104 protein-coding genes, 1 tRNA gene and 2 pseudogenes (1 of these 107 cut by a window edge) are annotated in these 113251 nt (G+C 62.5%); 56 read left to right on the top strand and 51 right to left on the bottom strand.

Features of this window, described 5'->3' with window-relative positions; all coding sequences use genetic code 11:
• From atpA to ACQ4W0_RS22680, 4 genes are all read left to right on the top strand, one after another.
• Positions 1-541, top strand: the final stretch of a protein-coding gene (gene atpA, locus ACQ4W0_RS22695; RefSeq protein WP_077398373.1) for a F0F1 ATP synthase subunit alpha. 1001 nt of this gene lie to the left of the window's left edge; only the last 541 of its 1542 coding nucleotides appear in the window; its start codon lies off the left edge, out of view; it ends in the stop codon at positions 539-541.
• Between the two features lie 62 nt (positions 542-603).
• A complete protein-coding gene (atpG, locus tag ACQ4W0_RS22690) occupies positions 604-1479 on the top strand; it encodes a F0F1 ATP synthase subunit gamma (RefSeq protein WP_436578807.1) in 876 nt (291 codons plus the stop codon).
• A 29-nt stretch (positions 1480-1508) separates the two neighbouring features.
• Positions 1509-2909 carry a F0F1 ATP synthase subunit beta gene (atpD, locus tag ACQ4W0_RS22685; RefSeq protein WP_102122748.1) on the top strand — a complete coding sequence of 467 codons (1401 nt, stop codon included), beginning with the start codon at positions 1509-1511 and terminating at the stop codon, positions 2907-2909.
• A 62-nt stretch (positions 2910-2971) separates the two neighbouring features.
• Positions 2972-3391 carry a F0F1 ATP synthase subunit epsilon gene (locus ACQ4W0_RS22680; RefSeq protein ID WP_096232958.1) on the top strand — a complete coding sequence of 140 codons (420 nt, stop codon included), beginning with the start codon at positions 2972-2974 and terminating at the stop codon, positions 3389-3391.
• 67 nt (positions 3392-3458) lie between these two features.
• Here the strand turns inward: ACQ4W0_RS22680 and ACQ4W0_RS22675 are convergent, their stop codons facing one another.
• The 8 genes from ACQ4W0_RS22675 to ACQ4W0_RS22640 all read right to left on the bottom strand — a co-directional run bounded on the left by ACQ4W0_RS22675 (position 3459) and on the right by ACQ4W0_RS22640 (position 9615).
• Positions 3459-4046 (bottom strand): HI_0983 family protein, encoded by a 588-nt coding sequence (locus ACQ4W0_RS22675; RefSeq protein ID WP_436578806.1) that lies wholly within the window; start codon positions 4044-4046, stop codon positions 3459-3461.
• A 140-nt stretch (positions 4047-4186) separates the two neighbouring features.
• Positions 4187-5251 (bottom strand): ribosome small subunit-dependent GTPase A, encoded by a 1065-nt coding sequence (rsgA, locus tag ACQ4W0_RS22670; protein WP_436578805.1) that lies wholly within the window; start codon positions 5249-5251, stop codon positions 4187-4189.
• A 264-nt stretch (positions 5252-5515) separates the two neighbouring features.
• The gene (locus tag ACQ4W0_RS22665; protein WP_436578804.1) at positions 5516-6070 is read right to left on the bottom strand and encodes a hypothetical protein; all 555 of its coding nucleotides are present in this window, start codon (positions 6068-6070) and stop codon (positions 5516-5518) included.
• A gap of 65 nt (positions 6071-6135) precedes the next feature.
• The gene (gene speD, locus ACQ4W0_RS22660; protein ID WP_436578803.1) at positions 6136-6507 is read right to left on the bottom strand and encodes an adenosylmethionine decarboxylase; all 372 of its coding nucleotides are present in this window, start codon (positions 6505-6507) and stop codon (positions 6136-6138) included.
• A gap of 2 nt (positions 6508-6509) precedes the next feature.
• Entirely contained in the window at positions 6510-6683 is a 174-nt protein-coding gene (locus ACQ4W0_RS22655) for a hypothetical protein (RefSeq protein WP_436578802.1), read from the bottom strand.
• Positions 6680-8143 carry a DUF4178 domain-containing protein gene (locus ACQ4W0_RS22650; protein ID WP_436578801.1) on the bottom strand — a complete coding sequence of 488 codons (1464 nt, stop codon included), beginning with the start codon at positions 8141-8143 and terminating at the stop codon, positions 6680-6682. Before ACQ4W0_RS22650 ends, ACQ4W0_RS22655 begins: the two co-directional genes overlap by 4 nt.
• A 10-nt stretch (positions 8144-8153) precedes the next feature.
• Entirely contained in the window at positions 8154-9197 is a 1044-nt protein-coding gene (locus ACQ4W0_RS22645; RefSeq protein ID WP_436578800.1) for an SPFH domain-containing protein, read from the bottom strand.
• A 31-nt stretch (positions 9198-9228) separates the two neighbouring features.
• Positions 9229-9615: a DUF350 domain-containing protein gene (locus tag ACQ4W0_RS22640; protein ID WP_436578799.1), complete on the bottom strand. Its 387-nt coding sequence runs from the start codon at positions 9613-9615 to the stop codon at positions 9229-9231.
• Between the two features lie 59 nt (positions 9616-9674).
• On the opposite strand from ACQ4W0_RS22640, the gene ACQ4W0_RS22635 reads away from it, so the two are divergent.
• Together ACQ4W0_RS22635 and ACQ4W0_RS22630 are read left to right on the top strand one after the other, a co-directional pair.
• Entirely contained in the window at positions 9675-11186 is a 1512-nt protein-coding gene (locus tag ACQ4W0_RS22635; protein ID WP_436578798.1) for a polyamine aminopropyltransferase, read from the top strand.
• On the top strand, positions 11186-12817 hold the full coding sequence (locus ACQ4W0_RS22630) for an NAD(P)-binding protein (RefSeq protein ID WP_436578797.1): 1632 nt from the start codon (positions 11186-11188) through the stop codon (positions 12815-12817). The genes ACQ4W0_RS22635 and ACQ4W0_RS22630 overlap by 1 nt, the downstream gene beginning before the upstream one ends.
• Before the next feature lie 48 nt (positions 12818-12865).
• Here the strand turns inward: ACQ4W0_RS22630 and mmsB are convergent, their stop codons facing one another.
• From mmsB to chvE, 3 genes and pseudogenes are all read right to left on the bottom strand, one after another.
• Positions 12866-14083 carry a multiple monosaccharide ABC transporter permease gene (gene mmsB / locus ACQ4W0_RS22625; protein ID WP_436578796.1) on the bottom strand — a complete coding sequence of 406 codons (1218 nt, stop codon included), beginning with the start codon at positions 14081-14083 and terminating at the stop codon, positions 12866-12868.
• A pseudogene (gene mmsA, locus ACQ4W0_RS22620) lies at positions 14073-15615 on the bottom strand (multiple monosaccharide ABC transporter ATP-binding protein). The gene mmsB and the pseudogene mmsA overlap by 11 nt, the downstream one beginning before the upstream one ends.
• Positions 15616-15725: 110 nt before the next feature.
• Positions 15726-16748: a multiple monosaccharide ABC transporter substrate-binding protein gene (gene chvE, locus ACQ4W0_RS22615; protein WP_436578940.1), complete on the bottom strand. Its 1023-nt coding sequence runs from the start codon at positions 16746-16748 to the stop codon at positions 15726-15728.
• 429 nt (positions 16749-17177) lie between these two features.
• Here chvE and ACQ4W0_RS22610 point away from each other — a divergent pair.
• The 15 genes and pseudogenes from ACQ4W0_RS22610 to gabD all read left to right on the top strand — a co-directional run bounded on the left by ACQ4W0_RS22610 (position 17178) and on the right by gabD (position 34067).
• A pseudogene (locus ACQ4W0_RS22610) lies at positions 17178-18338 on the top strand (fumarylacetoacetate hydrolase family protein).
• A 27-nt stretch (positions 18339-18365) separates the two neighbouring features.
• Positions 18366-19133 carry a D-xylose 1-dehydrogenase gene (gene xylB, locus ACQ4W0_RS22605; RefSeq protein ID WP_436578795.1) on the top strand — a complete coding sequence of 256 codons (768 nt, stop codon included), beginning with the start codon at positions 18366-18368 and terminating at the stop codon, positions 19131-19133.
• Positions 19130-20917, top strand: coding sequence for an IlvD/Edd family dehydratase (locus ACQ4W0_RS22600; RefSeq protein WP_436578794.1), 1788 nt, complete (start codon positions 19130-19132; stop codon positions 20915-20917). Before xylB ends, ACQ4W0_RS22600 begins: the two co-directional genes overlap by 4 nt.
• A 92-nt stretch (positions 20918-21009) precedes the next feature.
• Positions 21010-21984, top strand: coding sequence for a D-xylose ABC transporter substrate-binding protein (gene xylF / locus ACQ4W0_RS22595; protein ID WP_101484799.1), 975 nt, complete (start codon positions 21010-21012; stop codon positions 21982-21984).
• A 102-nt stretch (positions 21985-22086) separates the two neighbouring features.
• On the top strand, positions 22087-23658 hold the full coding sequence (gene xylG / locus ACQ4W0_RS22590; RefSeq protein WP_436578793.1) for a D-xylose ABC transporter ATP-binding protein: 1572 nt from the start codon (positions 22087-22089) through the stop codon (positions 23656-23658).
• Positions 23655-24797 carry a sugar ABC transporter permease gene (locus ACQ4W0_RS22585; RefSeq protein WP_436578792.1) on the top strand — a complete coding sequence of 381 codons (1143 nt, stop codon included), beginning with the start codon at positions 23655-23657 and terminating at the stop codon, positions 24795-24797. Before xylG ends, ACQ4W0_RS22585 begins: the two co-directional genes overlap by 4 nt.
• A 32-nt stretch (positions 24798-24829) precedes the next feature.
• A complete protein-coding gene (locus ACQ4W0_RS22580; protein ID WP_436578791.1) occupies positions 24830-26029 on the top strand; it encodes a XylR family transcriptional regulator in 1200 nt (399 codons plus the stop codon).
• Positions 26026-26793 carry an aldose epimerase family protein gene (locus tag ACQ4W0_RS22575; protein ID WP_436578790.1) on the top strand — a complete coding sequence of 256 codons (768 nt, stop codon included), beginning with the start codon at positions 26026-26028 and terminating at the stop codon, positions 26791-26793. The genes ACQ4W0_RS22580 and ACQ4W0_RS22575 overlap by 4 nt, the downstream gene beginning before the upstream one ends.
• 83 nt (positions 26794-26876) lie before the next feature.
• The gene (locus tag ACQ4W0_RS22570; RefSeq protein ID WP_436578789.1) at positions 26877-27890 is read left to right on the top strand and encodes a 2-dehydro-3-deoxygalactonokinase; all 1014 of its coding nucleotides are present in this window, start codon (positions 26877-26879) and stop codon (positions 27888-27890) included.
• Positions 27887-29617, top strand: coding sequence for an L-arabinonate dehydratase (gene araD, locus ACQ4W0_RS22565; RefSeq protein WP_436578788.1), 1731 nt, complete (start codon positions 27887-27889; stop codon positions 29615-29617). Before ACQ4W0_RS22570 ends, araD begins: the two co-directional genes overlap by 4 nt.
• Before the next feature lie 13 nt (positions 29618-29630).
• A complete protein-coding gene (locus ACQ4W0_RS22560; protein WP_436578787.1) occupies positions 29631-30527 on the top strand; it encodes an SMP-30/gluconolactonase/LRE family protein in 897 nt (298 codons plus the stop codon).
• 13 nt (positions 30528-30540) lie between these two features.
• A complete protein-coding gene (locus tag ACQ4W0_RS22555) occupies positions 30541-31194 on the top strand; it encodes a bifunctional 2-keto-4-hydroxyglutarate aldolase/2-keto-3-deoxy-6-phosphogluconate aldolase (protein ID WP_436578786.1) in 654 nt (217 codons plus the stop codon).
• Positions 31195-31258: 64 nt separating this feature from the next.
• Positions 31259-31681: a CoA-binding protein gene (locus tag ACQ4W0_RS22550; protein WP_436578785.1), complete on the top strand. Its 423-nt coding sequence runs from the start codon at positions 31259-31261 to the stop codon at positions 31679-31681.
• A complete protein-coding gene (locus ACQ4W0_RS22545) occupies positions 31678-32520 on the top strand; it encodes a PPK2 family polyphosphate kinase (RefSeq protein WP_436578784.1) in 843 nt (280 codons plus the stop codon). The genes ACQ4W0_RS22550 and ACQ4W0_RS22545 overlap by 4 nt, the downstream gene beginning before the upstream one ends.
• A 92-nt stretch (positions 32521-32612) precedes the next feature.
• The gene (gene gabD / locus ACQ4W0_RS22540) at positions 32613-34067 is read left to right on the top strand and encodes an NADP-dependent succinate-semialdehyde dehydrogenase (protein ID WP_436578783.1); all 1455 of its coding nucleotides are present in this window, start codon (positions 32613-32615) and stop codon (positions 34065-34067) included.
• A gap of 6 nt (positions 34068-34073) precedes the next feature.
• Here the strand turns inward: gabD and ACQ4W0_RS22535 are convergent, their stop codons facing one another.
• The gene (locus tag ACQ4W0_RS22535) at positions 34074-35201 is read right to left on the bottom strand and encodes an extracellular catalytic domain type 2 short-chain-length polyhydroxyalkanoate depolymerase (protein ID WP_436578782.1); all 1128 of its coding nucleotides are present in this window, start codon (positions 35199-35201) and stop codon (positions 34074-34076) included.
• Positions 35202-35383: 182 nt separating this feature from the next.
• Between ACQ4W0_RS22535 and ACQ4W0_RS22530 the strand changes: the two genes are divergently transcribed.
• Together ACQ4W0_RS22530 and ACQ4W0_RS22525 are read left to right on the top strand one after the other, a co-directional pair.
• Positions 35384-35977, top strand: a complete 594-nt coding sequence (locus tag ACQ4W0_RS22530) for a glutathione peroxidase (protein WP_436578781.1) — start codon at positions 35384-35386, stop codon at positions 35975-35977.
• A gap of 115 nt (positions 35978-36092) precedes the next feature.
• Positions 36093-36452, top strand: coding sequence for a DUF1428 domain-containing protein (locus ACQ4W0_RS22525; RefSeq protein WP_436578780.1), 360 nt, complete (start codon positions 36093-36095; stop codon positions 36450-36452).
• Here ACQ4W0_RS22525 and pabB read toward each other — a convergent pair.
• The 3 genes from pabB to ACQ4W0_RS22510 form a co-directional block, all read right to left on the bottom strand.
• On the bottom strand, positions 36449-38278 hold the full coding sequence (pabB, locus tag ACQ4W0_RS22520; protein ID WP_436578779.1) for an aminodeoxychorismate synthase component I: 1830 nt from the start codon (positions 38276-38278) through the stop codon (positions 36449-36451). The two genes, ACQ4W0_RS22525 and pabB, sit on opposite strands and share 4 nt — an antisense overlap.
• Positions 38279-38299: 21 nt before the next feature.
• Positions 38300-38875 carry a nucleoid occlusion factor SlmA gene (gene slmA / locus ACQ4W0_RS22515; protein ID WP_353659357.1) on the bottom strand — a complete coding sequence of 192 codons (576 nt, stop codon included), beginning with the start codon at positions 38873-38875 and terminating at the stop codon, positions 38300-38302.
• A gap of 102 nt (positions 38876-38977) precedes the next feature.
• Complete coding sequence (locus ACQ4W0_RS22510; RefSeq protein WP_436553990.1) at positions 38978-39712, bottom strand: pyrimidine 5'-nucleotidase; 735 nt, start codon at positions 39710-39712, stop codon at positions 38978-38980.
• A gap of 90 nt (positions 39713-39802) precedes the next feature.
• Here ACQ4W0_RS22510 and ACQ4W0_RS22505 point away from each other — a divergent pair, with 90 nt between their 5' ends.
• Positions 39803-40672 (top strand): TraB/GumN family protein, encoded by an 870-nt coding sequence (locus ACQ4W0_RS22505; protein ID WP_436578778.1) that lies wholly within the window; start codon positions 39803-39805, stop codon positions 40670-40672.
• 143 nt (positions 40673-40815) lie between these two features.
• Here ACQ4W0_RS22505 and ACQ4W0_RS22500 read toward each other — a convergent pair.
• Both ACQ4W0_RS22500 and argB read right to left on the bottom strand, forming a co-directional pair.
• Positions 40816-40890, bottom strand: a tRNA-Thr gene (locus tag ACQ4W0_RS22500).
• A gap of 40 nt (positions 40891-40930) precedes the next feature.
• The gene (argB, locus tag ACQ4W0_RS22495; protein ID WP_010393729.1) at positions 40931-41824 is read right to left on the bottom strand and encodes an acetylglutamate kinase; all 894 of its coding nucleotides are present in this window, start codon (positions 41822-41824) and stop codon (positions 40931-40933) included.
• A gap of 231 nt (positions 41825-42055) precedes the next feature.
• On the opposite strand from argB, the gene ACQ4W0_RS22490 reads away from it, so the two are divergent.
• The 3 genes from ACQ4W0_RS22490 (at position 42056) to ACQ4W0_RS22480 (ending at position 46574) form a co-directional block, all read left to right on the top strand.
• A complete protein-coding gene (locus ACQ4W0_RS22490; RefSeq protein ID WP_436578777.1) occupies positions 42056-42259 on the top strand; it encodes a cysteine-rich CWC family protein in 204 nt (67 codons plus the stop codon).
• Positions 42260-42352: 93 nt separating this feature from the next.
• Positions 42353-45391 (top strand): response regulator, encoded by a 3039-nt coding sequence (locus tag ACQ4W0_RS22485; protein ID WP_436578776.1) that lies wholly within the window; start codon positions 42353-42355, stop codon positions 45389-45391.
• A 31-nt stretch (positions 45392-45422) separates the two neighbouring features.
• Entirely contained in the window at positions 45423-46574 is a 1152-nt protein-coding gene (locus ACQ4W0_RS22480) for a response regulator (RefSeq protein WP_436578775.1), read from the top strand.
• Here the strand turns inward: ACQ4W0_RS22480 and ACQ4W0_RS22475 are convergent.
• A complete protein-coding gene (locus tag ACQ4W0_RS22475) occupies positions 46567-47856 on the bottom strand; it encodes an extracellular catalytic domain type 1 short-chain-length polyhydroxyalkanoate depolymerase (RefSeq protein ID WP_436578774.1) in 1290 nt (429 codons plus the stop codon). The two genes, ACQ4W0_RS22480 and ACQ4W0_RS22475, sit on opposite strands and share 8 nt — an antisense overlap.
• 54 nt (positions 47857-47910) lie before the next feature.
• Complete coding sequence (locus tag ACQ4W0_RS22470; protein ID WP_101483396.1) at positions 47911-48324, bottom strand: CopG family transcriptional regulator; 414 nt, start codon at positions 48322-48324, stop codon at positions 47911-47913.
• Between the two features lie 278 nt (positions 48325-48602).
• On the opposite strand from ACQ4W0_RS22470, the gene ACQ4W0_RS22465 reads away from it, so the two are divergent.
• From ACQ4W0_RS22465 to ACQ4W0_RS22455, 3 genes are all read left to right on the top strand, one after another.
• Complete coding sequence (locus ACQ4W0_RS22465; protein ID WP_242428551.1) at positions 48603-48836, top strand: DUF1289 domain-containing protein; 234 nt, start codon at positions 48603-48605, stop codon at positions 48834-48836.
• A gap of 8 nt (positions 48837-48844) precedes the next feature.
• The gene (locus ACQ4W0_RS22460) at positions 48845-49768 is read left to right on the top strand and encodes an MBL fold metallo-hydrolase (protein WP_436578773.1); all 924 of its coding nucleotides are present in this window, start codon (positions 48845-48847) and stop codon (positions 49766-49768) included.
• Positions 49769-49867: 99 nt separating this feature from the next.
• Positions 49868-50821, top strand: a complete 954-nt coding sequence (locus ACQ4W0_RS22455; protein ID WP_436578772.1) for an NAD(P)H-dependent flavin oxidoreductase — start codon at positions 49868-49870, stop codon at positions 50819-50821.
• A 48-nt stretch (positions 50822-50869) separates the two neighbouring features.
• Here ACQ4W0_RS22455 and ACQ4W0_RS22450 read toward each other — a convergent pair whose 3' ends face one another.
• From ACQ4W0_RS22450 to ACQ4W0_RS22410, 9 genes are all read right to left on the bottom strand, one after another.
• Complete coding sequence (locus ACQ4W0_RS22450) at positions 50870-51451, bottom strand: hypoxanthine-guanine phosphoribosyltransferase (RefSeq protein ID WP_436578771.1); 582 nt, start codon at positions 51449-51451, stop codon at positions 50870-50872.
• A gap of 63 nt (positions 51452-51514) precedes the next feature.
• Positions 51515-52771, bottom strand: a complete 1257-nt coding sequence (locus tag ACQ4W0_RS22445; protein ID WP_436578770.1) for a phenylacetate--CoA ligase family protein — start codon at positions 52769-52771, stop codon at positions 51515-51517.
• A complete protein-coding gene (locus tag ACQ4W0_RS22440) occupies positions 52768-53127 on the bottom strand; it encodes an MmcQ/YjbR family DNA-binding protein (RefSeq protein ID WP_436578769.1) in 360 nt (119 codons plus the stop codon). Before ACQ4W0_RS22440 ends, ACQ4W0_RS22445 begins: the two co-directional genes overlap by 4 nt.
• 16 nt (positions 53128-53143) lie before the next feature.
• Positions 53144-53989 carry an ABC transporter ATP-binding protein gene (locus tag ACQ4W0_RS22435; protein ID WP_436578768.1) on the bottom strand — a complete coding sequence of 282 codons (846 nt, stop codon included), beginning with the start codon at positions 53987-53989 and terminating at the stop codon, positions 53144-53146.
• Positions 53990-54052: 63 nt separating this feature from the next.
• A complete protein-coding gene (locus ACQ4W0_RS22430) occupies positions 54053-55372 on the bottom strand; it encodes an ABC transporter substrate-binding protein (protein ID WP_436578767.1) in 1320 nt (439 codons plus the stop codon).
• Between the two features lie 64 nt (positions 55373-55436).
• Entirely contained in the window at positions 55437-56495 is a 1059-nt protein-coding gene (locus ACQ4W0_RS22425; RefSeq protein ID WP_436578766.1) for a branched-chain amino acid ABC transporter permease, read from the bottom strand.
• Positions 56496-56538: 43 nt separating this feature from the next.
• Positions 56539-57435, bottom strand: coding sequence for a branched-chain amino acid ABC transporter permease (locus tag ACQ4W0_RS22420; protein ID WP_198521486.1), 897 nt, complete (start codon positions 57433-57435; stop codon positions 56539-56541).
• A 23-nt stretch (positions 57436-57458) separates the two neighbouring features.
• Positions 57459-58274, bottom strand: a complete 816-nt coding sequence (locus ACQ4W0_RS22415; RefSeq protein WP_029496076.1) for an ABC transporter ATP-binding protein — start codon at positions 58272-58274, stop codon at positions 57459-57461.
• 14 nt (positions 58275-58288) lie between these two features.
• The gene (locus tag ACQ4W0_RS22410; RefSeq protein ID WP_436578765.1) at positions 58289-60220 is read right to left on the bottom strand and encodes an AMP-binding protein; all 1932 of its coding nucleotides are present in this window, start codon (positions 60218-60220) and stop codon (positions 58289-58291) included.
• Between the two features lie 179 nt (positions 60221-60399).
• On the opposite strand from ACQ4W0_RS22410, the gene ACQ4W0_RS22405 reads away from it, so the two are divergent.
• From ACQ4W0_RS22405 to ACQ4W0_RS22380, 6 genes are all read left to right on the top strand, one after another.
• The gene (locus ACQ4W0_RS22405) at positions 60400-61098 is read left to right on the top strand and encodes a Crp/Fnr family transcriptional regulator (RefSeq protein WP_436578764.1); all 699 of its coding nucleotides are present in this window, start codon (positions 60400-60402) and stop codon (positions 61096-61098) included.
• A 125-nt stretch (positions 61099-61223) separates the two neighbouring features.
• Positions 61224-63035: an aminopeptidase P family protein gene (locus ACQ4W0_RS22400; RefSeq protein WP_436578763.1), complete on the top strand. Its 1812-nt coding sequence runs from the start codon at positions 61224-61226 to the stop codon at positions 63033-63035.
• Positions 63035-63283 carry a hypothetical protein gene (locus ACQ4W0_RS22395; RefSeq protein WP_071079957.1) on the top strand — a complete coding sequence of 83 codons (249 nt, stop codon included), beginning with the start codon at positions 63035-63037 and terminating at the stop codon, positions 63281-63283. Before ACQ4W0_RS22400 ends, ACQ4W0_RS22395 begins: the two co-directional genes overlap by 1 nt.
• Positions 63284-64024 carry an MgtC/SapB family protein gene (locus tag ACQ4W0_RS22390; RefSeq protein WP_102121414.1) on the top strand — a complete coding sequence of 247 codons (741 nt, stop codon included), beginning with the start codon at positions 63284-63286 and terminating at the stop codon, positions 64022-64024. It begins immediately after the preceding gene.
• A gap of 16 nt (positions 64025-64040) precedes the next feature.
• Positions 64041-64628 carry a DUF924 family protein gene (locus ACQ4W0_RS22385; RefSeq protein ID WP_436578762.1) on the top strand — a complete coding sequence of 196 codons (588 nt, stop codon included), beginning with the start codon at positions 64041-64043 and terminating at the stop codon, positions 64626-64628.
• Positions 64629-64637: 9 nt separating this feature from the next.
• On the top strand, positions 64638-65480 hold the full coding sequence (locus ACQ4W0_RS22380) for a Rossmann-like and DUF2520 domain-containing protein (protein WP_436578761.1): 843 nt from the start codon (positions 64638-64640) through the stop codon (positions 65478-65480).
• Position 65481: 1 nt separating this feature from the next.
• Here the strand turns inward: ACQ4W0_RS22380 and ACQ4W0_RS22375 are convergent, their stop codons facing one another.
• Positions 65482-66978: a sensor domain-containing diguanylate cyclase gene (locus ACQ4W0_RS22375; protein WP_436578760.1), complete on the bottom strand. Its 1497-nt coding sequence runs from the start codon at positions 66976-66978 to the stop codon at positions 65482-65484.
• Positions 66979-67202: 224 nt separating this feature from the next.
• On the opposite strand from ACQ4W0_RS22375, the gene ACQ4W0_RS22370 reads away from it, so the two are divergent.
• The gene (locus ACQ4W0_RS22370) at positions 67203-67565 is read left to right on the top strand and encodes a hypothetical protein (protein WP_436578759.1); all 363 of its coding nucleotides are present in this window, start codon (positions 67203-67205) and stop codon (positions 67563-67565) included.
• 142 nt (positions 67566-67707) lie between these two features.
• On the opposite strand, the gene ACQ4W0_RS22365 is transcribed toward ACQ4W0_RS22370, so the two are convergent.
• Complete coding sequence (locus ACQ4W0_RS22365; protein WP_436578758.1) at positions 67708-68289, bottom strand: putative pterin-binding protein; 582 nt, start codon at positions 68287-68289, stop codon at positions 67708-67710.
• Positions 68290-68526: 237 nt separating this feature from the next.
• On the opposite strand from ACQ4W0_RS22365, the gene ACQ4W0_RS22360 reads away from it, so the two are divergent.
• Positions 68527-69108 carry a porin family protein gene (locus ACQ4W0_RS22360; protein WP_436578757.1) on the top strand — a complete coding sequence of 194 codons (582 nt, stop codon included), beginning with the start codon at positions 68527-68529 and terminating at the stop codon, positions 69106-69108.
• Positions 69109-69181: 73 nt separating this feature from the next.
• On the opposite strand, the gene ettA is transcribed toward ACQ4W0_RS22360, so the two are convergent.
• Together ettA and rarD are read right to left on the bottom strand one after the other, a co-directional pair.
• Entirely contained in the window at positions 69182-70852 is a 1671-nt protein-coding gene (gene ettA / locus ACQ4W0_RS22355; RefSeq protein ID WP_436578756.1) for an energy-dependent translational throttle protein EttA, read from the bottom strand.
• A gap of 96 nt (positions 70853-70948) precedes the next feature.
• On the bottom strand, positions 70949-71833 hold the full coding sequence (gene rarD, locus ACQ4W0_RS22350) for an EamA family transporter RarD (RefSeq protein ID WP_436578755.1): 885 nt from the start codon (positions 71831-71833) through the stop codon (positions 70949-70951).
• Positions 71834-72071: 238 nt separating this feature from the next.
• On the opposite strand from rarD, the gene ACQ4W0_RS22345 reads away from it, so the two are divergent.
• On the top strand, positions 72072-73949 hold the full coding sequence (locus tag ACQ4W0_RS22345) for a potassium transporter Kup (protein WP_436578754.1): 1878 nt from the start codon (positions 72072-72074) through the stop codon (positions 73947-73949).
• Between the two features lie 147 nt (positions 73950-74096).
• Positions 74097-74558 carry an FKBP-type peptidyl-prolyl cis-trans isomerase gene (locus ACQ4W0_RS22340; protein WP_436578753.1) on the top strand — a complete coding sequence of 154 codons (462 nt, stop codon included), beginning with the start codon at positions 74097-74099 and terminating at the stop codon, positions 74556-74558.
• Between the two features lie 72 nt (positions 74559-74630).
• Here the strand turns inward: ACQ4W0_RS22340 and ACQ4W0_RS22335 are convergent, their stop codons facing one another.
• From ACQ4W0_RS22335 to ACQ4W0_RS22325, 3 genes are all read right to left on the bottom strand, one after another.
• Complete coding sequence (locus ACQ4W0_RS22335; protein ID WP_436578752.1) at positions 74631-75302, bottom strand: Dph6-related ATP pyrophosphatase; 672 nt, start codon at positions 75300-75302, stop codon at positions 74631-74633.
• Positions 75299-75769, bottom strand: coding sequence for a GNAT family N-acetyltransferase (locus ACQ4W0_RS22330; RefSeq protein WP_436578751.1), 471 nt, complete (start codon positions 75767-75769; stop codon positions 75299-75301). The genes ACQ4W0_RS22335 and ACQ4W0_RS22330 overlap by 4 nt, the downstream gene beginning before the upstream one ends.
• A gap of 128 nt (positions 75770-75897) precedes the next feature.
• Positions 75898-76323, bottom strand: a complete 426-nt coding sequence (locus ACQ4W0_RS22325; protein WP_436551603.1) for an organic hydroperoxide resistance protein — start codon at positions 76321-76323, stop codon at positions 75898-75900.
• Between the two features lie 285 nt (positions 76324-76608).
• Between ACQ4W0_RS22325 and ACQ4W0_RS22320 the strand changes: the two genes are divergently transcribed.
• Both ACQ4W0_RS22320 and ACQ4W0_RS22315 read left to right on the top strand, forming a co-directional pair.
• Positions 76609-77874: a histidine kinase gene (locus tag ACQ4W0_RS22320; protein WP_436578750.1), complete on the top strand. Its 1266-nt coding sequence runs from the start codon at positions 76609-76611 to the stop codon at positions 77872-77874.
• Positions 77861-78643 (top strand): LytR/AlgR family response regulator transcription factor, encoded by a 783-nt coding sequence (locus ACQ4W0_RS22315; protein ID WP_436578749.1) that lies wholly within the window; start codon positions 77861-77863, stop codon positions 78641-78643. Before ACQ4W0_RS22320 ends, ACQ4W0_RS22315 begins: the two co-directional genes overlap by 14 nt.
• A 13-nt stretch (positions 78644-78656) precedes the next feature.
• Here the strand turns inward: ACQ4W0_RS22315 and ACQ4W0_RS22310 are convergent, their stop codons facing one another.
• The 7 genes from ACQ4W0_RS22310 to ACQ4W0_RS22280 all read right to left on the bottom strand — a co-directional run bounded on the left by ACQ4W0_RS22310 (position 78657) and on the right by ACQ4W0_RS22280 (position 86231).
• Positions 78657-79700 carry a histone deacetylase family protein gene (locus ACQ4W0_RS22310; protein WP_436578748.1) on the bottom strand — a complete coding sequence of 348 codons (1044 nt, stop codon included), beginning with the start codon at positions 79698-79700 and terminating at the stop codon, positions 78657-78659.
• A 19-nt stretch (positions 79701-79719) separates the two neighbouring features.
• On the bottom strand, positions 79720-81321 hold the full coding sequence (gshA, locus tag ACQ4W0_RS22305) for a glutamate--cysteine ligase (protein WP_436578747.1): 1602 nt from the start codon (positions 81319-81321) through the stop codon (positions 79720-79722).
• Positions 81322-81536: 215 nt separating this feature from the next.
• Positions 81537-82367, bottom strand: a complete 831-nt coding sequence (gene prmC / locus ACQ4W0_RS22300; protein WP_436578746.1) for a peptide chain release factor N(5)-glutamine methyltransferase — start codon at positions 82365-82367, stop codon at positions 81537-81539.
• Positions 82368-82377: 10 nt separating this feature from the next.
• A complete protein-coding gene (locus tag ACQ4W0_RS22295) occupies positions 82378-82848 on the bottom strand; it encodes a disulfide bond formation protein B (RefSeq protein WP_436578745.1) in 471 nt (156 codons plus the stop codon).
• A 154-nt stretch (positions 82849-83002) separates the two neighbouring features.
• The gene (gene prfA, locus ACQ4W0_RS22290; protein ID WP_071079939.1) at positions 83003-84079 is read right to left on the bottom strand and encodes a peptide chain release factor 1; all 1077 of its coding nucleotides are present in this window, start codon (positions 84077-84079) and stop codon (positions 83003-83005) included.
• A gap of 95 nt (positions 84080-84174) precedes the next feature.
• Positions 84175-85449, bottom strand: a complete 1275-nt coding sequence (hemA, locus tag ACQ4W0_RS22285) for a glutamyl-tRNA reductase (RefSeq protein WP_436578744.1) — start codon at positions 85447-85449, stop codon at positions 84175-84177.
• 92 nt (positions 85450-85541) lie between these two features.
• Positions 85542-86231, bottom strand: a complete 690-nt coding sequence (locus ACQ4W0_RS22280) for a response regulator transcription factor (RefSeq protein ID WP_046681910.1) — start codon at positions 86229-86231, stop codon at positions 85542-85544.
• Between the two features lie 169 nt (positions 86232-86400).
• Here ACQ4W0_RS22280 and ACQ4W0_RS22275 point away from each other — a divergent pair, with 169 nt between their 5' ends.
• On the top strand, positions 86401-86904 hold the full coding sequence (locus ACQ4W0_RS22275) for a hypothetical protein (protein ID WP_436578743.1): 504 nt from the start codon (positions 86401-86403) through the stop codon (positions 86902-86904).
• Positions 86905-86917: 13 nt separating this feature from the next.
• On the opposite strand, the gene minE is transcribed toward ACQ4W0_RS22275, so the two are convergent.
• The 4 genes from minE to metE all read right to left on the bottom strand — a co-directional run bounded on the left by minE (position 86918) and on the right by metE (position 91317).
• Positions 86918-87169, bottom strand: a complete 252-nt coding sequence (gene minE, locus ACQ4W0_RS22270; RefSeq protein WP_071079935.1) for a cell division topological specificity factor MinE — start codon at positions 87167-87169, stop codon at positions 86918-86920.
• A 1-nt stretch (position 87170) separates the two neighbouring features.
• Positions 87171-87986, bottom strand: a complete 816-nt coding sequence (gene minD, locus ACQ4W0_RS22265) for a septum site-determining protein MinD (protein ID WP_131689577.1) — start codon at positions 87984-87986, stop codon at positions 87171-87173.
• Positions 87987-88023: 37 nt separating this feature from the next.
• Positions 88024-88761, bottom strand: coding sequence for a septum site-determining protein MinC (minC, locus tag ACQ4W0_RS22260; protein WP_436578742.1), 738 nt, complete (start codon positions 88759-88761; stop codon positions 88024-88026).
• Positions 88762-88989: 228 nt separating this feature from the next.
• Positions 88990-91317: a 5-methyltetrahydropteroyltriglutamate--homocysteine S-methyltransferase gene (gene metE, locus ACQ4W0_RS22255; RefSeq protein WP_436578741.1), complete on the bottom strand. Its 2328-nt coding sequence runs from the start codon at positions 91315-91317 to the stop codon at positions 88990-88992.
• 118 nt (positions 91318-91435) lie between these two features.
• On the opposite strand from metE, the gene ACQ4W0_RS22250 reads away from it, so the two are divergent.
• The 5 genes from ACQ4W0_RS22250 (at position 91436) to ACQ4W0_RS22230 (ending at position 96857) form a co-directional block, all read left to right on the top strand.
• The gene (locus ACQ4W0_RS22250; protein ID WP_426073535.1) at positions 91436-92344 is read left to right on the top strand and encodes a LysR family transcriptional regulator; all 909 of its coding nucleotides are present in this window, start codon (positions 91436-91438) and stop codon (positions 92342-92344) included.
• Between the two features lie 129 nt (positions 92345-92473).
• Positions 92474-92959 (top strand): phasin family protein, encoded by a 486-nt coding sequence (locus ACQ4W0_RS22245; RefSeq protein WP_436578740.1) that lies wholly within the window; start codon positions 92474-92476, stop codon positions 92957-92959.
• A 213-nt stretch (positions 92960-93172) separates the two neighbouring features.
• Positions 93173-94351 carry an acetyl-CoA C-acetyltransferase gene (locus ACQ4W0_RS22240; protein WP_436578739.1) on the top strand — a complete coding sequence of 393 codons (1179 nt, stop codon included), beginning with the start codon at positions 93173-93175 and terminating at the stop codon, positions 94349-94351.
• Between the two features lie 211 nt (positions 94352-94562).
• On the top strand, positions 94563-95303 hold the full coding sequence (gene phbB / locus ACQ4W0_RS22235; protein WP_436578738.1) for an acetoacetyl-CoA reductase: 741 nt from the start codon (positions 94563-94565) through the stop codon (positions 95301-95303).
• A gap of 117 nt (positions 95304-95420) precedes the next feature.
• Positions 95421-96857: a tetratricopeptide repeat protein gene (locus ACQ4W0_RS22230; protein WP_436578737.1), complete on the top strand. Its 1437-nt coding sequence runs from the start codon at positions 95421-95423 to the stop codon at positions 96855-96857.
• Here the strand turns inward: ACQ4W0_RS22230 and ACQ4W0_RS22225 are convergent.
• On the bottom strand, positions 96794-97414 hold the full coding sequence (locus tag ACQ4W0_RS22225) for a LysE family translocator (protein WP_436578736.1): 621 nt from the start codon (positions 97412-97414) through the stop codon (positions 96794-96796). The genes ACQ4W0_RS22230 and ACQ4W0_RS22225 overlap by 64 nt on opposite strands.
• A gap of 153 nt (positions 97415-97567) precedes the next feature.
• Here ACQ4W0_RS22225 and ACQ4W0_RS22220 point away from each other — a divergent pair, with 153 nt between their 5' ends.
• The 4 genes from ACQ4W0_RS22220 to ACQ4W0_RS22205 all read left to right on the top strand — a co-directional run bounded on the left by ACQ4W0_RS22220 (position 97568) and on the right by ACQ4W0_RS22205 (position 100130).
• Complete coding sequence (locus ACQ4W0_RS22220) at positions 97568-98050, top strand: Lrp/AsnC family transcriptional regulator (RefSeq protein ID WP_010393611.1); 483 nt, start codon at positions 97568-97570, stop codon at positions 98048-98050.
• Between the two features lie 72 nt (positions 98051-98122).
• On the top strand, positions 98123-99079 hold the full coding sequence (pip, locus tag ACQ4W0_RS22215) for a prolyl aminopeptidase (RefSeq protein WP_436578735.1): 957 nt from the start codon (positions 98123-98125) through the stop codon (positions 99077-99079).
• Between the two features lie 112 nt (positions 99080-99191).
• Positions 99192-99632 (top strand): DUF2721 domain-containing protein, encoded by a 441-nt coding sequence (locus tag ACQ4W0_RS22210; protein ID WP_010393607.1) that lies wholly within the window; start codon positions 99192-99194, stop codon positions 99630-99632.
• A gap of 42 nt (positions 99633-99674) precedes the next feature.
• Entirely contained in the window at positions 99675-100130 is a 456-nt protein-coding gene (locus tag ACQ4W0_RS22205) for a hypothetical protein (RefSeq protein WP_436578734.1), read from the top strand.
• 4 nt (positions 100131-100134) lie between these two features.
• Here the strand turns inward: ACQ4W0_RS22205 and ACQ4W0_RS22200 are convergent, their stop codons facing one another.
• Positions 100135-100725: an SRPBCC family protein gene (locus ACQ4W0_RS22200; protein ID WP_436578733.1), complete on the bottom strand. Its 591-nt coding sequence runs from the start codon at positions 100723-100725 to the stop codon at positions 100135-100137.
• Between the two features lie 159 nt (positions 100726-100884).
• Between ACQ4W0_RS22200 and ACQ4W0_RS22195 the strand changes: the two genes are divergently transcribed.
• Complete coding sequence (locus ACQ4W0_RS22195) at positions 100885-102930, top strand: oxidoreductase (protein WP_436578732.1); 2046 nt, start codon at positions 100885-100887, stop codon at positions 102928-102930.
• A gap of 65 nt (positions 102931-102995) precedes the next feature.
• Here ACQ4W0_RS22195 and ACQ4W0_RS22190 read toward each other — a convergent pair whose 3' ends face one another.
• From ACQ4W0_RS22190 to ACQ4W0_RS22180, 3 genes are all read right to left on the bottom strand, one after another.
• A complete protein-coding gene (locus ACQ4W0_RS22190; protein ID WP_436578731.1) occupies positions 102996-104708 on the bottom strand; it encodes a cation:proton antiporter domain-containing protein in 1713 nt (570 codons plus the stop codon).
• A gap of 210 nt (positions 104709-104918) precedes the next feature.
• Positions 104919-106040, bottom strand: a complete 1122-nt coding sequence (locus ACQ4W0_RS22185; protein ID WP_436578730.1) for a beta-ketoacyl-ACP synthase III — start codon at positions 106038-106040, stop codon at positions 104919-104921.
• A 180-nt stretch (positions 106041-106220) separates the two neighbouring features.
• A complete protein-coding gene (locus ACQ4W0_RS22180; protein WP_436578729.1) occupies positions 106221-107675 on the bottom strand; it encodes a S41 family peptidase in 1455 nt (484 codons plus the stop codon).
• A gap of 324 nt (positions 107676-107999) precedes the next feature.
• On the opposite strand from ACQ4W0_RS22180, the gene ACQ4W0_RS22175 reads away from it, so the two are divergent.
• From ACQ4W0_RS22175 to ACQ4W0_RS22165, 3 genes are all read left to right on the top strand, one after another.
• Positions 108000-108578, top strand: coding sequence for a hypothetical protein (locus tag ACQ4W0_RS22175; RefSeq protein WP_436578728.1), 579 nt, complete (start codon positions 108000-108002; stop codon positions 108576-108578).
• A gap of 168 nt (positions 108579-108746) precedes the next feature.
• Positions 108747-110831 carry a M13 family metallopeptidase gene (locus tag ACQ4W0_RS22170; protein ID WP_436578727.1) on the top strand — a complete coding sequence of 695 codons (2085 nt, stop codon included), beginning with the start codon at positions 108747-108749 and terminating at the stop codon, positions 110829-110831.
• Positions 110832-111019: 188 nt separating this feature from the next.
• Positions 111020-113092, top strand: coding sequence for a M13 family metallopeptidase (locus ACQ4W0_RS22165; protein ID WP_436578726.1), 2073 nt, complete (start codon positions 111020-111022; stop codon positions 113090-113092).
• Positions 113093-113251: the final 159 nt, after the last annotated feature.

Genomic DNA, 113251 nt, shown 5'->3' with positions numbered 1-113251 from the left:
TGGCGACGTGTCCGCATTCGTTCCAACCAACGTGATTTCGATTACCGACGGTCAGATCTTCCTGGAAACCTCGCTGTTCAACGCCGGTATCCGTCCTGCTATTAACGCCGGTATTTCCGTATCGCGCGTCGGTGGCGCCGCCCAGACCAAGGTCATCAAGAACCTGTCCGGTGGTATCCGTACCGACTTGGCGCAGTACCGTGAATTGGCTGCGTTTGCGCAGTTCGCATCCGACCTGGATGAGTCGACCCGCAAGCAGCTGGACCGTGGTGCGCGCGTCACGGAATTGCTCAAGCAAGCCCAGTACTCGCCACTGTCGATCTCGCTGATGGCCGTATCGCTGTTCTCGGTGAACAAAGGCTTCATGGACGACGTGCCAGTCAAGCAAGTGCTGTCGTTCGAAGCTGGTGTTCACGCTTACATGAAGACCAAGCAAGCTGCTCTGCTGGCCAAGATCGAAGAAACCAAGCAACTCGACAAAGACAGCGAAGCAACTCTGTCGGCGGCCATTGCTGATTTCAAGAAATCCGGCGCATATTAAGCGGCCAGGCGGCGCCCACCTCGAGTGAGGCGCCGCCCTACGCGCAGAAGGAGTAAGGACTCATGGCATCAAGCAAAGAGATACGAGGCAAGATCAAGAGCGTAGAGAATACGAAGAAGATCACCAAGGCGATGGAAATGGTCGCCGCGTCCAAAATGCGCAAGGCGCAAGACCGGATGCGGGCCGCCCGTCCCTATAGTGACAAGATTCGGAATATCGCCGCCAATCTGGCGACCGCCAATCCGGAATACACGCACCCGTTCCTGGCAGCTGCCCAGGGTACGCAAGCGAAGGCAGTGGGTTTCATCGTTGTCACGACCGACAAGGGTCTGTGCGGCGGCATGAATACCAACATCCTGCGCCAGGTGACGTCGAAGTCGCGCGAGCTGGAAGTAGCTGGCAACCGGATTGAAGCAGTTGCCATCGGTAACAAGGGTTTGGGTTTTTTGAATCGCATCGGCGTCAAGATCATTGCGCACGCCATTCAAACCGGTGATACGCCCCACTTGGACAAATTGATCGGACCCGTCAAGGTCATGCTCGAAGAGTTTCAGGCAGGCAAGATCGATGCAGTGTACCTGTGCTACACCAAATTCATCAACACGATGAAACAGGAACCAGTCGTGGAGCAATTGCTGCCCCTGACGGCCGACAAGATGGTCGCCGACAAGGGCGCCCATACTTGGGATTACATCTACGAGCCGGATGCGCAAAGCGTGATCGACGAATTGCTGGAGCGCTATGTAGAAGCGCTGGTGTACCAGGCAGTCGCAGAGAATCTGGCGTCCGAGCAATCGGCACGGATGGTCGCGATGAAAGCTGCAAGCGACAACGCGGGTAGTGTGATCGGCGAATTGAAGCTGATCTACAACAAGACCCGCCAAGCTGCGATTACCAAAGAACTCTCCGAAATCGTCGCCGGTGCGGCTGCGGTTTAAACGAATTTAACTATATTGAAGGAACGAACATGGCTGATGGCAAAATCGTTCAGTGTATCGGCGCTGTGGTGGACGTTGAGTTTCCCCGCAACGCTGTGCCCAAGGTATTTGATGCCTTGAAAATGGAGGGCTCAGCACTGACCCTGGAAGTACAACAGCAGTTGGGCGACGGCGTGGTGCGTACCATTGCACTCGGTTCGTCCGATGGCCTGCGTCGCGGCATGATGATCCAGAACACCGGCAAACCTATCATGGTGCCAGTCGGTAAAGCAACCCTGGGTCGCATCATGGACGTGCTGGGCAACCCGATCGACGAATGCGGCCCAGTGTCGCACGAGCAGATCGCGTCGATCCACCGCACCGCTCCTGCATACGACGAACTGTCGCCATCGCAAGAACTGCTGGAAACCGGCATCAAGGTGATCGATCTGGTTTGCCCGTTTGCAAAAGGCGGTAAAGTTGGTCTGTTCGGCGGCGCTGGCGTAGGCAAGACCGTCAACATGATGGAACTGATTAACAACATCGCCAAAGCGCACAGCGGCGTGTCCGTGTTCGCCGGTGTCGGTGAGCGTACGCGTGAAGGTAACGACTTCTACCACGAGATGGCTGACGCGAAAGTGGTCGATCTGGAAAATCCAGAGAACTCCAAAGTCGCGATGGTCTACGGTCAGATGAATGAACCGCCAGGTAACCGTCTGCGCGTCGCGCTGACCGGCCTGACGATCGCTGAATCGTTCCGTGATGAAGGCAAGGACGTTCTGTTCTTCGTCGACAACATCTACCGCTTCACGCTGGCAGGTACCGAAGTATCGGCACTGCTGGGCCGTATGCCGTCGGCTGTGGGTTACCAACCGACCCTGGCTGAAGAAATGGGCCGTCTGCAAGAGCGTATCACGTCGACCAAGACCGGTTCGATCACGTCGATCCAGGCCGTCTACGTGCCTGCCGATGATTACACCGATCCGTCGCCTGCTACCACGTTTGCTCACTTGGATTCGACCGTTGCGCTGTCGCGTGACATCGCTTCCCTGGGTATCTACCCAGCCGTGGACCCACTCGATTCGACCTCGCGTCAGCTCGATCCGTTGATCGTTGGTCAAGAGCACTATGACACCGCGCGTGCCGTGCAAACGACCCTGCAACGCTACAAGGAATTGCGCGACATTATCGCGATTCTGGGTATGGACGAGCTGGCACCGGAAGACAAACTGCTGGTCGCCCGTGCACGTAAGATGCAGCGTTTCCTGTCGCAGCCTTTCCACGTCGCTGAAGTCTTTACCGGCGCGCCTGGTAAATACGTTTCGCTCAAAGACACGATCAAGGGCTTCAAAATGATCGCTTCGGGCGAACTCGATCACCTGCCGGAACAAGCGTTCTACATGGTCGGCACGATCGAAGAAGCAATCGAAAAAGCCAAGAAACTTAACTAAGTTAAGTTTGGGCCTAACCCCGCCCTTTACACGGCGGGGTTCTTCAACCCGATAGGACACACATGGCACACACAATTCACGTTGACGTGGTTTCCGCTGAAGAACTGATTTTTTCAGGCGAAGCAGAATTCGTCGCGTTGCCGGGTGAACAGGGCGAGCTGGGTATCTACCCACGCCACACGCCTTTGATTACCCGCATCCGTCCGGGCGCGGTCCGCATCAAGGTAGTCGGTCAGGCTGAAGAAGTATTCGTCTTCGTTGCCGGCGGCTTGCTGGAAGTGCAACCTGACACCGTGACCGTCCTGGCCGATACCGCGATCCGCGGTCACGACCTGGATGAAGCGAAAGCGCTGGAAGCGAAGAAGTTGGCGGAAGAAAATATCCACAACAAGGATTCGGGCATCGACTACGCGCAAGCGCAAGCCGAGCTGGCCAGCGCGATTGCGCAGCTGGCAGCGATCCAGAAACTGCGCAAGCATTAATTCGCTTGCAAGCAGTAATACAAAAGGCAGCCTGCGGGCTGCCTTTTTTTTGTGCCTCGCCTCCCGCCTATTCGCAGGTGGGTTGCCAGTAGCCATCGCGCAACTGGACAGCCAAACTGGCATTGCCCTCATTGACCAACTTCAGCGTCGCCTGCTTGCCCGCCGCTGATTGGTCTTCGCCGGGTGGTGTTTTTACCGCATACTGAAACTGTAGCAGGCCACCGCAGGCGGCAGTACCATGAAAGCTCTTGCTCACATTTGATTCATACACGGGGTTGGCCGCATCCGGTTCATATACTGAACGCATCAGCACATGGCCATTGTCGATCACGACGGAGGAAATGGGCTCCGGTTTGGTGGCTGCCAGCGACTTGACCAGGGCTGCAGAGAAGGAAAATGGATCGTTCTTGGAATTGCCTTCGTATAGCACGGTAATTAGGCTGCTCCATTTTTCCACCGCTTCGCCATTCGTCGTATATTCATACAAGGTCCGCTTGCTATTGCGATTTTGTGGCGCGGTAAACGCCAGCTTGTAGACCTTGCCAGCATAGTGAATCTCTTGCGGCACGATCAGCTTTTGCGCGAACAGTGCGCTGCTGGCGAACAGGCAAGCCGAAAACGTACTCAGAAGTAAAACGGTTTTTTTCTTGAACACAGTGCATCCTCATCCTATGGTTGGCGGGCCGCGGGCATTGCGTGCGGCGCATGCTTGCTGGTACTGCATTTAACTATACATTGCATATTTCTCAATTGCAACTTTGATACAATCTGCAGTCGTCGATACCGGACGCCTGTTCACACAATCCCGTCCTTGCCGCGCTGCTTGAAGGCTTTGAGCCTTACCTTCCACTTGGCGCGCGCGGCAATGCGCTCGAGCGGCGTTTCCTCGCTACGGCGGGCGTCGCGCAGCAGCTTGTGATAATTGCGCAAGCGGTCTCCATCGACGGCGCCGCGTACGGCGCAACCGGGTTCGCTGGCATGCTGGCAATCGCGGAATTGGCAAGTGGACGCCAGTGCCGCAATGTCGTCAAACGTGGCCGCCAGGGTCTCGGCATCGGCGTCCGCGCGCCAGCTGCGCAAGCCCGGCGTATCGATGATGCAGGCGCCGCTGGCGCACAGGTGCAAGGAGCGCGCCGTCGTCGTATGCCGGCCGCGTCCATCGCCATGGCGCACGCCATTCGTCGCCTGCTCCACCGCGCACAGGGTGTTGGTCAGGCTGGACTTGCCGGCGCCCGATGATCCCAGCATTACCAGGGTCTGGCCAGCGCCCAGCCAGGGTTCCAGGATGGCCACGTCGTACGCATGGCGCGTATCGACGGCAAACAGCGGCACGTGCAGCGGCAGACGGTGTTTGAGCTGCGCCAGCTTGCCGCCCACGTCGTCAGCCACGTCGGCCTTGCTGAGCACCACCACGGGGCTGACCTGGGCCGCCAGCACGATGGCCAGATAGCGTTCCAGCCGGCGCGGGTTGAAGTCCCCGTCCAAGCCCATCACCAGCAGGGCCGTATCGACATTGCTGGCGAGTACCTGGCGCCGGCCGTCATTGCCGCGCCGCGCGATCTGCGTGATTGGGGATAAGTGCGCCGTTATCCACAGCGCGCCGTGAAGATCGGGTTCGACAGCGATCCAGTCGCCGACGGCAAGCATGCTGTCCTGCTCCAGCAAGGCGTGCAGCAGGCGCGGCAAGATCTGCGCCGGGTGTTCCAGGATGCCGTCGTGCACGAGGATGCTGTCGCGGTGCACGGCGCTCACGCGTAGCAGCTGCGCGGCGGGAGAAGATAAGTCGAGTTGGGTGGCTGCGCGGGCGATTGCCTGCTGCAGCCCGATAAGGCGTAGTTGCGCAAAATCGAATGCGATCATGGTAGCGTGATTCCAAATTCTGTCGTCCGCGTGCGGACATGTAGCCTGCGCGTGCAGGCACAGCCAGTCGGCATGACTGGCACGAAAGAAGGGGAAGTCGGCTACGCGATCACGCGTATGAAGAATGGCGGGCTAAGGGGCTTAGCCGGGAAAGACAGTGATCAGGCAGCCGACAGCACGGCAGTATCCGAATAGTGCATGTTGTCTACTCCTGTTGTGTGATGAAAAACGCCAGTGTGCCAGCGGCGTGCGCCGGCGTCAACTTCAGCTGCACATGCCGTAGGCGCTGCGCTCGGGAAAATAGCGGTAGGTAAACGTACGCACCGGGTAGCGCTTGCCTGCGACGAGCATGTCGGGCATGGATAGATCAAAGCGCTGCGGCAGCTGGCGCGGTAGTTGCAAGCGCAGCCGCCATTGGGTTTCCTTGCTGTTGCCGACGGCAGAAAACATGATGGGCAGCTTTTCGATAACGTCGACGATTTCCGCCTTTTGGTTCATGCCGCGCTGGTAGATGGTCAGCACTTCCGCCTCGGCGAACGGCTGCTTGTGCGGTTCTTCCAGCAGGAAGGACAGGCGCGTGAAGCTGGCCTGGGTACCGACGGGCAAGGTGAAGATCAGCGCCAGTTCCGTACCGCCTTCCTTCAGGGTGACGGGTGGCGTGGCATATACGCTGATACCGCGCGGCAGTTCGAAGCGCGAACCTTCCGTCCACGTCTTGCATTCGGGCGTGGTGGCCTGGTACAGGCTCGGTGCCGTGTAGTCGTCGCAGGCGGTGACGAGCAGTAACAGTGGCAGCAGGGACAGGGCGGAACGGCGCATGGCAGGCAGTGGTTGGGGAAACGAGCCGACAGTGTAAGCGATCCCCACGCGTTCCACCAGCGAGCCTAGGTTTGCCCAGGCGGCGCGCGGCGCACGGATTGCAACTGGCAGTGCGCCGCCTGCAGCGCATCCTTGATGACGTCGAGCGCCAGTTGCGGCCGCGCCGCGCCGCACATGAAGATGTCGACGGCGGCAAAGCTGCATTCCGGCCAGGTGTGGATGGAGATGTGCGATTCAGCCAGCAGCACCACGCCCGTGACGCCCTGGCCGGCGCCAAAGCTGTGGAAATGGCTATGCAACACTTGCGCGCCAGCCGTGATGGCTGCGTCGCGCAGCAGGCGTTCGAGCGCGGCGCCATCGCGCAGGCGTGCCGCATCGATGCCCGACAGGTCGGCCAGCAGATGGGTGCCCAGGGGCAGATGCGGTGTGGACGCCATGCCTATTTGTGGCTGCCGCCGCTGGAACCGCCGCCATAGCCGCCGCCGCCGCTGCCCGTGCGCGAACTCCAGCTGCTGCCGCCGCTGCCACTGCCCGCCACCTTGAACATGCGCACCCAGTTGGCGGCCGTGACGGAAAACGTCACCATCAAGGCATAGATCACGTATTTACTCATGGGGGATTCTTTGCATTCTTGTCGAGAAAAGCGGCGGGCAGGAACAGCGCCAGGCAGCCCAGCAAACTCCACATCAAGGTGCTGGAGAACGAGACGAACATCGGGATCGCATTCAATACCAGCACGATGACGATGAAGACCTTGGCGATACCGCGGTGACTCAGTTGGATGTTCTGTACCTTGGCACCGCCATGGAAGGCGGCGCCGAACCAGGCGGCCATCTGGTCATAGGCGACGGGCACGGAGCGCGACCAGGTCATTTCCTCGCCGGTGATTTCCGCCGCCAGTTTTGTTTGTCCCTGTTCGAATTCAAACACGCGCGTACTGTCGCCGACGGCCACCTTCCAGTTGAAGGCGCCCGCCGCATACACTACCTGCGAGCCGTAGTCATACAGTTTGGCATAGGTGGCGCCATCGAGCGTGCAGCGCTCGGCATCCATGGATGGCCAGGTGGGCCAGTTCGGCAGCACGTTCGAGCGCGACCAGCCGTCGTCCGTTTCCACCAGCCAGAAGAAGCCTGCGCGCGCGTTGTACAACAGGTATTCATTCCATTCGCTGCCTTCGTCGTCGGCGCGGCGCATCATGCCGATCACCGTGAAGTCGGCATTGCTGATCTTCGCGCTGGCGCCCAGCTCCAGCGTGATGTCGGCGTTGTCGTGCACCTGCTTGCCGATGGCCAGCACCTGCGCTTCCGGGCCGCTGGCGTCGAGCTGCGCGTGGCAGGCGGGGCACACCAGCTGCGCCGCCGCGCCGGGCACATACTGGATGCCGCTGCCGCAGGAGGGGCAGTCGAGCGCATCGAGCTTGCCGCGGTACTTGCCGGCGCTTTTGGCGATGGCATCGTCGTCGCGCAGCAGCTGGCACTGCAATCCATCCAGGGTGACGGCGACACCCTGGTAGACGACCGGTTGCGGGCCATCCGTGTAATCGAGCGTGATAAAGCTGGCGTAGTTGCGGAAGTCTGCCACCTGGATGCGCCAGCCCGCGCCCACCTTGAACGGCAATTCACCCTGGCCGGCGATGCATTCGGCATTGCGGATCTCGGCCGCCGTGTACTGCTCGCCGCAGATCGTGTAGCGCTTGCCTGGCGCCAGCTCGCCAAAGACGGGCAAGGCGTCTTGCGTCGTGCGTACGCGCGTCAGCGTGTACAGGCCGGACGAGTCGCCCAGCCAGGCCGTGCTGGCGTCGTCGAACAGCAGATACCACTCGTTCCACGTGCCGGCGCTGTAGCGTTGCTGGATGCGTCCGACGACCGTGAAGTGGATGCCATCGTGCACGCCGGCCGTGCCGATCTGGATCGGTGTATAGTCTTCCAGGACGGCCGACATCTTGCCCACGTCCCTGACGGAGTCGGCATCCTTGAGGATGGTGCTGTGGCAGTACTCGCACACGGCGAGCACGGAAGCGTGCGAGCGGAAACGGACTTCCGCGCCGCAGCTGGGACAGGAAACAGTTTGCATGCAGTCGCGCTTAGCCGATCAGTTTTTTCAGCAGTTCAGCCTTGGCGCCGTCGTAGTCGGCCGGCGAAATGAGGCCCTTGTCGAGCAAGCCTTTGAGCTTTTCCAGGCGCGCCTCGATCGGCTCCTCGACAGGGGCCGGTGGGGCCGGTGGCGCCGCCGGAGCTGGGGCGGGCTGCTGCAGCGCATTGCCCATGCTTTGTGCCATCACCTGGCCGATCGACAGCCCGGCGCCAAGGCCCGCACCGATGCCTGCCATGCCGCCTTCGTTCTGCGCCGCCAGAGGGATCGCGTTGGCGACCTGGAATTTCGTGTAGCCGCTCATCTTGTCGGCGCCCAGGCCGCCCTTCATGCCGGCCGAGATGCGCTCGTCGAGCGCCGCCTGTAATTCCTCGGGCAGGCTGATGCTGGCCACGTTGAATTCATCGAGGCCCACGCCATAGCGGGCAAACGCCTGCGCCAGGCCATCCTTGACCTCTTGCGCCATCAGCGCCTGGTTGGCCGCCATGTCGAGGAAGGGGACATTCGCGCCGCCCAGCGAGCTGGCCATGCTCGACATCAAAATGCCGCGCAATTGATCTTCCACCTCGTCGCGCGTATAGACTTCGCGCGTGCCGCTGATCTCGGTAAAGAAGGTGCGGGCGTCGGCGATGCGGTACGAGTACATGCCGAAGGCGCGCACGCGGATCATGTCGAAATCCTTGTCGCGGATGGTGATCGGCTGCGGCGTGCCCCACTTGCGGCCCGTCTGCACGCGGGTGCTGAAGTAATACACGTCCGACTTGAAGGGCGAATCGAACAGCTTGTCCCAGTTTTTCAAGTTGGTCAGCAGCGGTAATGTCTGCGTCGTCAGCTTGTGCGTGCCGGGACTGAAGACGTCGGCGATCTTGCCTTCATTGACGAAGACGGCGACCTGCGATTCGCGCACATTCAGGATGGCGCCGTTCTGGATTTCGAAATCCTGCATGGGAAAACGCCAGGCCAGCACGCCTTCCGTCTCTTCGTTCCATTGCAGTACGTCGATAAACTGCTTCTTGATAAAGCTGCCGAGGCTCATGATGGTGTCCTTGAGTGAGTTGAAACCGGTGTCAGGAAATGCAGGCGGCATTAATCGCGCCGATCGACAGGGAAATGGCGCCCAGCAAACCGCCGAAGGCGCTGTTGTTCGATTCGATCTGGTCCTTCGACATGTGCAGCAAGCGCGTGCTGACCACGTACGCCAGCAGCTGCACCACCATGGCGCCGAAGGCCCAGGCGAAGAACTGCTGGTAGTCAGCCGTGTGCATCAACGAGGAGGCGATGGTGGCGGAAAAGCCCAGCAGGGCGCCGCCCAGCGACAGGGCCGCCGCCTGGTTGCCCTGGCGGATCAGCAGCACTTCGTTATACGGCGTGACGCGCGTGTAGATGATAAAAAATACAATCAGCAGCCCGGCGGCCAGTAAAAGATGGATCAGATAGTTTAGGATGGCGGGCACGGCTTTCCTCGCAATGAGTATTTGATAACGTCAACGCATATTAGAACAAAATAAGTCCAATGAACAAAAAGATTCTGATCTTGTCCGTCTTCGTGGTCGCCTCCTGCGGCCTCGCGTATGAGCTGATCGCCGGGGCGATGTCCAGCTACCTGCTCGGCGACTCCATCCTGCAGTTTTCCACCATCATAGGCTGTTACCTGTTCGCGATGGGTGTGGGCGCTCACTTTTCAAAGTATGTGCAGGACGACGATGTGCTCTCGCGCTTCGTCGACATCGAACTGGCCGTAGGCCTGATCGGTGGTCTGTCGGCCGCCATCCTGTTCATGACCTTTTCGTGGATGGCCGCGCCATTTCGCACCTTATTGTATGTGATGGTGTTCCTGATCGGCGCACTGGTCGGCATGGAGGTGCCGCTGGTGATGCGCGCCCTGAATTCGCGCCAGACGGAATTTAGTGAACTTGTCAGCCGCGTGCTCACCTTCGATTACCTGGGCGCGCTGGCCGTCTCCCTGCTGTTCCCGCTGGTGCTGTCGCCGTACCTGGGGCTGGTGCGCACGGGCTTCCTGTTCGGCATGCTCAACGTGGGCGTGGGCCTGTGGACGATCTGGGTGTTCCGCGCGGAGCTGAAGAACCTCACGGGGCGCTTGCTGCGCGCCTGCGCCGTGATGCTGGTGCTGATCGCCGGCTTTGCCCTGTCGGACCGCATGGTGGCCTGGGGCGAACACGGCCTGTTCGGCGACCAGATCGTGTATTCCACCACCACGCCCTACCAGCGCCTGGTGATCACGCGCTGGAAGGACGATACGCGTTTGTACATCAATGGCAATCTGCAGTTTTCCTCACGCGACGAATACCGCTACCACGAGGCGCTGGTGCACCCCGTGCTGGAAGCGTTGCCGTGGGCGCGCCGCGTGCTGGTACTGGGCGGCGGCGATGGCCTGGCCTTGCGTGAAATCCTGCGTTATCCACAGATCGAGCACGTCACCGTGGTCGACCTCGACCCCGCCATGACGGCCGCGTTTACCACGCGCCCGGAACTGGCGAAACTGAATAACAGCGCGTTCTCGGACAAGCGCGTCACCGTCGTCAATGCCGATGCCGCCGTCTGGCTGCGTAACAATGGCGACATGTTCGACGCGGCCATCGTCGATTTCCCCGATCCGTCCAGTTTCGCGCTGGGCAAGCTGTATTCCGTGCCCTTCTATGACCTGGTGAAAAAGCACCTGGCGGCCAAGGGCCTGATGGTGGTGCAATCGACGTCGCCGTTCTTTGCCCCACATGCCTACTGGACCATCAATTCGACCCTGCGCGAAGTGGGCATGCGCACCTGGCCGTACCACGCCTACGTGCCCTCGTTCGGCGAATGGGGTTTTATTCTGGCCTCGCCCCAGCTCGACTACAAACCGCCCACCAGCTACCGCCTGCCCATGCGCTATCTGAATGCGGACACCACGCGCGAGATGTTCATCTTCCCGCCCGACATGCAGCCGCTGCCGATGGCGCCGAATCGCTTGAATACCCAGTCGCTCGTGCATGAGTTCGAGCAGGACTGGAACCGGGTGATCCGCTGATGCAGCGCCGCTCTTTCATGCTGTGGGCTGCCGGTGGCACTGCGGCGGCCGCCGCTGGCATCGGCAGCATCGCCGCATATCTGCGCTGGCAGGAGATCACGCCGACAGTGCTGTATCCGGGCCGCAGCGAAGGGCACTATTTGCGCAAGCTGCTGCGCGAACGCACGGCGCTGCCGGCGCCTTCACGCACTTTGAGTACCGACGTGGCCATCCTCGGTTCGGGCATTGCCGGTTTGACGGCCGCGTGGCGCCTGAACAAGCTGGGGCACACCGATTTTTTGATGGTCGACGGTCCTCAGCCGTATGGCAACGCGGCGGGCGGTCACTTCGGCGACCTGGCTTATCCGACCGGCGGCCATTACCTGCCGCTGCCTTCGCCCGAATCGACCCATGTGCGCGAGATCCTGTTCGACCTGGGGATTATCCAGCGCGATCCGCAGGCGGAAAAACCATATTACGACGAGCGTCTCATCCTGCATGCGCCGGAAGAGCGCCTGCTGTTTAACGGCCACTGGCAGGACGGCTTCATTCCCACCGAAGGCGTGCTGCCCGAGGAACTGGCGCAGCACGAGCGCTTCTTTGCCGAGGTACGGCGGCTACGCCAGGCGCGCGGCAACGATGGCAAACGCGTGTTTGTCTTCCCTACCGTGGAGTCGTCGCAAGACCCGGCCTGGAAGGCGCTCGACGCCATCACCTTGAAGCAGTGGATGGAGCGCGAAGGCTATACCTCGCCCACCCTGCACTGGTATTTGAATTACTGCTGCCGCGACGATTACGGCACGCGCTACGACCAGGTTTCGGCCTGGGCCGGCCTGCATTACTACTGCAGCCGCTGGGGCCAGGCAGCCAATGCGGGCAACGGCGCCTGGCTGACCTGGCCGGGCGGCATGCAGCCCGTGGCCACGGCCATGGAGCAAGCGTCAAAAGTGCAGCGCCATTCCGGCACAGTGGTCTCGCTCACCACTACGGCAAATGGCGTGGAAGCGCTGTGCCTGGAACTGGTCGACGGCCAGCCGCGTACTTACCTGGTCAAGGCGCGCAAGGCCATCTGCGCCATGCCACTGTATGTGGCGGCGCGCGTGGTGAACAATATCGCCGACTATGGCTTCGACGCGAAACGCGATACGCCCGCGTATGCGCCGTGGCTGGTGGCGAACTTCCTGATGAAACGCTTTCCCGACGAATTGCCGCATGCGCCCCTGTGCTGGGACAACGTGGTGTACCAGGAACCGGGCCTCGGTTATGTCGTTTCCACGCACCAGGATATCCGCGTGCGCCCGCCCGAGAAAACCGTCTTCAGCGCCTACGTGGCCCTGTCCGACCGCATGCCGCAGGCAGCACGCAAATGGCTCGATACGGCCACGCCTGAGGAATTGCTGGCGCTGGCCAGCGTTGACCTGAAAACGGCGTATGGACGCGATTTTGCCAGCTGTGTCGAGCGGGTCGACATCACCGTGCGCGGTCACGCCATGGCCGCTCCCTTGCCCGGTTTTCGCAGCAATGCAGGGTTGAAGGCGCTGCGTGAACACGATGGCGCCATCCTGTTTGCGCATGCCGATTTATCAGGTTTTTCCGTGTTTGAAGAAGCGGCGTGGTGGGGGGACAGGGCAGCGCGGCTGGCCGTGGCATAAAAAAGGCCGGCGCAAGCGCCGGCCTGAGCCCCCTAAGGCTCGAACCGGTCACTTGTTCTTGTTGATCACGTCGATGAAGACGGCTGCCAGCAGCACCAGGCCCTTGATCACTTGCTGGTAGTCGATGCCGATGCCCATGATGGACATGCCGTTGTTCATTACGCCCATGATGAAGGCGCCGATGACGGCTCCCATTACCTTGCCCACGCCACCCGAGGCCGAGGCGCCACCGATGAAGCAGGCGGCGATCACGTCCAGCTCGAAACCCGTGCCTGCTTTTGGCGTGGCCGTGTTCAGGCGCGCCGCGAAGATCAGGCCCGCCAGCGCGGCCAGCATGCCCATGTTGACGAAGGTGTAGAAGCTGACCCGTTCCGTCTTGATGCCTGACAGGCGCGCCGCCTTCTCGTTGCCGCCGACGGCGTACACGCGGCGGCCCAGCACGGTGCGGTTGGTAATGAAGGTGTAGGCGACGATGAGCAGCGACATCACGGCCAGCACGTTGGGAAAGCCGCGGTACGACGCCAGCAGGTAGCTGAAATACACCATCACGGCGGCGAAGATGGCGTTTTTCAGCAGGAAGAAGGCGCGCGGTTCGTTTTCCATGCCGTGCTTCAGTTGCTTGGCGCGGCTGCGCAGCGAGGTGATGATCAGCGCCGCAGCGGCGATCACGCCCAGCAGCAGCGACAGGCCGCGCAGGTTTTCGCCGCCGAACGGGTCGGGCAGGAAGCCCGAGCTGAGCATCTGGAAGCCTTCCGGGAAGGGGCCGACCGACTGGCCTGCCAGCAGTGCCAGGGTCAGGCCCTTGAATACCAGCATGCCGGCCAGGGTGACGATGAAGGACGGGATCTTGAAAAAGGCGACAAAATACCCTTGTGCGCCGCCGATGACGGCGCCGGCGATCAGGCAGATGATGCTGGCGGCGACAAAATTCATGTGGTAGTTGACGATCAGGACCGCCGCCAGCGCGCCGACGAAGCCGACCACCGAGCCAACGGATAAATCGATATGGCCGGCCACGATGACCATCAGCATGCCCAGCGCCATGATGACGATGTAGCTGTTTTGCAGCACCAGGTTGGTCAGGTTCAGCGGCTGCATCAGGGTGCCGTCGGTCATGTACTGGAAAAAGCCCATGATGACGATCAGGGAGAGCAGCATGCCGTAGTCGCGCATATTGTTTTTCAAGAAGCCGGCATAGCTCTTCGCGGCCGGCGCAGTGCCGGTGGTGGCGCCTGCCGCCGCTCCCGCTGTTAGTTTATTGTCCATTGTTTTCTCCGTGTGTAACGATCGCGCGCATGATTCGCTCCTGCGATGCTTCTGCTGCGCTCAGTTCGGCCGCGAAGCGGCCTTCGTTCATGACATAGATCCGGTCGCACATGCCCAGCAATTCCGGCATTTCCGAGGAAATCATGATGATGCATTTGCCTTCGGCGGCCAGCTCGCTGATGATGCTGTAGATCTCGTACTTGGCACCGACGTCGATGCCGCGGCTCGGCTCATCGAGAATCAGGATGTCGGGGCGCGAAAACAGCCACTTCGCCAGCACCACTTTCTGCTGGTTGCCGCCGGACAGATTGACCACTTTTTGCAGGATGCTCGAACAGCGGATTTTGAGCTTGCGGCGGAACTCGTCGGCCACGCCAAACTCGCGCGCCTCGTCGATGACCGTGCGGGTCGATACCGCGTCCAGGTTGGCCCAGGCTGGTGTTTTTCTTGATGTCTTCTTCTAAGATCAAGCCCAGGCCCTTGCGGTCTTCGGTGACATACGCGAGACCATGGGCGATCGCCTTGCCGATGGTGCTGACGTCGATTTCCTGGCCATTCTTGAGCACCGTACCGCTGATGCGCTGGCCATAGGCGCGCCCGAAAATGCTCATCGCCAGTTCCGTGCGCCCAGATCCCATCAAGCCGGCGATGCCGATAATTTCGCCCTTTTTGGCATGCATGCTGATGCCCTTGATGACGGGGCGGTCGGCATGCTCAGGATGGAACACGCGCCAGTCGCGCACCTCGAAAATGGTCTCGCCGATGGTGGGCGTGCGCGGCGGATAGCGGTCTGCCATCTCGCGCCCGACCATTTTCTCGATGATGCGGTCTTCGCTGACGGGTTCGATGCGGCAGTCGAAACTGTCGACCGTGTTCCCGTCGCGCAGCACCGTGATGGCGTCGGCGACCCGTGAAATTTCATTGAGCTTGTGCGAGATCAGGATCGATGCGATGCCCTGGCGTTTCAGGTCCAGCAGCAGGTCGAGCAGGGCCGCGCTGTCGCTTTCGTTCAGGCTGGCCGTCGGTTCGTCGAGGATGAGCAGCTTGACGTCCTTGCACAGCGCCTTGGCGATTTCGATCAGCTGCTGCTTGCCCACGCCCAGATTGGTGATCAGGGTGTCGGGCGATTCCTTCAGGCCAACTTTGTGCAGCAGTTCGCGCGTCTTCGTTTGCGCGTATTCCCAGTCGATGACGCCCATGCGGGCCGGTTCGTTGCCGAGAAAGATATTTTCGGCGATCGACAGCAGCGGCACCAGCGCCAGTTCCTGGTGAATGATGATGATGCCGATTTCTTCGCTGTCCTTGATGCCGCGGAAGTGCCGCGTCTGGCCCAGGTAATCGATGTCGCCCGTATAGCTGCCATGGCCGTAGACGCCGCTCAGCACTTTCATCAGGGTCGATTTGCCGGCGCCGTTTTCGCCGACGATGGCGTGGATCTCGCCGCTGCGCACCCGCAGGTTGACATTGTCGAGCGCAACGACGCCCGGGAATGTTTTGCGTATCCCGCGCATTTCCAGGATAGTGTTCGTCATATAACCTCTCTGGCACGGCCGCGCTGGTCGGCGGGTCGTGCGGCAGTCTTGTTCTTGATCGTGCATGAAGCGAAAGGCCCGGCAGCGCCGGGCCTTCAGTACCTTGATGCTTATTTCACTTGCGCTTCCGTGTAGTAGCCGCTGCCGGTGACCAGCACCTGCTTCCAGTTCGCCTTGTCGACGGTGACGGGTTTGAGCAGATAGGACGGTACGACTTTCACGCCGTTGTTGTAGGTCTTCGTATCGTTGACGGTCGGTACCTTGCCCGACATCATGGCGTCGACCATGTTCGCCGTCACCTTGGCCAGTTCGCGCGTGTCCTTGAACACGGTCGATGCCTGTTCGCCGCGGATGATCGATTTCACCGACGGGATTTCCGCATCCTGGCCCGTCACGACGGGGAAGGGCTGTTTCGGCGTGCCGTAGCCGACGCCCTTGAGCGACGACAGGATGCCGATGCTCAAGCCGTCATACGGCGACAGCACCGCGTCGACGCGCGCATTGCCGTAGTAGGCGCTGAGCAAGTTGTCCATGCGCGCCTGCGCCACGGCGCCATCCCAGCGCAGGGTGGCGACCTTTTCCATGCCCATCTGTTTCGAGCGTACCACCAGCTTGCCGCTGTCGATGTAGGGTTTCAGGACCGACAGCGCGCCGTTGTAGAAGAAGTGCGCATTGTTGTCGTCGGCCGAGCCGCCGAACAGTTCGATATTGAACGGACCTTTGCCTTCCTTGAGTTTCAGCGCCGATTCGATATAGCCAGCTTGCAGCACGCCGACCTGGAAGTTGTCGAAGGTGGCGTAGTAATCGATGTTTTTCGTGCCGCGGATCAGACGGTCATACGAAATGACCTTGATGCCCTTGTCGGCCGCCTTTTGCAGCACGTTCGACAGTGTGGTGCCGTCGATGGCGGCGATCACCAGCACCTTGGCGCCCTTGGTGATCATGTTTTCCACCTGCGCCAGTTGGTTCGGGATATCGTCGTCGGCAAACTGCAAGTCCGTCTTGTAGCCGCGCTCCTTGAATACCTTCACCATGTTGTCGCCGTCGGCGATCCAGCGCATGGACGACTTGGTCGGCATCGAGATGCCGATGGCGCCCTTGTCGGCGGCACTTGCCATGGGCATTACGGCCATGCCGGAGATGGCCAGCGCCAGGCTCGCGGTCAGCATTTTCATTGTTGTTTTCATTTCAGGTCTCCACCGTCTTCGATAGTTGAATGTGCCAGGGCCGTCGTCCCAGTGGGCGGGCTCCGTGCGGATGGCCGATTGCAGGCCACGGCTGATACTAGTTTGTCCATCCATCCCTCACCAATCACTTTTTTCGCATCGGCGATATCCAAAACGGTATCAATGGGCTAATTGGTGCAATGCGCCATGCCGCCCCTTCCCGCCTGCGGACAGGGCAGGCACGGGGGCCGGGTAGCGGCTTTTTTTGGTGCGTTGCAATACCAATAATCATCATCCAATTTGGTGATTTTCGTAATTGCGGCGACACAGGCCGGCGCGCAGAATCGGTCCGAACTTGAAGACCAGCCATCCCGTCACGCTCTTTTGAAAGCCGCCATGCTGCCGATTTCTCCCGCCTCCCTGTTGCCCGCTGACGTAGCGCAGGCCCTCCTCATCGGCCGCATCTGGCGTGATGGCCCATGCGTCGTCGCCGTGCGCGGCGGTGAAGTGGTGGACATTACGCAGACGGTAGCGACGGTGGCCGAGCTGTTCGAGCGCAGCGATGCGCTCGATATCGCCCGCCATGCGCCGGGTATCGCGCTCGGCCCCGTGCAGGCGCTGATGGCGCAGGCGCTGGCCGCGCCGGCAGGCGAGCCGCTGCTGCTGGCGCCGTGCGACCTGTAGGCTGTCAAGGCGTGTGGCGTGACCTTCGCCGTCAGCCTGCTGGAACGGGTGATCGAAGAACAGGCGGGGGGCGACGCGGCACGCGCGGCGAGCTTGCGCGCCGCCCTGCAATCGACCCTGGGCAGCGATCTGTCTGCATTGAAGCCTGGCTCGGATGCGGCGCAGCGGCTGAAACAGCAGTTGCAGCAGCGCGGTGCCTGGTCGCAGTACATGGAAGTGGGGATCGGCCCCGATGCGGAAGTGTTTACCAAGGCGCAGCCCATGTCTTCCGTCGGCTGCGGCGCGCAGGTGGGGCTGCTGCCATCGTCCGCCTGGAACAACCCCGAGCCGGAGATCGTCCTGGCCGTGAACAGCCGCGGTGAGGTACTGGGGGCTTCCCTGGGCAACGACGTCAACCTGCGCGATATCGAAGGGCGCAGCGCCCTCTTGCTGGGCAAGGCCAAGGATAACAACGGCTCCTGCGCCATCGGCCCCTTCATCCGCCTGTTTGACGAAGGCTTCACGCTCGATACCGTGCGCCAGGCGGAAGTGTCGCTACTGATCGAAGGCGCGGACGACGGCTTTGTCCTCGAAGGCGCCAGCTTCATGCGCGAAATCAGCCGTGACCCGCTGGACCTGGTGCGCCAGACGGCCGGCCAGTACCACCAGTATCCCGACGGTTTCATGCTGTTCCTCGGCACCATGTTCTCGCCCGTGAAGGACCGCGGCGCGCAGGGCGGCGGCTTTACGCACCACCTGGGCGACCGGGTCACCATCGCCAGCGCCGCACTGGGTGCGCTGGTCAACGAAGTGCAGTGCTGCGATGCGATCCCTCCCTGGACGTTTGGCGTGCGCGCGCTGTACCAGAACCTGGCCCAACGCGGTTTGCTTTGATCCGATAATTTTAAGAAGAGAGACACCATGCAGCATGCAACTTACCCCAGCCTGGCAGGTCAGCGCGTCGTCATCACGGGCGGCGGCACCGGCATCGGCGTAGCCATCGTCGAGGCGTTCGCGCGCCAGGGCGCCCACGTCACCTTTCTCGACATCGCCCGCGAGGCGTCGCTGGCGCTGCAGGAACAGCTGGCGCACTTGCCGCAGCCGCCCGTTTTCCGCTATTGCGACCTGACGGACCTGGGTGCGCTGGCCGCCACCTTCGCCGAGATCGAGAACGCCAGCGGTGGCACCGATATCCTCATCAACAACGCGGCCAATGACGACCGCCACCAGTTGCAGGATGTCACGCCCGCCTACTGGGATGAGCGCATCGCCGTCAACCTGCGCCACCAGTATTTCTGCGCGCAGGCAGTGGCGCCTGCCATGCGCGCCAAGGGCAACGGCGTGATCCTCAATCTGGGATCGATTTCCTGGCACCTGGCGCAAGCTAAGCTGTCGATCTACATGACGGCGAAAGCCGGCATCGAGGGCTTGACCCGTGGCCTGGCGCGCGACTTGGGCGTGCATGGCATCCGCGTCAACTGCATCATTCCCGGGGCCGTACGCACGCCGCGCCAGGAAAAGCTGTGGCATACGCCGGAAGCGGAAGCGGTGATCCTGCAGGGACAATGCCTGCAAACGCGCGTGGAGCCGGAAGACGTGGCGGCGCTGGCGCTGTTTCTCGCGTCCGATAACGCGGCCAAGTGCGCGGGGCGCGAATACTACGTCGACGCAGGCTGGTACGGAGCATGAACATTCCAGCCCAACGCCCGGCGCGGCGCTTCCGCTCGCAAGACTGGTTCGACAATCCCGACCACATTGACATGACAGCGCTGTACCTGGAACGCTTCATGAACTACGGGATCACGGCCGAGGAGCTGCGTTCGGGCCGGCCCATCATCGGCATTGCGCAAAGCGGCAGCGATATCAGTCCCTGCAACCGCATTCACCTGGAACTGGCGCAGCGCGTGCGCGACGGCATCCGCGACGCGGGCGGCATTCCCATGGAATTCCCGCTGCACCCGATCTTTGAAAATTGCCGCCGCCCCACCGCCGCGCTGGACCGCAATCTGGCGTATCTGGGCCTGGTGGAGATCTTGCACGGCTATCCGATCGATGCCGTGGTGCTGACCACCGGTTGCGACAAGACCACGCCAGCCCAGCTGATGGCTGCCGCCACGGTAGACATTCCCGCCATCGTGCTGTCGGGCGGCCCCATGCTCGATGGCTGGATGGACGGTGAACTGGTGGGTTCTGGCGCCGCCATCTGGAAGGGCCGCCGCCAGTTGTCTGCCGGCTTGATCGACAACGACAAATTCCTGCAGATAGCCGCCGCCTCGGCGCCGTCGGCCGGCCACTGCAATACCATGGGCACGGCATCGACCATGAATGCGCTGGCCGAAGCGCTGGGCATGTCGCTGACGGGCTGCTCGGCCATTCCCGCGCCGTACCGTGAACGGGGCCAGATCGCCTATGCCACGGGGCGGCGCATTGTCGACTTGGCGTTCGAGGACGTCCGTCCATCGAGCATACTCACGCGTGAAGCATTCTTGGACGCCATCATCGTCAATGCTGCCATCGGCGGCTCGACCAACGCGCAACCGCATCTGATGGCTATGGCCCGCCATGCGGGCGTGGAGTTGTATTCGAGCGACTGGATGGAGCACGGCTACGACGTGCCGCTGCTCCTGAACATGCAGCCGGCCGGGAAGTATTTGGGCGAGCGCTTCCACCGCGCCGGCGGCGTGCCGGCCGTGATGTGGGAGTTACAGCAGGCGGGTTTGCTGCATACGGAGCGCCCCACCGTCACGGGCCAGACGATGGCGGCCAATCTGGCCGGGTGCGAAAGCGCGGACCGCGAGATGATCCGCCCGTTTGCCGCGCCATTGAAGGAAAAGGCCGGTTTCATGGCCTTGCAGGGCAACCTGTTTGACTTTGCCATCATGAAGACCAGCGTGATCTCGCCCGCTTTCCGTGAGCGCTACCTGAGCACGCCTGGCAGTGTAGGCGTGTTCGAGGCGCGCGCCATCGTCTTTGACGGTTCAAACGACTACCACGCGCGCATCAACGATCCGGCATTGGCGATTGACGATAGCTGCATGCTGGTCATGCGCGGCGCCGGTCCCGTGGGCTGGCCCGGTTCTGCCGAAGTGGTCAACATGCAGCCGCCCGATGCCTTGCTCAAGGCGGGCATCCTGAATTTGCCGACACTGGGCGACGGGCGCCAGTCGGGCACCTCGGACAGCCCTTCGATCCTGAACGCCTCGCCGGAAAGCGCCGTGGGCGGCGGCCTGGCGCTGCTGCGCACGGGCGACATCGTCCGCGTGGACTTGAGCGCAGGCCGCTGCGACATGCTGGTCGATGCCTTTGAGCTGGCGCGTCGCGCGCAGGAGTTGCCGCCGCCAGTCAACGACAGCGCCACGCCGTGGCAGGAGATGTACCGCGCCAGCGTGGGCCAGCTGGAAACGGGCGCTTGCATGGAGCTGGCACTGAAATACCGCGCCGTGGGACAGACCCTGCCACGCCATAACCACTGATTTATGAAGCCGCAACACCCGTAGTGAAAAAACGTCGTTAAAAAAATCCAACAAGGAGACACGTAATGAACAAGATCATCAGTGCAGCCATCATGACCGCCATGCTGGCATTGACAAGCAGCGCCGCCCTGGCCGATGCGAAAAACCCGAAGATTGGCTTTTCCATCGACGATCTGCGCGTAGAGCGCTGGACGCGCGACCGCGATTTCTTCATCGCCGCCGCCGAGAAACAGGGCGCCAAGGTGTTCGTGCAGTCGGCAGACGCCAGCGAACAGCGCCAGATTTCGCAGATCGAGAACTTGATCTCGCGCGGTGTGGACGTGCTGGTGATCGTGCCGTTCAACGCCACAGTCCTCAACAACACCGTCAAGGAAGCGAAAAAGGCCGGCATCAAGGTGCTGTCGTATGACCGCCTGATCCTGAACGCCGATATCGACGCGTATATCTCGTTCGACAACGAGAAAGTGGGCGAGATGCAGGCCGAAGGCGTGACCAAGCTGCAGCCGAAGGGCAATTACTACCTGCTGGGCGGTTCGCCGACCGACAACAATGCCAAGATGCTGCGCGAAGGCCAGATGAAGGTACTGAAACCGTTCATCGACAAGGGCGACATCAAGATCGTCGGTCAGCAGTGGGTGAAGGACTGGAGCGCCACCGAAGCGCTGTCCATCGTGGAAAACGCGCTGACGGCCAACGGCAACAAGATCGACGCCATCGTCGCCTCGAACGACGGCACGGCCGGCGGCGCCATCCAGGCGCTGGCCGCGCAAAAACTCGCTGGCAAGGTGCCGGTCTCGGGCCAGGATGCCGACCTGGCGGCGGTGAAACGCGTCATCGCCGGCACGCAGTCGATGACCGTCTACAAACCGCTGAAAACCATCGCTTCGGAGGCGGCCAAGCTGGCCATCCAGCTGGCGCGCAATGAAAAGCCGGCCTACAACTCCAGCTATGACAACGGCCTGAAAAAAGTCAGCACGGTGCTGCTGAAACCAACACCGCTGACCAAGGCAAATGTGAACATTCTCGTCGACGACGGCTTTTATACCAAAGCTCAGTTGGGCAACTAAAAGCAGGGGTCAGACCCGCCGGGGGAGTACGCCCCAATGGGACGCACTCCGATCCCGCAGGGACTGACCCCTGATTTCTGTTAATCCGCAACGAGAGTGAGCATGTCTGAATATCTTCTTGAAATGAAAGGCATCGTCAAACAGTTTGGCGGTGTCCGCGCGCTTGACGGCATCGACCTGCAGGTGCGGGCGGGTGAGTGCATCGGCCTGTGCGGCGAGAATGGCGCCGGCAAGTCGACCCTGATGAAGGTGCTGTCCGGCGTCTACCCGCACGGCACCTGGGATGGCGAGATCCTGTGGGATGGCCAACCCCTGCGCGCGCAGTCGATCCGCGACACGGAAGACGCGGGCATCATCATCATCCACCAGGAACTGATGCTGGTGCCGCAGCTGTCCGTGGCCGAGAATATCTTCATGGGCCGCGAGCTTACCCTGCCGGGCGGGCGCATGCATTACGCGGCCATGTACAAGCGCGCCGACGAGCTGCTGCGCGAACTGAAAATTCCCGAACTGAACGTGGCGCAGCCCGTGATGAATTACGGCGGCGGCCACCAGCAGCTGGTGGAAATCGCCAAGGCGCTCAACAAGAATGCGCGCTTGCTGATTCTGGACGAACCGTCGTCGTCGCTGACGGCCTCGGAAATCGCCGTGCTGCTCGATATCCTGCGCGCCCTGAAAGCCAAGGGCGTCACCTGCATCTATATTTCGCACAAGCTCGATGAAGTGGCGGCCATCTGCGACACCATCGTCGTCATCCGCGATGGCAAGCATATCGCCACCACGCCGATGGCGCAGATGAATGTGGAACGCATCATCGCGCAGATGGTGGGCCGCGAAATGAGCCAGTTGTATCCGCAGCGTACGAAAAAAGACGCGATCGGGGAGGTGTTGTTCGAGGCGCGCCACGTCACCTGCATCGATGCCGACAACCCGCGGCGCAAGCGCGTCGACGATGTGTCATTCACCCTGCGCAAAGGCGAGATCCTCGGCATCGCCGGCCTGGTGGGGGCGGGACGCACGGAACTCGTCTCGGCCCTGTTCGGTGCCTACCAGGGGCCGTGCCAGGCCGAAGTGTGGCTCGATGGGCGCCAGATCGACACCTCGTCTCCGCAGAAGGCCATCGCCATGGGCCTGGCCATGGTGCCGGAAGACCGCAAGCACCACGGCATCGTGCCCGACCTGGACGTGGGCCAGAACATCACCTTGTCGGTGCTGGGCCAGTTTGCGCGCGCCACGCGCATCGATGGCGAGGCGGAATTGACGGCCGTGCGCGGCGAGATCGCCCAGCTGGAACTGAAGGCAGCCAGTCCGTCGCTGCCCATTACGAGCCTGTCGGGCGGCAACCAGCAAAAGGCCGTGCTGGCGAAGATGCTGCTGACGCGCCCGCGCGTCTTGATCCTCGACGAACCCACGCGTGGCGTCGACGTAGGTGCCAAATATGAAATCTACAAATTGATGCTGGCGCTGGCCGACCAGGGCGTGGCCATCATCATGGTCTCGTCGGAGCTGGCCGAAGTGCTGGGCGTATCCGACCGCGTGCTGGTGATGGGCGAAGGCCGGCTGCGCGGCGACTTTATCAACGATGGCCTGAGTCAGGAAACCGTGCTGGCGGCGGCGCTGGCCCAGCACCCGGCGCCCGCCGCCCCTACCGCCTACAAGGAACCCGCAGCATGAAACCGCACAGTATCAAACAGCTGTTCACCCAATACAAGATGCTGGCCCTGCTGATCGCGGTGGCGCTGATCTGGGCCTTCTTTTCGTGGAAGACAGAGGGCAGTTTCCTCACGCCGCGCAACCTGTCGAATCTGCTGCGCCAGATGTCCGTCACCGGCATCCTCGCCTGCGGCATGGTGCTGGTGATTATCGCCGGCGAGATCGACCTGTCGATCGGCTCCTTGCTGGGACTGTTGGGCGGCATCGCCGCCGTGCTGGATGTGACGCAGCACTGGCCGCTGGCGCTGAATCTGGCGGCGGTACTCGGCTGCGGTCTGGTGATCGGTCTCTTGAATGGCTACCTGACGGCGTACCGGGGCATCCCGTCCTTCATTGTGGGTCTGGGCGGCATGCTGGCGTATCGCGGCATCCTGCTGGGCATCACGGGCGGCATCACGATCGCGCCCGTTTCCGAGCCGCTGGTGTACCTGGGACAGGGCTATCTGCCCGCCTTGCCCGGCATCGCGCTGGGCATCGGCCTGTTCCTGCTGGCGGCCTTCCTGACCTGGCGCGCGCGCGCCAGCCGCGCGCAACACGGCTTGCCGCAGACGGCGCCCTGGGCCGATGGCTTGCGCCTGGCTGTCATCGGCGCCGTGCTGTATGCGTTCGTGCAGACCCTGAACGGCTATGAAGGCATCCCGCTGCCCGTGCTGTTGCTGCTGGCCTTGCTGGGACTGTTCAGCTACATCACCAGCCAGACCGTGTTCGGCCGCCGCATCTACGCCGTGGGCAGCAATATGGAAGCGACGCGCTTGTCCGGCATCAACGTGAAAGCCGTCAAGCTGTGGATCTTCGGCATCATGGGTTTGATGTGTGCGCTGGCAGGCCTGATCAATACGGGCCGCCTGGCGGCCGGTTCGCCCTCGGCCGGCACCTTCAGCGAACTCGATGCCATCGCCGCCTGCTTCATCGGCGGCACCTCGATGCGCGGCGGCTCGGGCACCGTGTACGGCGCCCTGATCGGCGCGCTGGTGATGGCCAGCCTGGATAACGGCATGTCCATGCTGGACGTGGACACCTACTGGCAGATGATCGTGAAAGGCAGTATCCTCACTTTGGCCGTGTGGGTCGATGTCAGCACGCGAGCAGGGCGCAGATAGCCGTGAAACGATCTGGCACGGGAGGAGACACCATGAAGATGCCGACCGCGCACCGGATCGCGCTGCTGTTTAACGGGAATAAAATCTACGACCGCGACATCATCGCGGGTATCGCCGCCTACCTGAACACCACGCGCGTGTCGTGGGACCTGTTCCTGGAAGAGGATTTTCGCTGCCGCCTGCCCGGCATCGAGCGCTGGCAGGGCGACGGCATCATCGCCGATTTCGACGATCCCGCCGTTTGCGCGGCGCTGGCGCACAGCCGCCTGCCGGTGGTGGCCGTGGGCGGCTCGTATGCGCGCGCCGAGGATTACCCTGCCGGCATCCCGTACGTGGCGACCGATAATTTCAAGATCGTCAAGCTGGCCTATGAACACCTGGTGGAAGCGGGCCTGACGCGCTTTGCCTGTTTCAGCCTGCCCGAGGCCGATGTCAACCGCTGGGCGCAGGAGCGCGAAACGGCGTTTTGCGCATTGATGGAGCGCGATCACATGCGCGCCGACGTGTACCGGGGCGTCGCCACCAGCGCGCCTTCGTGGGACGAAGCGGTGGAGCAGCAGATCGCCTGGCTCAACAGCCTGGAAAAACCCGTCGGCATCATCGCCGTCAGCGATGCGCGTGCGCGCCAGCTGCTGCAAGCCTGCATGCACGCGGGCATCGCCGTGCCGGAGCAAGTCGCCCTGATCGGCATCGACAACGACCCGCTGGCGCGCATGCTCACGCGCATTCCGCTCAGTTCCGTGATCCAGGGTACCGAGGAAATGGGCCGCACGGCGGCGCATTTGCTGCACCAGATGCTCAACGGCGCGCGCCTGTCCGGCACGCGCATCCTGGTGCCGCCGGCCGGCCTGAACGTGCTCGCTTCCACGCGCCACCAGCCCTTTCAGCATCCGCAGGTGATGCAGGCGCGCCATTTCATCCGCCAGTATGCCTGCCAGGGCATCAAGACGGAGCAGGTGGCCGATTACGTGGGCGTGTCGCGCTCCTCGCTCGAAGCGCACTTTCGCCACGAGCTGGGGCGCAGCGTGCACGATGAAATCCTGCATTTCAAACTCGATGCGGCCAAGACTTTGCTGGCGCGTGGGCCGGGACAGGTGGCCGAGGTGGCCGTGCGTTGCGGCTTTACCACGGTGCAGTACATGCATGCCGTCTTCAAGCGCGAACTCGGTTGCACGCCGCGCGAATTCCAGCAGCGCAGCCAGCCACCGCCCGCCCCCGGACAGGCGCCATGATGCATACCCTGCGCAACGGGCGCGGCATGCGCGTGGCCATCGACGCGCACGATGCCAGCGTGCGGGCCTGGTGGGCGCCCGACCGCTATGGCCGCCTGGCCGATGTGTTGGGCGCGGTGCCCCCTGCGGCGCGTGCGCCCACGGGCTGGCAGTGCGCGCCGCCGGACGACGGCCACTTGCTGTTGCGCCTGACACAAGACGGCCTGTCGGTGCGCCTGGCTTACCGGCTCGACGAGGATGGCAGCCTGCACCTCGACTGCGTCGCCACGGCCGAGACGGCTTCCCGTTTTGCGCTTGCGGCGCCCCGCTTCAATCTGCAGGGCAGGGGGGCTGCCGTGGCCGACCATGTGCTGCGCCTGGCCGCTGATCGCTATTGGCCGGGGGGCCGCACGGGCGAGGCGCCGCTTGATGTGGCGGGCAGCGCCTTTGACTTCCGCCAGCCGGCGCCCCTCGCTTCTCGCCTGGCCTGGCCGGCATTGGCGCATTTAACTGGGTTCCGGCATGACTTTTACTGGACGAGCAGCGGCCAGTTGCGCGAGGCGGCACGGGTTGCCGACCCTGCGTCGGGCCGGGTCTTGCGTTTTTCCAGTACCCAGGAAAGTTGCCATCTGTATTCCGATACGCGCTGTTTTTCCCTGCTGGCGCAGGACGTGCAATTGCTGCCGGGACAGGTGATGCGCTTCAAGCTCGCCTACCGTCTGGGCGTGCAGGATATTGATGCGTTTGACATATCCGAACCGGTATCAATGATGTCAAATAAGTGATTGGTCAGATATGCGGGGCAGTTCTACCATGGGGTAGTTTTTCCTCATTTGTTTTTGCCCTTACCGACGCTGCGAATCTGCCCATGAACATACTCACCATCGATGCCGGCACCACCAATACGCGTACCTTGCTGTGGCGCGCGGGCGCCGTCATCGCCCAGGCGCAGCTGGAAACGGGCGTGCGCAATACCGCCATCGATGGCCATAACGGTGCGCTGAAACAGGCGCTGCGCGACACCATCGCCAGCGTGCTGGCCAGCGCGGGCATCGCGCCGTTCGAGGTGGACCTGGCGCTGGCCTCGGGCATGATCACCTCGCCCATGGGCGTGCAGGAAGTGCCACACTTGCCGGCGCCTGCCGGCCTGGCCCAGCTGGCGCAAGGCATGCAGGCGGTGGACTTGCCCGACGTGCTGGCGCAGCCCCTGTGGCTGATCCCCGGCGTGCGCAACCAGCATGGCGCCGTCGGCCTGCATAACGTCGAGGCGATGGACATGATGCGCGGCGAAGAGACGGAAGTCGTCGCCCTGCTCGAGCGCCTGCAGTTGCGCGGTGCGGCGACCTTGATCATGCCCGGTTCGCATACCAAATTGATCAGCGTGGACGAGCAGCGCCGCATCCTCGGCTGCAGCACCACCATCGCGGGCGAGCTGCTGCAGGCGATCACCCAGCACACCCTGATCAAGCAATCGGTCGATGGCGGTTTTGCGCAGACCCTGGTGCCGAAAATGCTGCTGGCCGGCGCGGCCGCGGCGCAAAAAACGGGACTGGCGCGCGCCTGCTTCAGCGTGCGCACCCTGGGCCAGTTCAGCGCCGTCGAATGCAATGAGCGGGCCAATTTCCTGATGGGCGCCGTCCTCAGCGGCGACTTGCTGGCGCTGCGCAACAGCACCGCCATCCAGATGCGGCCCGATACGCCGCTCGTCATTACCGGCAAGCCCATGTTGCGCCAGGCACTCGGCTTGCTGATCGAAGAACATGGATTTTTTTATGGCAAGCGCATCATCGTCGACGACCAGCAGCAAGCCCATCTGGCCGGTCACGGTGCGCTGCTGATCGCCGCCGCGCGCGGCTTGATTTCCCGGCAGGAGACGGTATGAGTGACAACAAGAACAAGCGTCCCTTGCGTTCGCAAGCATGGTTTGGCGGCGACGACAAGGACAGTTTTATTCACCGCAGCTGGATGAAGAACCAGGGTTATCCCGGCGATGCCTTCGATGGCCGTCCCGTCATCGGCATCTGCAATACCTGGTCCGAGCTGACGCCCTGCAATGGCCATTTCCGCGACCTGGCCGAGATGGTCAAGCGCGGTGTGCTCGAAGCGGGCGGTTTTCCCGTCGAATTTCCCGTGATGTCGCTGGGCGAGACGAATCTGCGCCCGACGGCCATGCTGTTCCGTAACCTGGCCAGCATGGATGTCGAGGAATCGATCCGCGCCAACCCGATCGATGGCGTGGTGCTGTTGACGGGCTGCGACAAGACCACCCCGGCCCTGCTGATGGGCGCGGCCAGCGTGGACTTGCCCACCATCGTGCTGTCGGGCGGCCCCATGCTGAACGGGAATTATCGCGGCAAACCGATCGGTTCGGGCACCGACGTGTGGAAGTTTTCCGAAGACGTGCGCGCCGGGCGCATGACGTCCGCCGAATTCAAGCAGGCCGAATCGTGCATGTCGCGCTCCGCCGGCCACTGCATGACCATGGGCACGGCATCCACCATGGCCAGCATGGTCGAGGCGCTGGGCGTCACCCTGCCCGGCAACGCCGCCATTCCCGCCGTCGATGCGCGCCGCAAGCTGCAGGCGCAGCTGACGGGCCGGCGCATCGTCGACATGGTGCATGAAGACCTGAAACTGTCGCAGATCCTCACGCGCGACGCGTTTGAAAACGCCATCATGGTCAACGGCGCCATCGGCGGCTCGACGAATGCCGTGATCCACCTGCTGGCCATTGCCGGGCGTATCGGCGTGGACATGCGCCTGGCCGACTGGGACCGCCTGGGCCGCGACATTCCCTGCCTTCTCAACCTGATGCCGTCGGGCCAGTACCTGATGGAAGATTTTTACTATGCGGGCGGCTTGCCCGTGATCATCCGCGACTTGCTGGGCAAACTGAATGGCGACGCGCTCACCGTCACGGGCGCCAGCATGGCCGTCAACGTGGCCGAAGCGGAAAATTTCAATCCCGAGGTGATCACGCCGCTGGCGCAGCCATTCAAGGACGAGGGCGGCATCGCCGTCCTGCATGGCAACCTGGCCCCGCGCGGCGCCGTCATCAAGCCTTCCGCCGCCTCGCCCGAACTGATGCAGCACCGTGGCCGCGCCGTTGTCTTCAACAGCATCGAGCATTATAAAAAGCGCGTCGACGATCCCGCCCTCGATATCGATGCCAGCTGCGTGATGGTGCTGCAAAATTGTGGCCCGCAGGGCTATCCGGGCATGGCGGAAGTGGGCAATATGGGGTTGCCGAAAAAACTGCTGGAGCAGGGCGTGCGCGACATGGTGCGCATCTCGGATGCGCGCATGAGCGGCACGGCCTACGGCACGGTGGTGCTGCACGTGGCGCCGGAAGCGGCCGTCGGCGGGCCGCTGGCGCTGGTGCGCGATGGCGACATGATTGAACTCGACGTGGCGGGACGGCGTTTGCACCTGGATGTCGACGAGGCCGAGCTGGCGCGCCGGCGCGAAGAGTGGCGCGCTCCTGAACCGGCCATGAAGGGCGGCTATCAGGCTATGTACATCAAGCACGTGACGCAGGCCGACGAAGGCGCGGACCTGGATTTTCTCGTCGGCTGCCGTGGCTCGGCGGTTCCGCGCGAATCACACTGAAAAACAAGGAAAAATGATGGGGACACGGGCCCAATTACTGGTCGATGCGCAGAACTTCCTGGGCGAGGGCGTACGCTGGTGCGAACGCAGCGGGCGCGTTTTCTGGACGAATATCGAAGGCTGCCAGCTGCATGCGCTGGTGTTGGCCACGGGCGAACGCCAGAGCTGGAGCATGCCCGAGCGCCTGGCGTGTTTCGCGCTGACGGATAGTGACGAGGTGCTGCTGCTGGGACTGGCCTCGCGCCTGGCGTGGTTTGACGCGCGCAGCGGGGCCATCACGCCACTGCACACGGTGGAGGGGGACTTGCCCATGACGCGCCTGAACGATGGCCGCTGCGACCGCCAGGGGCGCTTTATTTTCGGTACGCTGGACGAACGCCCCTGCCGCGATGCGATTGCCAGCTTCTATCGCCTCAACCTGGACTTGACGCTGGAACGTTTGCCGCTGCCGGCGGTCGCCATCTCGAACAGTATCTGCTTCAACGTCGATGGCACGGCCATGTATTTCTGCGATTCGATGAAAAAGGCGATCTACCGCTGGGACGATTACCTGGGGGGCGACGCCAGCCGGGTGCGCGTCTTTGCCGTGCTCGAACCGGGGCCGGGCGCCGCCGATGGCGCCACCATCGACGCGCACGACCACCTGTGGAGCGCGCAATGGGGGGCGGGCAGGGTCTTGCGCTTCGCGCCGGACGGCAGCGTCGAGCGCGCGATCACCTTGCCCGTGTCGCAGCCCAGTTGCGTGAGCCTGGGGGGGCCGCACTACGACGAATTGTTCGTCACCACCGCTCAGGAGAGTTTGACGTCGGCGCAGCTGGCGAGCGAACCGTTGGCCGGGGGATTGTTTCATGCGCGCCAGCCTGGCTTGCGCGGCTTGCCGGAAGTGCGCTTTGGCGCCCTGCCGGCCTGACAGGAGAGAGCAGATGCAAAAGCACATGGTTTTTGAGGGCATCCTCACACGGGGCATGGTGGGCATTGTGCGCGCCGGCTCGGCGCAGGCGGCCGTGCAGATCGCCGAGGCGTGCATCGCCGGCGGCATCACGGCGCTGGAAGTGGCGTTCACCACGCCCGACACCCTGGGCGTGCTGCGCACTCTGCGCGAACGTCATGGTCATGACGTGCTGCTGGGGGCGGGCACGGTGCTCGATACCGAGACGGCGCGCGCCGCCATCCTGGCAGGCGCCCAGTTCATCATCTCGCCCGGCGTGAACGTGGAAACCATCGCGCTGTGCCAGCGCTACCAGGTGCTGGCCATGCCGGGCGCGATGACGCCGACGGAAATCGTCACGGCCCTGCAGGCGGGCGCCGACATCGTCAAGGTCTTCCCCGCCGAGATGTTCGGCCCCGCCTACATCAGGGCCCTGCGCGCGCCGTTGCCGCAAGTGCCGTTGATGCCGACGGGCGGCGTCACGGTGGAAAACCTGCATGAATGGTTCGCCAGCGGCGCCGTGGCCGTGGGCATCGGCAGCAGCCTGAGTGGACCGGGCGCCACGGGCGACTATGCAGCCGTGACGGCGCGCGCGCAGGCTTTCGTGGCGAAGATGGCGGCCGTGCGTGCGGCTAAGTCTTCTGGCTAGCTCCCGATAGGGCGGGAATCTGCTACGCTAGGCGGGCAATGTCGCACGCCTCATAGACCCGAATATGTCCAACATCGCCCGCATCCTGCAAGACAGCCGCATTATCGCCATCGTCGGCATGTCCGACAAGCCGGAACGCGCCAGCCACGAAGTGGCTGCATACCTGCTGCAGCATGGCTACCGCGTGCTGCCCGTCAATCCGGCCCTCGCTGGCAAAGAAGTGCTGGGCCAGCGCGCCTATGCCACCCTGCGCGAAGCGGCGGCATTTGTCGCGCCGGCGCGCATCGACATCGTCGATTGCTTCCGCAAAGCCGAGGATATTTTGCCCATCGCCGAGGAAGCCATTGCCGTCAAGGCGGGCTGTTTGTGGCTGCAGCTCGATATCATCAACGAGGCGGCGGCACAACTGGCGCGGGCGGCCGGGCTGGAGGTGGTGATGGACCACTGCACGAAAATCGAGCACCGCAAGCTGGCGGTGGCAGCATGAAGGCGCGTACGCAATTCCGTGCCGGCCACGGCTTCGACCTGAACGAGGATTTCGCCGGCAAGCGCCTGCTGGGCGCCGCCACCAAGGCGGCGAACAAGAAGCTGACGGCGGCCCAGTGCAAGGCCATTGATCGCGAGGAAACCGTGGCGCTGACGGCGCAGATTGCCGAGTGTCAGAGCATGCTGTATGCGCAGCACAAGAAAAAGGTGCTGCTGGTGTTGCAGGGCATGGATACCTCGGGCAAGGATGGTACCGTCAAGGCGATCTTCAGCAATATCAATCCGATGGGCATCCGCGCCGTGGCGTTCAAGGGCCCTACCGATATCGAACTGGCGCACGACTACCTGTGGCGCGTGCACCAGCATGTGCCCGTGAAGGGCGAGATCGCCATCTTCAACCGCAGCCACTACGAAGATGTGCTGATCACGCGCGTGCAGGACATGATCGACAAGGCCGAATGCCAGCGCCGCTACGCGCAGATCCGCGATTTCGAGCGCATGCTGAGCGAAACGGGCACCGTCATCCTGAAAATTTTCCTGCATATCTCCAAGGACGAGCAACGCGGACGGCTGCAGGAGCGGCTCGATGATCCCGACCGCCAGTGGAAGTTCGATCCCAACGATATTGCCCAGCGCAAGAAGTGGGATGGCTACCAGCGCGCCTATGAAACGGCGATCCGCGAGACCGATGCCGATCACGCGCCGTGGTATGTGGTGCCATCGAACTCCAAGACCCAGCGCAACCTGGTGGTCGCCTCCCTGCTGCTGGAAACCCTGCAGGGCATGAAGCTGGAATACCCGGCGCCGGACCCGAAACTGTCGTCTTTCAAGGTCGAGTAGAGCTTGGGGCAGTTCAGCGCAGCGCCTGCGGAATCGGCCGCGCTGTGGCATAGTATCCCTCGTCGATAATTCAAACCAGACCGGAGATCCATATGCTGCAGTTGAAAGATCCTACCTTGTTGCGTCACCAGGCTTACGTGAATGGAGCCTGGGCTGATGCCGACGGTGGCCAGACGATTAATGTGAGCAATCCCGCCACCGGCGAGCATATTGGCACGGTGCCCCTGATGGGCGCCGCCGAGACGCGCCGCGCCATCGAGGCGGCCAATGCCGCCTGGCCCGCCTGGCGCAAGAAGACGGCCAAGGAGCGCGCGGCCGTGCTGCGCCGCTGGCATGACCTGATTCTGGAAAACGCCGACGACCTGGCACTGATCATGACCACCGAGCAGGGCAAGCCTTTGCCGGAAGCGAAGGGTGAGGTGCAGTTTGGCGCCTCGTTCATCGAGTGGTTTGCGGAAGAAGGCAAGCGCGTGGCGGGCGATACCCTGCAATCGCCGTGGCCGGACCGCCGCCTGGTCATCACCAAGGAGCCGATCGGCGTGTGCGCCGCCATCACGCCGTGGAATTTCCCCGCCGCCATGATCACGCGCAAAGTCGGCCCGGCCCTGGCCGCCGGCTGCCCGATGGTCTTGAAACCGGCCGAAGCAACACCGTTTTCCGCGCTGGCGCTGGCCGTGCTGGCCGAGCGCGCGGGCGTGCCCGCCGGCGTGTTCAGCATCGTCACGGGTGCGCCGAAAGACATCGGCGGCGAAATGACGTCAAACCCCATCGTGCGCAAGTTGACGTTTACGGGCTCGACCCAGGTGGGTCGTTTGCTGGCCGAGCAGTGCGCGCCAACGATCAAGAAGCTGTCGCTGGAATTGGGCGGCAATGCGCCGTTCATTGTCTTCGACGACGCCGACCTGGACGCGGCAGTGGAAGGCGCCATCGCCTCGAAATACCGCAATGCGGGCCAAACCTGCGTCTGCGCCAACCGCCTGTACGTGCAGGACAGCGTATATGACGCCTTCGCCCAGAAGCTGGTGGCCGCCGTGGCCAAGCTGAAGGTGGGCAATGGCATCGAGGCGGGCGTCACGCAAGGCCCGCTGATCGACGCCAAGGCCGTCGCCAAGGTGGAAGAGCACGTGGCCGATGCCTTGGCCAAGGGCGGCCGGCTGCTGGCCGGCGGCAAGCGCCATGCGCTGGGCAACGGCTTCTTCGAGCCGACCATCATCGCCGACGTGACGAACGACATGCGCGTGGCCACGGAAGAAACCTTCGGCCCGCTGGCGCCGCTGTTCCGCTTCAAGACCGACGATGAAGTCATCGCCCTGGCCAACAACACGGAATTCGGCCTGGCCGCCTACTTCTATTCGCGCGACATCGGCCGCATCTGGCGCGTGGCTGAAGGCCTGGAAACGGGCATGGTTGGCGTCAACACGGGCCTGATCTCGAACGAGATCGCCCCCTTCGGTGGCGTCAAGCAATCGGGCCTGGGCCGTGAAGGGTCGACCTACGGTATCGAAGACTATCTCGTCATTAAGTACATCTGCATGGGCGGGATCTAGGGCAGCCTAGCGTGAGCCGCGGCGTGCGGCAAGGCGGTCTAGCATGCCCTTGACCGCTTCCATCTGCGTGCCGCTCTTGCGGTAAAAATCCGGGTCGATCGGATTGATGCTGGTGTAGCCCCAGAAATCCCAGCAGCCTTTCGGGTTGTACGGGTAGACGGGGCTCGGTTCGGCCTGCGGATACAGCACGATGATCTTGTTGGCGTCCGCCACCTGGTTGTAGCCGGTGGTGGTGTAGAAGCGGTTGCCGATGGCTTGCGTCGTTTGCAGGCAGCCGTGAAAGACCACGTGCACGCGGCAGCTCTCGCTGTCGCAGGCTTTCGGGATGTAGGCGTAGCCCGTATTGTTCATGCTGGAGTACGCGCTCTGGATGAAGCTGCGCTGGTTGAATGCGATCAGCTTGCCCGTCAGGGTGGTCGACGAGGGTTGCAGGTCCGGGTACAGGTGCTGCAGGATGTCGCGCGCCTGCACGAAGTCGCAATCATTGATGAACGGCGATTCCGTCACGGCGCAGGGCTTGTCCTGATTGTTGTCTGTGATGATGGCATGGCCCGCGCCGACCGTATCAACGAAGCGGATCTGCGCTGCCGGCGTGCCCGCCAGTTGATAGAATTTTTCCACCTGCTCCACCACCGGCTGCGTCACGGTCTGGTCTTTCGTTCCGCTGAACAGATATACGCGCTGGCGTTTCAGGTTGGCCGTGTCGTCGATGAGACGGGCGCGCGCAAAATCGTTCGCCGCGCGCAGCAATTCGCTGGCCACGGGCGGCGCCACCTGCGCGCTGCCCGGATTCATGCAGGTGGTCAGGGCATTCGTCAAATAGGGAATGTAGGGGAAGCGGCCCGGCTGGCCCGAGCAGAAATACGGGCCGCCGGCGATGATGCCTGCGCCGGAGACAGTGGCCGAGTAGGCGACGGCAAATTGCGCCGCCATGAAGCCGCCCGAGGACAGGCCCGATACGGTGGTCTGGCTCAGGTCGGCCTGGTAGGCGGGCAGGGCGGGGGCGTCCCTGCCCGCGGCGGTGGCTTTGACAGCCTTGGCGGCCGTGGCGGCGTGCGCGCCGCCAGGCGCCAGGACGAGCAGGCTGGCGGCCAGCAGGGCGGTGGGTAATGCGGTCAGGTGCAGGAAGGACATGGCGACTCCACAGGGCTAGAAAAAGGACAGGAAGGCCGAGCATAGGTAAAAAAACTGTGTGTTGGGCAAGTACTGCACCATCGTTGATATCGCTCAAGCCATCGCTGTTGTTGTGGCCCTCATACGCGCACGCGGCGTTTGGCATAGAATGGTTTTTTTCCTTTTCGACCATGGTGCCCTTCATGTCCAAGACCCTTGCCCAGCTGTTTGTGCTGACCACCCTTGCCGCCAGCGTTGGCATGAGCGTTCCAGCCCATGCTGCCGAAACCGCCACCGCTGCTGCCGCGCCAGCTGCCTGCCCCGCCATCCTCAAGCAAACCTTCAATCGCCTGCAGGATGAAACGCCGCAAAACCTGTGCCAATACGCGGGCAAGGTGGTGCTGGTGGTGAATACGGCCAGCTATTGTGGTTTTACCAATCAATATGAAGGACTCGAGGCGCTGTACGCGAAATACGGCAGCAAGGGCCTGGTGGTGCTGGGTTTCCCGTCGAACGATTTCGGCAAGCAGGAGCCCGGCAACAGCAAGGAAATCGCCGATTTCTGCTACAACACCTATGGCGTGAAGTTCCCCATGTTTTCGAAGTCCGTCGTTTCCGGTCCCACGCCGAATCCGCTGTACGTGGACTTGATCAAGCAGACGGGCAAGACGCCGGCCTGGAATTTTCATAAATACCTGATCGACCGCCACGGTAAAGTGGTGGAAAGCTTCCCCAGCAAGGTGACGCCGGACGACAAGAAACTGGTTGGCGCGGTGGAAAAAGCGCTGGCGATGTAAGTTGCCGATACACAAGCAGGCCAGCGTGCCTGCTTTTTTTTAATGCCGCGCTTGTCGTCTTGCCATCGTTGTCCTAAGCTGGTTGTTCGCGTTTGTCTTCATAAAGGAGAGCATCATGGCGTATGTCGATGGATTTGTGGTTCCCGTGCCGAAGGCCAAGCTCGATGCCTATCTGGCCATGTCGCGCGCCTGCGGCGCCGTCTGGCGCGAATATGGCGCGCAGGAATTTCGCGAATGCGTGGGTGACGATGTCAAGCCGGGCAAGCTGACCTCGTTCCCGCAGGCCGTGGACTTGCAGGATGGCGAAGTGGTGGTGTTTTCCTGGATCGTGTTCGAATCGCGCGCCAAGCGTGATGAAATCAACGACAAGGTCATGAAAGACCCCCGCTTGGCCGAGATGATGGATCCGGCCAAGCTGCCGTTCGATGGCAAGCGGATGATCTATGGCGGTTATGAAATGCGTGTGGATCTTTAAATAAGTTCTGCCGGCAACGCGCCGCGCAGCGCATTGCACACGACAATCGCTTCGGCCCGCGCCAGCATGGCGCGGGTGATGATGGTTTCCTGCGCATTCCAGGCGGGATCGGCCAGCATGGCCGCGCGCTGCACGCCCGGCAGCAAGCCGCAGGACAAGGGGGGGGTGTGCCAGCGGCCGTCCAGTCGGACGAAGACATTGCTGCGCCCGCCTTCCGTCAGCTCACCCCGCTCGTTAAAGAACAGCATGTCGAAGCCGCCCTGGGCCTCGGCCGCGCGCCAGGCCGCGTCATAATGCGCGCGCACGCTGCTCTTGTGGCGCAGGAACAGGTCGTCGGCAATCGTGGCGTCCGGCGCCAGCAGGATGTCCACCGTCTCTGGCAAGGGCGTCAGGGCGCCGCTTTGCAGCGTGAACTGGCCATCCTGGCGTAGCGCCAGGCGCAGGCGGAAGGGCGCATCGTCGGGGCGTGCCGCGCAGGCCGTCTGCAGCGCGGCGCGGGCAGCGTCTGCATCCCAGGCAAACCCGAAGTAGGCGCTGGAGGCGCCCAAGCGCGCCAGGTGGCGCTCTTGCTGGCGGCAGCCGCTGGCGCGGCTGGCGTGCAGGGTCTCGAACAGTTCGAAGTCGTTGCTCAGCCCCGTCAGGAAACGGGCCTTGAGTTGGCACTCCGCAAATTCCTCTTGCGGATCGCTGTCGAGCACGATGCCGGCGCCCACGCCCATTTCGCCGCGCCGGATGCCGCCAGGGCCAGCCGGTTGCAGGGCAAGCGTGCGGATCGGCACGGACATGCAGAAATCACCCACCGCGTGGCCGGAAGATGGCGGATCGAACCAGCCGATGGCGCCCGTGTAGATGCCGCGCGGCGCCCCTTCCAGCTCGGCGATGATTTCCATGGTGCGCCGTTTGGGCGCGCCCGTGATCGAACCGCACGGATACAAGGCCTGGAAGATGTCGGCCAGGCTGGCGTCGCCGCGCAGGCGCGCTTGCACGGTGGAGGTCATTTGCAGCACGCTGCTGTAGCGCGTCACCTCGAACAGGGCCGGCACCTTGACGGACCCCGTGGCGGCGATGCGGCCGATGTCGTTGCGCAGCAGGTCGACGATCATCAGGTTTTCCGCGCGGTTCTTCGGATCGTTGGCCAGGGCGCTGGCGCGGCGCGCGTTGTCTGCCACTTGTTCGGCAGGGGCGGCGGGCGCCGTGCCTTTCATGGGACGTGCCGTCAACTCGCCTTGCGCATGGCGTACGAACAGCTCCGGCGACAGCGATAGCAGGGCGCCGCCATCGGGCAGCATCACCAGTGCGCCATACGGCACCGGCTGGCGTGTGCGCAGCCGCGCATACAGGGCCGGGGGCGAGCCAAAGGCGTCGAAGCGCAAACGATAGGTGTAGTTGACCTGGTAGGTGTCGCCGGCCACGATGTAGTCGTGGATGCGCTGCAGCGCGCGCGTGAATTCCGCTTGATCCACATTCGCGCGGATGCCGGCGATGCCTGCCGGCGTTGCCGTCGCCGGTGTCTGATCGGCCAGCCACTGCAGCACCTCTTCCTGCGAGAGCTGAGTACATTCTTCAAAGACGAGTACTTGCGCCAGCGGCGGCGCATCGATGCCGGCCGGGCGCGGCGGCATGGCCAGCAAGTGCGCCCCCAGCTCGTAGCTGCATACGCTGACGGCGTACTGGCCGCGTTTTAAGGCCGCTTGCAGCCCTTCGAGCAGGGCTGGCCACCCGTCACCCTCGGTGCACTGCAAGACCGCCGCCAGGCCCGTGTACAGGCGCGAACCGGCGCCTGGCGTGCTGGCGTCGTCGAGCAGGGCGAAACAGTCGGTATGCATGGGGACAGCTGCAGCGGTGACTTACCCCAGCAGCATGGCGATTTGCAGCGCCGCTTCCTGGGAGGGATTGATCTTGAAGCCGCTCTTGGCGTAGCGGTGCCAGCGCCCGATGACGAAGCTGACGATCAAGGTGGCGCGCGCCGCCACTTCGCTTTCCTTGCCATGGCCTTCGGCGGCGGCCACGCGCAAGGCCTGCTTGAGTGCCAGTTCCACGCGGTCGTAGAACTGGTTCATGCGCACTTGCAGGCGCTCGTCCTCATTGACCAGCGCATCGCCGATCAGCACGCGCGTCATGCCCGGATTGCTGATGGCGAAATTGAGCAGCATGCCGACGATGTCGCGCGTCTGCGTCATGCCGTCGCTGTGCTTTTCCGCAATCTGGTTGATCAGGCCGAAGACGCTAGCCTCGATGAACTCGATCAATCCTTCGAACATTTGCGCCTTGCTGGCGAAATGGCGGTACAGGGCCGCTTCCGAGACGGCCAGTCTGGCGGCCAGTGCGGCAGTGGTGATCTTTTCGCCTTTCGGCTGCTCCAGCATTGCCGCGAGGGCCTGAAGAATTTGTAGCCTGCGTTGGCCCGGCGGTGTGCTTGCCATATTTTCTCTTGTCGTTAAAAAAAATGCTGCCTTGATGGGGAGGTCCGTCACCGCCGCTAGCGGTGCGGCTTCCGGCGTCAACCGGAAGCCCAGGAGTCCCCTTCAGCGCAGACGGTGAAGGCGGCGTGCCAAATGCCGGACAGATTTTACTTTGACATCGACGTAAGCGGGGCGATTTAACGCTCTGGGCAGCTTTGCAACGCCGATCGGATCGGCCATTTTCAGGTATTGCGTGATCCAGGCCGTGCGCAGGCCCAGTTTTTTCGCACCCTTCAGGTTGGCGAGGGTGTCTTCCACCAGGATGCAGCGGCCAGGGCGGATCTGGTGCTTGCGCATCAGTTTGCGCAGCATCAGGGTCGATGGCTTGGGCCGCAGCTGGCGGTGCACATGCATTGCCTCAATGGCGATATGCTGCGCAAAGTGCTGGCGCAGGCCCAGGTGGCGCATCACGTCGCTCGAATAGCGCAGCGGCGCGTTGGTGAGTAAAATTTTACGGCCAGGCAGGCGTTTGAGTAAAGCCCCCAGTCCCCGCTCGGCGCGTATCATGGCGCGCAAATCGTCGAAGGTATGCGTCTCGTGCAAAAAATGCGCGGCCTGCACCTGATGGTGCTTGACCATGCCCAGCAAGGTGGCGCCGTAGCGGCGCCAGTAGGCCGCGCGCGCCGCATTGACGATTGCGTCGTCGGCCGGCGTCACACCGTCGCCCAGTACGCGGGCAATATACGTGTTCATATTGGCCGTGATGGTGGGGAAGATGGCGTGCGAGGCATTGTGCAGCGTGTTGTCGAGGTCAAACAGCCAGACCGGCGACGAGCGGTTAAGATGGGACACAGGCACAAGAGTCTTTGCTAGCGAGAGAAGATGAAAAATTCAACAATCAGGAAAACCATGCGACGCCAGATTATAGTGATTTTTTGCGGATTATTCTTGTTGCCGTTGCAGGCGGCCTTGGCCGAGGTACCTTCCGTGGCGCAAAACCGGGGCGCCCTGTTCAAGGTGCAGGACGCCGGCCACACCCTGTATTTGTTCGGCACCATCCACGTTGGCGCGCCCGATTTTTATCCGCTCGAGCCGACCGTGATGCAGGCATTGGAAGGCGCCGGGGCGCTGGCGCTGGAGATCGATCCCGGCGCCGATCCGCGCGCCGCCCTGGGCGCCGTGCTGAAATACGGCATGGAGGCGCCGGGCAGCACAGCGCCCGCAGACTGCCGCCGGACGCTGGCGCCGCGCCTGGCGCCGTTGTTGCAAAAATACGGCATTTCAGCTGAATCGGTGGCGCCGATGAAACCGTGGATGCTGGCCAGCATGCTGGCCATCGGCGAATTTTCCACGCTCGGTTACCGCTCCGACCTGGCGGTCGACAATTATCTGTCGCAGCAAGCCAAGGCGCGCAAGATCCCCGTGCTGGAACTCGAATCGATGGAAGGCCAGATGGCGCTGTTTGGCGCCATGACGCCCCTCGACCAGTGCCGCTTCCTGGAAGACGGCGTGGCATCGATCGAGGACCAGGAACAAAGCCAGGAAGCGCGCGAGATCGCCAACGCATGGCGCACGGCCGACGCGGCGGCCTTCGACAAGCTGGCCGCCAAGGCGGCGACAGACCCGTCGTTTGCCGCGCAGTTCGTGCAAAAAGTGTTGCTCGACGGCCGCAACCCGGCCCTGGCCGACGGCATCGCCAAACTCCTGTCGCGCGAAAAGCACAGCCTGGCCGCCATCGGCGTGCTGCATCTTGTCGGAACGAAAAGCGTGCCGGATTTGTTGCGTCAAAGGGGCTTGAAGGTCGAGCGGGTGTATTGAAACGCGGACTAGCTGCGGGCTACAGATAGCAGAGCAGATGGAAAATGTTCAGGGCAAGGCGTACTGACGAAGACAGTACGCTAGTACGGCGAGGAAGTACAACGCCGCCATGGACAGTTTTTCAGCTGCGGGGGAAAGGATACTGGTGCCCTTGACGTGGATCGAACACGTGGCCTCTCCCTTACCAAGGGAGTGCTCTACCACTGAGCTACAAGGGCATAAAAAATCGGCGCTGGGTGAATTGCGCCGAATTATTTTTTAGTGCGAACGGATCATAGTACCAAAAGCCTGCTCGGTCAACACTTCCAGCAATAATGAGTGTTCGATGCGGCCATCGATGATGTGCACCGTGTTCACGCCGGACTTGGCGGCGTCGAGCGCGGACGAGATCTTTGGCAGCATGCCGCCCGAGATCGTGCCATCGGCGAACATCTCGTCGATTTCACGCGCGGACAGGTCGGTCACCAGGTTGCCCTGCTTGTCCTGGACGCCGGCAATGTTGGTCATCATGATCAGCTTTTCCGCTTTCAGGATTTCCGCGATCTTGCCCGCCACCACGTCGGCGTTGATGTTGTAGGCCTGGCCATCCTGGCCGAAACCGATCGGCGAGATGATGGGAATGAAGGCATCGTCCTGCAGGGCCTTGACGACGGCCGGGTTGATCGCGTCGATCTCGCCCACAAAGCCGATGTCGAGGAATTCGCCCGGATGTTCGCGGTCCGGCATCTGCATCTTGCGCGCGCGGATCAAGCCGCCATCCTTGCCCGTCAGGCCCACAGCCTGGCCGCCGTAATGGTTGATCAGCATGACGATATCCTGCTGCACTTCGCCGCCCAGCACCCACTCCACCACTTCCATGGTTTCTTCATCGGTGATGCGCATGCCTTGCACGAAGGTGCCTTGCTTGCCGATTTTTTTCAGCGCGTTGTCGATTTGCGGTCCGCCGCCGTGCACCACGACGGGGTTCATGCCGACCAGCTTGAGCAGGATGACGTCGCGCGCGAAGCCGTGCTTCAGGCGTTCGTCCGTCATGGCATTGCCACCGTATTTGATGACGATGGTCTTGCCATGGAAATTGCGAATGTAGGGAAGGGCCTCGGCCAGAATCTGCGCCTTGATTTGCGGCGACACCGCCGTCAAGTCGTCATTCATGTCCAGGTTCAAGTTAGCTAGTTGATTCATGGCGAGTCCGGAAAATAGATTGGTGAGATTTTACAGGGAAGAAGAAAATCTTGGAGGCATTATAGGGCGATCTTGTTGTATTTTCCCTGATGATCCTATAGTCTGGTCCGATATGTCCTCCAGCCAGCCCTTTTACTGCCAGTTACATCTGCGTCGCACCCCGGTGCAGCATGACACACACTTGCCAATTCAGACACAGCCATGAGCCAGTGCACGCTTTGCGGCGCCACTTTCCAGTGTGGCCAGACTGACCCGCAGGCCAGCGGGCCATGCTGGTGCATGGCCGTGCCGCCCGCCGTGCCCGTGCCAGGCAGTCGCGCCATCGGCTGCTGGTGTCCGGCCTGCCTGCAAGCGCATATCGCCACCCTGACGCCCCCTGTAAAAGCCACCACGTCGGCCAATTAAGCGCTTCGGTATAAATTGCTTTGCAATAAACCTTGCATTCCGTAGGGGAATACGTTCAGACTTCGATTTTCAAGAATTTCTGATAGGAAAGTCATGCGCTTCAGGGATATCCGCATCGGCGTGCGCATCAATGCCGGTTATGCCATTTTGATCGTGCTGATGCTGGTCGTCATTGTCCTGGCGGGCAGCCGCATCTATGCCATCCGCGCCGAGACCGACGATATCCTGCAGCGCGACTGGGTCGCCGCCAAGGCCACCAGCAAGATCAATGGGCTGGCGCGCGAGGCGGCCACGCGCATTGGCAGCCTGCCGAACCAGCACGAGTTGGCACGGCGCCAGGCGAATCAGGCGCGCCTGGAAGCGATCAAGCAAGGCATCGACGAGCAGGTGCGCATCCTCGACGGTCTCGATGCGCGGCCGGAAGAACGGCGCCTGCTGGAACAGATGCACCTTGCACGCGCCGACTACTATGCTTCACTCAAGGCGATGTTCGAACTGGTCGAGCGCGGCGAGGATGCTGCCGCGGAGCAGGCCATGCAGACACAGACCTTGCCGGTGCTGGAAAAAGTGCTGCTGTATGTGGGCCAGCTCGATGACTTGCAGCAGCAATTGATACGCGACAGCGCGGCCAGGATACGCAACGACATCGATACGTCGCTGATCCTGATGGGCGGCATCGGGCTGGCGGCCCTGTTGATCGGCCTGGCCTTTGCCTGGTCGGCGCGTTCGATCACGCGTCCGCTGGGCGAGGCGGTGGCGATCGCCACGCGCGTGGCCAACGGCGACTTCAGTTCCGTCATCGAAGTGACGTCGCGCGACGAGACGGGCGAATTGCTGCAGGCGCTGAAAAACATGAGCACCAACCTGGCCGTCGAGCAGGATTTGCGCCATGCCGTCGAAGTGGCCGAAGATGCGACCAAGATGAAGTCGGACTTCCTGGCCAATATGTCGCACGAGATCCGCACGCCGATGAACGGCATCATCGGCATGACCCACCTGGCGCTGCAGACCGAGCTCACGTCGACTCAGCGCAACTACCTGGAAAAGGTGGAGTCGGCGTCGAAGAACCTGCTGGCCATCATCGACGACATCCTCGATTTCTCGAAGATCGAGGCGGGCAAGATGGCCTTTGAAAAAGTCGATTTCTTCCTCGAGGACGTGCTGGCGCAGATCGCCGACCTGTCCGTGATGCGCGCGCAGGACAAGGGGCTCGAACTGCTGTTCGACATTGCGCCCGACGTGCCGAACGCATTGCAGGGCGATCCGCTGCGCCTGGGCCAGGTGCTGATCAACCTGACCAACAACGCGATCAAGTTTACGGACAAGGGCGAGATCGTCGTCGGCATCCGCCTGCAGCAGCTCGAAGAACATGCGGCCGTCTTGCGCGTCGATGTGCGCGACACGGGCATCGGCCTGACGCCGCCCCAGCGCAGCAAATTGTTCCAGGCATTTACCCAGGCCGACACGTCGACCACGCGCCACCATGGCGGCACCGGCCTGGGGCTGACCATCAGCAAGCGCCTGGTGGAAATGATGGAAGGCGAGATTGACCTGGTCAGCGAAGCGGGTGTGGGCAGTACCTTTTTCTTTACGGCCCGCTTCGGCCTGGCCGCTGTGCCGCGCGACAGCCTGCCAGTACCGCCGCAGTTCCAGGGCCTGCGCGTGCTGGTGGTTGACGACAACCCCAGTGCGCGTGAAATTTTCGTCAGCATGCTGACGGCGCTGGGTTTCGAGGCGCGTGCCGTGTTTGGCGGCGTGCTGGCCATCGGCGCCGTGGCGCAGGCGCGTGCCGAGGGGCGCCCGTATGGCCTGGTGCTGATGGACTGGAAAATGCCGGGCATGAACGGTCTCGATACCCTGGCCGGCATCCGCGCCGATGCCGCCGGCATCGATGCGACGCCGGCCTGCATCATGGTCACCGCCTTCCATCGCGAAGCGCTGCTGGAGGCGGCGCGCCAGCGGGACTTGCCGCTCGACGGCGTATTGAACAAGCCGGTCAGCGCCTCGACCCTGCTCGACCAGATATCGTTCGTGTTTGGCGGCGTGACGGGGCAGAGCCGCAAGACGCAGCGCCAGAGCAGCTACCGCGACGATGAACGGGCCCTGCGCGGCGCCTGGCTATTGCTGGTGGAGGATAATGAAGTGAACCAGGAAGTGGCACAGCATATTCTCAACGATGCCGGCATCCGCGTCGACATCGCGAGCAATGGTGCCATCGCGCTGGCGAAGATCGAGGAAAACGCCTATGACGGCGTACTGATGGATTGCCAGATGCCGGTGATGGATGGCTACCAGGCTACCCGCAAGCTGCGCCAGGATCCGCGTTATTCGAACTTGCCCGTGATTGCCATGACGGCCAATGCCATGGTCGGCGACAAGGAAAAATGCCTGGATGCCGGCATGAACGATTTCATCGCCAAGCCGATCGACGTGGCGCAGCTGTTCGGTACCCTGGCGCGCTGGATCGCGCCGGCCACGCCGCAGGAAATGACGGCGGTGGTGGCGCAGCCGGAAGCGGAGCTGCCCGTGATCGCCGGCCTGAAAATGGCGGAGGCCATGCGCCGCGTAGGCGGCAATGCTACGTTGATGCGAAAATTGCTGGACCGTTTTGTGGAAACCCAGTTCGATGCCATGCAGCGCATCGTCGCCGCCATCGAGAACAACCAGCTCGAGACGGCAATTCGCGAAGCGCATACCCTGAAAGGCCTGGCCGGCAATATCGGCGCCGGCGGCCTGGCTGACAGCGCGGCGCGGGTCGAGCATTTGCTCATCCTGGGATCGCATGACGGCTTGCCGCAGGCGCTGGCTGCCTGCACCCTGGCGCTCGATGAACTGGTGCCGAAGATCGTGCTGGCCATGCAGTCGCGCAGCAATGTGGCCGAGCCGGGCAACGCCATGGTGGCACCGGTGGACCGGGCACACCTGGAGGCGGGCTTGCGCGAACTGTCGCAGTTGCTGCAGCAGGACGACGCGCAGGCCGTCAAGCATCTCGACGGCATCGGTCCGGTGCTGGTCGCGGCCGGGCAGGCGGAACATGCGCGCCAGTTGAAGCGTATGCTGGGACAATACGATTTCGAAGGTGCGCTGGCGCAGCTGGGCGAGGTGGCCGATGCGCTGGAGCTGACACTGTGACAAGGATAACTATGCAGAACGAAGGACGGGCATGAAAGCGCCAGCAGGCAAGCCAACCATCCTGGTAGTCGACGACACGCCAGATAATATCGACCTGTTGCGCGCGGTGCTGGAAGACGATTACCGGACCAAGATCGCCGTCAATGGCGAGCGCGCCCTGAAGATTGCTGGCGGCGGCGACCAGCCCGACCTGATCCTGCTCGACATCATGATGCCGGGCATGAGCGGCTACGATGTGTGCCGCGCGCTGAAGGCCGATCCCGCCACGGCCAGCATACCCGTGATTTTTGTGACCGCCATGAGCGAAGTGGCCGACGAGCAGCTGGGCCTGGCGCTGGGCGCCGTCGACTACATCACCAAGCCGATTTCGGCGCCCATCGTGCTGGCGCGCATCAGGACGCAGCTGGCGATGAAGCAGATGCAGGATTTCTTGCGCGACCAGAACCAGTACCTGGAAACGGAAGTGGAGCGGCGCGTGCAGGAAGTGGCGGCGCTGCAGGACGTCACCATTCACGCCATGGCGTCGCTGGCCGAGACGCGCGACAGCGAGACGGGCAACCATATCCGCCGCACCTCGCACTACCTGAAGGCGCTGGCCGAGAAAGTACGCGGCCTGCCGCGTTTCCGCGATTTTTTGACGGACAAGAATATCGAACTGCTGTTCAAGACGGCGCCGCTGCATGACATCGGCAAGGTGGGCATCCCCGACCATATCCTGCTCAAGCCGGGGCGTTTCGAACCGCACGAAATGGCCATCATGAAGACGCACACCACCCTGGGGCGCGACGCCATCCTGGCGGCCGAGCACGAGCTGGGCATCGAAGTCGATTTCCTCAAGTACGCCAAGGAGATCGCCTACGGCCACCATGAAAAATGGGATGGCAGCGGTTACCCGCTAGGGCTCGCAGGCGAAGACATTCCGATTTCGGCGCGCCTGATGGCGCTGGCCGACGTCTATGACGCCCTGATCAGCCGGCGCATCTACAAGCAGGGCATGGACCATGCGCAGGCCGTGCAGATCATCGTCGAGGGGCGCGGTTCGCACTTCGACGCCGAGATCGTCGACGCCTTCCTGGAGATCCAGGACCAGTTCATCGCCATCTCCAAGCGCTATGCCGATGGCGTGTGCGAGATCGCCGACAAGCAGCGGCAGATCGCGCCATACACCGAAAACATCAACTGACGGTCTTGAAGAAGCGTAGCATCTCTCGGCTGGCGTCCGGGCCTTTGCCGTCCGTATAGCTGCCGCTGCCGCTGCCGCCGGACCACGCGTGGCCGGCGCCATGGATGACCCAGTGTTCGCCCAGCGGCGAGCCATCGGCCTGGCTGTGCGTGGTGCGCGTGTAGCGGTGGCCATTCGGTACGCTGCCGTCGATGGAAGCGGCCTTGGCCGCCTTGCCGCCAGCCTGGCTGCGCAGACCCTGGGCAATCAGTTCATCGCCATTGCGCGGGTTAACGGTGGTGTCGCGGTCGCCATGGAAAACGATGATGGGTACGCCACCCGCCGGTGCCTTGCGCTGGGCATTGGGCATGGCGCCGCCCTTCATGGCGGCCAGCGCCGACGGCAAGTCCTGCGCCGAGGCGAAGGGCAGGCCTGAATGCACGCCGACGGCGGCAAACAAATCCGGGTACAAGGTGCCGACAATGACGGCCATGGCGCCGCCCGCCGACAGGCCGGCGACGAATACTTCGCGTTCATTCACCGGGTAGTCGTCGATGACTTGCCGCGCGATGCCGGCGATCAGCGACGGTTCGCCCTGGTCGCGCTGCTGGTCGATGGCATTGAACCAGTTCCAGCAGCGCGAACTGTTGGCACCCTGCGTCTGCGCCGGATAGACGACAAAACATTCCTTTTCTTCGGCCAGCGCATTCATCTGCGTGCCGGCCGCGAAATCGTCGGGATTTTGCGTACAGCCGTGCAGCATCACGATCAGCGGCATGGCTTGGCCGTGATAGCTGCTGGGGATATACAGCTTGTACGAACGCGTGCCCGCATGGTTGCGGTACACGCCGTCGATGAACTGCGCGCCAGCGGGTATCTGCGCCGGCGCGGCGGCCGGCGCGTTGAAACCTGGCGGATGAAAATTCGGCATCTCGAAGCTGGGCAGGTCGAAGCTGTGCTGCCCCAGGCTGACAGGCACGCCCAGGCGCGCCATGAAATCCTGCGCGAATTCCTGCGCCGCCTGTGCCGGCGTGGGCGGCACAGGCGCCGCTTCCGGCGCGGCATCAGCTTGCGGCTGCGCGGCCCGGGCCTGCGCGGATGGCGGTGCCGGTGGTGGCGCCGGTGGTGGATTAATGTCGCGCATGGCCTGCGGTGGCGATTGCTGCGTGGACGCTGGCTGTGGCGCCAGGCCGGCGGCAGACAGCGCTTGCTGGATCGCTTCGGTGGCGGCGGCAGGACCTTGGCCAATCAGATTGCGGGTTGCGGCGCGCATGTGCGCCAACATGTTGAGAGGTAGTTTCATGACCATCCTTAACGGTGCCGCGCATCGGCCGGGTCATCGCCGCGAACCAATACGCTAGTGAATTCGCCCTGCGAGCGCTGTCTTGACGACAGTGCTGGCATGCAGGGCACCTAATACGAAAATCGACTCAATGGTGGCCAGTGCCAGTTCCACGGAGACGTCGCTGGCGATGCTGGCCAGTCCCAGGACCTGGATCTGCAGGCGCTGGCCGGCTGCCTGGATCGCTTCCAGGTCGGCGCGCGAATAATGCTGCATGCCCAATACCAGGCTTTTACGGGCGACGGTTTGCCTGACCACGTCGGCGTGGATACCCAGCTGGTTGCGTATGGCCGTACGGATCAGATCCGTGCGGTTGGAATAAAATCCCTCCTGGACCAGCAGATCGATCTGCCCCAGGTCGATCAAGCCGAGGTTGATCGTGATTTTCTCGGATTCCCCAATTTTGGGCTTGCTGTCTTGCTTGGCCATAAGTCTCCAAAAACTCCCCGTGGCATCCATTTGCCATCTGTATGGATGGTAGTATAGTTCTGAAATATTTCAAGTCAAGCAGGATCTGACCTGATCGTGTTGTAGGACGAATGCCCGCAGAGTGAAAACGCGATATAAAATAAATGTGCGATAGATGACTTTTTAATCATGTTTTGCGCCGGAAATATAGTGATAGAAACATTGCATGGCAGTGGTATCGCCTCGCCGGCATGGTTTCGCGGCATAATGAAAGCCTTCACGTTTACCAATGCCGCTCCATGATGGTCGCTACCCCACCTCCGCCAGCCGTTCCGCTCCCCTTGCCGTCACCGGTGCCGTCGCCCTGTGTCAGCCTGTGCAAGATGAACCGCAACAGTGGCTTGTGCGAAGGCTGCTTGCGCACGCTCGATGAGATCATCGCCTGGAGCAAGGCCGACGACGACTTCAAGCGCGCCGTGTGGGCCGAATTGCCAGGCCGCGAATCTTTGCTCGATTTCGAGTCCGACTACTGAGGAAGCCCATGCCGCGATCGCCAGCGCTGTTCCCCGATTCCATGCAGGTGTTCGAACGCGGCTGGCTGTCGTCGAACAACATCCTGTTCAAGGGCAAGGATGACGCGGCCCTGATCGACAGCGGCTATGTCACGCATGCGCCGCAAACACTGGCCTTGCTGCGCCATAGTTTGCAAGGGCGACCGCTGGACCGCTTGTTCAACACCCATCTGCACTCCGACCATTGTGGCGGCAACGCGCTGCTGCAAGCCGAATATGGCTGCCAGACGGCCATTCCCGTGTCGGAAGCGGACAAGGTGAGAGCGTGGGATGTCGATGCTCTCAGCTTCCAGGCCACGGGCCAGCAATGTCCGCGCTTCGGCTTTGACGCCACCATTTCTCCCGGCGACACATTCTCCCTGGCCGACCTGCGTTGGCAGGCGCTGGGCGCGCCCGGCCACGATCCCCATTCATTGATCTTTTATTGTGCCGACGAGGGCATCCTCATTTCCGCCGACGCCCTGTGGGAAAACGGCTTTGGCGTGATCTTCCCCGAACTCGATGGCGGCTCCGGCTTTCTTGAAGCGCGCGCCACGCTGGACCTGATCGCCAGCCTGGACGTGCAGGTCGTCATTCCCGGCCATGGACGGCCCTTCCAGGACGCCGCTGGCGCCCTGCAGCGTGCTTACTCGCGTCTCGATTACCTGTCGTCGGACCCCGTGCGCAATGCGCAGAATGCCGTCAAGGTGTTGCTGAAATTTTTGCTGCTGGAACGCCAGCGCATCGCCCTCGCCGAGATACCGGCCCTGCTGCGCGGCATGCCCATCTTCGAAGAGGCTAACCGGCGCTTCCTGCGCCAGGAGGCGGCCGCGCTGGCCGAGTGGGCCGTCTCGCAGCTGGTGAGAGCTGCAGCGGCAAGGGTCGAGGGTGAGTACTTGCTTAACGAGGGCTGAAACGGCTAAGCGATAAATTCAGCACGACCGTACTTTTTCTGCACTATAATCAACGTTCAGTGTGTTCCTCATCCCGATCAACTTTCCAGCGAGTCCGCCATGGCATTGCCTGTTGCGTTGCAAAACCTCTCCTTACCCGTTATCGCCTCGCCGATGTTCATCGCCAGCGGCCCGGCCCTCGTCGCGGCGCAGTGCAAGGCCGGCATCGTCGGTTCCTTTCCGGCCCTGAACGCGCGTCCCGCCGCATTGCTCGACACCTGGCTCACTGAGCTGCAAGCCGAGCTGGCAGCCTTCCAGGCCGCCAATCCCGACAAAAAAGTGGGGCCGATCGCCGTCAACCAGATCGTGCACCAGTCGAACGACCGCCTGGCGCATGACGTGGAAGTGTGCGTGAAACACCGGATTCCCATCATCATTTCCTCGCTGCGCGCGCCGCCCAAGGAAATGCTCGACGCCATCCACAGCTATGGCGGCATCGTGCTGCATGACGTGATTTCGATCCGTCACGCGAAAAAGGCGCTGGAGGCGGGTGTCGACGGCTTGATTTTGGTGGCCAGCGGCGCCGGCGGCCATGCGGGCACCCTGTCGCCGTTCGCGCTGGTGGGCGAAGTACGCAAATTCTTTGACGGTCCGCTGGCGCTGTCGGGCTCCATCGCCACCGGCGATGCCGTGCTGGCCGCGCAAGCCATGGGTGCCGACTTTGCCTACATCGGCTCGCGCTGGCTGGCGACCAAGGAATCGAACGTCAGCGACGGTTACCGCGACGCCATCGTGGAATCGGCTGCATCGGACATCGTCTACACGAATCTGTTTACGGGCGTGCACGGGAATTATCTGAAAAAATCGATCGTCGCGGCCGGACTCGATCCGGAAGCCTTGCCCGAAGCGGACAAGAGTTCGATGAATTTTGGCTCCGGCAGCGCCAAGGCCTGGCGCGATATCTGGGGCGCCGGCCAGGGCGTGGGTCTGATGGATGATGTGCCAAGCGTAGAAGAGATGGTGGCGCGCCTGAAGGCCGAATACGATGCGGCGCGCGCGCGCCTGAAGCTGTAACGCTGGTGCTGCCGGATGACGCGGCATGCCGCGTCATCCGAGCCATCCTTACTCGTGCTTCAAATCCTCGGGCTTGATGGCCCACAGGCCCGGCAGGTTGCGCCAGTAGCCGTACGCATCCATGCCGAAGCCGACGACGAAGCGGTTCGGGATCACCAGGCCGACGATGTCCGCCTGTACGGGCTTTTTCTTGCCGATGGCCTTGTCGGCGAACACAGCCAGGATGACTTCCGAGGCGCCCATGTCCAGCAAACGCTGCTTGACGTGCGCCAGGGTTTCGCCCTCGTCGAGAATATCGTCGAGCACGATGACGGTGCGGCCCGCCACGTTCGAACGGGGAATGACCTTCCACACCACTTCGCCACCCTTGTCATCGTCGCCGTAGCGGCTCACATGGATGTAGTCGAATTCGAGCGGGAAGCTCAGTTGCGGCAGCAGGTTGCCCGTAAAGACGACGGCGCCGCCCATCACGCCCAGCACCAGCGGGAACTCTTTCGAGTCCTCGGCGTTGAAGCGCGTGTTGAGTACATCGGCCATGCGCGTGATCGACGCCTGCACGGTATCTTGGTCGAACAGCAGTTCCGCGTTCTTGATCAGGTCACGGGCACGGTTGTGATGAAATTCTTGCATGGACTCTTGCATGGCGATGAATGGGGCTGATGGTCAATGCCGGTATTATCCCGCAATTTCGCCTTATTTGTAATCGCGCATGTCGTCAATGACCTTGCCATCCTGCGCCAGACTGCCCACAGCTACCAGCACCACGTCGCCACGCAGCTTGGTCAGTTCGCGGATCGAGCCGATGATCGCCTCGGTGCCGCTGGCGTCAAGCGGATCGTCGACTTCGCAATGCAAAGCCATCTCGTCGTTGGCCATGCGTCCCGATACCACCAGCCGCGCCTTTTTGATCTGCGGATGGCGGCGCGCGATTTCATGCACCTGCGACGGATGCACGAACATGGCGCGCACCTTGGTGGTCTGGTCGGCGCGTCCCATCCAGCCGCGGATGCGCGTATTCGTGCGTCCGCACGGCGAATCCGGCGCGTCCATCAGCACCGCCGATAAGTCTCCCGTGGCGAAGCGGATCAGCGGGTAGTCGGCATTGAAGACGGTGACGACGACTTCGCCCACCTCGCCCGGTGCGACGGGAATGCCGCTGCCCGGGTGTACGATTTCGAGCAACACGTTTTCGTCAACGACCATGCCCGGATTGAGCTTGCCATTGCTGGCCGTTTCATAGGCGATGCTGCCGATATCGGCCGAGGCATAGGTCTGGAACACGTGCGGCACGCCGTTCTCGGCAAACCAGCTGCGCAAGGATTCGGGCAAGGCTTCCGCGCCCATCACGGCCTTGGTGACGCTGCTGATGTCGGCGCCCATCTCGCGCGCCTTCTCGATGATCAGTTTCAGGAATGACGGCGTGCCGATATACGTGTCCGGCTTCAGGTCGACCATCGCCTGCACCTGCATTTCCGTCTGGCCGATGCCGGCCGGGATGACGGTGCAGCCGATGCGCGCGGCGCCCCCTTCGACCATGAAGGCGGCCGGTGTGAAGTGATACGAAAAGCAGTTTTGCAGCAAGCCGCCGGCGCGCACGCCGGCTGCATACATGGGCCGCGCGAAGCGCCACCAGTCGGGGCCGCGGCCTTCCGGATCGAAGATGGGGCCGGGCGAGACGAACACGCGCGACAGGGCGTTCTTCGGCGTCGTATTCAAGCCGCCGAACGGCAAGGCATCGTGCTGCAATTGCTTGAGGTCGGACTTGCGCGTCACGGGCAGTTGCGCCAGCGCGGCGCGGCTGGTGATGTCGGCCGCGTTGACGCCATCGAGGATGCGGGCCCAGCCCGGCGCCTTTTGCGCGCGCGCGATCAGCTGCGGCAGGCCGGCCATCAATTCGCGTTCGCGCGCTTCGGGGGCGCGTGCTTCCAGACTGTCGAGCGTATCGGTCATGTTGCTGATTCTCCAATGTCACGTTGCAGTTTTTTCGTCAGCCTGGCAAAAATCAGGCTGTATGAGCGGTGCAGCAGGGTCGCCATTTCCCCGTCGTCGAGCGCGTCAGGGCTGGCGATATGCACCCACTTGGCCCGCGCCAGGTAGGGCGCCGGGCGAAAGCCGGGGCGGTCCGTCAATTCCAGGAAGCGTTCCGCATCGACCTTGAAGCTCATGCCGCGCGTGCTGTGTGCTTCCGCGCCGCACAGCGCGAACAGCCGGCCACCGACGGAAAACGCCAGCACGTTCGTCCATTTGACGTCTTCTGTCGCGCCGGGAAAGCCGCGGCACACCTGCTTGGCTCGTTCCAGGTCCATGAAGGCAGCTCCCGTGTCAGGCCAGCCAGCGCTTGCGGCGGCGGTAGAACTTCATGTCGCGGAAGCTCTTGCGCCCGGCGCTGGAGACGCCCAGATAGAACTCTTTGACGTCTTCGTTGCTGGCCAGTTCCTGGGCTTGTCCTTCCATCACCACCCGTCCGTTTTCCAGGATGTAGCCGAAGTCGGCGTAGCGCAGCGCCACGTTGGTGTTCTGTTCGGCCAGCAGGAAAGACACGTTTTCCTTGTGGTTTAGGTCCTTGACGATGCCGAAGATCTCTTCGACGATCTGCGGCGCGATGCCCATAGACGGCTCGTCCAATAAAATCATCGAGGGCTTGGCCATCAGCGCACGGCCGATGGCGCACATCTGCTGTTCGCCGCCCGAGGTATAGCCGGCCTGGCTGCTGCGCCGCGTTTTCAGGCGTGGGAAATAGTGATACACCTTCTCCAGCGCGTCTTTCAGCTCGCCGCGCGACAGGCTGCGCGTGTAGGCGCCCGTCAGGAGGTTTTCCTCGATGGTCAGGTGGCCGAAACAGTGCCGGCCTTCCATCACTTGCGACAGGCCCCGTTTCACCAGTTCATTCGGCGTTAATTGATCCACGCGCTCGCCCTTGAACTGGACCTCGCCCTTGGTGACGTCGCCGCGTTCGCCGCGCAGCAGGGTCGAGATGGTTTTCAGGGTGGTCGACTTGCCGGCGCCGTTGGCGCCCAATAGCGCCACGATCTTGCCCTGCGGGACTTGCAGCGACACGCCTTTCAGGACCAGGATCACGTGGTCGTAGATGACTTCGATATTGTTCACCGACAGATAGGGCGGCGGCGCGTCCGGCTTGATCGGGGATTGCGTGGCAGTGTGGGTCATGGCTGCTTCTTTAAAATGTTAAACACGGGACCGGCGCGCTGGCACCGGTCCGGTTCTAAATGCTTACTTCATGCACGCAGGCGTGATCTTCTTCTCTTCGGCGTACTTGCCAGACGATTCCTCGACCAGCTTGCGCACCAGGGCCTTGTCGCCGACGATCCATTTCGGCGTGATGGCGGTCCATTTCTTGCCATCCCACTGCTGCACCTTCACGGCGCCCGAGCCTTCATGGTCGTCGCAGCTGGTCTTCACGGTGGGGAACATGCCCAGCGCGCCGACGGCCTTCTGGCGTGCATCGTCGACGTTCAGGTTTTCCAGGCCCCAGCGCATCTGCTCACCCGTGATTGGTTTGCCCTTGCCGAATTTTTCCTGCGCCACGCGGATCGCTTCCACCCACAGGATGCCGGCTGTCACGCCGCGCATGTGGTAGACGGAGCCGATGCGCGACTGGTCGGACAGGTTGCCTTTGCCGGACGCGTAGAGTTTCTTGCGGATGTCATCGAGCACGGGGTAGTTGCCCGGCGTATTGAATGTCATCGCCGTGTAGCCTTTGGCCGCGTCGCCCGATGGAATCGTGTCTTCCTCGGAGCCGGCCCACCAGACGCCCAGCATTTTGTCGCGCGGGAAGCCGTTGCGCTGCGCCGTCTTGATGGCAACAGAGTTCATCACGCCCCAGCCCCACAGGATCACGTGGTCCGGCTTGGCCTGGCGGATTTGCAGCCATTGCGATTGCTGTTCGCTGCCGGGCGGCGCGACGGGGATTTTCACCAGCTCGAAGCCGTACTGTTTCGACAGCGCTTCCAGCACGGGCAGTGGCTCCTTGCCGAAAGCCGAATCGTGGTACAGGTGGACGATCTTCTTGCCTTTCAGCTTGTCCATGCCGCCATCCTTGTCGCCCAGGTACTTGATCATGGCGGCGGCCTGGCTCCAGTAGCTGGAGATCAGCGGATACACATACGGGAAGACCTTGCCGTTGGCGGCATCCGAGCGGCCGTAGCCGATCATCGTCATGGGGATCTTGTCTTGCGCCACGCGGTCCAGGATGCCGTAGGCGACGCCCGTGGACAGGGTTTCGACCAGGGTGGCGCCGCCCTGCTTGGTTTTCAGGCGTTCATAGCATTCCACGCCGCGCGACGGGTTGTATTCGGTTTCGCATTCTTCCCAGCTGATCTTGACGCCATTGACGCCGCCGGCCTGGTTGACCAGGTTGAAGTAGTCGATGATGCCGCCGTAGAAACCGGAGCCGCCGGCCGCGTAAGGGCCTACGCGGTAGGACGGCAGGGCGATGTACTGCTCCTTCTCCTGTGCCTGCGCCGGGCCGGCGAGGGTGAGTGCGGCACTGGCGATGGCGGCGGCCAGCATGAGCGATTTGATGTGTTTCATTGTGTCTCCTCTTGTTTTATTTGGTATTCAAGTGAACCGACATCGGACTGCAAGGTACAAATTCCTAGTGCGGGAAAGGCCACAGGCGTAATTTCTCTTTCGCGATCTGCCACAGCCTGGCCAGGCCGTGCGGCTCGACGATCAGGAAGAAGATGATCAGCGCGCCGAACACCATCAGTTCCAGGTTCGAGGCCACGCTGGTCGGCAATGCCAGGCCATGCGCGATGGTGTTCAGGAAGACGGGCAGCAGCACGATAAAGGCCGCGCCCAGGAAGGAACCCAGGATCGAACCGACGCCGCCGATGATGATCATGAACAGGATGCGGAAGGACAGGTCCAGGTTGTACGCTTCCGGCTCCACCGTGCCCAGGTAGGCATACGCATACAGCGCGCCGGCCACGCCGCAGTAGAACGAGCTGACGGCGAAGGCCAGCAGCTTGGTGCGCATCAGGCGAAAACCGATCACTTCGGCGGCCATGTCCATGTCGCGCACGGCCATCCACGAGCGGCCCACGTTCGAGCGGATCATGTTCTTGGCCAGCAGCGCCATGCCGGCGACGATGGCCAGCACCAGCAGGTATTTGCTTTGCGGCGTATCGAACTGGTAGCCGAGGATGGTCATTTTCTGCGCCGTGATCACACCCGAGGAGCTGTAGTTGGTCAGGTACGGGATCTTGGTCAGGCACCAGACGACAAAAAACTGCGTCGCCAGCGTGGAGGCGGCCAGGTAAAAGCCGCGGATGCGCAAGGAGGGCAGGCCGAAGGCGATGCCCACCATGGCCGCGCACAGGCCGCCCAGAATGAACGACACCAGCAGCGGCAAGCCAGGCAGGCGTGCCATGAAGTTATATGAGGCAAAGGCGCCCACGGCCATGAAGGCGGCCGTGCCCAGCGACAGCTGGCCCGCGTAACCGGTCAGGATGTTCAGGCCCAGTGCTGCCAGCGCGAAGATCAGGAAGGGAATCAGGATCGCCGACAGCATGTAGGGCGAGGCAAAATACGGCAGGAGGAAGACGGCGACGAGCAGCGTGGCCGTCAGCGCCAGGCGGTCCTGGCGGATCGGGAAAATCTGGTTGTCAGCCTGGTAGCTGGTCTTGAATTGTCCTGCTTCACGGTAAATCATGGCGTGTCCTTTGTGATGGGTGCGTCGTGTGCATGGTGCGGCGTCAGATGCGCCGGATGATCTTCTCGCCGAACAGGCCTTCCGGGCGCACCAGCAGGAACAGCAGGGCCAGCACATACGGGAACCAGCCTTCGATGCCGCCGCCCACCATGGGGCCAAGGTAGACTTCGGCCAGCTTTTCCGAGGCGCCGATGATCAGGCCACCGACGATGGCGCCGGGCACTGACGTGAAGCCGCCGAGTATCAGCACCGGCAAGGCTTTGAGGGCGATGAAGGTGAGGGCAAACTGCACGCCGTTGCGCGCGCCCCACAGCAAGCCCGCCACCATGGCCACCAGGCCCGCCACGCCCCACACCACGGCCCAGATGCGTTGCAGCGGGATGCCGACCGCCAGCGCCGCCTGGTGGTCGTCGGCGACGGCGCGCAGGGCGCGGCCCACCTTGGTTTTCGAAAACAGCAACGCCAGGCAGATCACCAGCAGCGCGCAGATGCCGGCCGCCATCAGGTCGAACTGCGAGATGTTGATGTCGAAGCGGTCCATCAGGAACTGCATCGGCACGTCTTCGATGGGCAGGTCCAGCTTGTGCACTTGCGAGCCCCACATCAGCTGCGCCAGGCCTTCGATAAAGAAGGTCAGGCCGATGGTGGCCATGAAGAGCGTGATTTCCGGCTGGTTGACGAGAGGGCGCAAGACCACCCTTTCAATCGCCATGCCCAGCACGATCATGGTGAGCATCGTCAGCGGGATGGCCAGCCATAGCGACAGGCCGAACTTGTCCATGATGCCGACGCAGGTGAGGGCGGCAAAGAACACCATCGCACCCTGCGCAAAGTTGAACACGCCCGAGGCCTTGTAGATCAGGACAAAACCGATCGCCACCAGCGCGTACATGACGCCCGACAGCAGGCCGCCGATCAGCACTTCAAAGAAAAAATTGATATTCATACGGTGTCCAATGCGTCCTAGTGGGCCACGCCGAGATAGGCGTTGATGACATCCTGGTTGCTGCGCACCTCGTCGGGTGTGCCGTCGCCGATCTTCTTGCCGTAATCGAGCACCACCACGCGGTCGGAGATATCCATCACCACGCCCATGTCGTGTTCGATCAGCACGATCGTTGTGCCCAGCTGGTCGTTGACGTCGAGGATGAAGCGGCACATGTCCTGCTTTTCTTCCACGTTCATGCCGGCCATCGGTTCATCCAGCAGCAAAATTTCCGGTTCGGCCACCAGCGCGCGACCCAGTTCCACGCGTTTTTGCAAGCCGTAGGGCAGGCGCCCCACGGGTGTCTTGCGGATGGCCTGGATTTCCAGGAAGTCGATGATCTCTTCGGCCTTCTTGCGGTGCTCGATTTCCTCGCGCCGCGCCGGGCCCCAATACAGGGCTTGCAAGAGAAAATTCGACTTCATCTTCAGGTTGCGTCCCGTCATGATGTTATCGAGCACCGTCATGCCCTTGAACAGGGCGATGTTCTGGAAGGTGCGAGCGATGCCGGACTTGGCGGCCGCGTAGCAATCCATGCCGCGCCGGTGCTCGCCCCGATAAATGATCTCGCCCTGCTGCGGGCGGTACACGCCATTGATCACGTTCAGCATCGAGCTCTTGCCGGCGCCGTTCGGGCCGATGATGGCGCGGATTTCATGCTGTTTGACGTCAAACGAGATGTCGGTCAGTGCTTTCACGCCGCCGAACGACAGCGAGATGTTCTTCAGGTCGAGGATCACGGGGCCGGTCTTGCGGGCCGTGCCGAAATGGGCGTCGGGTTCGTTCATTTGCATCGTGCTGTGCTCCATCATGCGGCCAGGCCCTGGGGCCGATACGTTTTGCTGTCCCAGATCTGCAGGTCGGCGCTGGTCGAACCGGTGCGGCCATCCTCGAATTTCACCTGGGTCTCGATGTATTGCGTTGCCTTGCCCTCATACAGGGCGGAAATGAGCACCGCGTACTTTTCGGCGATGAATTTGCGGCGCACCTTGCGCGTGCGCGTCAGCTCGTCGTCGTCCGGGTCGAGTTCCTTGTGCAGCACCAGGAAGCGGTGCACCTGCGTGCGGTCCATCAAGGGATCGGTCGCCAGTTCCGCGTTGACCTGCTCGATGCAGTCGCGGATCAAGCCGTAGGTTTCGGCACGCGCCGCCAGGTCGGTGTAGCCGGCATACGCGATGCCGCGCCGCTCGGACCAGTTGCCCACCGCTTCGATGTCGATATTGATGAAGGCGCACACCTGGTCGCGCGCATGGCCGAAGGCCACCACTTCCTTGATGAAGGGGAAAAACTTGAGCTTGTTCTCGATGTAGTTGGGCGCGAAGATGGCGCCGCAGGTCAGCTTGCCGACATCGGCCGCGCGGTCGATGATTTTCAGGTGGCCTTCGCTATCGAACACGCCCGCGTCGCCCGTATGAAAGTAGCCGTCGGCATCGATCACTTCGGCGGTGGCATCGGGACGCTTGAAGTAGCCGCTCATGGTGGCCGGCGACTTCACCAGCACTTCGCCATTGGCCGCCAGCTTGACTTCCACGCCGGGCGCCGGCAAGCCCACGCTGTCGAACTTGATATTGCCGTCCGGCTGCAGACACACATAGGCGCAGGTTTCAGTGGAGCCGTACAGCTGCTTGAGGTTGACGCCGATGGAGCGGTAGAAGCGGAACAGGTCGGGGCCGATGGCGGCGCCGGCCGTATAGGCGACGCGCACGCGCGTCAGTCCCAGCACGTTTTTCAGGGGGCCGTAGACCAGCAGTTCGCCCAGCTTGTAGCTGAGGCGATCCGCCAGCGACACGGGCTTGCCGTCCAAAATCTGCGCGCCGCAGCGCTTGGCCACGTCCATGAAATGGCTGAACATGTGGCGCTTGATGCTGCTGGCGTCTTCCATGCGTATCATCACGCTGGTGAGCATGTTCTCGAACACGCGCGGCGGGGCAAAGTAGCAGGTGGGGCCGATTTCGCGCATGTCGATCATCACCGTGTCGCCCGATTCGGGGCAATTGACGGTGAAGCCGGCCACCATGGCCTGCGCCAGCGAAAACAGGCAGTCGCCCACCCATGCCATGGGCAGGTAGGACAGGATGTCTTCCTCGTCGGTGAGCTTGTCGAAGGCCACGCCGCCTTCGCCGGCCGCCAGCAGCGCCGTGTGGCTCTGGCACACGCCCTTCGGTTTACCCGTGGTGCCGGAGGTATACAGGATCACGGCGGAGTCACTGCCTCGTCCCGCTTCCACCGCAGCTTCGAAGAAGCCCGGATGTTCGCGGTCGTAGGCCCTGCCCAGCACCTGCAGGGCGGCAAAGGACGTCAGCTCCGGCTGGCGGTAATGGCGCATGCCCCGTTCATCGTCATAGGCGATGTGGGCGATGTGCGGATACAGGGCCTTGAGTTCGAGCAGCTTGTCGACCTGCTCCTGGTCTTCGACGATGGCGTAGCAGATTTCGGCATCCTGCAGCACATAGGCCATGTCGGCGGCCGGCGCGTCCTGGTACAGTGGCACGGGTACGCCGCCCAGGCTTTGCGCGGCCAGCATGGCCCAGTACAGGCGGGGACGGTTGTCGCCAATGATGGCCAGATTCATGCCGCGCTGGAAGCCGATGGCAGCCAGACCGCAGGCCAGAGCGCGCACCTCCTCGTTGACCTCCAGCCAGGTCCAGGTTTGCCAGATGCCCAGGTGTTTTTCGCGGAATGCGGGCTTGTCGGATCGTACTGTGCCGTGTTGCAATAAGCGCCGCGGAAAAGTCGGCATCGTTGCTGTGGTAGTCGTTTGCACCAGTGTCTCCCTGTTGCTTGTCTCAGGCGCCACCTCGTTGGATGGCGCTCTGTGTTTTTATGTGTAAGGCGTTTGTGCAATGATAGTAGCTTGCGTTAGTTTGCCGAGTTGTCTTTTCGGGGACATTTACCCACTTTTCGATGGTGCATTGCACAATGACCTACCCTGATATCAGTCTGAAGGATGCCGTGCGCGCGGCCAACTGGGCGCAGCTGCTCGATCCCGTGCAAATGGCCAGGGTCGAGGCGGATGTGTTTGAAACCTTCGTGCCGAAAGGCGGCTTTGTCTGCCGCAAGGGCGAGCCGGTGGACAACTGGATCGGCGTCATCAGCGGCATGGTCAAGATGAATAATTTTTCCGCCTCGGGCAAGGCCATGACCTTCATCGGCGTGCCGCCCGGCAGCTGGTTTGGCGAAGGCTCGCTGCTCAAGCGCGAAATGCGCAAATACGACACCATGGCGCTGCGCGACACGCGCGTGGCGCGGCTGCCCGGCACCACCTTCCACTGGCTGCTGGAAACGAGTCTGCCATTCACGCGTTTCTTGCTGATGCAGCTCAATGAGCGCCTGGGCCAGTTCATCGGCATGGTGGAAAACGAGCGTCTGCTCGACCTGAACACGCGCGTGGCGCGCTGCCTGGCATCGATGTTCAATTCGCACCTGTACCCTGGCGTCGATACGCTGGTGCAGCTGTCGCAGGAAGAGATCGGCCTGCTGTCGGGTTCCTCGCGCCAGCGCGCCAACCAGGCTCTGCAGGTGCTGGAAAAGAAAGGCTTGCTGCGCCTCGATTATGGCGGCATCCGCGTGCTGGACCTGGAAGGCTTGCGCCGCTACGAGGCCGATGATGGTGAATGATGTGTTGCTCGACGAGGTGCGGCACCTGACGGAGCAGCACTATTAATCGTTGCTGCAGGCGCAGTGCCTTAGCCGGGCTAATCGCGGTATCATAGGTGCTTCCCAGCACCGCTCTTTTCGGCCCCATGCAGACACCTGACCAATCCACTCCCGCCTCCCGTTTGTCGCAACTGCGCAGCGCCATGCGTGCGCAGCACATCGACGCCTGCATCGTGCCCTCGGCCGACCCGCATCTGTCCGAGTACCTGCCGGCGCGCTGGCAGGGCCGTGAGTGGCTGTCCGGCTTTACGGGGTCGGTCGGCACCCTGGTCGTGACGCAGGATTTCGCCGGCGTGTGGACCGATGGCCGTTACTGGGAACAGGCGGAAGACGAACTGGCCGGCAGCGGCATCGTCCTGAAAAAAATCCCGTCCGGCGCCAGCGTGCTGTATATCGACTGGCTGGGCGAGACCATGCAGCCGGGGCAGACGGTGGCCGTCGATGGCGCCGTGCTGGGCCTGGCCAACGCGCGCCTGCTGCAGCAGGCGCTGGGCGCGCAGGTGACCCTGCGCACCGATACCGACCTGCTGCAAGCCGTGTGGCCGCAGCGTCCCGCCATGCCTGCCGCACCCGTGGTGGAACATGCGGCGGCGTATCCGGCCCTGGCGCGCATGGAAAAACTGGCGGCCCTGCGCGCCAGCATGGCCGCGCACGGCGCCAGCCACCATGTGATTTCCACCTTGGATGATATCGCCTGGCTGTTCAACCTGCGCGGCGCCGACGTGAACTACAACCCCGTCTTCCTCGCGCATGCGCTGGTGGGACCGGAGCGCGCCACCCTGTTCGTGGCCGATGGCAAGCTGCCCGCCGCGTTGCGCGCCACGCTGGAGAGCCAAGGCGTGGACGTGGCCGCGTATGACCGGGCCGGCACCGCGCTGGCCGCCCTGCCTGATAGCGCCACCTTGCTGCTGGACCCGCGCCGCATCACGTTTGGCACGCGCCAGGCCGTGCCTGAATCGGTGCCGGTGGTGGAAGCGATCAACCCGACCACCCTGGCCAAGTCGCGCAAGACGGCGAGCGAAGCGGCGCACGTACGCGCCGCCATGGAGCAGGACGGCGCCGCCCTGTGCGAATTTTTCAGCTGGTTAGACAGCACCCTGGCCGACCCGCAGCGCGCACCGTTGACGGAAATCGGCGTCGACAAACACCTGACGGCATGCCGCGCGCGCCGTGCACATTTTGTGAGCCCCAGTTTCGGCACCATCGCCGGCTTCAACGCGCACGGCGCGATCATGCATTACCACGCCCATGCAGGCACGGAGGCGACCATCGAAGGCGATGGCTTGCTGCTGATCGATTCGGGCGGCCAGTACCTGGGCGGCACCACGGATATCACGCGCGTGGTCCCCGTCGGCACGATCACCGCCGAACACAAGCGCGATTTCACCCTGGTCTTGCGCAGCATGATCGCCCTGTCGCGCGCGCAGTTCCCGCGCGGCGTGAAGTCGCCCATGCTCGATGCGATTGCCCGCGCACCGCTGTGGGCCGAGGGCATCGACTTTGGCCATGGCACGGGCCACGGCGTGGGCTTTTTCCTCAACGTCCACGAAGGCCCGCAATCGATTTCGCAGTCCGCCATGCCGGAGCCGCAGACAGCCATGGAGATCGGCATGATCACCTCCATTGAACCGGGCATCTACCGTCCCGGCCAGTGGGGTATCCGCATCGAGAACCTGGTGCTCAACGTCCCCGCCGCGTCCTCGCAGTTTGGCGACTTCTTGCGCTTTGAAACCCTGACTCTGTGCCCGATCGACACGCGCTGCGTCGAGCGGTCGCTGTTGCGCGACGACGAGGCGGCCTGGCTCAACGACTATCACGCCACCGTGTGCGCGCGCCTGGCGCCGCACTTGGCGGGCGACGCGCTGGCGTGGCTGGAACAGCGCACGGGAGCCATCTGATGCGTTCGACCCGCGCCACCTCCGCCATCGAGCGACTCAAGGAACGCACCGGCCACCGCCTCTACACGATGGCGCGCACGGGCGATGAACTGTTTTTCCTCACCGAAGGCCCCGGCTTGCCGCCCCTGTGCCCACCGCTGGAACTGGATGCCTTTGTCGCCTTCGTGAATGGCCTGGGACCGCAAAAGGCGCGCCGCGTCAGCAAGCTCGATGTGGCGTTTGAAAAGCAGTTGACGAAAAAGCCCTAGATGCCGACCATCGACTTCCTGCGCGCCTACTGGTCGCCGGCCGAGCTGGCGACGAATGGCGTGATCCTGCTGAACCTGCTTGGCGCGCTGCTGCTGGGCTTGCTGGTGGGCTATGAACGCTCGTATCACGGGCGCGCAGCGGGCATGCGCACCTACAGCCTGGTGTGCATGGCCTCGGCCGCGCTGACGGTGCTGGGCGGCTATCCGGAGTTCTGGTACGGCGGCCATGGCGCCATCGTCGGCAGCGACCCCACGCGCGTCATCCAGGGTATTGTCACGGGCGTGGGCTTTCTGGGCGCCGGCGTCATCATGCGCGAGGGCTTCAATATCAGCGGCTTGACGACGGCTGCCTCGATCTGGGCCTCGTCCGTGATCGGCATCATGGTCGGCATCGGCTTTTATCTGTCGGCCATGGGCCTGGCCTTCCTGTGCGCGATGGCGATGATTTTTCTGTCAAAATTGGAGAACTGGCTGCCGTCGCGCCATGCAGTGGCCATCACCATGCGCTTCAAGCACGGGTTTGTTCCGCGCGAAGATGCGCTGCGGCGCATGGCCGCCAAGCGCGGCTACGACATCGCCGGCGGCTCGCTGACCATCGGCAGCACCGATGGCATGCAGGAATGGCGCTTTGTCGCCATTGCGCATGGCAAGAACACGGGCGCCAGCCTGTCGGCCATGTCGGCCGAACTGGCCGCCTTCGAAGGCATCGCCGGCTTCCAGCTGTCGCATGCCCGCAATTGATACGGATGCTGAGAGGATGGACATGGATGCACAGGCCCAAGACGTACTCGATTTCTGGTTCCTGCCGCCGGATAACCCTGACTACGGCCAGTCGCGCGTGGAATGGTTCCGCAAGGATGACGCCTTCGACGCGCAGATACGCGCGCGTTTCGGCGCGCTGATCGATGCCGCCATCGAGGGCGGCTTGCACGCGTGGGACGCGACGCCGCATGGCGCGCTGGCGCGCCTCATCGTGCTCGATCAATTCACGCGCAATGTGCATCGGAACACGCCACGCGCCTTTGCCGGCGACGCCCAAGCGCTGGCGCTGGCCGTCGCCTTGACGGACGCAGGGCAGGACCGGCAGTTGCCGCCGATGCTGCGCGCCTTTGCCTACCTGCCGTTCGAACACGCGGAAGACCTGGCCATGCAAGCGCGCGCCGTCGAGCTGTTCCAGCTGCTGTCGCAGGCGCAGCCCGGTTTTGACGGCATGCTCGATTATGCGCAGCGGCACCAGGAAGTGATTGCCCGCTTTGGCCGCTTCCCCCACCGTAATGCCATTCTCGGTCGGCCCTCCACGCCGGAAGAAGTGGAATTCCTGCGCCAGCCGGGATCGAGTTTCTAGCCTATCACCATGGACGTTACCCTGAATATCATCGGCGCCGGCCATGTGGGCCGCGTGCTGGGCCGTTTGTTCGCCGGCGCGGATAGTACGCCTGGCGGAAAAATCCTGGTGCAGGACGTGCTGACGCGTTCGATGGCGTCGGCGCAGGCGGCCGTGGATTTCATGGGCGCCGGCACCCCCGTCGCCAGCTATGCGGCCTTGCGGCGCGCCGACGTCACCCTGCTGGCCGTTTCCGACGATCAGATCGGCCCGGCCTGCGCGGCGCTGGTGGCCGAAGGACGCCAGGCGGGCGCCATCGTGTTTCACTGCAGCGGCGCGCTGGCCTCGAACGTGCTGCTGGCCGCCACGCAGGCCGGTGCTTTTGTCGCCAGCGCGCACCCGATCCGCAGCTTTGCCGACCCGCAGCAGGTGGCCGCCACCTTTGACGGCACGTTTTGCGGCATCGAAGGCGACCCGCTGGCACTGGCCTTCCTCACGCCGGCCTTGAATGCCATCGGCGCGCGCCCCGTGCCCATCGACCCGGCCGCCAAGACCCTGTATCACGCTGCTGCCGTGTTTGCCAGCAATTACCTGGTGACGGTGCTCGATGCCGCGCTGCGCGCCTACCAGGCGGCCGGCATTCCCGAGCCGGTGGCGCGCGAGCTGGCCCAGCCTTTGGTGACGGAAGCGGTGGCCAATGTGTTCCGCCTGGGCGCCGCGCCCGCGCTCTCCGGACCCATCGCACGGGGCGATGCTGCCACCGTGCAACGCCAGCAGCAGGCGGTGCAAAGCTGGGATGCCGCCACGGGCGAGTTGTACCGGGCGCTGGTGGCGCCGACGCAAGATCTGGCCAGGCGCAAGCGCGGGGGATGAATCAGGCGGCGTGCACGCCGTTGCGTCCCTGCTGTTTCGCCTGATACAGGGCGCTGTCGGCGCGCGAAAAGAAGGCTGATTCGCTTTCGTCGAGCCGGCATTCGGCCACGCCCAGGCTGATCGTCACGGGTACCTGCGGTGCGGGCAGGCCGAAATCGTGCCGCTCGACGGCGGCGCGCAGGTTTTCCGCCACTTCCATCGCCTGCGCCAGGCTGCAGTTATTCAGCAGCACCAGGTATTCCTCGCCGCCCCAGCGCGTGATGACGTCGCTTTCGCGCACGGTGGCGCGCGCCACGTCGGCCACGCCGCAAATGACCTTGTCGCCCCACAGGTGGCCGTGGGTATCGTTGACGCGCTTGAAGAAATCGATGTCGAACAGGATGGCCGACATCGGTTGCGCCGTGCGCTTGGACAAGAGCATGGCGCGCTGGAACAGCAGTTCCAGCGATTGGCGGTTCAATAGCCCGGTCAGCGCATCCGTCGAGGCGATGCGTTCGATGCGGCGCTGGTAGCGGTTCACCGTCAGCAAGGTCAGCACCAGTACCAGCAGGGTCACGCCAAAGCTGATGGCCAGATTCAGGATGAACACGCCCTGCAGCGACTTGACTTCGTCGCTGACATTCTGCTCGACCACCAGGTACCAGCCCAGCTCGGGAATGAAACGCGAGTTGACGAGGATTTGCGCACGGCCCAGCTGGTAAGACAGATGCGTCGGCGTACTCTGGTGGTTGATGATCTGGTCGGCAATGCTGGCCACGCCGGGCAAGTTGCGGATGTTACCGTGACCCTCGCGCATGGTCCTGCCCGCCAGTACCAGGGTGCCGGCGGCGTCGACAAAATAAATGTTGCGGTGGAAGCGTACCTGGTAGCGATCGATGATGTTGCTCATGGTGGCCAGAGTCAGGCCGATGCCGGTGGCGCCGATGAACCGGCCGTTGTAATCGACCACGCGGTGGTTGATGAAGATGGTCATGCTGTCGCGGTTGGCCATGTCCACGTCGACATTGGTTTCATAATCGGTCCTGTCCATGGCGCGCACGCGGTAGTACCAGATGTCGCGCTTCGCCTCAGGGCTGACGGATTTCAGGGTGCCTTCCGCGTAATAATATTTGCTGCTCTTGTCCGAGACGAGAAAGCTGGTGATGGCGCCGTATTTTTTCTTGACCTCGGCCAGGTAGCGCACGATCTGTTCCGGCTTGTTTTCGCCGGCGAGTATCCAGTCGCGCACGAAGGTGTCGTGCGCCATCAGCGAAGAGATGAAGACGGGGCGCAACATGTCCTTCTGGATCTCGGAATAGATATTGTCGCCCGTCAAAGGCAAGGTCTGGTCGGCGATGCCATGTTCGATGGCCTGGCGCGACGCCAGGTAGCTGGCCAGGCTGGTGGCCATGAAGCCCGCCCCCAGGATCAGGGTCAGGAGGATGAGCAGGCGGTACTTGATCGACAGAAGGCGCATGGAGACGAGGAAGTGGCAGGCGGGAAGGCAATCTTTACGCAAGCCAAAAGTATGCAGCAGGCCGGGTATTGGCGCAATGATAACTGGCTTTATTGATAATTTACGCTGGTGTACGCGACAAGATAACCACGACTTACCAAATAAAAGTGCCGATTTGTCGACAAAGATGCAAATTAGCAATAAGATTTGACGAGGGGAATCATTGCGCACCGCCCCTGTCTTGCCGCCCGTTTTCGGCGCAGGACACCACGCGCAGGGAGTGTTGCATGTTATTTTTAAAGAGTACGTCTGTCAGTAAGGCCCCCGGCATTTATGAAGTCGACATCGCCGCCAAACCACCGGGCAAGACCTTTGGCATTTTCCTCGCCACCGATCCCGATCATCCACCACATGCCTTGCTGGGGCAATTGAAGGTGCTCGGCTACGAGAACACCTATAGTTCGCCCTACCTGCACAAGGATCAGGGCAAGGTGCTGGACCTGCATTTCCAGAAGGATGGCACGGATATCTTCAAGGGCTGGAAAACCGAGGAGTGCACGCACAACCTGGCGGCCATCACGGCCCTGTTCGAGGAACACGGCATCACCATCGCGCCACGTGTTATGTCGATGGCCGAAGCCTACGCCTAAACGCCTATCAAAACCTACTGCGCGTCGGTATAGGCGGCCTGCGATGCTCACCGCCTCGGCGGCCCCGTACAAAGTACGGTTGCGCTTCTTAGCCACCTCTCCCTTCCGCTCGCTATGGTTTTGTTTGACGTTTTAAGTAGCGTCAACCCGTCTCCACGCCGATGTGATACAGCGCCCACGGGCAACTGGCGAAACGTTCGGCCAGGGGCAGTGCCGCTACGGTCGCGATGCGGTCGGCATCATGGATCGCCCATAGCGGCCCCAGGCCGCCCAGCGCCATCGCCTGCCCGTCCAGGTGGGTGGCGACAATAAAACGCTGCGCGCGCGCCTGCGCCACGGTCAGCGCCGCCGCAAAGCCATCCACGGCGCGCAGCAGCAGGCGCACGGCATCTTCCTCAGGCGCGCCCGCCGCCTTCAAGACATCGACCAGCAGCGGCCCGCGCAGGGCATGCGCCTTGCCATCGTACTGCAGCGTGGGGTGGATGGTGCGCGCCGGCAAGTTCGTCAGCGCCGCAAAGTCGAATGCCCGCGCCCGCTCAAAACTGATTTTCTGCTTGTGCATCATCTGGTCGCGCACGGCGTCGAACGGGCCCCGGTTGGGCTTGGCTATGCTGCCCGTGATGGTCAGCAGGGCTGGACCGCGCAGGCTGGCGGGCGCCGCCCGACCCAGGGTCGGCAGGGCAGTGGCGGCCATGGCGGCGGCGAGAAACTGGCGTTTGTGCATGCACCTCTCCTTTTGGGCTGAAAATTGCTAATGCTCTTAAGTCTATCTTAAGTTCGTGCAACAGGGCGCATTTTTACGTTATTGTCAGTTTGTAATGTCGACTTACATCTTGTCACAGTTCTTACGGAATGGAGAAAGACGTAGCTTTTTTCGGCTGTTATTGTGTAGTCATCGCACTTCGCTGAACTGCGAATTCAGGCACGAATCTAGGAACATTCACTAATTGAGAGAGAGAACATGATGAAGAAGAAAATCCTGTTTGCAATGATCGCTACTGCTACCGCATTGAGCGGCATGAGCGCTGCACACGCTGAAGGTGCCTATGTGGGTGCCGGCATCACGGGCAACCGCTACAATTTTGATATTCCTGGCGCCACCAGCGCCGATAATCACAGCGGCTACAAGGCAGGCGCCAAGATCTTCGCTGGTTACGATTTCGACAAAACCTGGGCGGTCGAGGGCGGTTACGCCGATTTCGGCAGCAAGGATTACAGCTATGTCACGGGCGCCGGCAACGGTTCCGTGAAAAGCGATTCGCACGGCTACTACCTGGCCGGCAAGGCCAGCATGCCGGTGAGCGATAAAGTGGGCGTGTTCGCCAAGCTCGGTGTGGCCAAGGTCCAGAATAGCCTGAGCGGCACGGGCCTGTCGACCGGCATCAGCGGCAACGACAAGACAGGCGTGTACGCTTCCGTCGGTGCCCAGTACGCCATCAACGAGAAAGTCTCGCTGACGGCGGAAGTGGAACACTTCGGCAAGAGTGCCGACCAGGGCCGCAAGGCTACCGGCCTGGCCCTGGGCGCGCGCTACAACTTCTAATGGTTTAGAAGTTCGCTGAAAAAAAAAGGCAGTCACCTCGCGGTGACTGCCTTTTTGCATTGCTGCACCCGATTTATACGGTGAGCGGTTTGTAGCGGATACGTTTCGGCTTGGCGCCTTCTTCACCCAGGCGTTTCTTCTTGTCCGCTTCGTATTCCTGATAGTTGCCGTCAAAGAAACTCACTTGCGAGTTGCCTTCGAAGGCCAGGATGTGCGTGGCGATACGGTCGAGGAACCAGCGATCATGCGAAATGACCATCACGCTGCCGGCAAATTCCAGCAAGGCGTCTTCCAGCGCGCGCAAGGTTTCCACGTCCAGATCGTTCGACGGCTCATCGAGCAGCAGGACGTTGCCACCCGCCAGCAAGGTTTTTGCCAGGTGCAAACGTCCACGTTCACCGCCCGACAAATTGCCGACGATTTTTTGCTGGTCGCCGCCCTTGAAGTTGAAACGGCCCAGGTAGGCGCGCGACGGCATTTCGAAGCGGCCCACGTTCAGCATGTCGGCACCGCCGCACACATCCTGGAAGACGGTCTTGCTGTCCGACAGCGAGTCGCCGCGGTTCTGGTCGACGATGGAGACGCGCGCCGTCTGGCCGATGGCCACTTCGCCGCTGTCCGGTTGTTCCTGGCCCGTGATCATCTTGAACAGGGTCGATTTACCGGCGCCGTTGGGGCCGATGATGCCGACGATGGCGCCGGCCGGGATCGTGAAGCTCAGGTCGTCGATCAGCAGGCGGTCGCCAAACGCTTTCGACACGTTCTTGAACTCGATGACCTCATTGCCCAGGCGTTCGGCCACGGGAATGAAGATTTCCTGCGTTTCGTTGCGCTTCTGGTATTCATGCTCGGACAGCTCGTTGAAGCGGGCCAGGCGGGCTTTCGACTTGGCCTGGCGCGCTTTCGGGTTCTGGCGCGACCATTCCAATTCCTTCTGCAGCGCCTTCTGGCGTGCCGATTCCGTCGATTCTTCCTGCTTCAGGCGGGCTTGCTTCTGCTCCAGCCAGGTCGAGTAATTGCCTTTCCATGGAATACCGCTGCCGCGGTCCAGCTCCAGGATCCACTCTGCCGCGTTGTCGAGGAAGTAGCGGTCATGGGTGATGGCCACCACGGTGCCGGGGAAGCGCAGCAGGAATTGTTCCAGCCAGTCCACCGATTCTGCATCCAGATGGTTGGTCGGCTCGTCGAGCAGCAGCATGTCGGGCTTGGACAGCAGCAGCTTGCACAGCGCCACGCGGCGCTTTTCACCGCCGGACAGCACGCCGATGGTGGCATCCCATGGCGGCAGGCGCAGCGCGTCGGCGGCCATTTCCAGCTGCAAATTCAGATTGCCGCCGTCGGAAGTGGAGATGATCGCTTCCAGGCGTGCCTGTTCCGTGGCCAGAGCGTCGAAATCGGCGTCTTCCTCAGCATACGCGGCGTACACGGCTTCCAGCTTGGCTTGCGCTTCAAACACTTCGCCCAGGCCCGATTCGACTTCCTGGCGCACGGTTTTTTCCGGGTCCAGCTGCGGTTCCTGCGGCAGGTAGCCGATGTTCAGGCCCGGCATCGGCACGGCTTCGCCCTGGATGTCGGTGTCGATGCCTGCCATGATTTTCAGCAGGGTCGATTTGCCGGAGCCGTTCAGGCCCAGCACGCCGATCTTCGCGCCTGGGAAGAAGGAGAGGGAAATATCTTTCAGAATCTGGCGCTTGGGCGGGACGATTTTGCCCACGCGATTCATGGTGTAGACGTAATTTGCCATTAGAAATCTCGGATGATATACAAAGACGGACAGGATACGGTAAACGCCCGCTTCCGGCCAGCGCTGCGCGCTGCGGAAACGGGCGCCAGGGCAAGACTAGGTGCTGGCGCGCGCGCGGCGCGCCGTCCACAGCCCCTCGGCTGCGTACAGGGCCAGCGCCGTCCAGATGACGAGGAAGCCCAGCATGCGCTCCGGCGTAAACGATTCATGGAAGACCCACACGCCGATCAGCAGTTGGCCCGTGGGGGCGATGTATTGCAGCAAACCCAGTACGGCCAGCGGCAGGCGGCGTGCGCCGGCGGCAAACAGCAGCAGGGGAATGGCCGTGATAGGGCCGGACGCCAGCAGCAGCGCGCGCGTGGCGGACGAGTCAGTATTGACGAAGCCGCTCTGGCCATGCCAGCCCAGCCACAGCATGTAGGCCAGTGCCAGGGGGAATAAAATCAATGTTTCAAACGACAGGCCTTCGAGTGCGCCCAGCGCGGCCGTCTTGCGCAGCAAGCCATAGCCGCCGAAGGTGGCTGCCAGCAGCAGGGCGATCCAGGGCACTTGCCCCGCCTGCCAAGTGAGCCAGGCCACGCCGCAGGCGGCCAGGCCGATGGCCAGCCATTGCAGGCGGCGCAGGCGCTCGTGCAACAGCAAGAAGCCCAGCATGACATTGATCAGGGGCGTAATGAAATAGCCGAGGCTGGCGTCGACCACGTGGCCGTTGTTGACGGCCCAGATATAGATGAACCAGTTGGCGGACAGCAAAAACGCACTGGCGACGAAGCTGGCCACGACTATGGGCTGCGCTTTCAGGCTGCCCAGCCAGCTCCACTGGCGGCGCACGGTCAGCACGATGCCAAGGAACAACAGTGACCAGACCATGCGGTGCGCCAGGATTTCCTGCGGTGCGATCTCATCGATGGCATGGAAATACAGGGGAAACAGGCCCCAGCACAGGAAGGCGAGGGAGGCGTAGAGCATGCCTGGATTCATGATGGGCTTCGCTGGAGAGTAGACAGTCTGTCATTATGGCTGAAAACATCGGGGGCTGCCCGGCGCCGCTGGCGAGGCGTAGAATGGCAACAAATCAATGGCCGCAAGACCGCGCGACATGGCGGAACGGCACAAAACAACGACCTTGGGGCAGCTGCGGAACCATGCAAAAATACTCTTGCTATTTGCTAATACCTATCATATTGTGCGATGCAACAAAACAAAAACGGGTGCAATCTTGACGTCGGAACATAAAAAAAGCAGCCTGGTCGGCTTGACACTGGCTGCCGTCGGCATCGTTTACGGCGATATCGGCACCAGTCCGCTGTACACCCTGAAGACGGTGTTTGACCCTGCCCACGGCCTGGCGGTCACGCATAACAACCTGCTGGGCATTGTCTCGCTGATCTTCTGGGGCCTGACCTTGATCGTCTCGCTCAAGTACGTGACCCTGGTGCTGCGTGCCGACAACCGCGGAGAGGGCGGCATCATGGCCCTGATGGCGCTGGTGCTGTCATCCGTCAGCAAGTCGTCGCGCTGGCATGTGCCGCTGATGGTGATCGGCGTGTTCGGCGCCACCCTGTTCTATGGCGACAGCGTGATCACGCCGGCCATTTCGGTGCTGTCGGCGATCGAAGGTCTGGAAGTGGCCACGCCTGCCTTCAGCCCGTATGTGGTGTGGCTGACGATCGCCGTGCTGGTGGCGCTGTATTCGGTGCAGTCGCACGGTACGGCCGGCATCGGCCGCTTCTTCGCTCCCATCATGCTGATATGGTTTGTCGCGCTGGCCTGTATGGGCGTGGTCAATATCCTCAAGTCGCCAGCCATCCTGGCCGCCGTCAATCCCCTGCACGCGGTGGCTTTCCTGCTGGACAACGGCCGCATCGCCTTCCTGTCGCTGGGCGCCGTGGTGCTGGCACTGACGGGCGCCGAGGCGCTGTACGCCGACATGGGGCACTTCGGCAAGAAGCCGATCCGCATGGCCTGGTTCCTGATCGCCTTTCCCGCGCTGGCGCTGAATTACCTGGGCCAGGGCGGGCTGCTGCTGGCGCACCCGGAAGCTATTTCGAATCCGTTTTACCAGCAACTGGGCGCCTGGAGCGTGTATCCGCTGGTGATTTTGTCGACCATGGCCACCGTGATCGCCTCGCAGGCGACCATTTCCGGCACCTTCTCGATGACCAAGCAAGCCATCGCGCTGGGCTTCTTGCCGCGCATGCGCGTGCGCCACACGTCGGAAAGCGAAATCGGTCAGATTTACATTCCAGCCGTCAACTGGCTGCAGCTGGCCGTCGTGCTGATGGCCGTGGTCGGTTTTGGCTCGTCGGAAAAGCTGGCCGCCGCCTACGGCATCGCCGTCACGGCTACCATGCTGGCCACCACGATCCTGACCTTCTTCGTCATCCGCTACCGCTGGAAGATGAATTTGCTGCTGTGCTGGGGGGCCACGGGCTTCTTCCTGATCATCGATGTGAACTTGTTCGCGGCCAGTTCCCTGAAACTGTTCCACGGCGGCTGGTTCCCGCTGCTGCTGGGCGCCATCCTGTTCATCATCATGCTGACCTGGAAACGGGGCCGCCAGCTGGTGTTCCAGAACCTGGAAAAGCACGCGATCCCGCTCAACGAATTCCTCTCGTCGCTGTTCATCGCGCCGCCGCTGCGCGTGCCCGGCACGGCCATCTTCCTGCGCGGCGAAACGGATGGCGTGCCGCATGCGCTGTTGCATAACTTGTTGCACAATAAAGTGTTGCACGAGCGGGTGATTTTCCTGACCGTCTTCATGCATGAAGAGCCGTGGGTGGCGCCATCCGAGCGCGTGCGCGTGGTGGAGCTGGGCCACCAGTGCTACCAGGTCAATGTGCATTACGGCTTCAAGGATGAACCGGATATTCCGGCTGCGCTGGCGCAATGCGCCGAGCAGGGAATGGATTTCGAGATGATGGAAACGTCGTTCTTCATCGCGCGCCAGACCATCATCTCGACGCCGGGGGCCGGCATGATGCCGTGGCGCGAGCACCTGTTCGTCACCATGTCGCGCAATGCACGCACGGCGGCCGATTACTATCAGATCCCCAGCAACCGGGTGATCGAACTGGGCACGCAAGTGGAAATCTAGATATTGTGGCAATGTTGTAAGGATGCGCAATTTTCCGCCGCGCTTACGTCTGCTTACAAATGGGGCCGGCGACTCCTGTTAAACTGCAGCCCGTACCGGTCCGCACCGTACGGGCCTCAGTCACACACCAATATTTAAAGGGAAACGATGAAATCGGTATTTCAATTGATCGCCACACTCGCTTGCGCCGTGGCCCTGACCGCCTGCGGCGCTGCTGCCAACACGGAAAAGCCGGTCGTGCTCGACCCGAATACGCAGGTGAAGGATCTCACCTTCCCTGACGTGGTGGTTGGCACTGGCGCGGCGGCCGCAGCGGGCGATACCCTGACCGTGCTTTACACGGGCTGGCTGTATGACGCAAGCAAGCCGGGCAACAAGGGTACGCAGTTCGATACGAACCAGGCGGGCGCCGGCTTCTCTTTCCCTCTGGGTATCGGCCAGGTCATCCTGGGCTGGGACCGCGGCCTGGTCGGCATGCAGGTGGGCGGCACGCGCATCCTGTCCATTCCGTATGACCTGGGCTATGGCAAGGCGGGCAAGCTGCCGTCGATTCCCGGCTACGCGGGCTTGCTGTTTGAAGTCAAGCTGATCGGCTTGCAGAAAAAGTAAGCACGCGCAGGGCAGCCAATACCAAGGGCGATTCCACGGAATCGCCCTTTTTGCTTTGCCGGCCCTGTCCCGTCAGGCTGGCGCCAGTTCCTGGAAGTAATAGGTGGCGCCGCCCAGCGTGGCCGGCGCGTCATATTGCAGCACCTGCGTGCGGCGCAGCGCCACCGGTGCGCTGAAGGCGGGACCATCGTAGACGAAGGTGTGGAATTCGCCGTTTTCGCCGCAGGCGTCGACGCCGGGCGGCAGGTCGGCGAGGAAGGAAGAGTCGAACTCGCGCCCGCAAAATTCGCGTGGCAGGTGCTGGCCATTGATGCAGACGACGATGGCCTTGAAGCCGGCGGCGAGAAATTCGTCGACCAGCGCGCGCCGCGCTTCGCCCCACAGGGGCAGGTGGGCCGTCAGGCCGGCTGCGGCGCAGACTTTTTCTTCCCAGTCGCGGTGCGGCTGCAGGTCGATGTCGCCAAACAGGGCGTGGCCTATGCCATCGTCCTTCGCCGCGCGCAGCATGGCGATGAATTGTTCCTCGTAGCTGGCCCAGCTGGCGTGATAGCGCTGCAGGCGCGCACCCAGGCTGGCCGCCTGCGCTTCGAGCAATTCCGGCGGCACGCCGTGCGAGCGCGACTTGCGGCCATCTTCATCCATGGCCGTGATCAGCAGCGGCACGACCATGCCGGCGTTGCGCGCGCGCCACAGGGCCAGGCAGGAATCCTTGCCGCCGCTCCAGGAAATGAGGGCCGTCGTCATGCGACCGTCTCCGCCGCGCGCAGCATGTCGATGTGCTGTATGCCGTCTTCGTCGTAAGGGGCGCTGACGGTGACAAAGCCGAACGACTGGTAGAAGCGCTCCAGGTAGTGCTGCGCGCCGATGCGGATGGCGTGGCCAGGGTGCTGGCGTTCGGCGCGCGCGATGCCCTCAAGCAACAACTGCTTGCCGGTGCCCGTGGTGCGCGCTTCGGGCGCCGTCAGCACGCGGCCCAGCGACATTTCCACGTACTTGGCGCCCGGTGCCAGCACGCGCAGGTAGGCGCCCAGCCGGCGCTGGCCATCGACCGTTTGCCAGCCCAGCAAATGCATGGCTTGCTGGTCATGGCCATCGAGGTCCGGGTAAATGCACTGCTGTTCGATGACGAACACGCGCTGGCGCAAGGCCAGCACCTGGTATAAATCGTGGGGGCCGAGTTCGTCGAACGTGTTCCATTGCCAGGCGATCATGCGTACTCCGGAAAAGTCAGGAAAAGAGCGCCATTCTAAAGGTAGACGTAAAAAAAAACCGCGCTGCCTTCATGGCAGTGCGGTTTTGATGGCAAAGCGCGATGCGCAGCAGCTTATGTCAGGTGCGCTCAGACGATCGTCAGGGTGACGTCGATGTTGCCGCGCGTGGCGTTCGAGTACGGGCACACGATGTGGGCGGCTGCGACCAGGGCTTCGGCAGCGGCGCGTTCCATGCCCGGCAGCGAAATGGTCAGTTCCACTTCGATGCCGAAGCCCGTGTCGATGGCGCCGATGCCGACCTTACCTTCGATCGACAGGTCCGCCGGCAGGGCGATCTTGTCGCGGCCGCCGACGAATTTCATGGCGCCGATGAAGCAGGCCGAGTAGCCGGCGGCGAACAGTTGTTCCGGATTGGTACCGGTGGCGCCATTGCCGCCCAATTCTTTTGGCGTGGTCAGCTTGACGTCCAGCACATTGTCGGACGACACGGCACGGCCTTCGCGGCCTCCGGTGGCGGTAGCTACAGCGCGGTACAGGACTTGTTTGATCGACATGATGGTTTCCTTTAGATTGATAAATAGTTGACTACTAAATAGTGTGCTACTTTTTTCGCGGGCTGGTGCCCCAGGATGCCCGTCTGAAGAAGCGATTGCCGGCGTCCATGTACTCAATATATATCGTGCGCTATTTAATTGCAAGCGATTTTATTTTGCGGCGGCGCACATTTGTGCTTTATTTTCTTGCCTTTGTCGCCACTACGGGCCTTCCATCGCATAATGGCCACCGCCGCTGGCGCCGATAGTTATGCTGGGCCCACTTCAATACCCAAGGAAAAAATCATGACTAGCCTCTTCTTTATCCTGCGCATCACCCTGGCCACGATGCTCACCTACATCATCGCCACGGCTATCCTGGTGGAGAATTTCCTGCGCTATATCTTCGGGCATACGGAAGGCTTTTTTGTCAGCGTCGGCGCGCTGCTGGCCGGCGCCGTCATCACGAATGCGTTTTCGCACGTGCGCCGCGTGCGCCTGATCGCCGGCGCCGTCAACCCCGGCACCCTGTCGAGCCGCCAGCGGCGCCAGATCGAGATCCCGTTCGAGGCGGGCGAGGCGTTCGACATGATCGACGCGGCCATCCGCGAACTGCCGGGCAGCGAAGTGGTCGAAAGCGCGCGCGACAGCCTGCAGGTGCAGGCCCGCGTGCGCCGCGCGGCGCCCTACACGCACACGGGCTTGCCCCGCATGCGCCTGCTGGGTTTCCTGGAGCCGCGGCCGAACCAGATCCTCGCCACTGTCACACCAAATGGCGAGGCAGGCAGCGTGACGCTGATCTGCGAACCGGCGCGCAATGCCTGGACTGACTGGTTCCTCGTCGACCATGGCAGCAACCTGGAAAACGCGGAAGCGGTGACGCGGGCGATGACGCGCCGGGTGGCGCAACGCCGGCGCGGCGAGCAGGCCGAGGCGCGCCAGACGGTGACGGAAAAGGAACTCACGGTGGCCAAGCTGAGCCTGCTGCACGCGCAGGTGGAGCCGCACTTCCTGTACAACACGCTGGCCAGCGCGCAGCTGCTCACGCGCAGTGACCCGGTACGCGCCGACGAGATGCTGGGCAACCTGATTTTGTATCTGCGCCATTCGCTGCCGCGCACGGAACAAGCGATGTCGACCCTGGGCACGGAGCTGGAACGGGCGCGCGCCTACCTCGATATCCTGAAAATCCGCATGGGCGCGCGTTTGAACCTGCAGATTGAGGTGCCGCAATACCTGCGCCAGGCGGAGCTGCCGCCGATGATGCTGCAAACCCTGGTGGAAAACGCCATCAAGCACGGCCTGGAGCCGAAGAGCGGCGGCGGCACCATCTGGATCATGGCGCGCAGCGGCGATGGCACGGTGATCGTCACGGTGGCCGACGACGGCAAGGGCTTCAGTGACGACGGTGCCGGCACGGGCATCGGCCTGCGCAATGTGCGCGAACGCCTGCGCCTGACCTACGGCAGTGCCGCCGCGTTTGCCATTGTCGCCAATTTCCCCGATGGCGTTACGGCCACCATCACGGTGCCGGACAGCACGGCGCAAGGAGCCTCGTATGCATCAGCCTGAGATGAGCTGCGTCATCGCCGAAGACGAAACGCTGCTGCGCGATGCGCTGCTGGCCTTGCTGGCCGAAGAGTGGCCGGCGCTGCGCATCGTCGCCGCCTGCGACGACGGCGGCACGGCGCTCGACGCCATCGCCACGCACAAGCCCGATATCGCCTTCCTCGATATCCGCATGCCGGGCCTGACAGGGCTGGAAGTGGCGGCCGGCGCGCTGGAAGCCAGTCCTGCCACCCAGGTGGTGTTCGTCACCGCCTACGACCAGTACGCGATCGATGCCTTCGACAACGGCGCCGTCGATTACTTATTGAAACCCATCGCCCGCGAGCGCTTGCAGGCGACCTTGCAGCGCCTGCAGGCGCGCGCCGGCAAGGCCCGGGCGGGCGACGGCGCGCTGGCCGGCCTGCTGCAGCAATTGAGCAGCGCCTTGCCGGCGGCGGCCAAGTCGCCGCCGCTGGTGTGGCTGACGGCCAGCAGCGGCAAGGATACGCGCCTGATCATGGTGGAAGACATCGCCTATTTTCAGTCCGATACCAAGTACACGGCCGTCATGACGGCGGACGGCGAGGCGCTGCTGCGCAAGCCGATACGCGAATTGCTCGATGTGCTGGACCCGGCCATTTTCAAACAGATTCACCGCTCCACCATCGTCAACATGAAGATGGTGGCGGCGGTCACGCGCGACGAGGTGGGACGGGGCGTCTTGCGCTTGAAAACGCGGCCGGAAACCCTGGCCGTAAGCCAGCCGTTCATGGCGCTGTTCAGGAATATGTAGCGTTGTAAGGCGCTTAATCAGCCGTCTCGAAGCCTTCGAGCACGTTCACCACATTGATGCCCAGCTCCTTCACCGCATAGCCGCCTTCGAGGATGAAGGCGGTGGGCAGGTTCAGATGGGCCAGGCGTTCGCCCACGCGCAGGTAGTCGCCGCTTTGCAGGGCGAAGTGCGAAAGGGGATCGCCAACGAAGGTGTCGACGCCCAGTGACACCACCAGCGCGTCGGGCGCGTACATATTGATGCGCAGGCAGGCCGTTTCCAGCGCGGCAAACCAGCTGGCCGTGGAACTGCCGGCCGGCAGCGGCAGGTTGACGTTGTAGCCCGTGCCGACGCCGCTGCCCGTTTCATCGGCATGCCCCAGGTAAAACGGATACTCGCTGCGCGGATCGGCGTGGAGGGAGGCGAACAGCACGTCGTCGCGCGCATAGAAAATGCTTTGCGTGCCGTTGCCGTGGTGGTAATCGATGTCGAGGATGGCGACCCGGCGCGCGCCGTCGTCGAGCAAATGCTGCGCGGCCAGGGCCGCGTTGTTGAGGAAGCAGTAGCCGCCAAAGAAATCGCTGCCCGCATGGTGGCCCGGTGGGCGCGTCAGGGCAAACGTGGCCCGTTCGCCCAGGCGCAGCGCATGGGCCGCGTTGACGGCGCAGTCGGCGCCCGTCTTGGCCGCCGTCCAGGTGCCGGCCGTCAGCGGCGTGCCATTGTCCATCGAGTACAGCCCCAGCTTGGCCGTGAAGTCATCCGGTTCGATGTCACTGCGCAAGGTGCGCACGGGCCACACGGACGGCAGCGCATCCTTGCCCGCGTTGCCAGGGGCTAGCGCCAGCCAGTCGTGCCAGGCGTGGCGCAGGAAGTGCAGGTAACGGGGCGTGTGGATGCGCTCCAGCGACGTCAGGGGTACGCCGTGCGGCGTGACGATGCGGCCCAGGTTGCGCCGTCCCAGTTCGGCCACCACCATGTCGGCCCGTTCGGGCGTCTCGAAGCAGGGCACCATGGTGCCGCGAAACATTTCGAAGCGGCCCCGGTGCTGGCTGTGCAATTCATTGTAGAAGGTCAGCATCGGGGCGTTTTGCGCAAGGTCAGGTGTGCGAACACAGGGTGCTGGCGCGGTAGGCGGCGACGAAATCGTCGAAGCTGCCGGCCGGCGCCGCTTCCATGGCGCGCTGCTCGGCCAGCGAGCTGGCGGCCATCTCGTCGAAATACGCGCTTTGTTCCGGTGTGGCCGGCTGCGCGCGGAAGTAGGCGGCGTGGCGCTCGCTCTGGCGCAGGCCGAAGGCGGCAAACGAGCCGCCATGGTCGCGCAGCTCGGCCAATACCTTCGCCGATGGCGTCTTGTCCGGGTCGGCCAGCTTGGCCGCCTGCGCCGCCAGGCTGTCCGCATGCGACGTGCCGCCTTGGCGCGCGTCGAGCAGGGCCGCCACGGGGGCGATGCGCGCCAGCAGTTCTTCGCCCCAGGCCTGCAGGGTGATGTCTGCGCCGTCGCGGCGCAGGGTCAGGCCCGGCGTGCGGCCTTCCTTGACGGTGCGGGCGAAATTGTGTGTGTAGCAGGCGCTTTGCTCGGCCGAGATGGGCGCGCTGTCGTCGAGCGCGCAGAACAGCAAAAAGGCGTCGAGGAAGCGGCCTGTTTCCAGGCTGATGCCCACCGGCTCGAACGGGTCGACATCCATGCAGCGCACTTCGATGTATTGCACGCCGCGCAGGCACAGGGCCTGGATGGGGCGCTCGCCCATGCGGATCACGCGCTTCGGGCGGATGGTCGAATAGTATTCATTTTCGATCTGCAGCACGTTGGTGGACAATTGTATCCACTCGCCGTCTTTTTTTGTGCCCAGCGCCGCATACGGCGGATACGGGTCGTTGACGGCGTGCGTGAGGGCGTTGACGTAGTCATCGAGGCTGTTTTCGTGCGGGCGCAGGCCGGACTGGGCATCGTTCTGGTAACCGAGGTCGCTCATGCGCAGGCTGGTGGCATACGGCAGGAACAGGGTGTCGTCGGACAAGGTGTCGAGCTTGTGCGCGCGGCCGCGCAGGAAACCGGCGGACAGGGCCGGCGAGGCACCGAACAGGTACATCAACAGCCAGCTGTAGCGGCGGAAATTGCGGATCGTCGCCAGATAGCTTTCCGACTGCACGTCTTTCGGCGTGGCCGCCGCGTGGTGCGGGCTGGCGCTGGTGTCCGGATGGCTGGCCAGCACTTGCCACAGCTGCTCGTCGAGCGAATAGTTGTAATGGATGCCGGCGATGCATTGCATGGCCTTGCCGTAGCGCAATGCCAGGCCGCGCCGGTAGACGTGCTTGAGCATGCCCATGTTCGAACTGCCGTAGTTGGCGATTGCTATCTCCGCTTCGGGCGGCAACTGGCAGGGCATCGACTGGCTCCACAGCAACTCGTCGCCCAGGCGGCTGTAGGCATGGCGGTGCACGGTGTCGAGCTTGTCGAGCGTGACGGCGATGTCTTGTTCGGCCGGGGTGATGAATTCGAGCAGCGCTTCGGCGTAGTCGGTGGTGATTTCAGGGTGCGTCAGCGCCGAGCCCAGGGCGGCGGGGTGGGGCGTGGAAGCCAGATGGCCGGCATGGTCGACGCGCAGGGTTTCACGCTCGATGCCGCGCAAGCCACCCAGCAGCGCGCGGTTGGCATCTTCGGTCAGCAATGCCAGGCGGCGAGTCAACAGGTTGGGCAATTTGAGCTTCCTTTCTTGTGCAGCATATAAATAATTTGTGCTGAGATTAACCGAATTTTGGCAAATGCGTCGGCGCCGGCCCAAAAAACGCCGCGTCGCCAGCGTCCGCCCCATGGAATGGGGGCGGCGCTTCGGTCAGGAATTCGCTTGATATTTTAACAAACTGCGGAGCATCTGGCGCGTTGCTGGATCAAGCCCCGCGCATGTGGACAGGATCAGCCCAGGCGGGCGCCGCTGACGCGCTCGATGCCGGCCAGGTCGCGCCAGCTTTGCACTTTGCTGTAGCCGGCATCGGCCAGCAAGCCGCGCACGGACGGCGCCTGGTCATAGCCATGTTCCATCAGCAGCCAGGCGCCTGACGCCAGGTGGCGCGCGGCGCCGGAGACGATGGTGCGCAGGGCCGACAGGCCGTCCGCATGGTCGGTCAGCGCACCGGCCGGCTCAAAGCGCAAATCGCCTTCGGCCAGGTGGCGGTCGCCGCTGGCGATGTAGGGGGGATTCGAGACGATCAGGTCGAATTTTTCCGTGCCCAGCGCTTCGAACCAGTCGCTGGCCATGAAGGTGATATTGACGCCGTTGGCGCTGGCGTTGCGGCGCGCCACGGCCAGGGCCGCGCTGCTCACATCCAGGGCCGTGACGACGGCGTCGGGCCGCGTGTACGCCAGCGCGACGGCGATGGCGCCGCTGCCCGTGCCCATGTCGAGCACGCGTCCGCCGGGCGGCAGGCGTTCGAGCGCCAGTTCCACCAGCACTTCCGTGTCGGGACGGGGAATCAGCACGGCGTCGTTGACTTCGAAAGGCAGGCCGAAGAATTCGCGTTGGCCGACGATATAGGCGATCGGCTCGCCTTGCAGGCGGCGCGCCAGCAAGGCCGACAAACGCGCGGCTTCTTCGTCAGTGAGCACACGCTCCGATTGCGTGATCAGCGAGACGCGCGACAGGCCCAGCGCGTGGCCCAGCAGGATGCGGTTGTCGAGCGGGTCGAGCAACGGACGGATTTGCAGGGCGCCGACAGTGCTGCCGGCGGGGATCAGTGTTTCTGGCATGAATAGTCTATTATTTCTGGCGGCGCAGCAGTGTCCACAGCAGGCCGACGGTAAAAATGGCGAACCAGATGAACGCCCATTGCGGAATCGACAGGCCGAAAAACGGCTCGCCAGCATTTTCGCAGGCGCCATACGATTCGAACATGAAGGGCATGACTTGCGCCGTGAAAATCTTGTTCAGCACCGTTTCCACCGGATCGATGCCGCACGAAAAGCCGGGGTGCGCCAGCACGTATAAATGCTTGGCGCCCACGCCCATGCCGCCCAGGGCCGCCAATACACCGATGCCGGCGCCGATTTTCGGCCGGTTGGCCGCCGCGCCAGCCAGGCAGGCGATGCCGATGGCGAGGAACAGGTAGCGCTGGATCACGCACAGCGGGCACGGCGCCATGTTCATGGCATGCTGCAAATACATGGCCACGCCCAGCATCAGGAAACACAGGGTGGCGATCGACAGGAGGACGGTGCGTGAATTTTTCATGGGCGACACGGTGAGGTGGATGGAATCGAGCTGGTCATTTTCGCACAAGGCCGGATTTTTATTGCTTAGCCGCTACTTAAACCTCGGGGTCAGACCCCCGTTTGCGCCGACGCCTGATCTGCCGTCAGCGGTGGAGAGGGTCGGACCCCAGCCGTTAGTCACCTAGCGCGGCCAACAACTCCGCCTGGTGCTCAGCCGCCAGCGCATTCGTCAAGTCCGTCAAATCCCCGTCCATGATGAAGTCCAGCTTATACAAGGTCAGGTTGATGCGGTGGTCCGTCAGGCGGCCCTGCGGGAAATTATAAGTGCGGATGCGCTCGCTGCGGTCGCCCGAGCCGATCAGGCTTTTGCGCGTGGCCGCTTCCTTCGATTGCTGTTCGCGCAGCTGCACGTCCTTGATGCGCGCGGCCAGCACTTTCATCGCTTGCGCCTTGTTCTTGTGCTGGCTGCGGTCATCCTGGCATTCGACGACGATGCCGGTGGGCAAGTGCGTAATGCGCACGGCCGAATCCGTCTTGTTGATGTGCTGTCCGCCCGCGCCCGAGGCGCGGTAAGTGTCGATGCGCAGGTCGGCCGGGTTGATGTTGACGTCTTCGACTTCGTCCGCTTCCGGCATCACAGCCACCGTGCAGGCGGACGTGTGGATGCGGCCCTGGGTTTCCGTGGCCGGCACACGCTGCACGCGGTGGCCGCCCGACTCGAATTTCAGCTTGGAATACGCGCCATTGCCGACCACGCGCACGATCACTTCGCGGTAGCCGCCCAGGTCGGAGTCGGACGACGACACCAGCTCCACTTGCCAGCGGTTGCGTTCGGCAAAGCGCGAGTACATGCGCAGCAGGTCGCCGGCGAACAGGGCCGATTCATCGCCGCCCGTGCCGGCGCGAATTTCCAGAAAGATATTGCGCTCGTCATTGACATCCTTCGGCAGCAGCATGGTTTGCAATTCGCGTTCCAGGCGCGCCATGGTGGCTTTCGCCGCTTCGATCTCTTCCTGCGCGAATTCCTTCATGTCCGGGTCGCCCAGCATCTCTTGCGCCGTGGCGATATCGTTGCCCGCTTCCTGGTAGGAGTGGTACAGCGCCACCAGCGGGCCCAGTTCGGCGTGCTCGCGCGTCATCTTGCGGTAGCTGTCCATGTTTGACGTGGCGTCCGGGTGCATCAACAGTTCGTCGAGTTCGACCAGTCGGTTCGCCAGTTGATCGAGTTTGCCCAGCATGGATGGTTTCATAGCGATTCGCGGTAAAAGAGTGTAGGGATGGTGCGGGTCCGGCAGGCCCGGCAGGCGGGCAGGGGGCGGCCGCGCGGGCGGCCAGCGGGGCTGCGCTAACGGCGGGGGCGGAACAGTTTCGGCAGCAGGGTGACCAACTGCTTGCGCTCGTCGCCTTGTGCATGGTGCAGCGCCTGTTGCGGACCGTGCAGGAACTTGGCCGTCAAGCCTTTCGACAGCGCTTCCAGCACGGCATCGATGTCGGCGCCCTTGGCCAGCATCTTGCGCGCCCGTTCCACTTCCATCAGGCGCAGCGCTTCGCTGTTTTCATGCAAATGCTGGATCACGGGCACCATGGCGCGGTCGTCGACCCAGCTCATGAACGATTGCACGCGCGTCTCGATGATGGCCTCGGCTTGCGCCACGGCCGCTTGCCGGCTTTCCATGCCCGTCTGCACGACCTTGCCCAGGTCGTCGACCGTGTACAGGAAGACGTCGTTCAGGCGGCCCACTTCCGATTCGATGTCGCGCGGCACGGCCAGGTCGACCATGAACATGGGCTTGTGGCGGCGTGCCTTGATGGCGCGCTCGACCAGGCCCAGGCCCAGCAGCGGCAAGGACGACGCCGTGCACGAGATGACGATGTCGAACTGCTGCAGCATTTCCGGCAGGTCGGCCAAGCGGATGGCCTTGCCATTGAAGCGGTGCGCCAATTCCTCGCCCCGTTCCATGGTGCGGTTGGCAATGGTGATGCTTTTCGGATTTTGCGCGGCAAAGTGCGTGGCGCACAATTCGATCATTTCGCCGGCGCCGATGAACAGCACGTTTTGCTCGGCGATCTTGTCGAAGATGCGCTGCGACAGGCGCACGGCGGCCGCCGCCATGGAAACGCTGTGGGCGCCGATTTCTGTGCTGCTGCGCACTTCCTTGGCGACGGAAAAACTGCGCTGGAACAATTGGTGCAGATACGTGCCCAGGCCGCCCGCCTCGTCGGCCGTGCGGATGGCATCCTTGATCTGCCCCAGGATCTGCGTTTCGCCCAGCACCATCGAGTCCAGCCCGGAGGCGACGCGGAAGGTGTGGCGCACGGCATCGTGCTGCGGCAGCATATATAAGTGCGGGCGCAGCTCGCCGTAGTTGAGCTTGTGATAATCTGCCAGGAAATGCGCGCCCGCGTCGAGCGGATTGGGTACATGACTGGCCGCATACAGCTCGGTGCGGTTGCACGTCGAGAGGATGGCCGCTTCGTCATTGTCGCGCAAGTCGATGCGCTGGAACCAGGTGCGCGCCGCCATTACCGCCTGGCCCAGATGCTCAGGCGCAAACGCCAGCTGTTCGCGGAGCGACACTGGGGCGGTGGTATGGTTGAGGCCGACGGCGAGCAGTTGCATTTCAGGGCTGTTGGGAATTCTTATGCCGACATTATAGCGCCTTGTGCCCGCTCTTTGAGCAGTTCGTCTGTTTTCGTCCGGATGCGTGGGCGTCACCCGCCCAGTTTTTCCAGGCGATAACCATAACTGTAGACGGGCACCAGGCGGTAGCCGTGTTCCGGTTTCAGCTGCAGCTTGTTGCGCACGCGCGAGACGTGGGTATCCATTGTGCGCGAGGGCAGGGCCGTGTCGCGCTGCCACACGGCTTCATGGATGTAGGCGCGCGACAGGGGACGGCCCAGGTTGCGGAAAAACAGCAGCGCCAGGGCGAATTCCTTGTGCGTGACGTCCAGCACTTCGCCATCGCGCAGCAGGCGGCCGGGGCGGGTTTCAAACGTGTAATGACCGAATTGCAAGTACTCGGCGCCATTCTGCGCCGGGTAGGCTACGCGCAGCAGCGCCTGGGTGCGCAAGGTCAGTTCACTGCGCCGCAAGGGCTTGATCATGTAGTCGTCGGCGCCTGCCGTCATGCCGGCCACCACATCGTCTTCGCCCGAGCTGTTGGTCATAAACAACACGGGCGCCTTCGGCGCCAGTTTTTCCCGGGCACGGCGCAATACTTCCGCGCCATCCAGATCGCTCACATGCCAGTCGAGGATGAGCATGTCGCAACTGTCCTTGCGCAATTGCCCCAGCATTTCCTTGCCACTCTGAAACTCGTGGCAAGCGTGGCCGGCGGCGGTGAGCACCTGGCAGATCAGTTCTGCCTGACTATGATCGCTATCGAGTACGGCAATTCGCATAATGGGCTGGAATGTGTAGCAACAAACAGACGGTCCGCTCTGCTTATCGTAATGTTAAGGAATGCTCAAGTGAAATATAACAGAGATTGCAACTGTGTCCAGTGAAATCAGCGGCGACATTCTTTACGTTACACTTGTTCATCTACCCCCTACTAGCGGAGAAACGCGCATGGCAGACAAGAGCAACACCGATTGGACCCTGATACCGGCCAGTCATGCCGAAATCGAGCAAGTGCGCGAGCGTTGCCGGCGCCTGGTGCAGCGGCGTGCCATGATGTCGGCAGGCGCCTCGGCCATCCCCATTCCCGGCATCGACCTGATGTCGGATGTCGGGCTGTTTTCCATGCTGATCAACGATATCAACCACGAATTCGGCCTCACGCCCGAGCAGATCGAGCGCTTGAACCCGCAGTTCAAGATGATGGCTTACCGCGCGGCAGTGGGCATGGGCGGCATGCTGGTAGGGAAGCTGGTGTCGCGCGAACTGATCCTCCAGCTGCTCAAGCGCAGTGGCGTCAAGATTGCCACCAAGCAGGTGGCGCGCTTCGTGCCGTTTGCCGGCCAGGCGGTGGCGGCAGCCATCGGCTACGCCGTGTTCCGCCAGATCGGCAACCAGCACGTGAACGCCTGCGCCGCGGTGGCGCAGGAATTGCTCACGGTCAGGCCGGAGTAGCCCGGATTAGGCTTTACGCGTCCGGCAGCACGACGTTGACGTCGAGCACCTCCAGGTTGCCCTGGCGGTCCAGCGAAATCTTGATGTCGTCGGCATTCACCTTGGTGTACTTGGAAATGACGGCGATCAATTCCTTGTGCAGGGCGGGCAGGAAGTCCGGACCACCGCGTCCGCTGCGTTCGCGGGCGATGATGATCTGCAGGCGTTCCTTGGCTGCGGTGGCCGTCTTCGGCTTGGGGGGGAACAGGAAAGAAAGCAAGGCCATATCACTTCGCCCCAAAAATGCGCTGGAGTAATCCAGGCTTTTCATAGTTGGTAAAGCGCAACTCGACATCTTCGCCGAGGAAACGCGAGACCACGTCTTCATAGGCTTGCGCCACGTCCGTCCCCTTGAAATGGATGGCGGGATTGCCCTGGTTCGAGGCGGCCAGCACTTGTTCCGATTCCGGAATGATGCCCACCAGCGGGATGCGCAGGATTTCCTGCACGTCCTGGTAGGACAGCATTTCATCCGATTCCACGCGTTTCGGCGAGTAACGGGTAATCAGCAAATGTTCCTTGACCGGCTCGCCGCCCGTCTGCGCGCGGCGCGACTTGGCTTGCAGGATGCCCAGGATGCGGTCCGAATCGCGCACCGAGGACACTTCCGGGTTGGTGACGATGATGGCTTCGTCGGCAAACGTCAGCGCCATCAGCGCGCCATGCTCGATACCGGCCGGCGAATCGCAGATGATGAATTCGAAGCCCATGTTGATCAGGTCGTTCAACACGCGTTCCACGCCTTCTTCCGACAAGGCATCCTTGTCGCGCGTTTGCGAGGCGGGCAGGATGAACAGGTTGTCGCAGTGCTTGTCCTTGATCAATGCCTGGTTCAGGCTGGCCTCTTTATTGATCACATTGATCAAGTCATACACGACGCGGCGCTCGCAACCCATGATCAGGTCGAGGTTGCGCAGGCCCACATCGAAGTCGAGCACGGCTGTCTTGTGGCCGCGCATGGCCAGACCAGTGGCAAAACTGGCGCTAGAGGTCGTCTTGCCGACACCGCCCTTGCCGGACGTCACAACAATAATTCTTGCCACAAATAATCCTTTTCAGATATCTCTTGAATTGTGCAGCTTAAGAGCGGTTCACGGGAGTGACCGGATTGACAGAGTGTATATCGATTCTGTCTCCAGCCAAACGAATTTGCACGGGTCCGCGCGCCATTTCTGCGGGGAAACCATCTTCGAACGTGCGGTATACGCCGGCGATCGAGACCAGTTCCGGTTCCATGGCCAGCGCGAAGATGCGCGCCTGGGCATTGCCCGAGGCGCCGGCCAGCGCGCGGCCATACAGCGAGGAATACACGTGGATGCTGCCGTCGGCGATGATTTCGGCGCCATTGTTGACGACAGCCGTGATGATCAGGTCGCAGCCGCGCGCGTAAATGCGCTGGCCGGCCCGCACGGGCGTGTCGATCACCATCACTTGCGCTTCGGCACCCGCCTGGGCGGCCGCCGTGGGGCCATCCTTGGGAGGCGCATCGTCGCGCGTCTTGCCGCTGTCGAGGCTCAAGCCTTGCGCCAGGATGGCGTCATGCATGTCGGCCGGCGCATTGCGCACGGCCACGGCATTCAAGCGGTATTTTTTCAGCAAAGCCACGAGGGCAGCCCAGTCGATGGGCATGCTGCCGGGCGGCAAGGCAGCCACGTCCAGCACGGCCAGGTCGTCCTCGAAAAAGTCCGCCACGCCCCCCGTCATGTCGCGCAAGGCGGCATCGAGTGCCTGCGTATCGGCGCTATGCATAATGGCGGAGACAGCTACGACGGTGGAAATCTTGATTTCGATAGGCTTCTGCGACGGGCTTTTGGACATAAACATTTATCAAAGTGAAACTGCGGCAGGCCAACTGTTCCGTACGGCAACAATGGGAGCAGTAAATTTCTTGCATTCTACTGCAAAAAAATCAGCATCAGGGGCCTGGCGCGTGCTATTCCGCAGGGCAACACCTACTTCATGGCAAAAAAAACGGGCGGCGCCCGGGAAAACCGCTGCGCCGCCCTGCAAGCAGCCGGACATGCGCCCTGACGGCGTTGTCCCGTATCAAGCCGCACGCATCTGCTGTGCCGCCGCGACCATATTTTTTAAAGCCGCTTCCGTTTCCGCCCAGCCCCGCGTCTTCAAGCCGCAGTCCGGGTTCACCCATAAGTTAGCCGGCGGAATCACGGCGCTGGCTTTTTGCAGCAATTTCACCATGTCGGGCGTCGAGGGGATGCGCGGCGAGTGGATGTCGTACACGCCGGGGCCGATTTCGTTCAGATACTGGAACTGGCCTAAGCCCGTCAGCAATTCCATGTCCGAGCGGCTCGTTTCTATCGTGATGACGTCGGCGTCCATGGCGGCGATCTGCGGCAGGATGTCGTTGAACTGCGCATAGCACATGTGCGTGTGGATCTGCGTCGCGTCCTTGACCACGGATGCGGTGATGCGGAAGGCACGCGTGGCCCAGTCCAGGTAGGCTTCCCCCTGACCGCGGCGCAGCGGCAAGCCTTCGCGGATGGCCGGCTCGTCGATCTGGATGATGCCGATGCCGGCCGTTTCCAGGTCTTGCACCTCGTCGCGGATGGCCAGGGACAGCTGTAGCGCAGTGGTGGCGCGCGGCTGGTCGTCGCGCACGAACGACCATTGCAATAGCGTGACGGGGCCTGTCAGCATGCCCTTCATGGGTTTGTGCGTCAGGCTTTGCGCGTGCACCGTCCAGGCTACGGTCATGGCGGCCGGGCGCTGCACGTCGCCGTAGATGACGGGTGGCTTGACGCAGCGCGAGCCGTACGATTGCACCCAGCCCAGGCGCGTGAAGACGAACCCATCCAGTTGTTCGCCGAAGTATTCGACCATGTCGTTGCGCTCCGCCTCGCCATGCACCAGCACGTCCAGGCCCAGCGCTTCCTGGCGCCCCACGGCGTGGGCGATTTCGGCGCGCATCTGGTTTTCATACTCGGCGCTTGCCAGTTCGCCCCGTTGATGGCTGGCGCGGGCGGCGCGGATGGCCGCCGTCTGCGGGAAGGAACCGATGGTCGTCGTCGGGAAGTCGGGCAGGCGCAGGCGTGCGCGTTGCACTGCCTGGCGCTGCGGGAAGCTGGAATCGCGGCGGTCCGCAGTGGGCGTGAGCGCTTGCAGGCGCTGCGTGACCGAGGCACGGTGGACGCGGGGGCTGGCGCGCCGCCCTGCGATGGCCAGACGAGACATTGCCAGCGCGGCATCGTCGGGATGACCGGCCAATGCGTCCTTCAGCAGCGCAATTTCCGTCAGTTTCTCCGTGGCAAACGCCAGCCAGGTCCGGATTTCGCCGTCGAGGTCCGTTTCCGCTTCCAGGCTGAACGGCACGTGCAGCAGCGAGCATGTGGGCGCCAGCCACAGGTGGCCGTTGCGCTTGGCCGCCAGCGGCAGCAGCACGGCGAGGGCTGCGTCGAGGTCGGTGCGCCAGATGTTGCGCCCATCGACGATGCCGATCGACAAGACTTTATGCGCGGGCAGCCAGTCCGTCACGCTGATCAGCTCGTGTGGCGCGCGGATGCCATCCACGTGCAGGCCGGCCACGGGCAGGCGGCAGGTCAGGCTGAGGTTTTCTTCCAGCGGCGAGAAATACGTGGCCAGCAGGATATTCACGCCTACCTGGTTCAGTTGCCAGTAGGCGCTCTCGAAGGCGCTGCGCCAGGCGTTGGGCAAGTCCAGGCCCAGGATCGGTTCATCGAGCTGCACCCAGCTCACGCCTTGCTGCTTGAGGCGGTCGAGCAGGGCGCCGTAGACGGGCAGCAATTGTTCCAGCAGGGCCAGCCGCTGGAAACCAGACTCGCCCGGCGTCTTTTCCTTGCCCAGCCAGAGGAAGGTGAGGGGGCCGATCAGCGCCGCCTTGACCTGGTGGCCCAGCGCCTGCGCCTCGGCCACTTCCGCCAGCAGGCGCTCGCAGGCCAGCGAAAACCGGGTCTGCGGCGACAATTCGGGCACCAGGTAATGGTAATTGGTGTCAAACCACTTGCTCATTTCCAGTGCGTGGCCGCCGGCGGTGTGTTCATGGTGCGCGTGACTGTGCGTGCAGCCGGCGTGATCCGCCTGGCTGTCGTTGCCGCGCGCCATTGTGAAATAGCGCGACAGCGGCGATTGTGCTGCGTCAAAGCTGAAACGCGCCGGCTCGCAGCCCAGCAGCTGGATATGGTTGGCCACCTGGTCGTAAAAGGCGAAGTCGCCCACGGTAACGTAGGCGAGTCCGGCGTCGCGTTGCAGCGCCCAGTGGCGCGCCCGCAGTTGCTGACCGGTGGCTTCCAGGGTGGCCTCGGACACCTCGCCACGCCAGTGGCTTTCCAGAGCCCATTTCAGTTCACGCGCGGCGCCGATACGGGGAAAGCCAAGGATGTGGGTACGAATGGTCATGATGTCATCGAGATTTAATGTGAATGCGCTAGAGTGTGCGGCAACTTGGTCTATAATCAAAACGAAACATTTTGACGAATAACATGAAAATAATTCACGTACATTGCCTATTTTCCCGATGCTAGAAATCCGTCACCTGCGCACCCTGAGTGCCTTGCGTTCCTCCGGCAGCCTGGTGCGCGCTGCGCAGCTGCTCAATTTGACCCAGTCGGCCCTGTCGCACCAGATCCGTTTACTGGAAGAGCGCTACAAGGCGCCCTTGTTCGAGCGCAAGTCGATGCCGATCGCCTTTACTGCCACGGGCAGCCGGCTGCTGGAGCTGGCCGACAAGCTGTTGCCCGAGATCGAACTGGCCGAGCGCGACGTGGCGCGCCTGTCGCAGGGCGACAAGGGGCAGTTGCGCGTGGCGCTCGAATGCCATACCTGCTTCGACTGGCTGATGCCGGTGATGGATGCGTTCCGCCAGCGCTGGCCGGAAGTGGAAATCGACCTGGTGTCGGGCTTTCACAGCGAACCGGCGGAGCTGCTGCGCTCGGGCGAGGCGGATCTGGTGATCGGTTCGCCGTATGGCCCCGATTTCACCGTGTTTCCCCTGTTCCGTTTTGAAATGCTGGTGGTGATGGCGCAGAAGCACCGGCTGCAGGCGCAGCGCCGGCTGGTGGCGGCCGACTTTACGGGCGAGACCCTGATCACCTATCCCGTGCCGGAAGAGCGCATCGATTTGATCCGCGAAGTGCTGCGGCCGGCCGGCATCCAGTTTGAACGCCGCACGGCCGAGCTGACGGTGGCCGTGCTGCAACTGGTGGCGAGCCGGCGCGGCATCGCCGCCTTGCCGAACTGGGCCATCAAGAATTACGTCGATTACGATTATGTGGTGGCGCGCCCGGTGGGTGAGCACGGCTTGTGGAGCGACCTGTATGTCTCCGTGCCGGAGCAGTTGCAAGACAAGGCGTATGTGCGCGATTTTGTCAGCGTGATACGCGAACAGTGCGCGGCCTCGCTCGACGGTATCAAGTTGTTGTCCTGATCAACGTTGAGTTGGAAACAAACCAACAGGAAAGCTTGATAAATATCAAGGTTTAGCAATGAACGACCGCTTACAGTTGAGCACTGTGCGGCGCAACATGGCGCCGCCTACTCTTTGGGGAGGAACGATATGTTTTCATTTTCCGAACAATGGGCACGCGCCGGCAAGGCCGTGGTGGATGCACAGTTGAGCAGTGCGCAAGCGTATGTCCAGGCTGCGGTCGACAGCGGTGCCAGCGTGCTCGATTGGCAGATCGATGCGGCCCGCGCAGCACTGGCCGCCGCTACGGTGGCGGGCAATCAGCTGCTGTCCGTGAAGGACCCGCAAGCGTTGTTGCAACTGTCGCGCACGCAGTCGCAACTGGCCATCGAACGCATCGGTGCATATGGCCGTCAGGCAAAGGATGTTGCTCAAGAAACCCATGAGAAATTCGATACTGTGACAAAGGGTGAGTTTGCTGCATCGCGTCAAAAATTTGGCGAGCTGTTGCAGGTGGTAAAGCAAACGCCCGTGCCCCTGATTATTCCCTTCAATAATTTTCTAAAAACCACTTTCGGCGGCGCCGATGAAGGGTATGATAAAAATAAAAATACGCGTCCCGCTCGTCAAACGTAGGCGCGTTGCGGCTTGGCAGCGGCTATCCGCCGCGCCAGGCCGCCCGCCGCTACCGCCGGGCAGGCTGCCATCGCTGCCGTCTGCGGTGCTGGAACTGTGGCGCATGCCACGCTAGAATGAAACACAGCTTGCTGTGTCTTCCCGAATTCGGATTCATTGGATTCTATTAACACCTTGACCTTGGCCTTCGTGGCCTGCATATCGGAGAAATAAATGGATGATGTCGTAATCGTGGCCGCCGGCCGTACCGCAGTCGGTAAATTCGGTGGCAGTCTGGCCAAGATTCCTGCGTCCGAACTGGGCGCGCATGTAATCAAGGGCTTGCTGGCACAAACCGGCATCGACCCGAACCTGATCGGCGAAGCGATCCTGGGCCAGGTGCTGACGGCTGCCGTCGGCCAGAACGCCGCGCGCCAGGCTGTCATCAAGGCAGGCTTGCCCAGCTCGATCCCGGCATTCACCATCAACAAGGTATGCGGCAGCGGCCTGAAGGCCACACACCTGGCGGCGCAGGCGATCAAGTGCGGCGACGCCAATATCATCATCGCCGGCGGCCAGGAAAACATGAGCGCCTCGCCGCACGCGATGAACGGCTCGCGCGACGGTTTCCGCATGGGCGACTTCAAGATGATCGACACCATGATCGTCGACGGCCTGTGGGACGTGTACAACCAGTACCACATGGGCATCACGGCGGAAAACGTCGCCAAGAAATATGAAGTGACGCGCGCCGAGCAGGATGAATTCGCGCTGCAGTCGCAATTGAAGGCGGAAGCGGCGCAAAAAGCGGGCAAGTTCAAGGATGAAATCCTGCCGCTGGAAATCGCCAACAAAAAAGGCACCGTGGTTTTCGACAGCGACGAATACATCAAGCCTGGCTCGACCCTGGAATCGCTGACCGGCCTGCGCCCCGCGTTCGCCAAGGATGGCACCGTGACGGCCGGCAACGCCTCGGGCCTGAACGATGGCGCCGCCGCCGTCATCATGATGTCCGCTGCGCAAGCGAAGGAACTGGGCTTGAAGCCGCTGGCACGCATCAAGGCCTACGCCTCGTCGGGCCTGGACCCGGCCGTCATGGGCATGGGCCCTGTCTCCGCTTCGCGTTTGTGCCTGAAAAAAGCCGGCTGGACGCATGAAGAGCTGGACTTGATGGAAATCAACGAAGCGTTTGCCGCGCAAGCGATTGCCGTCAACAAGGAAATGGGCTGGGATACCAGCAAGATCAACGTGAACGGTGGCGCGATTGCCATCGGCCACCCGATCGGCGCCTCCGGCGCGCGCATCCTGGTCACCCTGATCCACGAAATGATACGCCGCGACGCCAAGAAAGGCTTGGCAGCATTGTGCATTGGCGGCGGCATGGGTGTCGCTTTAGCGATCGAACGCGACTAAGTAGCTGGCACCGCACCCAAACTACTGCGCGGCGCGCTTTGCGGCCTGCGATGCTCACCGTGCTAGAGCACGGTTGCGCTTCTTAGCCACAAATCATCACCGCTCGCTACGCTTGGGTACGGTGCGGTACGCCGCCGTCACGCGGCGGGTGTGGATGGTTTTAAGCAAATGATTAACTTTTTAGCAACAGAACGACACTGAGGGGATGAAAATGGCAAGAGTTGCATTGGTAACTGGTGGCATGGGTGGTCTGGGCGAAGCAGTCTGTTTCAAGCTGGCGGCGCTCGGCTATCGCGTGGTGACCACATATTCTCCAGGCAATCCGAAGGTCGCGGAATGGCTGGCGACGACCAAGGACATGGGTTATGACTTCAAGGCATATCCGTGCGACGTGTCCGACTACGATTCGGCAGCTGCCTGCGTGGCTGCCGTGGAAAAGGATATCGGTCCTGTCGATGTGCTGGTGAATAATGCCGGCATCACGCGCGACATGACGTTCAAGAAGATGGACAAGCCGAACTGGGATGCCGTGATGGGCACCAACCTCGACTCCGTCTTCAACATGACCAAGCCCGTCTGCGACGGCATGGTGGAACGCGGCTGGGGCCGCATCATTAATATCTCGTCCGTGAATGGCCAGAAGGGCGCGTTCGGCCAGACCAACTATTCGGCCGCGAAAGCCGGCATGCACGGTTTCACTAAGTCGCTGGCGCTGGAAGTGGCGCGCAAGAACGTCACCGTCAACACCATTTCGCCAGGCTACATCGGCACCAAGATGGTCATGGCAATTCCGCAGGAAGTGCTCGACAGCAAAATCATCCCGCAAATTCCCATGGCGCGCCTGGGCAAGCCGGAAGAAGTGGCCGGCCTGGTGGCCTACCTGGCCTCCGATGAGGCAGCGTTCGTCACGGGCGCGAATATCTCGATCAACGGCGGCCAGCACATGTCGTAATCGGGTTTGAGGTACAACAGAGAGACAGCTTCGGCTGTCTTTTTTTATGCTGGCAAGCAAAACAGGCGGGGCGCGTGCTTTGCCTTAGAATCAGCATTTCTCCACGGCATCATCTCCATGACCCTCTTTCCTGTCTTGCGCCGCGCCAGCGTGCTTGCCTTCCTTCTCTTGGGCACTTCCGCTGTCCAGGCCAGCGTCGCGTTCCACGTCACGGTCACTACCGAGCGCGTCAACAAGCCCGGCGTGAAAACCAGCCTGCCCGCGCGCGATACGCAGGACAGCGATGTCGTGCTGGGCCCGCATTACCTGAGCGTGCGCGATGGCAAGAGCTTGTCCGTGCTCGATTTTGCCACGCGCCGCCGCCACGTCATCGATATGGCGGCATCCACCTATGACACGTATTCGCTGTTCGACGTGGCGGGCTTTCGGCGTATCGAGATCGGGCACCGCAAGGGCATGGCTGGCGCGCTCCAGGCTGGCGGCTTGCAGGCCCACGTCACGCCGCTCGTGTATGAGGAGCAATCGCTGTCTGTGCCGGGGGCAAGACGGCGCGGTGCGCTGGTGCCGCAGGTGCTCGACGGTGCCGTGCTGTGGTCGCTCGACGAGCAGCCGCTGTTGCGCCTGGGGATCGCCGGCAGCCCCGCCAGCGGCGACGATGCCGCGGCGTTTGCCCAGTACTTGCGCTACACCTGGGGCGCTCACCCGCTGGTGCTGAAGATGCTGGCCGATGGCAAACGCATTCCCGCCGTATTCACCTTGCATTACCAGGAAGTGGGCGGCAAGGTCACGCGCCATTTCCGCATCAGCGCCATGACGGTGGATGCGCCTGCCACCTACACGCTGGCAGCGTACCGGCCACGCCCGCTGATGGCCGATGCGCCGGCGCTCGAACGCGTGCTGGCGCAGGCGGCGCTGCTGCCGCCGCTGGGACCGCAGGCGCATCCGGCGCTGCGTGCCGAAGCGGAGCGCCTGTTTGCGGCAGAAAAGCCCTTCGAGGCTTTTTTGAGCATGTTGGAAGACCATTTTTCCACAGGAGCGCTGGTCGACAAACTCACGCCACAGCAGCAACTGGCCATGCAGGAGTGCGAGCCCATCCACGACTTGACGCGGGGCTTGCTGGCCAAGGACCAGGACGGCATCAAGGCAGCATTGGCCACCGTGCAGGAATTAAGGAAGCAAACGGGGATGGAACAGCCTGTATTGGCTTTGTTCGAAGGGAATCTGCGCGCCAAGCTGGGGCAGTGGCCCGAGGCGACCGCGCTGTATCTGCAAGTGCTGCAGGCAAAACCGCAGATGGCGGCCGTGTACCAGGATTTGGGCGACGCCTTGCTGGCGCAATTTAATGCGGCCTATGCCTGGCGCAGCTGGGATGCGGGGCGGGCCATGGCACCGTCGCTGCGGCAATTTCGCAAGGTCAACGACCTTGAGCGTAGCCTGCTGAACGATTACCCCGCCTTCTTTGCCGACGGGGCGCCGGTTTGGCCGAAAGTTCAGCCCAGCACCAACCGTCCGGCCAGCAGCACAAAGACAGAAGGCAGCACGAACTTGCCGTAAGGCGAAGGTTTGCCGCACAGGCGGCGCGCCAGACGCGCGGCCAATACGGCGTACACGGCGTCGAACAGCAGGCCCACCAGCACCAGGACGGCGCCCAGGCGCAGGTATTGCATGCCGACGCTGTCGCTGCCGGTGACGAACTGTGGCAGGAACATGCTGCAAAACAGCAGTGCCTTTGGATTGAGCAGATTGGTCAGGAAGCCGCGCGCCAGGCTGGCGCGGGCGCTGTGCGCCGTGGCGGGGGCGGCTTCTTCCTGCGCCGTTTTTTTCGACAGGGCCGACTGCAGCAGGCGCAGCGCCAGGTACAGCAGGTAGGCGGCGCCCGCCCATTTGACCCACTGCAGGGCTTGCGGATGCGTCACCATCAGCGCGGCCAGGCCCGCGCCCGACAGCGCCACGTGCACGGCGCGCGCGCCGGCGATGCCCAGGGCCGTCACCAGCGCCGTGGCCACGCCGCGCGCGGCACCTGTCGCCAGCACCAGCGCCATGTCGGGGCCCGGTAATAAAAAGGCGCCGGCCAGTGCCAGCAGGTACATCAGGAAGGTAGAATCGGACATGGGCCAGTCGAAAAGAAAAGCGGGAGCATGCGCACGCTGCAGCCTGCTCGCCGGGCCCCATTATGTTCTTGCTGTGATGAAATGTGCTTGCTTTTCCTGCCCTGCATGCCCTAGTATTAGGGTGGATTCCACTCCTATAAAAACAAAAAATAGATGAAAATTTCAGAAGTTAGCCTTGATGCCACCGATTTGCAGATACTCAGGCTGTTGCAGGATGAAGGACGGCTGTCCAACGCGCGCCTGGCCGAGCGCTTGAAGCTCAGCGAAACCCCCGTCTGGCGCCGCTTGCGCCGCCTGGAAGAAGAAGGGTTCATTACCGGCTACCAGGCTTTGCTCAATCGCAAGAAACTGGGCATTGGCCTGGTGGCGTTTGTACGGGTCGTGTTTGCCAACCATGGCGGCGAGCAGCCCTCGCAGTTCGAGCAAGCCATCGCCACGATTCCCGAGATATTGTCGTGCCACAATGTGGCGGGCGAAGCCGATTATTTCCTGCAAGTCGTGGCGCGCGACCTGGAAGCGTATGGCGAATTCGTCTCGACCGTGCTGCGCCGCCTGCCCGGCGTGGCGGAAATCCAGTCCAGCCTGTCGATGCGCGAAATCAAGTCGTCGAACCGCCTGCCCTTGCCGCTGGCCTGAGGAGCCGGGGGCGCACTATAATTGGAACAGTTGCCAGGATGCCTGGCCCCTGACTGCCATCTAAGGACCGCCATGCCCGATTCCCTGACTCCCCTGTTTCCCGTCCTGTCGCCGAACCGGCACGGCATGCTGGCGGTCGATGACATCCACACCATTTATTGGGAAGAGTGCGGCAATCCCGATGGTATTCCCGTGCTGTTCCTGCATGGCGGCCCCGGCGCGGGCCTGTCGCCGCAGCACCGCCGCTTCTTCGATCCGCAGCGCTATCGCGTGATCCTGTTCGACCAGCGCGGCGCGGGCAAGTCCACGCCGCTGGGCGAATGGCGCAACAACACGACGCAGCTGCTGATCGACGATATCGAAATGCTGCGCGTCCAGTTCGGCATCGCCCAATGGCTGGTGTTTGGCGGCTCCTGGGGCTCGACCCTGGCGCTGGCGTATGGCCAGGCACATCCCGAAGCTTGCCTCGGTTTCGTGCTGCGTGGCATTTTCCTGTGCACGCAGGCGGAAATCGACTGGTTCATCGACGGCGTGCGCTGGTTTTATCCGGAACTGTACGAAGAATTTGCCGCCCCCATTCCGCCAGAGGAAAGGGGCGACCTGCTGGCCGCCTATGTGCAACGCATCCTCAGCAGCGACCCCGCCGTGTACTGGCCCGCCGCGCGCGCCTGGAGCCGCTTCGAGGGGCGTCGCGTGTACCTGATGCCGCAGCCGGAAGATGCGCCGAACGATGCGCTGGACCTGGGCGTGGGCCGGCTCGAATCGCATTACATGGCCAATCTCGGTTTCTTCGAGGAAGACCAGTTGATCCGCAACATGGGGCGCATCGCGCATTTGCCGGCCGTCATCGTGCAGGGACGTTACGACGCCATCTGCCCGCCCCTGTCGGCTTACCGCCTGCAGCAAGCCTGGCCCGGCGCGCAGCTGGAGATGATCCCGGACGCAGGCCATGGTGCGCTCGAGCACGGCATCGCTTCGGCGCTGGTGCGCGCCACCGAACGCTTCGTGCCGGGGCGCGGCTTCGCATGACGTTCAACCATGCCGGTTGGCAAAGCGGCCAGCCGGCGTGCGCCACCTGCTACACTAGCGCCTGTGCCGCCGCCTTCCGCGGGCGGCAGTGCGACCTTACCTTTTTTTACCCATGAACATACAGATCGGCGACATCGGCCATATCATCCAGCTGGCGATTGCGCCGGTCTTCCTGCTGACAGGTATTGGCACCATGCTGGTGGTGCTGACCAACCGCCTGGGCCGCATCATCGACCGCACGCGCGTGCTGGAAGACCGGCTCGACATCGGCTACAACGATTTCTATATGGATGAGCTCGATACCCTGTATCGGCGTACCCATTTGATCAATTACTCGATTTCGCTCAGCACGGCGTGCGGTTTTTTCGTCTGCGTCATCATCGCCATGCTGTTTTTGGGCGACATCCTGAACCTGACCCTGGACAAATACATCGCGGTCTTCTTTGTGCTGGCCGTGATTTGCCTGATCGGTTGTTTTATTTATTTACTGCGCGAAATTTATCTGGCCGCGACGGCCCAGCGCATCCGGCGCCATATCCGCCCGCCACGTTAAGCGGCGCGCCGGTTTACCCTACTATTGAAGAACGAGTCCAGCATGCACGATTACAAACGTCCCCCCACCCTGCACCGCTACGGCCAGCGCAGCGAACTCGAGCTGGCGCTGAGCCTGGGCCAGTTCCGTCTGGTGCCAGCGGGCAATTGCCTGACCCTCAGCTTTTCGCAAGTGTGGGACAAGCAACTGTTCGACCTGTTCGCCCCGGCCGACGCCTGTTTGATCATCCACAATACGGAAGAATTCGGCGAACGCCTGCACCGCGCCGTACAGCGCACCTTGCCCAGCTGGGCTGGCATCGACGGCGTCGTCGAATACGGCCAGCGCGCGGCCCTGGGCGCTACCTTCACCAAGACGCGCGCCGAAGCACCCGAGCAGGAATGGCTGTTCGCCTGGCGCTCGATGCAGCCACAGGCGAGCTTGAACCCCGTCACGGTAAAACTGGGCAGTCTGGAAAACTTTGCGGAAATCCGCGACCGCGATACGTATTTAGCCTGATTTATCAGGATTTATCGGCATGCTGGCTGTCGATGCGGGCCAGCACGGCCGCCATCATGCGCTCGATATCGCCGCGTATCATGGTCGTGCCCAGCATGCCGGGCACATAGAAGCCCGGCATCAGCCGGCTGGAAAAGACGATGCGCGTGCCCCCCGTCTCGGGGATGGGGTACAAATTCCAGCGTGATTCGTAATGCCGCATGTCGCCCGAAATGAGGGCGATGTCGATGGCCGTGAACGGCGTTTCCGTGGCCCGCACTACCAGGTGGATGGCGTGGTTCATGAACAGGAAGCGCGCCATGCCCTGCTGCTCGATGATGACTTCATTGCCATTGCGCGATAGCACGCGGCAGGAACTGAGGTCGGGCACGAATTCATGCATGCGCTCGTAGGTGGTCAGGGTCTTCCAGACGGACGCCGGCGGCGCCTGCACGCTGCCGCTGGCATCAACTTCATACATGCGCTGCCCATCGACCTCGAGGCGCTTGACGTCGACCTTCAGCTTGTCCAGGCGTGCCGCCTGCATCTGCGCTTGCGCCGCCGCCGGGGTGGCAACGGTGCACAGCATCAGCAGGCAGAGGAAGAGTCGGGTCATGCTTCCTAGCCTACGGGAAACTTGCGCCCTGCACAAGCTGTACCCATCGCCGGCGAGTGCGCCGGGCGATTTAGAACTCCCGGTCTAGAGAAATACGCTGCGGCGGCCAGCAATGCTTGTTACCTTACGGCCTGCATACCACCATCTATCGGACCGACCATGACTGCCTATCCCCATTTGCTGGCCCCGCTCGACCTGGGCTTCACCACCTTGCGCAACCGCGTCATCATGGGGTCCATGCACACGGGCCTGGAAGACCGGTTTTATCATTATGGCAAGCTGGCCACGTTTTACCGCGAACGGGCGCGGGGCGGCGTGGGGCTGATCGTCACGGGCGGCATCTCGCCGAACCGCCAGGGCTGGCTGCTGCCGTTCGGCGGCACCCTCAATTTCCTCGGCGACGTGCCGAACCACCGCAAGGTGACGCGCGCCGTGCACGAGGAGGGCGGCAAGATCGTCATGCAGATCCTGCATGCGGGCCGCTACGGCTACCAGCCCTTCGTCGTCTCGGCGTCGGCAAAAAAATCGCCGATTTCGCCGTTCCGCCCCCGTCCCTTGAGCGAACGGGGCATCGAGCGCACCATCTGCGACTACGTGCGCTGCGCACGCCTGGCGCAAAAGGCCGCCTACGACGGCATCGAGGTGATGGGCAGCGAAGGGTACCTGTTGAACCAGTTCCTATGTGCGCGCACGAATCTGCGCCAGGACCGCTGGGGCGGCACGATCGAGAACCGCATGCGCCTGCCCGTGGAGATCGTGCGCCGCATCCGCGCCGCCGTCGGTCCCAACTTCATCATCATGTATCGCCACTCGCTGCTCGACCTGGTCGAGGGCGGCAATACCTGGGACGACGTGGTGACGGTGGCCAGGGCGCTGGAACAGGCTGGCGTGACGATACTCAATACGGGCTTCGGCTGGCATGAAGCGCGCGTCCCCACCATCGTCACCTCGGTTCCGCGCGCCGCGTTTGCCAGCGTGGCGGGCCGCTTGCGGCGGGAAGTGAGCATTCCCGTGGTGGCGTCGAACCGCATCAACATGCCGCACGAAGCGAACGCCATCCTGGAACGGGGTGATTGCGACCTGGTGTCGATGGCGCGCCCCTTCCTGGCCGACCCGTTTTTTGTCGCCAAGGCCGCCTCGGGCCGCGCCGACGAGATCAATACCTGCATCGGCTGCAACCAGGCGTGCCTGGACCACACCTTTGCCAACAAGCGCGCCAGCTGCCTGGTCAACCCGCGCGCCTGCCATGAAACGGAGCTCGTGTACGCGAAAAAGGCCGTGCCGCGCCGGGTGGCCGTCGTCGGCGCCGGGCCGGCCGGCCTGTCGGCCGCCACCGTGGCCGCCGAATGCGGGCACGAGGTGACCCTGTTCGACAGCAGCGACAGCGTCGGCGGGCAGTTCAAGGTGGCCATGCAGATACCGGGCAAGGAAGAATTTACGGAAACCATCCGCTATTTTGCCCGCCGCATCGCCTTGTCGAATATCAAGCTGCGCCTGGGCCAGCGTGTCACGCGCGACCAATTGCTGGCCGGCGGCTATGATGACGTCATCATCGCCACGGGCATCAAGGTGCGCCTGCCGGCCATTCCCGGCATCGACCATCCGAAAGTGCTGTCGTATCTGGACGTGCTGCAAGCCAAGAAGCCTGTCGGCGCGCGCGTGGCCATCATCGGCGCGGGCGGCATCGGCTTCGACGTGGGCGAATATTTGCTGCACGACCCGGCGCACCCGCTGCCCCAGCCCGTGGCGACGTGGGCGGGCGAGTGGGGCGTGGACTTGAATGCGGCCACGGGTGGCGGCCTGGTGCCACCCGTGGCACCTGTGCCCGTGCGGCAGATTTTCCTGTTGCAGCGCAAGACGTCGAAGGTGGGCGCGGGCCTGGGCAAGACGTCGGGCTGGGTGCACCGCGCGGCCCTGGCGCGCAATGGCGTGGCCATGCTGGCCGGCGTAAGCTACGACAAGATCGACGGGCAGGGCTTGCACATCACGGTGGGCGGCGAGCAGCGCCTGCTGGCGGTGGACAACGTGGTCATCTGCGCAGGCCAGGACAGTTTGACGGAACTCATGCCGCCCGTCGACGAGGATGGCAAGCCGCTTGCGTCGGGCGGCCCCCGCTTCCATAAAATCGGCGGCGCCGCGCTGGCGGCGGAACTCGATGCCAAGCGGGCCATACGGGAAGGCGCGGAGCTGGCCGCGAGTCTATAAAAAATGGGGCCAGTCCTTTCAGGCCTGGCCCCATCTAGAATAGTGCTGTTAAGTATGCTGCGGCATCAATGCCCGCCATGCCCCTTTTTCACCGCCTCAAAACTCTGCAGCACGTGCTCGGCCATGCCATTCGCCAGCTCGTGCTCGCCAATGAACACCTTGCCCGCGTTTTCCGCGCGCAGCAATTCCGCCTCTTCCTCGCTGTGCGTGCGCACCACCGTCAGGATGGTGGGGTTCAGCGCGCGCGCCGTCTCGATCATGGCGCGCACGTGGAAGGTGTCCGGCGTGGCGATGACGAGCATGGTGGCGTGCGTGATGTGCGCCTGGATCAGCACGGCCGGTTCGCCCGCATTGCCGGCCACGGCCGGGATGCCCTGCTTGCGCAGCTGGTCGACGATTTCGCGGTTTTCCTCGGCCACGACGAAATGAATGCCCCGCTCCATCAGGGCGGCGGCGATGCGCCGGCCCACGCGGCCATAGCCCACCAGCACGATTTGCCCCGACAGCTTTTCCTGCGGCACCGTCATCGGCAGCTCTGCCAGCGGGTCGGTAGTGCGTTCGAACTTGCGCGCGAAATCGCTGTTGCCGATCACGCGCAGCAGCGGCTTGGCCATGCTGAACACCAGCGGGTTGAGGGCGATGGACAGGATGGCGCCGGCCAGAATCAGGCTTTGCCCTTCCTGCGGCATCAGGCCCAGCGACAGGCCCAGGGCGGCCAGGATGAACGAGAACTCACCGATCTGCGCCAGGCTGGCCGAGACGATGATGGCCGTTTTCGGCGGATAGCGCAGGGCCATCACCAGCAAAAAGGCGGCGATTGACTTGCCGAAGATAATGATGGCGCACACGGCCAGCACTTGCAGCGGCTTGTCGATGAGGATATTCGGCTCGAACAGCATGCCGACGGAAACGAAGAACAGCACGGCGAAGGCGTCGCGCAGGGGCAGCGATTCTTCCGCGGCGCGATGACTGAGTTCGGATTCGCGCAGCACCATGCCGGCGAAGAAGGCGCCCAGTGCAAACGATACGCCGAACAGCTTGGTCGAAGCGTAGGCGATGCCGACGGCGGCGGCGATCACGCACAAGGTAAACAGTTCACGCGAACCGGTGCGCGCCACTTGCCACAAGATCCATGGGAACAGCTTGCGGCCCACCACCAGCATGAAGACGATGAAGCCGGCCACTTGGCCCAGGGTAATGGCCAGGGTTTGCCACAGGCTGACGGCCTCGGCATCCGGCGCAACTTTGCCACCCAGCACACCGGCAAATGCCGGCAGCAGCACGAGGACCAGCACGGTGACGAGGTCTTCCACCACCAGCCAGCCGACGGCGATGCGCCCGTTGAGCGAGTCGAGGATGCCCCGTTCTTCCAGCGCGCGCAGCAGCACCACGGTACTGGCCACGGACAGGGCCAGGCCAAAGATCAGCCCGCCACCGAGTGTCCAGCCCCACCAGTGGGCCAGGCCCATGCCCATCGCCGTGGCGACGCCGATCTGCAGGATGGCGCCGGGTAGCGCGATCTTGCGCACATCCCATAAATCTTCGATGGAAAAGTGCAGGCCGACACCGAACATCATCAGCATCACCCCGATTTCCGCCAATTGCCCGGCTATTTCCGCATCCGCCACAAAACCGGGTGTGGCCGGTCCGATGATGATGCCGGCAGCCAGATAGCCGACCAATGCCGGCAGTTTCAGGCGCGCGGCGATGAAGCCGAAGATGAGGCCGAACCCGAGGGCGGCGGCTATGGTGGTGATCAGACTGATGTCATGGGGCATGCGTGGTGGGTTCCTTATGGAGTCGTGCGGATGGAAAAAGAGGGTGTTCAGCGATTGAGTATAAACGCAACAAAGCTGCGGCTGGAATTTTCCTGCCGCTTTTTTTACAAAAAATTTGCGCTATATCTTCGTCCAGGTGGCTACGAACGCATGCCATCCACCCGCATCTGCGCCTAATTCAAGGAATCAGGCGCATCCCGCCCCAAACCCTTACACCTTGCGCACGACCACGCAGCCGATGGAATAGCCGGCGCCAAACGAGCAGATGACGCCCAAGTTACCTGCCGCCATGTCATCCTGATAGGTATGGAAGGCGATGATGGAACCGGCTGACGAGGTGTTGGCGTAGGTGTCGAGGATCACGGGCGCTTCGTTGGCCTCGGCGTCGCGGCCCAGGATCAGGCGCGCGATCAGCAAGTTCATGTTCAGGTTGGCCTGGTGCAGCCAGTAGCGGCTCACTTGCGCCACTTCCACGCCGGCCTTGGCCAGGGTGGCCTTGATCATCTCGGCCGCCATCGGGCACACTTCCTTGAAGACCTTGCGGCCTTGCTGGCGGAACAGCTTGTCTGCCTTGCCCACGCCGGATTCATCAAAACGGTTGAGGAAGCCGAAATTGTTGCGAATGGCATTCGAGAAGCGCGTTTTGAGTTCCGTAGCGATGATCTCGAACTGGTGCGTAGAGACGGCCGTGTCTTTCGCTTCGACGATGATGGCGGTGCAGGCGTCGCCGAAAATGAAATGGCTGTCGCGGTCGCGCCAGTTCAGGTGGCCGCTGGTGATTTCGGGATTCAAGACCAGCACGGCGCGCGCCTGGCCGCTTTGCACGGCGGCCACGGCTTGCTGGATGCCGAAGGTGGCGGACGAGCACGCCACATTCATGTCAAAACCATAACCGTCGATGCCCAGCGCATCCTGCACTTCCACCGCCATGGCCGGGTAGGCGCGCTGCATATTGCTGCAGGCCACCAGCACCATGTCGATGTCGGCCGGCGTGCGGCCGGCGCGCGCCAGCGCATCGCGCGCGGCGGCCACGGCCATCTCGGCCTGCAAGGACAGTTCGTCATCGCCCCGTTCCGCAATGCGCGACACCATGCGGGCCGGATCGAGGATGCCTGCCTTTTCCATCACGAAGCGCGACTTGATGCCGGACGCCTTTTCAATGAAGGCCACGCTCGACAGCTCCAGCGCCGTCACTTCGCCCGCAGCGATCGCGTCGGCGTGATCGGCATTGAATTTTTCTGCGTAAGCATTGAAGCAGGTGACCAGTTCTTCGTTGGAGATCGAAAATGGCGGCGTGTACAGTCCGGTACCGCTGATGACGACTTGTTTCATGGTTAAACTTTCAAATTTGGCAATCGGCGCGCTGCCGATAAGTGAAGCAAATTTTACACAAACGGACTCGACTGTAGAGAGTTTCGTGTTGCGGGGGAGGGGGAAGTGTGGCGGAAGATTGATTTTTGTCGCGTAGACGGGTGACCGGGGGGCATTGCGCCCCCCTGCTGGCGGTGTTGCTTATTTCTTCTTTTCTTTCTTGATGTCGGCTTGCACCACCACCGGTTCGGCTTTGGCCAGTTGCACCGGTAAGCCTTTCAGGTGGTTCAGCGCCTGGTGCAGCTGGAAATCGTCCTTGCTGCCAAATTCCAGCGGCTTGCGGATTTTTTCCAGGGCGATGATGCGCAATTGCTCTTCCATCTCGTCGTTGACGGGCGCCGCCTTGGCGCCGTTGTTGGCGCTGCTTTGGTCGCGGTCGTTGCTCAGGTGCTTGGAGAGGTCCGCTTCGCGGATGCGCAAGCCGTTCAAGCCGTCGCCGTCCGCATTCTCATCGACCAGCAGGTCGGGCACGATGCCCTTGGCCTGGATCGAGCGCCCGTTCGGCGTGTAGTAGCGGGCCGTCGTCAGCTTGACGGCCGTGTCGGCCGTCAACTGGCGGATGGTTTGCACGGAACCCTTGCCGAAGGTTTGCGTGCCGATGATGGTGGCGCGCTTGTAGTCTTGCAGGGCGCCGGCGACGATTTCCGAGGCCGAGGCCGAGCCCGTGTTGACGAGCACCACCAGCGGCACTTTCTTGATGGCGGCCGGTAATTTCGCCAGCGCATCGCCTTCCGAGCGGAAGGTATAGTATTCGGCGCGGCCGTAGAACACCTGTTTTGAATCGGGCAGCTGGCCGTTGGTCGAGACGATGGCCGCGTCCTTCGGCAGGAAGGCGGCCGAGACGCCGATGGCGCCCTGCAGCACGCCGCCCGGATCGTTGCGCAGGTCCAGCACCATGCCCTTGATGTTCGGGTCTTGCTGGTACAGGGCAGTGATCTGCGCGGCCATGTCGTCGACGGTCGGTTCCTGGAATTGCGACACGCGCAGCCAGGCGTAGCCCGGCTCGACCATCTTCGCCTTCACGCTTTTTTGATGAATTTCCTCGCGCGTGATGGTGAAGGCCAGCGGCTGGGGTTCATCCTTGCGGGCAATCGTCAGCGACACCTTGGTGCCCGGTTCGCCGCGCATGCGCTTGACGCTGTCGTCGAGGCTGACGCCTTTCACGGGCTGGCCATCGAGGCGGGTAATCAAATCGCCGGCCTTGATGCCGGCGCGGTAGGCGGGCGAATCTTCGATGGGCGAGACGATCTTGATGTAGCCGTCTTCGCTGAGGCCGATTTCAATGCCCAGGCCGACAAACTTGCCTTCGGAGCCTTCGCGCAGCTCGGCGTAGGCTTTCTTGTCCAGGTAGGCGGAATGGGGGTCGAGCGAGGCGACCATGCCGGAAATGGCGTCTTCCAGCAATTTCTTGTCTTCCACCGGCTCGACGTAATCGGACTTGATCAGGCCAAACACATCGGCCAGCTGGCGCAACTCTTCCAGCGGCAGGGGTGGCTCGACGTTTTTTTGCGCCATGGCCGAAAATTGCAGTGACACGGCGACGCCAGCCACCACGCCCAGGCCGATCAAGCCGGTATTTTTGAGTTTGCCCATCATTGCACCTTTGCAGCTAGCGTGTCTTGCACAAGCGCCAGTCCCCGTGGAGCGGCGCTTTCCTGAAAGTATAGACCTGAATCTCTGCCGGCGTGGGCCGGTCGTGGAAAAAGCGTACCTGGGTCCAGTCTACGCGCGAAAACAGGGCTTTCAGCTTGCCATATGTTGCGGCTTTGTATGCGATGTATAGTTCATCTTGAGGGGAGTAAGCATTTGTAAGAGTCGAAAAAAAGCGTGTGCAGCGGCCCTATAGTGGACTCGCATTCTCGACCCGAAGTGGTTTTGCCTGCGTCTGCGGACGCAGGCTTTTTTTTATCCGGAGCCCCCATGACATCGCTGACCTTTTCCCCCGCCTTGCGCCGCCTCAGCCTGGCTTTCCTGCTGGGCACTACCGCCTTGACCGCCTCGGCCGTGCCGATCGCCGAGATGCGCCTGGAAGACTTGCTGCCCATGGCCCCCGATTTCAAGGTGGAACTGAAACTCAATGCGAATCAAACCACCTTGTGGCAGCAGGTGGAAGGAAAAACCCGTCAACTCTTGCGCGAACGCAAGGCGCGCCGCGAACGCCTGCTAGCAGGCGTGACGCAGGGCTTGCAGGCGCCCCGCCTGGAGTTGCGTGACCTGCTCGCCGGCCTGGACAATGAAAGCACGCTGAGCCTGGCAGAAGAAAAGCAGGTACGCGAGTGGTGGCTCAGCGTCAACGATGCCCTGGACGAGCAGCAGCGCCAGATGGTGGCCCAGTTCATCGCCCGGCAGATGGCGCGCGTGATGGACGCCGCCGTACCCCACAGTGAATCGCGCGGCGCGCCCGGTGGCGAACACGGCGGACGCAAGGGCGGCAAGGGGGGCATGGGCGGCGTGAGCATGGGCAGCGGGGGCGCCGGCATGACGATACCCGGCAACTGAGGCTGTAACTGAGAGGTAATTCCGTGAGGGGTAATTCCGGGGCAGTCCGGAGGCAAGAATGGCCAAATGGCATGGTCGCGTGCTACATTCCTGCAGCGCCTGGCGCGGCGGGCTATCCGCCCGCAGCTATCTGCCCGGTCTTTTTGACATGCCCCATAAGGACAATCCGTGAATCGCTATCTCTTGAGCAGTCTGACCCTGACCCTGTTGGCTGCGTTTGCCCATGCCGCCGAACCGGCATCCGCCGCTGCCGCACCGACCGTGGCGCCCAGTGTCGCACCTTCCGCACCTGCCGCCGCTGGTGTCGTTTCCGGCATCGATGTGCAGTATATCGACCCGGCTGTGCGCGTGCAGGACGATTTCTTCACCCATTTGAACGGCAAGTGGCTGGCCACGGCCGAGATCCCTGCCGACAAGTCGAGCTGGGGTTCGTTCGCCAAGCTGCGCGATGACACCACGCCACAGTTGCGCGGCATCATCGAGTCCACGCAACAGGACAAGCACAAGAAAGCCGGTTCCGAAGCACAGAAAATCGGCGACCTGTACACCAGCTTCATGGATGAAGCCCGCCTCGACGCGCTGGGTGTGAAGCCGCTGGCCGGCGAATTGAACCGTATCCGCTCGCTGCGCGACAAGAAAGGCGTGCCCGCCCTGATTGCCCACCTGAGCCAGACGGGCGTGTCGACCCCGTACGCCGTGTATGTGGGCCAGGATGCGCGTGCCTCGACGAAATATGCCGCCTACGTGAGCCAAAGCGGACTGGGCATGCCCGACCGCGACTACTACCTGGAAGCCAAGCAAGCTGGCGTGAAGGAAAAATACCAGGCGCACGTGGAAAAAATGCTGGCCATGGCCGGCGACAAGAATGCTGCCACCCGCGCCAAGGCTGTCGTTGCGCTGGAAACGGCCCTGGCCGAAGTGCAATGGACCAAGGTCGAGAACCGCGACCCCGTCAAACGCTACAACAAGACCGACATCAACAAGCTGAACGACCTGACCCCCGGCTACGACTTGAAAGCGGGCCTGGCCGCCTCGGGCATCGCCAACAAGGTTGATTACGTCATCGTCAACCAGCCCAGCTATCTGGCTGGCTACAACAAGGTGCTGGCCGCGACCGACCTGGACACCCTGAAAGCCTACTTCGAATGGCAGTTGCTGCGTAGCTACGCCAGCTACCTGTCGAAAAACTTCGTCGATGAAAGCTTTGCCTTCTATGGCACGGTACTCAGTGGCGTGACGGAAAACCAGCCGCGCTGGAAGCGTGGCGTGGGCGCCGTCGAAGGCGTGCTGGGCGAAGCCGTCGGTAAACTATACGTGGCGCAATATTTCCCGGCTGAGCGCAAGGCGCACATGCAGGAACTGGTGAAAAACGTGCTGGCCGCCTACAAGGACAGCATCGATACGCTGGACTGGATGAGCCCGGAAACCAAGCAGGAAGCGCAAGCCAAGCTGGCCAAGTTCACGCCGAAGATCGCCTATCCGAACAAATGGCGCGATTATGCGAAGCTGCAAATCGTCCAGGGCGACCTGATGGGCAACATGATGCGTGCAGCGAACTTCGCTTCGGCGCGCCAGGTGGCCAAGCTGGGCAAACCGATCGACCGCGAAGAGTGGGGCATGACGCCGCAAACGGTGAACGCCTATTACAGCTCGACGATGAATGAAATCGTCTTCCCCGCCTCCATCCTGCAGCCGCCATTCTTTGACGCCAACGCGGACGACGCCGTCAACTATGGCGCCATCGGCGCCGTCATCGGCCATGAAATCAGCCACGGTTTCGACGACAAGGGCAGCCAGTCCGATGGCGACGGTAACCTGCGCGACTGGTGGACCCCGGCCGACCGCAAGAATTTCGCCGCCAAAGCCGATGCGCTGACCAAGCAATACGACGGCTACAGCCCATTGCCTGGCTACAACGTCAATGGCGCGCTGACCCTGGGCGAGAACATCGCCGACAACTCGGGCGTGGCGATTGCGTACAAGGCGTACAAGATTTCGCTGGGTGGCAAGCCGGCGCCCGTGCTCGATGGCTTGACGGGCGACCAGCGCTTCTACATGGGCTTTGGCCAGGTATGGCGCAGCAAGATGCGCGAAGCACAGCAGATCGTGCAGATCAAGACCGACCCCCATTCGCCGGGCCAATATCGCGCCAACGGCACCATGGTCAACCAGCCAGGCTTCTATGAAGCGTTTGGCGTGAAACCGGGCGACAAGATGTATGTTGCCCCGGAAAATCGCGTGATCATCTGGTAAGCGCGTGCGTGTCATCGTGAAAAACGTACTACTGTAGCAACAAGAAAGGCCACCTCGCGTGGTCTTTTTTGCATTCTGATCAAAGTTCTTTCTGTCGTTTCCGCCGGTATGCTACAGTCAAAAACCGGGCCAGAAGCCTTGGGCCTTCTGACCCTTATATTCCACACAATATAATATAGAGGACAACCGTGAATCGTTATTTGTTAAGTGCATTGACTCTGAGTTTGCTGGCCGGCGTGTCCGGCATGGCTGGCGCCGCTGATTCTGCCAAGAAAGCTGCTGCTCCCGCCACAGCTGTCGCCGCTGCGGCGCGGACGTCCGGTATCGCCATCGAATACGTTGACCCTGCCGTGCGCGCGCAGGACGATTTGTTTCAGCACCTGAATGGCAAATGGCTGGCGGAAACCGTCATTCCTGCCGACAAGTCGAGCTGGGGCAGCTTTGCCAAGCTGGCCGACGATACGCAAACGCAGCTGCGCGGCATCGTCGAAGGCGCTAGCGCCGACAAGGCCCGCGCAGCCGGCTCGAATGCCCAGAAAATCGGTGATTTTTATAACAGCTTCATGGATGAAGCCAAGCTGGAAAGCCTGGGCCTGACCCCCTTGAACGCGGAGCTGGCGAAGATCGCCGCACTGCAGGACAAGGCGGAATTGCCGGCTGTCATCGCCCATTTCAGCAAGCTGGGCGTGACCTCGCCTTACGACTTCGGCATCCACCAGGACGCCAAGGATTCCACCAAATACGTGGCCGACATCGTGCAAAGCGGCCTGGGCTTGCCTGACCGCGATTACTACCTGGAAGCGGGCAAGGCCGATACGCGCGCCAAATACCTGGCCCACGTGGAAAAAATGCTCAGTTTGGCCGGCGACGCGAACGCTGCCGCCAATGCTAAGGCTATCCTGGCCCTGGAAACGGAACTGGCCAAGGCGCAATGGAGCAATGTGCAGAACCGTGACCCCGTCAAGACCTACAACAAGGTGGAGCTGGCGAAACTGGCTGCCGTGGCGCCAGGCTACGACTGGGCCCGCTACCTGAAGGACACGGGCATCGCCGGCAAGGTCAACTACGTGATCGTCAGCCAGCCCAGCTACCTGAAAGGCTTCGCCGAGATCGCCAACAAGACGCCGCTGGAGACGTGGAAAGCGTATTTCCAGTGGCACTTGCTGCACGCCAATGCCGGCTATCTGCCGAAAGCCTATGTCGATGAAAACTTCGCGTTTTATGGCACCACGCTGACGGGCGTGACAGAAATGCGTCCGCGCTGGAAGCGTGGCGTGGGCGCCGTCGAAGGCGCGTTGGGCGAAGCCGTGGGCCAGCTGTACGTGGAGCAATATTTCCCGGCCGAGCGCAAGGTGCGCATGGAAGCGCTGGTGAAAAACCTGATGACGGCTTACAAGCAAAGCATCGACAAGCTCGACTGGATGAGCCCTGTCACCAAGAAACAGGCGCAGATCAAGCTGGCCAAGTTCACTACCAAGATCGGCTATCCGAACAAATGGCGCGATTACTCGGGCCTGACGGTGGCGCAGGACGATTTGATCGGCAATATCCAGCGTTCGCATCTGCTCAACTACAACCGCGAATTGAACAAACTGGGCCAGCCTATCGACCGCGACGAGTGGGGCATGACGCCGCAGACCGTGAACGCCTATTACAACCCTGAGCTGAATGAAATCGTCTTCCCGGCCGCCATCCTGCAAGCGCCGTTCTTCGATGCCAACGCGGACGATGCCGTCAACTATGGCGCCATCGGCGGCGTGATTGGCCATGAAATCAGCCACGGCTTCGACGACCAGGGCGCCCAGTACGATGGCGACGGCAACCTGCGCGACTGGTGGACCAAGGCTGACCATAAAAACTTCGCCAAGAAAACCAAGCAGCTGGTGGCGCAGTACAACAGCTTCAGCCCTGTTCCTGGCCACTTCGTCAACGGCGAACTGACCCTGGGCGAAAACATCGCCGACAATTCCGGCGTGGCGATCGCCTACAAAGCGTACAAATTGTCGCTGAATGGCAAGAAAGCCCCCGTCATCGACGGTTTCACGGGCGAGCAGCGTTTCTATGCGGGCTTTGCCCAGGTATGGCGCATGAAGATGCGCGAAGCGCAGCAACTGGTCTTGCTGAAAACGGACCCGCACTCGCCAGGCCAGTTCCGCGCCAACGGCACCATGCGCAACCAGCCCGGCTTCTACCAGGCCTTCGACGTGAAACCGGGCGACAAGATGTATCTGCCACCGAAAGACCGCGTCATCATGTGGTAAGACTGCTGTTCAAGGTCTGAGTTGCCAGCCGCCCCGCGCAAGTGAACTGAACCCCGAAAGTTGGACACCAACTTTCGGGGTTTTTTCTATGGCGAAGTACAGTACGCAGTTCAAACTGGATGTGATCCAGCAATTTCTGCAGGGTGAGGCCGGTATCAA

The sequence above is a fragment of the Janthinobacterium breve genome, from assembly GCF_051380895.1.
Classification (GTDB): domain Bacteria; phylum Pseudomonadota; class Gammaproteobacteria; order Burkholderiales; family Burkholderiaceae_D; genus Janthinobacterium.
The sequence above is the reverse complement of the archived record's forward strand: the minus strand, read 5'-3'. Positions and strand labels throughout refer to the sequence as shown.

Excerpts from the sequence above, each read along its gene's own strand:
- atpG (WP_436578807.1), top strand. The coding sequence starts at position 604 with ATGGCATCAAGCAAAGAGATACGAGGCAAGATCAAGAGCGTAGAGAAT.
- atpD (WP_102122748.1), top strand. The coding sequence starts at position 1,509 with ATGGCTGATGGCAAAATCGTTCAGTGTATCGGCGCTGTGGTGGACGTT.
- ACQ4W0_RS22680 (WP_096232958.1), top strand. The coding sequence starts at position 2,972 with ATGGCACACACAATTCACGTTGACGTGGTTTCCGCTGAAGAACTGATT.
- rsgA (WP_436578805.1), bottom strand. The coding sequence starts at position 5,251 with ATGATCGCATTCGATTTTGCGCAACTACGCCTTATCGGGCTGCAGCAG.
- ACQ4W0_RS22665 (WP_436578804.1), bottom strand. The coding sequence starts at position 6,070 with ATGCGCCGTTCCGCCCTGTCCCTGCTGCCACTGTTACTGCTCGTCACC.
- speD (WP_436578803.1), bottom strand. The coding sequence starts at position 6,507 with ATGGCGTCCACACCGCATCTGCCCCTGGGCACCCATCTGCTGGCCGAC.
- ACQ4W0_RS22655 (WP_436578802.1), bottom strand. The coding sequence starts at position 6,683 with ATGAGTAAATACGTGATCTATGCCTTGATGGTGACGTTTTCCGTCACG.
- ACQ4W0_RS22650 (WP_436578801.1), bottom strand. The coding sequence starts at position 8,143 with ATGCAAACTGTTTCCTGTCCCAGCTGCGGCGCGGAAGTCCGTTTCCGC.
- ACQ4W0_RS22645 (WP_436578800.1), bottom strand. The coding sequence starts at position 9,197 with ATGAGCCTCGGCAGCTTTATCAAGAAGCAGTTTATCGACGTACTGCAA.
- ACQ4W0_RS22635 (WP_436578798.1), top strand. The coding sequence starts at position 9,675 with ATGAACAAAAAGATTCTGATCTTGTCCGTCTTCGTGGTCGCCTCCTGC.
- ACQ4W0_RS22630 (WP_436578797.1), top strand. The coding sequence starts at position 11,186 with ATGCAGCGCCGCTCTTTCATGCTGTGGGCTGCCGGTGGCACTGCGGCG.
- mmsB (WP_436578796.1), bottom strand. The coding sequence starts at position 14,083 with ATGGACAATAAACTAACAGCGGGAGCGGCGGCAGGCGCCACCACCGGC.
- chvE (WP_436578940.1), bottom strand. The coding sequence starts at position 16,748 with ATGGCCGTAATGCCCATGGCAAGTGCCGCCGACAAGGGCGCCATCGGC.
- xylB (WP_436578795.1), top strand. The coding sequence starts at position 18,366 with ATGCAGCATGCAACTTACCCCAGCCTGGCAGGTCAGCGCGTCGTCATC.
- ACQ4W0_RS22600 (WP_436578794.1), top strand. The coding sequence starts at position 19,130 with ATGAACATTCCAGCCCAACGCCCGGCGCGGCGCTTCCGCTCGCAAGAC.
- xylF (WP_101484799.1), top strand. The coding sequence starts at position 21,010 with ATGACCGCCATGCTGGCATTGACAAGCAGCGCCGCCCTGGCCGATGCG.
- xylG (WP_436578793.1), top strand. The coding sequence starts at position 22,087 with ATGTCTGAATATCTTCTTGAAATGAAAGGCATCGTCAAACAGTTTGGC.
- ACQ4W0_RS22585 (WP_436578792.1), top strand. The coding sequence starts at position 23,655 with ATGAAACCGCACAGTATCAAACAGCTGTTCACCCAATACAAGATGCTG.
- ACQ4W0_RS22580 (WP_436578791.1), top strand. The coding sequence starts at position 24,830 with ATGAAGATGCCGACCGCGCACCGGATCGCGCTGCTGTTTAACGGGAAT.
- ACQ4W0_RS22575 (WP_436578790.1), top strand. The coding sequence starts at position 26,026 with ATGATGCATACCCTGCGCAACGGGCGCGGCATGCGCGTGGCCATCGAC.
- ACQ4W0_RS22570 (WP_436578789.1), top strand. The coding sequence starts at position 26,877 with ATGAACATACTCACCATCGATGCCGGCACCACCAATACGCGTACCTTG.
- araD (WP_436578788.1), top strand. The coding sequence starts at position 27,887 with ATGAGTGACAACAAGAACAAGCGTCCCTTGCGTTCGCAAGCATGGTTT.
- ACQ4W0_RS22560 (WP_436578787.1), top strand. The coding sequence starts at position 29,631 with ATGATGGGGACACGGGCCCAATTACTGGTCGATGCGCAGAACTTCCTG.
- ACQ4W0_RS22555 (WP_436578786.1), top strand. The coding sequence starts at position 30,541 with ATGCAAAAGCACATGGTTTTTGAGGGCATCCTCACACGGGGCATGGTG.
- ACQ4W0_RS22550 (WP_436578785.1), top strand. The coding sequence starts at position 31,259 with ATGTCCAACATCGCCCGCATCCTGCAAGACAGCCGCATTATCGCCATC.
- ACQ4W0_RS22545 (WP_436578784.1), top strand. The coding sequence starts at position 31,678 with ATGAAGGCGCGTACGCAATTCCGTGCCGGCCACGGCTTCGACCTGAAC.
- gabD (WP_436578783.1), top strand. The coding sequence starts at position 32,613 with ATGCTGCAGTTGAAAGATCCTACCTTGTTGCGTCACCAGGCTTACGTG.
- ACQ4W0_RS22535 (WP_436578782.1), bottom strand. The coding sequence starts at position 35,201 with ATGTCCTTCCTGCACCTGACCGCATTACCCACCGCCCTGCTGGCCGCC.
- ACQ4W0_RS22530 (WP_436578781.1), top strand. The coding sequence starts at position 35,384 with ATGTCCAAGACCCTTGCCCAGCTGTTTGTGCTGACCACCCTTGCCGCC.
- ACQ4W0_RS22525 (WP_436578780.1), top strand. The coding sequence starts at position 36,093 with ATGGCGTATGTCGATGGATTTGTGGTTCCCGTGCCGAAGGCCAAGCTC.
- pabB (WP_436578779.1), bottom strand. The coding sequence starts at position 38,278 with ATGCATACCGACTGTTTCGCCCTGCTCGACGACGCCAGCACGCCAGGC.
- slmA (WP_353659357.1), bottom strand. The coding sequence starts at position 38,875 with ATGGCAAGCACACCGCCGGGCCAACGCAGGCTACAAATTCTTCAGGCC.
- argB (WP_010393729.1), bottom strand. The coding sequence starts at position 41,824 with ATGAATGACGACTTGACGGCGGTGTCGCCGCAAATCAAGGCGCAGATT.
- ACQ4W0_RS22490 (WP_436578777.1), top strand. The coding sequence starts at position 42,056 with ATGAGCCAGTGCACGCTTTGCGGCGCCACTTTCCAGTGTGGCCAGACT.
- ACQ4W0_RS22485 (WP_436578776.1), top strand. The coding sequence starts at position 42,353 with ATGCGCTTCAGGGATATCCGCATCGGCGTGCGCATCAATGCCGGTTAT.
- ACQ4W0_RS22480 (WP_436578775.1), top strand. The coding sequence starts at position 45,423 with ATGAAAGCGCCAGCAGGCAAGCCAACCATCCTGGTAGTCGACGACACG.
- ACQ4W0_RS22475 (WP_436578774.1), bottom strand. The coding sequence starts at position 47,856 with ATGAAACTACCTCTCAACATGTTGGCGCACATGCGCGCCGCAACCCGC.
- ACQ4W0_RS22470 (WP_101483396.1), bottom strand. The coding sequence starts at position 48,324 with ATGGCCAAGCAAGACAGCAAGCCCAAAATTGGGGAATCCGAGAAAATC.
- ACQ4W0_RS22465 (WP_242428551.1), top strand. The coding sequence starts at position 48,603 with ATGATGGTCGCTACCCCACCTCCGCCAGCCGTTCCGCTCCCCTTGCCG.
- ACQ4W0_RS22460 (WP_436578773.1), top strand. The coding sequence starts at position 48,845 with ATGCCGCGATCGCCAGCGCTGTTCCCCGATTCCATGCAGGTGTTCGAA.
- ACQ4W0_RS22455 (WP_436578772.1), top strand. The coding sequence starts at position 49,868 with ATGGCATTGCCTGTTGCGTTGCAAAACCTCTCCTTACCCGTTATCGCC.
- ACQ4W0_RS22450 (WP_436578771.1), bottom strand. The coding sequence starts at position 51,451 with ATGCAAGAATTTCATCACAACCGTGCCCGTGACCTGATCAAGAACGCG.
- ACQ4W0_RS22445 (WP_436578770.1), bottom strand. The coding sequence starts at position 52,771 with ATGACCGATACGCTCGACAGTCTGGAAGCACGCGCCCCCGAAGCGCGC.
- ACQ4W0_RS22440 (WP_436578769.1), bottom strand. The coding sequence starts at position 53,127 with ATGGACCTGGAACGAGCCAAGCAGGTGTGCCGCGGCTTTCCCGGCGCG.
- ACQ4W0_RS22435 (WP_436578768.1), bottom strand. The coding sequence starts at position 53,989 with ATGACCCACACTGCCACGCAATCCCCGATCAAGCCGGACGCGCCGCCG.
- ACQ4W0_RS22430 (WP_436578767.1), bottom strand. The coding sequence starts at position 55,372 with ATGAAACACATCAAATCGCTCATGCTGGCCGCCGCCATCGCCAGTGCC.
- ACQ4W0_RS22425 (WP_436578766.1), bottom strand. The coding sequence starts at position 56,495 with ATGATTTACCGTGAAGCAGGACAATTCAAGACCAGCTACCAGGCTGAC.
- ACQ4W0_RS22415 (WP_029496076.1), bottom strand. The coding sequence starts at position 58,274 with ATGCAAATGAACGAACCCGACGCCCATTTCGGCACGGCCCGCAAGACC.
- ACQ4W0_RS22410 (WP_436578765.1), bottom strand. The coding sequence starts at position 60,220 with ATGCCGACTTTTCCGCGGCGCTTATTGCAACACGGCACAGTACGATCC.
- ACQ4W0_RS22405 (WP_436578764.1), top strand. The coding sequence starts at position 60,400 with ATGACCTACCCTGATATCAGTCTGAAGGATGCCGTGCGCGCGGCCAAC.
- ACQ4W0_RS22400 (WP_436578763.1), top strand. The coding sequence starts at position 61,224 with ATGCAGACACCTGACCAATCCACTCCCGCCTCCCGTTTGTCGCAACTG.
- ACQ4W0_RS22395 (WP_071079957.1), top strand. The coding sequence starts at position 63,035 with ATGCGTTCGACCCGCGCCACCTCCGCCATCGAGCGACTCAAGGAACGC.
- ACQ4W0_RS22390 (WP_102121414.1), top strand. The coding sequence starts at position 63,284 with ATGCCGACCATCGACTTCCTGCGCGCCTACTGGTCGCCGGCCGAGCTG.
- ACQ4W0_RS22385 (WP_436578762.1), top strand. The coding sequence starts at position 64,041 with ATGGACATGGATGCACAGGCCCAAGACGTACTCGATTTCTGGTTCCTG.
- ACQ4W0_RS22380 (WP_436578761.1), top strand. The coding sequence starts at position 64,638 with ATGGACGTTACCCTGAATATCATCGGCGCCGGCCATGTGGGCCGCGTG.
- ACQ4W0_RS22370 (WP_436578759.1), top strand. The coding sequence starts at position 67,203 with ATGTTATTTTTAAAGAGTACGTCTGTCAGTAAGGCCCCCGGCATTTAT.
- ACQ4W0_RS22365 (WP_436578758.1), bottom strand. The coding sequence starts at position 68,289 with ATGCACAAACGCCAGTTTCTCGCCGCCGCCATGGCCGCCACTGCCCTG.
- ACQ4W0_RS22360 (WP_436578757.1), top strand. The coding sequence starts at position 68,527 with ATGATGAAGAAGAAAATCCTGTTTGCAATGATCGCTACTGCTACCGCA.
- ettA (WP_436578756.1), bottom strand. The coding sequence starts at position 70,852 with ATGGCAAATTACGTCTACACCATGAATCGCGTGGGCAAAATCGTCCCG.
- rarD (WP_436578755.1), bottom strand. The coding sequence starts at position 71,833 with ATGAATCCAGGCATGCTCTACGCCTCCCTCGCCTTCCTGTGCTGGGGC.
- ACQ4W0_RS22340 (WP_436578753.1), top strand. The coding sequence starts at position 74,097 with ATGAAATCGGTATTTCAATTGATCGCCACACTCGCTTGCGCCGTGGCC.
- ACQ4W0_RS22335 (WP_436578752.1), bottom strand. The coding sequence starts at position 75,302 with ATGACGACGGCCCTCATTTCCTGGAGCGGCGGCAAGGATTCCTGCCTG.
- ACQ4W0_RS22330 (WP_436578751.1), bottom strand. The coding sequence starts at position 75,769 with ATGATCGCCTGGCAATGGAACACGTTCGACGAACTCGGCCCCCACGAT.
- ACQ4W0_RS22325 (WP_436551603.1), bottom strand. The coding sequence starts at position 76,323 with ATGTCGATCAAACAAGTCCTGTACCGCGCTGTAGCTACCGCCACCGGA.
- ACQ4W0_RS22320 (WP_436578750.1), top strand. The coding sequence starts at position 76,609 with ATGACTAGCCTCTTCTTTATCCTGCGCATCACCCTGGCCACGATGCTC.
- ACQ4W0_RS22315 (WP_436578749.1), top strand. The coding sequence starts at position 77,861 with ATGCATCAGCCTGAGATGAGCTGCGTCATCGCCGAAGACGAAACGCTG.
- ACQ4W0_RS22310 (WP_436578748.1), bottom strand. The coding sequence starts at position 79,700 with ATGCTGACCTTCTACAATGAATTGCACAGCCAGCACCGGGGCCGCTTC.
- prmC (WP_436578746.1), bottom strand. The coding sequence starts at position 82,367 with ATGCCAGAAACACTGATCCCCGCCGGCAGCACTGTCGGCGCCCTGCAA.
- ACQ4W0_RS22295 (WP_436578745.1), bottom strand. The coding sequence starts at position 82,848 with ATGAAAAATTCACGCACCGTCCTCCTGTCGATCGCCACCCTGTGTTTC.
- prfA (WP_071079939.1), bottom strand. The coding sequence starts at position 84,079 with ATGAAACCATCCATGCTGGGCAAACTCGATCAACTGGCGAACCGACTG.
- hemA (WP_436578744.1), bottom strand. The coding sequence starts at position 85,449 with ATGCAACTGCTCGCCGTCGGCCTCAACCATACCACCGCCCCAGTGTCG.
- ACQ4W0_RS22280 (WP_046681910.1), bottom strand. The coding sequence starts at position 86,231 with ATGCGAATTGCCGTACTCGATAGCGATCATAGTCAGGCAGAACTGATC.
- ACQ4W0_RS22275 (WP_436578743.1), top strand. The coding sequence starts at position 86,401 with ATGGCAGACAAGAGCAACACCGATTGGACCCTGATACCGGCCAGTCAT.
- minE (WP_071079935.1), bottom strand. The coding sequence starts at position 87,169 with ATGGCCTTGCTTTCTTTCCTGTTCCCCCCCAAGCCGAAGACGGCCACC.
- minC (WP_436578742.1), bottom strand. The coding sequence starts at position 88,761 with ATGTCCAAAAGCCCGTCGCAGAAGCCTATCGAAATCAAGATTTCCACC.
- metE (WP_436578741.1), bottom strand. The coding sequence starts at position 91,317 with ATGACCATTCGTACCCACATCCTTGGCTTTCCCCGTATCGGCGCCGCG.
- ACQ4W0_RS22250 (WP_426073535.1), top strand. The coding sequence starts at position 91,436 with ATGCTAGAAATCCGTCACCTGCGCACCCTGAGTGCCTTGCGTTCCTCC.
- ACQ4W0_RS22245 (WP_436578740.1), top strand. The coding sequence starts at position 92,474 with ATGTTTTCATTTTCCGAACAATGGGCACGCGCCGGCAAGGCCGTGGTG.
- ACQ4W0_RS22240 (WP_436578739.1), top strand. The coding sequence starts at position 93,173 with ATGGATGATGTCGTAATCGTGGCCGCCGGCCGTACCGCAGTCGGTAAA.
- phbB (WP_436578738.1), top strand. The coding sequence starts at position 94,563 with ATGGCAAGAGTTGCATTGGTAACTGGTGGCATGGGTGGTCTGGGCGAA.
- ACQ4W0_RS22230 (WP_436578737.1), top strand. The coding sequence starts at position 95,421 with ATGACCCTCTTTCCTGTCTTGCGCCGCGCCAGCGTGCTTGCCTTCCTT.
- ACQ4W0_RS22225 (WP_436578736.1), bottom strand. The coding sequence starts at position 97,414 with ATGTCCGATTCTACCTTCCTGATGTACCTGCTGGCACTGGCCGGCGCC.
- ACQ4W0_RS22220 (WP_010393611.1), top strand. The coding sequence starts at position 97,568 with ATGAAAATTTCAGAAGTTAGCCTTGATGCCACCGATTTGCAGATACTC.
- pip (WP_436578735.1), top strand. The coding sequence starts at position 98,123 with ATGCCCGATTCCCTGACTCCCCTGTTTCCCGTCCTGTCGCCGAACCGG.
- ACQ4W0_RS22210 (WP_010393607.1), top strand. The coding sequence starts at position 99,192 with ATGAACATACAGATCGGCGACATCGGCCATATCATCCAGCTGGCGATT.
- ACQ4W0_RS22205 (WP_436578734.1), top strand. The coding sequence starts at position 99,675 with ATGCACGATTACAAACGTCCCCCCACCCTGCACCGCTACGGCCAGCGC.
- ACQ4W0_RS22200 (WP_436578733.1), bottom strand. The coding sequence starts at position 100,725 with ATGACCCGACTCTTCCTCTGCCTGCTGATGCTGTGCACCGTTGCCACC.
- ACQ4W0_RS22195 (WP_436578732.1), top strand. The coding sequence starts at position 100,885 with ATGACTGCCTATCCCCATTTGCTGGCCCCGCTCGACCTGGGCTTCACC.
- ACQ4W0_RS22190 (WP_436578731.1), bottom strand. The coding sequence starts at position 104,708 with ATGCCCCATGACATCAGTCTGATCACCACCATAGCCGCCGCCCTCGGG.
- ACQ4W0_RS22185 (WP_436578730.1), bottom strand. The coding sequence starts at position 106,040 with ATGAAACAAGTCGTCATCAGCGGTACCGGACTGTACACGCCGCCATTT.
- ACQ4W0_RS22180 (WP_436578729.1), bottom strand. The coding sequence starts at position 107,675 with ATGATGGGCAAACTCAAAAATACCGGCTTGATCGGCCTGGGCGTGGTG.
- ACQ4W0_RS22175 (WP_436578728.1), top strand. The coding sequence starts at position 108,000 with ATGACATCGCTGACCTTTTCCCCCGCCTTGCGCCGCCTCAGCCTGGCT.